This is a genomic window from Pseudomonas sp. LAP_36, assembly GCF_019456785.1.
In the GTDB taxonomy this organism is placed as follows: Bacteria; Pseudomonadota; Gammaproteobacteria; order Pseudomonadales; family Pseudomonadaceae; genus Aquipseudomonas; species Aquipseudomonas tritici.
In genome coordinates, this window is sequence record NZ_JAHZMS010000006.1 from 230686 (window position 1) to 346028 (window position 115343).

The 115343-nt window shown below is 61.2% G+C and carries 98 protein-coding genes and 4 pseudogenes (2 of these 102 only partly in view); 52 read left to right on the top strand and 50 right to left on the bottom strand.

Features of this window, described 5'->3' with window-relative positions; translation table 11 throughout:
* Nucleotides 1-936 carry the 3' portion of an acyl-CoA dehydrogenase gene (locus JBO08_RS20035; RefSeq protein WP_065889136.1) on the top strand. The gene continues 867 nt to the left of window position 1, outside the view, so the window shows 936 of its 1803 coding nt (coding positions 868-1803); its start codon lies beyond the left edge, outside the window; its stop codon occupies nucleotides 934-936.
* On the opposite strand, the gene JBO08_RS20040 is transcribed toward JBO08_RS20035, so the two are convergent.
* Together JBO08_RS20040 and JBO08_RS20045 are read right to left on the bottom strand one after the other, a co-directional pair.
* The gene (locus JBO08_RS20040) at nucleotides 933-1226 is read right to left on the bottom strand and encodes a cell division protein ZapA (RefSeq protein ID WP_065875281.1); all 294 of its coding nucleotides are present in this window, start codon (nucleotides 1224-1226) and stop codon (nucleotides 933-935) included. The genes JBO08_RS20035 and JBO08_RS20040 overlap by 4 nt on opposite strands.
* Complete coding sequence (locus tag JBO08_RS20045) at nucleotides 1223-1453, bottom strand: hypothetical protein (RefSeq protein ID WP_049710369.1); 231 nt, start codon at nucleotides 1451-1453, stop codon at nucleotides 1223-1225. The genes JBO08_RS20040 and JBO08_RS20045 overlap by 4 nt, the downstream gene beginning before the upstream one ends.
* Before the next feature lie 342 nt (nucleotides 1454-1795).
* Here JBO08_RS20045 and JBO08_RS28540 point away from each other — a divergent pair.
* The 6 genes and pseudogenes from JBO08_RS28540 to trxC form a co-directional block, all read left to right on the top strand.
* A pseudogene (locus JBO08_RS28540) lies at nucleotides 1796-2452 on the top strand (MCP four helix bundle domain-containing protein); the annotation flags it as partial.
* A gap of 303 nt (nucleotides 2453-2755) precedes the next feature.
* Nucleotides 2756-3355 (top strand): annotated as a pseudogene (locus tag JBO08_RS28545) (methyl-accepting chemotaxis protein); the annotation flags it as partial.
* Between the two features lie 243 nt (nucleotides 3356-3598).
* Nucleotides 3599-5341, top strand: a complete 1743-nt coding sequence (locus JBO08_RS20055; protein ID WP_065875283.1) for a potassium/proton antiporter — start codon at nucleotides 3599-3601, stop codon at nucleotides 5339-5341.
* 52 nt (nucleotides 5342-5393) lie between these two features.
* On the top strand, nucleotides 5394-8777 hold the full coding sequence (mscK, locus tag JBO08_RS20060; protein WP_065875284.1) for a mechanosensitive channel MscK: 3384 nt from the start codon (nucleotides 5394-5396) through the stop codon (nucleotides 8775-8777).
* Nucleotides 8778-8825: 48 nt separating this feature from the next.
* Nucleotides 8826-10289 carry a protein adenylyltransferase SelO gene (gene selO, locus JBO08_RS20065; RefSeq protein ID WP_065875285.1) on the top strand — a complete coding sequence of 488 codons (1464 nt, stop codon included), beginning with the start codon at nucleotides 8826-8828 and terminating at the stop codon, nucleotides 10287-10289.
* A gap of 212 nt (nucleotides 10290-10501) precedes the next feature.
* Entirely contained in the window at nucleotides 10502-10936 is a 435-nt protein-coding gene (gene trxC, locus JBO08_RS20070; protein WP_065909722.1) for a thioredoxin TrxC, read from the top strand.
* A gap of 130 nt (nucleotides 10937-11066) precedes the next feature.
* Here the strand turns inward: trxC and JBO08_RS20075 are convergent, their stop codons facing one another.
* Together JBO08_RS20075 and JBO08_RS20080 are read right to left on the bottom strand one after the other, a co-directional pair.
* The gene (locus tag JBO08_RS20075) at nucleotides 11067-11282 is read right to left on the bottom strand and encodes a DUF6124 family protein (protein ID WP_065879846.1); all 216 of its coding nucleotides are present in this window, start codon (nucleotides 11280-11282) and stop codon (nucleotides 11067-11069) included.
* A gap of 487 nt (nucleotides 11283-11769) precedes the next feature.
* On the bottom strand, nucleotides 11770-12540 hold the full coding sequence (locus tag JBO08_RS20080; protein ID WP_049710378.1) for a ParA family protein: 771 nt from the start codon (nucleotides 12538-12540) through the stop codon (nucleotides 11770-11772).
* Nucleotides 12541-12844: 304 nt separating this feature from the next.
* Here JBO08_RS20080 and JBO08_RS20085 point away from each other — a divergent pair, with 304 nt between their 5' ends.
* From JBO08_RS20085 to JBO08_RS20180, 20 genes are read left to right on the top strand one after another with little or no spacing between them, the layout of a single operon-like run.
* A complete protein-coding gene (locus JBO08_RS20085) occupies nucleotides 12845-13564 on the top strand; it encodes a beta-ketoacyl synthase chain length factor (RefSeq protein WP_065879844.1) in 720 nt (239 codons plus the stop codon).
* Nucleotides 13540-14352 (top strand): 1-acyl-sn-glycerol-3-phosphate acyltransferase, encoded by an 813-nt coding sequence (locus JBO08_RS20090; protein WP_065875703.1) that lies wholly within the window; start codon nucleotides 13540-13542, stop codon nucleotides 14350-14352. Before JBO08_RS20085 ends, JBO08_RS20090 begins: the two co-directional genes overlap by 25 nt.
* The gene (locus tag JBO08_RS20095; RefSeq protein ID WP_065875704.1) at nucleotides 14330-14599 is read left to right on the top strand and encodes a phosphopantetheine-binding protein; all 270 of its coding nucleotides are present in this window, start codon (nucleotides 14330-14332) and stop codon (nucleotides 14597-14599) included. The genes JBO08_RS20090 and JBO08_RS20095 overlap by 23 nt, the downstream gene beginning before the upstream one ends.
* A gap of 9 nt (nucleotides 14600-14608) precedes the next feature.
* Nucleotides 14609-14863, top strand: coding sequence for an acyl carrier protein (locus JBO08_RS20100; RefSeq protein WP_003187949.1), 255 nt, complete (start codon nucleotides 14609-14611; stop codon nucleotides 14861-14863).
* Entirely contained in the window at nucleotides 14860-15405 is a 546-nt protein-coding gene (locus JBO08_RS20105) for a hypothetical protein (RefSeq protein WP_065875705.1), read from the top strand. The genes JBO08_RS20100 and JBO08_RS20105 overlap by 4 nt, the downstream gene beginning before the upstream one ends.
* Nucleotides 15402-17072: an acyl-CoA synthetase family protein gene (locus JBO08_RS20110; RefSeq protein ID WP_065875706.1), complete on the top strand. Its 1671-nt coding sequence runs from the start codon at nucleotides 15402-15404 to the stop codon at nucleotides 17070-17072. Before JBO08_RS20105 ends, JBO08_RS20110 begins: the two co-directional genes overlap by 4 nt.
* Before the next feature lie 25 nt (nucleotides 17073-17097).
* Complete coding sequence (locus tag JBO08_RS20115; protein WP_065875707.1) at nucleotides 17098-17832, top strand: glycosyltransferase family 2 protein; 735 nt, start codon at nucleotides 17098-17100, stop codon at nucleotides 17830-17832.
* Complete coding sequence (locus JBO08_RS20120) at nucleotides 17829-18764, top strand: glycosyl transferase (RefSeq protein WP_065875708.1); 936 nt, start codon at nucleotides 17829-17831, stop codon at nucleotides 18762-18764. The genes JBO08_RS20115 and JBO08_RS20120 overlap by 4 nt, the downstream gene beginning before the upstream one ends.
* A complete protein-coding gene (gene hutH, locus JBO08_RS20125; protein WP_175402999.1) occupies nucleotides 18748-20289 on the top strand; it encodes a histidine ammonia-lyase in 1542 nt (513 codons plus the stop codon). The genes JBO08_RS20120 and hutH (JBO08_RS20125) overlap by 17 nt, the downstream gene beginning before the upstream one ends.
* A complete protein-coding gene (locus tag JBO08_RS20130) occupies nucleotides 20282-20710 on the top strand; it encodes a thioesterase family protein (RefSeq protein ID WP_065875710.1) in 429 nt (142 codons plus the stop codon). The genes hutH (JBO08_RS20125) and JBO08_RS20130 overlap by 8 nt, the downstream gene beginning before the upstream one ends.
* Complete coding sequence (locus tag JBO08_RS20135; RefSeq protein WP_065945563.1) at nucleotides 20704-21396, top strand: outer membrane lipoprotein carrier protein LolA; 693 nt, start codon at nucleotides 20704-20706, stop codon at nucleotides 21394-21396. The genes JBO08_RS20130 and JBO08_RS20135 overlap by 7 nt, the downstream gene beginning before the upstream one ends.
* A complete protein-coding gene (locus JBO08_RS20140) occupies nucleotides 21386-23698 on the top strand; it encodes an MMPL family transporter (RefSeq protein WP_065945564.1) in 2313 nt (770 codons plus the stop codon). The genes JBO08_RS20135 and JBO08_RS20140 overlap by 11 nt, the downstream gene beginning before the upstream one ends.
* Before the next feature lie 33 nt (nucleotides 23699-23731).
* Nucleotides 23732-24979 (top strand): NAD(P)/FAD-dependent oxidoreductase, encoded by a 1248-nt coding sequence (locus JBO08_RS20145; RefSeq protein ID WP_225930673.1) that lies wholly within the window; start codon nucleotides 23732-23734, stop codon nucleotides 24977-24979.
* The gene (locus JBO08_RS20150; protein ID WP_065875714.1) at nucleotides 24976-25710 is read left to right on the top strand and encodes a class I SAM-dependent methyltransferase; all 735 of its coding nucleotides are present in this window, start codon (nucleotides 24976-24978) and stop codon (nucleotides 25708-25710) included. Before JBO08_RS20145 ends, JBO08_RS20150 begins: the two co-directional genes overlap by 4 nt.
* On the top strand, nucleotides 25707-26189 hold the full coding sequence (locus tag JBO08_RS20155) for a hypothetical protein (RefSeq protein WP_065875715.1): 483 nt from the start codon (nucleotides 25707-25709) through the stop codon (nucleotides 26187-26189). Before JBO08_RS20150 ends, JBO08_RS20155 begins: the two co-directional genes overlap by 4 nt.
* Nucleotides 26186-27352, top strand: a complete 1167-nt coding sequence (locus JBO08_RS20160; protein WP_065875716.1) for a beta-ketoacyl-[acyl-carrier-protein] synthase family protein — start codon at nucleotides 26186-26188, stop codon at nucleotides 27350-27352. Before JBO08_RS20155 ends, JBO08_RS20160 begins: the two co-directional genes overlap by 4 nt.
* Nucleotides 27349-27810, top strand: a complete 462-nt coding sequence (locus tag JBO08_RS20165; RefSeq protein ID WP_065875717.1) for a hotdog family protein — start codon at nucleotides 27349-27351, stop codon at nucleotides 27808-27810. Before JBO08_RS20160 ends, JBO08_RS20165 begins: the two co-directional genes overlap by 4 nt.
* Nucleotides 27807-28535, top strand: a complete 729-nt coding sequence (gene fabG / locus JBO08_RS20170; protein ID WP_065875718.1) for a 3-oxoacyl-ACP reductase FabG — start codon at nucleotides 27807-27809, stop codon at nucleotides 28533-28535. The genes JBO08_RS20165 and fabG overlap by 4 nt, the downstream gene beginning before the upstream one ends.
* Nucleotides 28535-29761, top strand: coding sequence for a beta-ketoacyl-ACP synthase (locus JBO08_RS20175; RefSeq protein WP_065875719.1), 1227 nt, complete (start codon nucleotides 28535-28537; stop codon nucleotides 29759-29761). Before fabG ends, JBO08_RS20175 begins: the two co-directional genes overlap by 1 nt.
* Before the next feature lie 26 nt (nucleotides 29762-29787).
* The gene (locus tag JBO08_RS20180) at nucleotides 29788-30231 is read left to right on the top strand and encodes a hypothetical protein (protein ID WP_065875720.1); all 444 of its coding nucleotides are present in this window, start codon (nucleotides 29788-29790) and stop codon (nucleotides 30229-30231) included.
* Between the two features lie 210 nt (nucleotides 30232-30441).
* Here the strand turns inward: JBO08_RS20180 and JBO08_RS20185 are convergent, their stop codons facing one another.
* Both JBO08_RS20185 and JBO08_RS20190 read right to left on the bottom strand, forming a co-directional pair.
* Nucleotides 30442-30828: a type II toxin-antitoxin system PemK/MazF family toxin gene (locus JBO08_RS20185; protein ID WP_065889141.1), complete on the bottom strand. Its 387-nt coding sequence runs from the start codon at nucleotides 30826-30828 to the stop codon at nucleotides 30442-30444.
* A gap of 87 nt (nucleotides 30829-30915) precedes the next feature.
* Nucleotides 30916-31809, bottom strand: a complete 894-nt coding sequence (locus JBO08_RS20190) for a LysR family transcriptional regulator (protein ID WP_065889142.1) — start codon at nucleotides 31807-31809, stop codon at nucleotides 30916-30918.
* Nucleotides 31810-31933: 124 nt separating this feature from the next.
* Here JBO08_RS20190 and JBO08_RS20195 point away from each other — a divergent pair, with 124 nt between their 5' ends.
* Nucleotides 31934-33208: an MFS transporter gene (locus JBO08_RS20195; protein WP_065875907.1), complete on the top strand. Its 1275-nt coding sequence runs from the start codon at nucleotides 31934-31936 to the stop codon at nucleotides 33206-33208.
* A gap of 119 nt (nucleotides 33209-33327) precedes the next feature.
* Here JBO08_RS20195 and hemE read toward each other — a convergent pair whose 3' ends face one another.
* The 10 genes and pseudogenes from hemE to pilM form a co-directional block, all read right to left on the bottom strand.
* Nucleotides 33328-34395, bottom strand: a complete 1068-nt coding sequence (gene hemE / locus JBO08_RS20200) for a uroporphyrinogen decarboxylase (RefSeq protein WP_065875723.1) — start codon at nucleotides 34393-34395, stop codon at nucleotides 33328-33330.
* A 230-nt stretch (nucleotides 34396-34625) separates the two neighbouring features.
* Nucleotides 34626-36044: an FAD-dependent oxidoreductase gene (locus tag JBO08_RS20205; RefSeq protein ID WP_053140574.1), complete on the bottom strand. Its 1419-nt coding sequence runs from the start codon at nucleotides 36042-36044 to the stop codon at nucleotides 34626-34628.
* A 32-nt stretch (nucleotides 36045-36076) separates the two neighbouring features.
* Nucleotides 36077-40522: a glutamate synthase large subunit gene (gltB, locus tag JBO08_RS20210; protein WP_065910814.1), complete on the bottom strand. Its 4446-nt coding sequence runs from the start codon at nucleotides 40520-40522 to the stop codon at nucleotides 36077-36079.
* Nucleotides 40523-40871: 349 nt separating this feature from the next.
* Nucleotides 40872-42428: an SPOR domain-containing protein gene (locus tag JBO08_RS20215; RefSeq protein ID WP_065875725.1), complete on the bottom strand. Its 1557-nt coding sequence runs from the start codon at nucleotides 42426-42428 to the stop codon at nucleotides 40872-40874.
* A 10-nt stretch (nucleotides 42429-42438) separates the two neighbouring features.
* Complete coding sequence (aroB, locus tag JBO08_RS20220; protein ID WP_065875726.1) at nucleotides 42439-43539, bottom strand: 3-dehydroquinate synthase; 1101 nt, start codon at nucleotides 43537-43539, stop codon at nucleotides 42439-42441.
* Nucleotides 43540-43664: 125 nt separating this feature from the next.
* Nucleotides 43665-44183 carry a shikimate kinase AroK gene (gene aroK / locus JBO08_RS20225; protein ID WP_010213757.1) on the bottom strand — a complete coding sequence of 173 codons (519 nt, stop codon included), beginning with the start codon at nucleotides 44181-44183 and terminating at the stop codon, nucleotides 43665-43667.
* A gap of 4 nt (nucleotides 44184-44187) precedes the next feature.
* A pseudogene (locus tag JBO08_RS20230) lies at nucleotides 44188-45444 on the bottom strand (type IV pilus secretin PilQ); the annotation flags it as partial.
* 138 nt (nucleotides 45445-45582) lie between these two features.
* Entirely contained in the window at nucleotides 45583-46542 is a 960-nt protein-coding gene (locus JBO08_RS20235) for a pilus assembly protein PilP (protein WP_220074883.1), read from the bottom strand.
* A complete protein-coding gene (locus tag JBO08_RS20240) occupies nucleotides 46539-47093 on the bottom strand; it encodes a PilN domain-containing protein (RefSeq protein ID WP_065875729.1) in 555 nt (184 codons plus the stop codon). Before JBO08_RS20240 ends, JBO08_RS20235 begins: the two co-directional genes overlap by 4 nt.
* A complete protein-coding gene (gene pilM / locus JBO08_RS20245; protein WP_065875730.1) occupies nucleotides 47090-47743 on the bottom strand; it encodes a type IV pilus biogenesis protein PilM in 654 nt (217 codons plus the stop codon). Before pilM ends, JBO08_RS20240 begins: the two co-directional genes overlap by 4 nt.
* Nucleotides 47744-47964: 221 nt before the next feature.
* On the opposite strand from pilM, the gene JBO08_RS20250 reads away from it, so the two are divergent.
* Nucleotides 47965-50424: a penicillin-binding protein 1A gene (locus JBO08_RS20250; RefSeq protein WP_405045939.1), complete on the top strand. Its 2460-nt coding sequence runs from the start codon at nucleotides 47965-47967 to the stop codon at nucleotides 50422-50424.
* Nucleotides 50425-50630: 206 nt separating this feature from the next.
* Here JBO08_RS20250 and JBO08_RS20255 read toward each other — a convergent pair whose 3' ends face one another.
* The 3 genes from JBO08_RS20255 to rpmE all read right to left on the bottom strand — a co-directional run bounded on the left by JBO08_RS20255 (nucleotide 50631) and on the right by rpmE (nucleotide 53132).
* A complete protein-coding gene (locus JBO08_RS20255; protein WP_049710409.1) occupies nucleotides 50631-51899 on the bottom strand; it encodes a malic enzyme-like NAD(P)-binding protein in 1269 nt (422 codons plus the stop codon).
* A gap of 181 nt (nucleotides 51900-52080) precedes the next feature.
* Nucleotides 52081-52887 (bottom strand): thermonuclease family protein, encoded by an 807-nt coding sequence (locus JBO08_RS20260; RefSeq protein ID WP_220074885.1) that lies wholly within the window; start codon nucleotides 52885-52887, stop codon nucleotides 52081-52083.
* A gap of 14 nt (nucleotides 52888-52901) precedes the next feature.
* Nucleotides 52902-53132, bottom strand: a complete 231-nt coding sequence (gene rpmE, locus JBO08_RS20265; RefSeq protein WP_049710411.1) for a 50S ribosomal protein L31 — start codon at nucleotides 53130-53132, stop codon at nucleotides 52902-52904.
* Between the two features lie 214 nt (nucleotides 53133-53346).
* Between rpmE and JBO08_RS20270 the strand changes: the two genes are divergently transcribed.
* The 10 genes from JBO08_RS20270 to JBO08_RS20315 all read left to right on the top strand — a co-directional run bounded on the left by JBO08_RS20270 (nucleotide 53347) and on the right by JBO08_RS20315 (nucleotide 66244).
* Nucleotides 53347-55566, top strand: coding sequence for a primosomal protein N' (locus tag JBO08_RS20270; RefSeq protein WP_065875733.1), 2220 nt, complete (start codon nucleotides 53347-53349; stop codon nucleotides 55564-55566).
* A gap of 204 nt (nucleotides 55567-55770) precedes the next feature.
* Nucleotides 55771-57507 carry an arginine--tRNA ligase gene (argS, locus tag JBO08_RS20275; protein ID WP_220074886.1) on the top strand — a complete coding sequence of 579 codons (1737 nt, stop codon included), beginning with the start codon at nucleotides 55771-55773 and terminating at the stop codon, nucleotides 57505-57507.
* 1 nt (nucleotide 57508) lies between these two features.
* Nucleotides 57509-58210, top strand: coding sequence for an SPOR domain-containing protein (locus JBO08_RS20280; protein WP_049710413.1), 702 nt, complete (start codon nucleotides 57509-57511; stop codon nucleotides 58208-58210).
* A gap of 256 nt (nucleotides 58211-58466) precedes the next feature.
* A complete protein-coding gene (gene hslV / locus JBO08_RS20285) occupies nucleotides 58467-58997 on the top strand; it encodes an ATP-dependent protease subunit HslV (protein ID WP_049710414.1) in 531 nt (176 codons plus the stop codon).
* A gap of 37 nt (nucleotides 58998-59034) precedes the next feature.
* Nucleotides 59035-60372, top strand: a complete 1338-nt coding sequence (gene hslU, locus JBO08_RS20290; protein WP_065875734.1) for an ATP-dependent protease ATPase subunit HslU — start codon at nucleotides 59035-59037, stop codon at nucleotides 60370-60372.
* Nucleotides 60373-60520: 148 nt separating this feature from the next.
* Nucleotides 60521-60898: a gamma-butyrobetaine hydroxylase-like domain-containing protein gene (locus JBO08_RS20295; RefSeq protein WP_065875735.1), complete on the top strand. Its 378-nt coding sequence runs from the start codon at nucleotides 60521-60523 to the stop codon at nucleotides 60896-60898.
* Nucleotides 60899-61150: 252 nt separating this feature from the next.
* The gene (phaC, locus tag JBO08_RS20300) at nucleotides 61151-62830 is read left to right on the top strand and encodes a class II poly(R)-hydroxyalkanoic acid synthase (protein ID WP_065875736.1); all 1680 of its coding nucleotides are present in this window, start codon (nucleotides 61151-61153) and stop codon (nucleotides 62828-62830) included.
* A gap of 149 nt (nucleotides 62831-62979) precedes the next feature.
* On the top strand, nucleotides 62980-63825 hold the full coding sequence (phaZ, locus tag JBO08_RS20305) for a poly(3-hydroxyalkanoate) depolymerase (protein WP_065875737.1): 846 nt from the start codon (nucleotides 62980-62982) through the stop codon (nucleotides 63823-63825).
* A gap of 88 nt (nucleotides 63826-63913) precedes the next feature.
* A complete protein-coding gene (phaC, locus tag JBO08_RS20310; protein WP_065945571.1) occupies nucleotides 63914-65596 on the top strand; it encodes a class II poly(R)-hydroxyalkanoic acid synthase in 1683 nt (560 codons plus the stop codon).
* 27 nt (nucleotides 65597-65623) lie between these two features.
* Nucleotides 65624-66244, top strand: coding sequence for a TetR/AcrR family transcriptional regulator (locus tag JBO08_RS20315; RefSeq protein ID WP_065875739.1), 621 nt, complete (start codon nucleotides 65624-65626; stop codon nucleotides 66242-66244).
* A gap of 146 nt (nucleotides 66245-66390) precedes the next feature.
* Here JBO08_RS20315 and JBO08_RS20320 read toward each other — a convergent pair whose 3' ends face one another.
* From JBO08_RS20320 to JBO08_RS20330, 3 genes are all read right to left on the bottom strand, one after another.
* Entirely contained in the window at nucleotides 66391-67365 is a 975-nt protein-coding gene (locus JBO08_RS20320; protein WP_065945572.1) for a phasin family protein, read from the bottom strand.
* Between the two features lie 12 nt (nucleotides 67366-67377).
* Nucleotides 67378-67800: a phasin family protein gene (locus JBO08_RS20325; RefSeq protein WP_065945573.1), complete on the bottom strand. Its 423-nt coding sequence runs from the start codon at nucleotides 67798-67800 to the stop codon at nucleotides 67378-67380.
* 105 nt (nucleotides 67801-67905) lie between these two features.
* Nucleotides 67906-68181 (bottom strand): polyhydroxyalkanoic acid system family protein, encoded by a 276-nt coding sequence (locus JBO08_RS20330; protein ID WP_049710422.1) that lies wholly within the window; start codon nucleotides 68179-68181, stop codon nucleotides 67906-67908.
* A 145-nt stretch (nucleotides 68182-68326) separates the two neighbouring features.
* Here JBO08_RS20330 and ubiE point away from each other — a divergent pair, with 145 nt between their 5' ends.
* The 12 genes and pseudogenes from ubiE (at nucleotide 68327) to JBO08_RS20385 (ending at nucleotide 78486) form a co-directional block, all read left to right on the top strand.
* Nucleotides 68327-69097 (top strand): bifunctional demethylmenaquinone methyltransferase/2-methoxy-6-polyprenyl-1,4-benzoquinol methylase UbiE, encoded by a 771-nt coding sequence (ubiE, locus tag JBO08_RS20335; RefSeq protein WP_003171186.1) that lies wholly within the window; start codon nucleotides 68327-68329, stop codon nucleotides 69095-69097.
* Nucleotides 69097-69720, top strand: coding sequence for an SCP2 domain-containing protein (locus JBO08_RS20340; RefSeq protein WP_065875742.1), 624 nt, complete (start codon nucleotides 69097-69099; stop codon nucleotides 69718-69720). Before ubiE ends, JBO08_RS20340 begins: the two co-directional genes overlap by 1 nt.
* Nucleotides 69717-71321 carry a ubiquinone biosynthesis regulatory protein kinase UbiB gene (gene ubiB / locus JBO08_RS20345; protein WP_049710424.1) on the top strand — a complete coding sequence of 535 codons (1605 nt, stop codon included), beginning with the start codon at nucleotides 69717-69719 and terminating at the stop codon, nucleotides 71319-71321. The genes JBO08_RS20340 and ubiB overlap by 4 nt, the downstream gene beginning before the upstream one ends.
* A gap of 41 nt (nucleotides 71322-71362) precedes the next feature.
* Nucleotides 71363-71755, top strand: a complete 393-nt coding sequence (gene hisI, locus JBO08_RS20350) for a phosphoribosyl-AMP cyclohydrolase (RefSeq protein ID WP_032893977.1) — start codon at nucleotides 71363-71365, stop codon at nucleotides 71753-71755.
* Nucleotides 71756-71757: 2 nt separating this feature from the next.
* Nucleotides 71758-72090: a phosphoribosyl-ATP diphosphatase gene (locus tag JBO08_RS20355; protein WP_049710425.1), complete on the top strand. Its 333-nt coding sequence runs from the start codon at nucleotides 71758-71760 to the stop codon at nucleotides 72088-72090.
* A gap of 25 nt (nucleotides 72091-72115) precedes the next feature.
* Nucleotides 72116-72394 (top strand): twin-arginine translocase TatA/TatE family subunit, encoded by a 279-nt coding sequence (locus JBO08_RS20360; RefSeq protein WP_065875744.1) that lies wholly within the window; start codon nucleotides 72116-72118, stop codon nucleotides 72392-72394.
* A gap of 10 nt (nucleotides 72395-72404) precedes the next feature.
* On the top strand, nucleotides 72405-72809 hold the full coding sequence (gene tatB, locus JBO08_RS20365) for a Sec-independent protein translocase protein TatB (RefSeq protein ID WP_065875745.1): 405 nt from the start codon (nucleotides 72405-72407) through the stop codon (nucleotides 72807-72809).
* Nucleotides 72806-73597 carry a twin-arginine translocase subunit TatC gene (gene tatC, locus JBO08_RS20370; protein ID WP_049710428.1) on the top strand — a complete coding sequence of 264 codons (792 nt, stop codon included), beginning with the start codon at nucleotides 72806-72808 and terminating at the stop codon, nucleotides 73595-73597. The genes tatB and tatC overlap by 4 nt, the downstream gene beginning before the upstream one ends.
* A complete protein-coding gene (locus JBO08_RS20375; RefSeq protein ID WP_065879819.1) occupies nucleotides 73594-74301 on the top strand; it encodes a 16S rRNA (uracil(1498)-N(3))-methyltransferase in 708 nt (235 codons plus the stop codon). The genes tatC and JBO08_RS20375 overlap by 4 nt, the downstream gene beginning before the upstream one ends.
* A 322-nt stretch (nucleotides 74302-74623) precedes the next feature.
* Nucleotides 74624-75592 (top strand): annotated as a pseudogene (locus JBO08_RS28550) (methyl-accepting chemotaxis protein); the annotation flags it as partial.
* A gap of 144 nt (nucleotides 75593-75736) precedes the next feature.
* A complete protein-coding gene (locus JBO08_RS28555; RefSeq protein ID WP_371913929.1) occupies nucleotides 75737-76450 on the top strand; it encodes a methyl-accepting chemotaxis protein in 714 nt (237 codons plus the stop codon).
* A 128-nt stretch (nucleotides 76451-76578) separates the two neighbouring features.
* Nucleotides 76579-78486 (top strand): methyl-accepting chemotaxis protein, encoded by a 1908-nt coding sequence (locus tag JBO08_RS20385; protein WP_065910805.1) that lies wholly within the window; start codon nucleotides 76579-76581, stop codon nucleotides 78484-78486.
* A gap of 16 nt (nucleotides 78487-78502) precedes the next feature.
* Here the strand turns inward: JBO08_RS20385 and JBO08_RS20390 are convergent, their stop codons facing one another.
* The 22 genes from JBO08_RS20390 to hutC form a co-directional block, all read right to left on the bottom strand.
* Nucleotides 78503-79237, bottom strand: coding sequence for an amino acid ABC transporter ATP-binding protein (locus JBO08_RS20390; RefSeq protein WP_049710432.1), 735 nt, complete (start codon nucleotides 79235-79237; stop codon nucleotides 78503-78505).
* Nucleotides 79230-80189: an amino acid ABC transporter permease gene (locus JBO08_RS20395; RefSeq protein WP_065879817.1), complete on the bottom strand. Its 960-nt coding sequence runs from the start codon at nucleotides 80187-80189 to the stop codon at nucleotides 79230-79232. The genes JBO08_RS20390 and JBO08_RS20395 overlap by 8 nt, the downstream gene beginning before the upstream one ends.
* Nucleotides 80190-80322: 133 nt before the next feature.
* The gene (locus JBO08_RS20400; RefSeq protein ID WP_065945575.1) at nucleotides 80323-81120 is read right to left on the bottom strand and encodes a transporter substrate-binding domain-containing protein; all 798 of its coding nucleotides are present in this window, start codon (nucleotides 81118-81120) and stop codon (nucleotides 80323-80325) included.
* 219 nt (nucleotides 81121-81339) lie between these two features.
* Nucleotides 81340-82140 carry a transporter substrate-binding domain-containing protein gene (locus JBO08_RS20405; RefSeq protein ID WP_220074887.1) on the bottom strand — a complete coding sequence of 267 codons (801 nt, stop codon included), beginning with the start codon at nucleotides 82138-82140 and terminating at the stop codon, nucleotides 81340-81342.
* A gap of 187 nt (nucleotides 82141-82327) precedes the next feature.
* Complete coding sequence (mdoH, locus tag JBO08_RS20410; protein WP_065875753.1) at nucleotides 82328-84898, bottom strand: glucans biosynthesis glucosyltransferase MdoH; 2571 nt, start codon at nucleotides 84896-84898, stop codon at nucleotides 82328-82330.
* Nucleotides 84891-86627, bottom strand: a complete 1737-nt coding sequence (locus JBO08_RS20415; RefSeq protein WP_220074888.1) for a glucan biosynthesis protein G — start codon at nucleotides 86625-86627, stop codon at nucleotides 84891-84893. Before JBO08_RS20415 ends, mdoH begins: the two co-directional genes overlap by 8 nt.
* 266 nt (nucleotides 86628-86893) lie before the next feature.
* Nucleotides 86894-87331, bottom strand: coding sequence for a D-aminoacyl-tRNA deacylase (gene dtd, locus JBO08_RS20420; protein WP_065875754.1), 438 nt, complete (start codon nucleotides 87329-87331; stop codon nucleotides 86894-86896).
* Nucleotides 87328-88299, bottom strand: coding sequence for a prolyl aminopeptidase (pip, locus tag JBO08_RS20425; RefSeq protein ID WP_049710438.1), 972 nt, complete (start codon nucleotides 88297-88299; stop codon nucleotides 87328-87330). The genes dtd and pip overlap by 4 nt, the downstream gene beginning before the upstream one ends.
* Before the next feature lie 103 nt (nucleotides 88300-88402).
* On the bottom strand, nucleotides 88403-89332 hold the full coding sequence (locus JBO08_RS20430; RefSeq protein ID WP_220074889.1) for an alpha/beta hydrolase: 930 nt from the start codon (nucleotides 89330-89332) through the stop codon (nucleotides 88403-88405).
* 38 nt (nucleotides 89333-89370) lie between these two features.
* A complete protein-coding gene (locus JBO08_RS20435; protein ID WP_065875756.1) occupies nucleotides 89371-90306 on the bottom strand; it encodes a choline ABC transporter substrate-binding protein in 936 nt (311 codons plus the stop codon).
* Nucleotides 90307-90432: 126 nt separating this feature from the next.
* A complete protein-coding gene (gene hutG / locus JBO08_RS20440) occupies nucleotides 90433-91233 on the bottom strand; it encodes an N-formylglutamate deformylase (RefSeq protein ID WP_065875757.1) in 801 nt (266 codons plus the stop codon).
* Between the two features lie 14 nt (nucleotides 91234-91247).
* Complete coding sequence (gene hutI, locus JBO08_RS20445; RefSeq protein WP_065875758.1) at nucleotides 91248-92453, bottom strand: imidazolonepropionase; 1206 nt, start codon at nucleotides 92451-92453, stop codon at nucleotides 91248-91250.
* A gap of 15 nt (nucleotides 92454-92468) precedes the next feature.
* The gene (locus JBO08_RS20450; protein WP_065875759.1) at nucleotides 92469-93878 is read right to left on the bottom strand and encodes an amino acid permease; all 1410 of its coding nucleotides are present in this window, start codon (nucleotides 93876-93878) and stop codon (nucleotides 92469-92471) included.
* Between the two features lie 200 nt (nucleotides 93879-94078).
* The gene (hutH, locus tag JBO08_RS20455; RefSeq protein ID WP_139113254.1) at nucleotides 94079-95617 is read right to left on the bottom strand and encodes a histidine ammonia-lyase; all 1539 of its coding nucleotides are present in this window, start codon (nucleotides 95615-95617) and stop codon (nucleotides 94079-94081) included.
* Between the two features lie 33 nt (nucleotides 95618-95650).
* Entirely contained in the window at nucleotides 95651-97159 is a 1509-nt protein-coding gene (gene hutH, locus JBO08_RS20460; RefSeq protein WP_065889169.1) for a histidine ammonia-lyase, read from the bottom strand.
* Nucleotides 97160-97318: 159 nt separating this feature from the next.
* Nucleotides 97319-98143, bottom strand: a complete 825-nt coding sequence (locus tag JBO08_RS20465; protein WP_017138612.1) for a glycine betaine/L-proline ABC transporter ATP-binding protein — start codon at nucleotides 98141-98143, stop codon at nucleotides 97319-97321.
* Nucleotides 98140-98991 (bottom strand): proline/glycine betaine ABC transporter permease, encoded by an 852-nt coding sequence (locus tag JBO08_RS20470; protein ID WP_049710445.1) that lies wholly within the window; start codon nucleotides 98989-98991, stop codon nucleotides 98140-98142. Before JBO08_RS20470 ends, JBO08_RS20465 begins: the two co-directional genes overlap by 4 nt.
* A gap of 72 nt (nucleotides 98992-99063) precedes the next feature.
* A complete protein-coding gene (locus tag JBO08_RS20475; protein ID WP_065875760.1) occupies nucleotides 99064-100029 on the bottom strand; it encodes an ABC transporter substrate-binding protein in 966 nt (321 codons plus the stop codon).
* A 69-nt stretch (nucleotides 100030-100098) separates the two neighbouring features.
* Nucleotides 100099-101544: a cytosine permease gene (locus JBO08_RS20480; protein ID WP_065875761.1), complete on the bottom strand. Its 1446-nt coding sequence runs from the start codon at nucleotides 101542-101544 to the stop codon at nucleotides 100099-100101.
* Nucleotides 101545-101687: 143 nt separating this feature from the next.
* Nucleotides 101688-103358: a urocanate hydratase gene (gene hutU, locus JBO08_RS20485; RefSeq protein ID WP_065875762.1), complete on the bottom strand. Its 1671-nt coding sequence runs from the start codon at nucleotides 103356-103358 to the stop codon at nucleotides 101688-101690.
* Between the two features lie 402 nt (nucleotides 103359-103760).
* Nucleotides 103761-104321, bottom strand: a complete 561-nt coding sequence (locus JBO08_RS20490) for a HutD family protein (protein WP_065875763.1) — start codon at nucleotides 104319-104321, stop codon at nucleotides 103761-103763.
* The gene (gene hutC, locus JBO08_RS20495) at nucleotides 104318-105028 is read right to left on the bottom strand and encodes a histidine utilization repressor (protein WP_173668614.1); all 711 of its coding nucleotides are present in this window, start codon (nucleotides 105026-105028) and stop codon (nucleotides 104318-104320) included. Before hutC ends, JBO08_RS20490 begins: the two co-directional genes overlap by 4 nt.
* 147 nt (nucleotides 105029-105175) lie before the next feature.
* Between hutC and JBO08_RS20500 the strand changes: the two genes are divergently transcribed.
* Complete coding sequence (locus tag JBO08_RS20500) at nucleotides 105176-106540, top strand: formimidoylglutamate deiminase (protein WP_065875765.1); 1365 nt, start codon at nucleotides 105176-105178, stop codon at nucleotides 106538-106540.
* 125 nt (nucleotides 106541-106665) lie between these two features.
* Here JBO08_RS20500 and JBO08_RS20505 read toward each other — a convergent pair whose 3' ends face one another.
* From JBO08_RS20505 to JBO08_RS20530, 6 genes are all read right to left on the bottom strand, one after another.
* The gene (locus JBO08_RS20505) at nucleotides 106666-107235 is read right to left on the bottom strand and encodes a lipocalin family protein (protein ID WP_038841684.1); all 570 of its coding nucleotides are present in this window, start codon (nucleotides 107233-107235) and stop codon (nucleotides 106666-106668) included.
* Between the two features lie 30 nt (nucleotides 107236-107265).
* The gene (locus tag JBO08_RS20510) at nucleotides 107266-107520 is read right to left on the bottom strand and encodes a lipoprotein (protein WP_049710452.1); all 255 of its coding nucleotides are present in this window, start codon (nucleotides 107518-107520) and stop codon (nucleotides 107266-107268) included.
* Nucleotides 107521-107696: 176 nt separating this feature from the next.
* The gene (locus JBO08_RS20515) at nucleotides 107697-108707 is read right to left on the bottom strand and encodes a class 1 fructose-bisphosphatase (protein ID WP_003237460.1); all 1011 of its coding nucleotides are present in this window, start codon (nucleotides 108705-108707) and stop codon (nucleotides 107697-107699) included.
* A gap of 109 nt (nucleotides 108708-108816) precedes the next feature.
* Nucleotides 108817-110172: a DUF3999 domain-containing protein gene (locus JBO08_RS20520; RefSeq protein ID WP_220074890.1), complete on the bottom strand. Its 1356-nt coding sequence runs from the start codon at nucleotides 110170-110172 to the stop codon at nucleotides 108817-108819.
* Complete coding sequence (locus JBO08_RS20525) at nucleotides 110172-113690, bottom strand: DUF2339 domain-containing protein (RefSeq protein WP_220074891.1); 3519 nt, start codon at nucleotides 113688-113690, stop codon at nucleotides 110172-110174. Before JBO08_RS20525 ends, JBO08_RS20520 begins: the two co-directional genes overlap by 1 nt.
* 159 nt (nucleotides 113691-113849) lie before the next feature.
* Nucleotides 113850-115343, bottom strand: the 3' portion of a protein-coding gene (locus JBO08_RS20530) for a glycogen/starch/alpha-glucan phosphorylase (RefSeq protein WP_065875768.1). Its footprint extends 957 nt past the window's final position; 1494 of the gene's 2451 nt are visible here — the last part of the coding sequence; the start codon falls outside the window, past its right edge; its stop codon occupies nucleotides 113850-113852.

Below are 115343 nucleotides of genomic sequence, written 5' to 3' on the forward strand. Positions count from 1 at the left end.
ATGTTCCAGATGATGAACGAGGCACGCATCGGCGTCGGCATGGGTGCGGTGATGCTCGGTTATGCCGGCTACCTCTACTCGCTGGAATACGCCCGCGAACGCCCACAAGGTCGCCTGCCCGACAGCAAAGACCCCACAACGGCGCCGGTCTCGATCATTCAGCACGCGGATATAAAGCGCATGCTGCTGACCCAAAAATCCTACGTGGAAGGCGCCTTCGACCTTGGCCTCTACGCTGCACGACTGTTCGACGACACCACCACCCTGGAAACCGAAGCCGAGCGCAAGCACGCCCACGAACTGCTGGACCTGCTCACGCCCATCGTCAAATCCTGGCCTTCGGAGTTCTGCCTCAAGGCCAACGAACTGGCAATCCAGATTCTCGGCGGCCATGGCTACACCCGCGAGTACCCGGTGGAACAGTACTACCGCGACAACCGCCTGAACCCGATCCACGAAGGCACCCACGGCATCCAGTCCCTGGATTTGCTGGGGCGCAAGCTCGCGCAGAACGGCGGCGCGGGGTTGAAGCAACTCATACGACTGATTGCCGAAACCGGTGCACGGGCGCAGGAATACCCAAGCCTGACCGCACTAAGGGAACCGCTGGAACAGTTGGTCAACCGCCTGCAAAGCGTCACCATCGGCCTGCTGACGGATCTCGCCCAAGGCAAGGTCAACAGCAGCCTGGCAAATTCGGCGCTGTACTTGAAGGTGTTCGGGCATACGGTGATTGGCTGGCGCTGGCTGGAGCAGGCGATTCGCGCCGAAGAAGGATTGGCCAGGGGCAATGCGGCGGATGTGGCCTTTTATAAAGGCAAGCTCCAGGCCGCCCGGTACTTCCTGACCTGGGAAGTACCGAGCTGCCATCATGAACTGGCAATTCTGGAGGCACGCGATGACACGTGCCTCGGCATGCAGGATGAGTGGTTCTAAGGCGTTCCGATCGCCTTGGCAATCACATCGACCGTGGCGCTGACTTGCTCTTGGTAACGGTCGAGTTCCTGCTGGTGAGCCTGCTGCATTTCGATCTGCTCGGCGCACAGGTTCAGCGCCGCCAGCACCAGTAATTTGTCACCGATCAGGGTCGGGTACTTTTTCTTGGTGGTGGCAAGGGACGCCTTGAGCAGGGTCACGGCGTGCATCAGGGTTTTGTCTTCCCCGGCCGGTGCCTTGATCGAGTAATCCTCTCCGAGAATCGAAACGACCTTTATCCCTTCACTCATGCGCTGACAGGCCCTGCGCTCACACGCTCAACCAGCGCCTGGATACGGGCGGCGGTAGCGCCGTGCTTTTCTTCCTGCTCCATCAGGTTCAGTTGTAGGCTGTCGTTCTCATCCTTGGCGCGGGCCAATTCCGCCTTGAGGGATTCGTTGGTGCCCAGCAGATCCTGATTTTGTTGTACCAAGTCGCTGACGAGTTGTTCCAATTGGCTGAGGGATGCTTCTAACATTTTGATTTCTCTGGCTTTTCAAAGGGCGGTGACGATAAAGAAAATTCACCTCGGATGCCAGGGTTATCCCTGGCGCGCAGCCCGATTTTTAAGGGCCGGGCCGCACTTTCGAGCCTTAGTGACTGCATTTACCCGATCTGGTTCCTGAATCGACCAAGCCCCTCGTCAGGTGCGACAAAAACGCACACGCCCCTTTAGACTTTAGTCGTACGACCGATAGAGAGGGACACACCGTCTCATGGCCGCACGGATCGCGCTCTCCCCCAGGATTCCCCCATGTCGCTTCGTAATATGAATATCGCTCCGAGGGCCTTCCTCGGCTTCGCGTTTATCGGCGCGTTGATGTTGTTTCTTGGCGTGTTCGCCCTGAACCAGATGAGCAAGATACGAGCCGCTACCGAAGACATCACCCTGGCCAGCGTGCCGAGCATTCGCGCCCTCGATGAGTTCACCCAACTGACGTTGCGCCTACGGGTGCTGTCGTACCGCTTGCTGACTAACCGTGAGCCGGAGGTTCAGCAAAAGACGCTGGAAGCCTTTGAAGTGCGTAATCAGCAGATTCGCACGGCCCAGGGCATCTACGAAAAACTGATCGAGAGCAGCGAAGAGCGTACGGCCTACGACGACTACGTGCGCTTGCTTGGCCAGTACCATCAGATTGAAGAACGCATGAAGAGCCTGTCGCGGGCCAATCAGGTGGAAGAGCTGCGCAGCCTGCTCAATAACGAATTGCTGAGCAACTCCGAACAGGTCAACGCCGTGCTCACGCGCCTGCTGGACATCAATAACAAGATGGCCCTGGCGACTAACAAGGAGGCGGAAGACCAATACACAATGGCCTTCAACATGGTGGTGAGCCTCTTGGTGATCGCCACGCTGCTGACCCTCCTGTTCGCCTGGCTGCTGACCCGCAGCATCACCCTGCCCATTTCCCAGGCACTGGAAGCGGCGGAAGAAGTGGCCGAAGGCAACCTGACTCGCCCGATCAAAGTCGACGGCAACGACGAAGCCGGGCGCCTGCTGGCCGCCATGGCCAAGATGCAGGACAAGCTGCGCGACACCCTGCAACGCATCGCCGGTTCCGCTACCCAGCTCGCGTCAGCTGCCGAAGAGCTGAACGCGGTCACCGACGAAAGCGCCCGTGGCCTGACCCAGCAAAACAACGAAATCGAACAAGCCGCCACTGCGGTGAATGAGATGACCAGCGCTGTCGAAGAAGTCGCACGCAATGCGGTGAGCACCTCCGAAGCTTCGCGCAACGCCACCACCTCCGCCGGTGATGGCCGTGACTTGGTGCAGGAAACCGTCAGTGCCATCGAACGCATGAGCGGCGACGTACAGGCCACCGCCACGCTGATCGGCGACCTGGCCAATGAGTCGCGCGATATCGGCAAGGTGCTCGACGTGATTCGCGGCCTGGCCGACCAGACCAACCTGCTGGCCCTTAACGCCGCGATTGAAGCGGCGCGCGCCGGTGAAGCCGGACGAGGCTTTGCGGTGGTTGCCGACGAAGTACGCGCACTCGCCCATCGTACCCAGCAGTCGACCAGCGAAATCGAGCGGATGATCGGAAGTATCCAGGCGGGTACAGAGCATGCGGTGGATTCGATGCGCAACAGCACCGAACGCGCTGAGTCGACGCTGAACATCGCCAAAGGCGCGGGGATGTCGCTGGATACCATCAATACCGCGATCATCGAGATCAACGAACGCAACCTGGTGATCGCCAGCGCGGCGGAAGAACAGGCGCAAGTGGCGCGTGAAGTGGACCGCAACCTGGTGAACATCCGCGACCTGTCGGTGCAATCAGCGACCGGCGCCAGCCAGACCAGTGCGGCGAGCAGTGAGCTGTCACGGTTGGCGGTGGATTTGAACGGGATGGTGGGGCGGTTCCGTCTCTGAAATAAGATTCGCCTGACGACGCCTATCCCTGTGGGAGCTGGCCTGCCTGCGATAGCAATGTGTCAGCCAGCGCCTCTAGCGCCTGACACGCCGCCATCGCAGGCAAGCCAGCTCCCACATTTGGCTTTGCGCAAATCAGAAAAACCTTTTTGACAGCGCAGCAATTCAACAGGTTAGAATCGCTGGCACGCAGACTGCATGGTCAGTTTGCGCCCTGTCTTGTTTGCTCATGGAGTACTGCCTTTGAATGCGACGACCATCAACAGCCTGTTCTTGATCGGCGCGTTGCTGGTGAGTGCGAGCATTCTGGTGAGTTCTCTTTCGTCCCGCCTGGGTATTCCGATCCTGGTGATCATCCTGGCCGTGGGCATGGTCGCCGGCGTGGATGGCGGCGGCATCATCTTCGATAACTACCCGACCGCCTACCTGGTGGGCAACCTCGCCCTGGCCGTAATCCTGCTCGACGGCGGTTTGCGCACCCGGGTCGCGAGTTTCCGCGTGGCACTCTGGCCGGCCTTGTCGCTGGCCACGGTGGGGGTGTTGATTACCACCGGCCTCACCGGTATGGCTGCGGCCTGGCTGTTTGACCTCAATATCATCCAGGGCCTGTTGATTGGCGCCATCGTCGGTTCGACGGACGCCGCCGCGGTGTTTTCGCTGCTCGGCGGCAAGGGCCTGAACGAACGGGTGACCGCCAGCCTGGAAATTGAATCCGGCAGCAACGACCCGATGGCCGTGTTCCTCACGGTCACGTTGATCGACATGATTGCCAGTGGCCAGACCGGCCTGCACTGGAGCCTGCTCACTCACCTGCTCCGCGAGTTCGGCATCGGCGGTATCGTCGGCCTGGGCGGCGGCTGGCTGATGCTGCAGATGGTCAACCGGATCAACCTGGCCAACGGCCTGTACCCGATTTTGGTGATTGCCGGCGGCCTGTTCGTCTTCGCCCTGACCAACGCCCTGCATGGCAGCGGCTTCCTCGCCGTGTACCTGTGCGGCCTGGTGATCGGCAACCGCCCGGTGCGTAGCCGTCATGGCATTTTGCATATGCTCGACGGCATGGCGTGGCTGGCGCAGATCGGCATGTTCTTGGTGCTGGGCCTGTTGGTCACGCCCCATGATTTGCTGCCCATTGCCCTGCCGGCGTTGGGCCTGGCACTGTGGATGATCCTGTTTGCTCGGCCGCTGTCGGTGATGGTCGGCTTGCTGCCGTTCAAGGCGTTTCATGGCCGCGAAAAAGCCTTTATCGCCTGGGTCGGCCTGCGCGGCGCGGTCCCGATCATTCTGGCGGTGTTCCCGCTGATGGCCGGCCTGCCCCATGCACAGCTGTACTTCAACCTGGCGTTCTTTATCGTGCTGGTCTCGCTGCTGGTGCAGGGCACGAGCCTGCCGTGGGTGGCCAAGCTGCTCAAAGTCACCGTACCGCCGGACCCGGCGCCGATCTCCCGTGCGGCCCTGGAAGTGCATGTCACCAGCGAGTGGGAGCTGTTCGTCTACCGCCTGGGCGCAGAAAAATGGTGCATCGGCGCCGCCCTGCGTGAGCTGAAAATGCCCGAAGGTACGCGGATCGCGGCGTTGTTCCGTGGCCAGCAACTGCTCCATCCGTCGGGTAGTACGGTGCTGGAGGTGGATGATTTGCTCTGCGTGATCGGTCACGAACACAACCTGCCAGCCCTGGGCAAACTGTTCAGCCAGGCACCGCAACGCGGTTTGGATTTGCGCTTCTTCGGCGACTTCGTACTGGAAGGCGACGCCCAGCTGGGCGCGGTTTCCGCCCTGTACGGCTTGAAGCTGGAGGGCATTGACCCGGACATGCCGCTGAGCCGCTTCATCACCCAGAAAGTCGGCGGTGCGCCAGTCGTAGGCGACCAGGTGGAGTGGAACAACACCATCTGGACCGTCGCGGTCATGGACGGGAACAAGATTGGCAAAGTGGGCGTCAGATTCCCCGAAGGAAGTCGCCCGGGCCCCGGACTCTTCCTCTAAACTGCGGGGCGACAGTTCGCCCCCTTTTTTTCATTTTGCTCGACCGGTCTCTATGCCAACTCTGCGCACATTTCTCGCCACTGCCCTGCTGGGCTTGACCCTCTGTGTCGGCACCGTCCACGCGGCCGACCCGCCCAACGCCGACGCCATCCAGCAAACCCTGGACAAGCTGCCCGACCGTAAGCTGCCCGACGCCGACATGAAGGCGTTGCAGGCGATCCTGCAACAGACCCTGACGTACCTGGGCAACAAGCAGGACTATGAGCAGCGCCTCGTCGACCTGAAGCGCCAACTGGAAGACGCCCCGCGCCAGACCACCGAGAACCAGCGCGAGCTGACCCGGCTCAAGGCCACCAAAGTCATCCCGGTGGCCCAACGCTACGCCACCCTGCCTGTGCCGCAGCTTGAGCAACTATTAGTGCAGCGCAGCACCCAGCAGGGCGACCTGCAAAAAGAACTGGCCGACGCCAACAGCCTGTCCATCGCCGCACAGACCCGGCCCGAGCGCGCCCAGACCGAAATCAGCAGCAGCCAGACGCGCATCCTGCAGATCAATTCGATCCTCAAGGCTGGCAAAGACAACGGCAAAACCCTCAATGCCGACCAGCGCAACCAGCTCAACGCCGAACTGGCCGCCCTGAACGCCCTGATCCCCTTGCGCCGCCAGGAACTGGCGGGCAACAGCCAACTGCAAGACCTGGGCAACAGCCAGCACGACCTGATTCAGGAAAAAACCGCGCGCCTGGAGCAAGAAATCCAGGACCTGCAAACCCTGATCAACCAGAAGCGCCTGGCCCAATCCCAGCAGACCGTCACCCAGCAGTCCATCGAAGCGCAAAAAGCTGGCGGCAGCAGCCTGCTGGCCACGGAAAGCGCGGCCAACCTCAAGCTCTCCGACTACCTGCTTAAAAGCACTGACCGCCTCAACGACCTGACCCAGAAAAACCTGCAAACCAAGCAGCAGCTGGACACCGTGAGCCAGAGCGACTCGGCCCTGGACGAGCAGATCAACGTGCTCAAGGGCAGCCTGCTGCTGTCCAAGATCCTCTACAAACAGAAACAGGCGCTGCCGCGCCTGACGGTAGACCGCGACCTGGCAGACGACATCGCCAACATTCGCCTGTACCAATTTGAGGTCAACCAGCAGCGCGAGCTGATCAGTTCGCCCAGCGCCTATGTGGATAACTTGCTGGCCAACCAGGCGCCGGAGGATGTCACCCCGCAACTGCGCCGCACGTTGCTGGAACTGGCCATCACCCGCAGCGACCTGCTGGAGCGCCTGAGCCGAGAGCTGAGCTCGCTGCTGAATGAATCCATCACGTTGCAACTGAACCAGAAACAACTGCTCAGCACCGCCACCACCCTGCGGGCGACGTTGGATGAGCAGATGTTCTGGATCCCCAGCAACAAGCCGCTGGACACCGAGTGGCTGGAAACGGTCCCGGCGCACCTGAGCAAGCAAGTTGCCACACTGCCGTGGGCCTCCAGCGTCAGCGAACTTTATGACGGCCTGACCCAGCGCCCGCTGCTGTTCCTGCCGCTGCTGCTGGTGATCGGTGCCCTGCTGTGGCGACGTAAAGCCCTGTATCAGCGCCTGAGCAAGGTCCACCTGGATATCGGCCACTTCAAACGCGACAGCCAGTGGCACACGCCGCAGGCCATCCTGATCAACATCCTGCTGGCGATGCCGGTAGCACTGGGCCTGGCGCTGTGCGGCTATGCACTGCAAATCGACGCCCGTGGGCAGAACGCCAACCTCGGCGCTGCGTTGCTGCAAATCGCCCAGGCCTGGCTGGTGTTCTACACCGCTTATCGCATCCTGGCGCCGGGTGGCGTGGCGGAATTGCACTTCCGCTGGGAAAAACCCCAGGTCGAATTCCTGCAAGGCTGGATACGCAAGCTCGGGCTGGTGGTGCTGGCGCTGGTGGCCGTTGTGGCGATCGCCGAGCACCAGCCGGCGGCGCTGGCGGACGATGTGCTGGGCATTGGCGTGGTGCTCACGTGCTACGCGCTGATGGCCTGGTTGCTGGGTCGCCTGCTGCTCAACAGCCCAACCCATGAAAAAGCCTCACTGTTTCGCAAGGCGATCGGCCTGCTGTTTACCGCCCTGCCCGTCGCCCTGTTTATCGCCGTGTGCTTTGGCTATTACTACACCGCGCTCAAGCTCAGCGACCGCCTGATCAACACCCTGTACCTGCTGATGTTCTGGCTGGTGATCGAAGCCACCTTTGTACGCGGCCTGGGTGTTGCGGCACGGCGACTGGCCTATGCGCGGGCACTGGCTAAACGCCAGGCCGCCAAGGAAGCCGGTGATGGCGAAGCGGTGATCGAAGAGCCGACCCTGGACATCGAGCAGGTTAACGAGCAGTCGATGCGCCTGATCCGCCTGGCCTTGCTCGGCGGCTTCATCGCGGCGCTGTACTGGGTGTGGTCGGACCTGATCTCGGTATTTTCCTACCTGGACAACGTCACCCTGTACGAATACACCAGCGGCACCGGAGCGAATATCAGCATGGTGCCGATCAGCATCGGCGATTTCCTCGGCGCGTTGATCATCATCGGCATTACCTTCGCACTGGCGCGCAACCTGCCCGGTTTGCTCGAGGTGCTGGTGCTGTCCAAATTGGAGCTGGCCCAGGGCAGCGCCTACGCGACGACCACGCTGTTGTCGTATGTGATTGCCGGCATCGGTTTTGTCTCCACCCTCTCCACCCTCGGCGTGAGCTGGGACAAGTTGCAATGGCTGGTGGCGGCGCTGTCGGTGGGGTTGGGCTTTGGTATGCAGGAGATCTTCGCCAACTTTATCTCCGGCATCATGATCCTGTTCGAACGCCCGGTGCGCATCGGTGACACCATCACCATCGGCAACCTGTCGGGCACGGTGAGCAAGATCCGCATCCGCGCCACGACGATCACCGACTTTGACCGCAAGGACATCATTGTCCCGAACAAAACCTTCATTACCGGGCAACTGATCAACTGGTCGCTGACCGATACCATCACCCGGGTCACCCTGAAGCTGGGCGTGGACTACGGCTCCGATCTGGACCTGGTGAAGGAATTGTTGCTCAAGGCTGCCAGGGAAAACCCACGCGTGTTGAAGGAACCGGAACCGCTGGTGTACTTCCTCAACTTCGGCGAAAGCACCCTCGACCACGAGCTGCGCATGCACGTGCGCGACCTGGGCGACCGCAACCCCGTGCTGGATGAGGTCAACCGCTACATCAACCGTGAGTTCAAGAAGCAGCACATCAACATCTCGTTCCGGCAGATGGAGGTGTACCTCAAGAACATGCACGGCCAGGAGTACAAGCTGGTGCCGGTCGAAGACGAGCGCAAGACCATCGTCGGGCCGGCCCCTGAGCAGGACACCCCCGAGCCGCCAGCCGCCAAAGTCGAAGATGCGCCGGAGCCTCCGCCGAGCAAACTCGACTAACGCCGCTATCCCCAGCAGAATGCTCGGACATTCTGCTGGAGATGGCCGGTGAAAGCCCTCGACGAACTGACCTTCGACAACCGCTTCGCACGCCTGGGCGACGCGTTCTCAACCCACGTACTGCCCGAACCCCTCGACGCACCGCGCCTGGTAGTGGCGAGTAACGCTGCCATGGCGTTGCTCGACCTCGACCCGGCCGTGGCCGAAACGCCGGTGTTTGCCGAGCTGTTTGGCGGGCACAAGCTGTGGGCCGAGGCAGAGCCGAGGGCGATGGTCTATTCCGGGCATCAGTTCGGCGGCTACACCCCGCAACTGGGCGATGGCCGTGGGCTGTTGCTGGGTGAGGTGTATAACGAGGCCAGCGAGCACTGGGACCTGCACCTCAAGGGCGCCGGTATGACGCCTTACTCGCGCATGGGCGATGGGCGCGCCGTGTTGCGCTCTTCGATCCGCGAGTTTTTAGCCTCCGAAGCGCTGCACGCGCTGGGTATCCCCAGCAGCCGCGCGCTGTGCGTGATCGGTTCCGACACCCCGGTGTGGCGTGAGAAGCAGGAACGAGGCGCGATGCTGCTGCGCATGGCGCCGAGCCATATCCGCTTCGGGCATTTCGAGTATTTCTATTACACCAAAAAGCCCGAACAGCAGGCACTTTTGGCTGAACACGTATTGAACCTGCATTACCCCGAGTGCCGCGAACAACCAGAGCCTTACTTGGCCATGTTCCGCGAAATCGTCGAGCGCAACGCCGAATTGATCGCCAAGTGGCAGGCGTATGGCTTCTGCCACGGCGTGATGAACACCGACAACATGTCGATCTTGGGCATCACCTTCGACTTCGGGCCGTTTTCGTTTCTGGATGACTTTGACGCGCACTTCATCTGCAACCACTCCGACCATGAAGGACGTTACTCCTTCAGCAACCAAGTGCCGATTGGGCAGTGGAACCTCAGTGCATTGGCACAGGCGTTGACGCCGTTTATCCGCGTCGATGCGTTGAAAGAAGCGCTGGGCTTGTACCTGCCGCTGTATCAGGCGAACTACCTGGATTTGATGCGCCGCCGTCTCGGGCTGACCACCGCCGAAGATGATGACCAGAAGCTGGTGGAGCGCTTGTTGCAACTGATGCAGAACAGTGGCGTTGACTACACGCTGTTCTTCCGCCGCCTGGGAGATGAGTCGGCGGCGCTGGCCGTGGCACGACTGCGCGACGACTTTGTCGACCTGGCCGGGTTTGATGCCTGGGCTGAGTTGTACAAGGCTCGTGTTGAACGGGACGGGGATTACAGCGAGGAACAGCGCCGTGAGCGGATGCACGCGGTGAACCCGCTGTACATCCTGCGCAACTACCTCGCGCAGAACGCCATCACCGCCGCCGAGTCAGGCGATTACAGCGAAGTCCGGCGGCTGCATGAGGTGCTGTCCAAGCCGTTCGAGGAGCAAGCGGGGATGGAGCAATACGCGCAGCGGCCGCCGGATTGGGGCAAACACCTGGAAATCAGCTGTTCCTCATAAGCACTGTAGTGAGCGGGCTTGTCCCGCGCTGGGTGGCGAAGCCGCCCCAATAGAGCCGCCACGGTGTTTCATGAAGATCGCGGTGCTTGGGTTTAGGGCTGCTTCGCAGCCCAGCGCGGGGCAAGCCCGCTCACTACAGGCCTGCGCTTACCTTGATAAACGTCAGCGCCGGCTCCAGATTGAACCCATTGGCCACACCCTAGGAGCCCCTGATGTCCGAATCGCTTGTAATCCCCTGCCCACATTGCAACGGCCTCAACCGCACCCCCGGCGAACGCCTGAGTGACGCGCCCAAATGCGGGCGTTGCAAGCAGCCGGTGTTGTTGAGCAAGCCTTTCGAGCTGAAGCAGGGCGACTATGCCAGCCAGATCAAGGGCGACCTGCCGTTACTGGTGGATGTGTGGGCCGACTGGTGCGGGCCGTGCAAGTCGTTCGCGCCGGTGTTTGAGCAGGCGGCTGGGCAGTTGGAGGGCAAGTGCCGGTTGGCCAAGCTCGACAGCGAGGCCAATCAGCAGTTGTCGGCGCAGTTGGGGATTCGTTCGATTCCCAGCCTGATTCTGTTCAAGAATGGCCGCGAAGTGGCGCGTCAGAGCGGGGCGTTTCCGTTGCCGCAGTTGATGAGTTGGTTGCGTAGCCAGGGGGTATAACCAAATCGTCAAAACATCACCGGCCAATGTGGGAGCGGGCTTGCTCGCGAAGGCGGTGTGTCAGTCGCTGCATTAGCTGACTGAACCACCGCCTTCGCGAGCAAGCCCGCTCCCACATTTGGATCGCGTTTTACCTTGAGGCCACGGGTGCTTCTCGGTCGATCATCTGGCCGACGAGCATTACGCCGAGTTCGCTCAATTGGTGGATGGCCAGGGCTACGTCACGGTGTTCGCCGCTGAGGTCGTTGGACAGGTTGAGTAATAGGGTGCGGACGGAGGAGAAGGTTTCGTAGCTGTTGAGGACGAGGGTTTCGGTGGGGAGGTTGGGGGTGACGGTGAATAACATGCTTTTCGTTCTCTGATAGGGCCACCACCTATTCGCTACTAAACGAGGGCGGCAGCTGTACGCAGGTTAGTAGACCGGGAACGAAAGCAAAAACCGGCGCACCCGAAGGTGCCCTGCGCACAGCCACCATCAGATAGGCGAGAAAACGCCATGCTTTAGGAGCAGTGCACATACTTTCGTCTGTTTGGGCTACTAAACCCGGCCACTGAGAATTCAGCGGCCCGAGAACCTTAGAGACGCCCATCCAGACGCACAAGCCGGGCGATTCTGGCTTACCTGTAGGCAACGTTACAAGGCACCCCCCCCTATTGCCAGACCCTTCCTACAGCCTCTGTGGGACAAATCCAAATCCCCCTGCAGGAATGCAATGCAAATGTGGGAGCGGGCTTGCTCGCGAAAGCGGTGTGTCAGTCGCTGCATTAGCTGACTGAACCACCGCTTTCGCGAGCAAGCCCGCTCCCACAGGGGTTTTGTGTTGTCTTTCAGGTCACGCGTTTTCCAGCAGGTTATGCAATTCCACAAACTGCTGCGTCAGCTTATGCCGTGGGTCCAGATGGATCAGCGGCTTGTTCTCCTGATGCGACTCACGCATGCGCACGGAGCTGGTCAGGTACACCGGCAGCACCGGCAACCCTTCTGCAATCAACTCATCGAGCATCTGCTGCGGCAAGCTCGCTCGCGCCTGGAACTGGTTGACCACGATACCTTCCACTTCCAGGCCTTCGTTGTGGTCTTCCTTCAATTCTTCGATTTCAGCCAGCAGGCCGTACAGTGCCTGACGGGAGAAGCTGTCGCAATCAAACGGGATCAGCACGCGATCGGCAGCAATCAGCGCCGAAACCGCATAAAAATTCAGCGCCGGCGGCGTATCCAGGTAAATCCGGTCGTAGTCTTCGCTCAGTTCGTCCAACAGCTTTCGCAGCTTGTTGATCTTGTGCTTGGCTTCAAGCTTGGGCTGCAGGTCTGCCAATTCCGCAGTGGCGGTGATCACATGCAGGTTGTCGAAGGGGGTTTCGTAGATATCGACTTTGTTTTTCTTGGAAAACGGCCCGGAAGACAGGGTTTGCTTGAAAAAATCCGCGATACCCATGGGGATGTCGTCGCCGGTCAGCCCTGTGAGGTATTGGGTTGAGTTGGCTTGTGCATCGAGGTCCACCAACAGGGTTCGATAGCCTTCACTGGCGCTGACCGCCGCCAGGTTGCAGGCAATGCTGGACTTGCCAACGCCGCCTTTTTGATTGAACACCACGCGCCGCATGGAAAAACCTCCGTGTATCAATGAATGCCCGAGTGTAGAGGGCTTAAGCGAATGTTCGCTACCTCGTTCATCCATCCCCGACAAACGAACAGGACCGGTCCGACAACCCAACCCAGCGCCCGGTGAAGGACAATCTGTAAATCTTTCCCGCCCAACTGTAATCAGCCGTGAACAATTTTTTACCAATATTTGCTAGAACCCCACGGCACCCGGATAATGCGCGCCATTCGGCTATTGCTCCCTGTCCCGGTATTCGGGGCCAAAAGTCGCACATGGAAGCCCGCAGGGGCGGGATACCTTCTCAGTGATCACTTTCAACATCGCCCAATGGCGCGCTTGGGCCCCTGGCCTGGAAAGCGCGGATGAATGGCGTGCCTGGTGCCAGGCACCGGTGTCTCTGCCTGCCAGCGAAGCCTGCCCCGACGTCTCGTTCCTGCCAGCCATGCAACGTCGCCGCCTGAGCCGCCTGGCGCGCATGGCGTTCAGCGTAGGCTGGCCGCTGGCCGAGGGCCTGCAGGACTTGCCACTGGTGTTTGTTTCCCGGCATGGCGAGACGCCGCGCACCCTCGATATTCTCAGCGACCTGGCCAACGACCAGCCACTGTCGCCAACCCAGTTCAGCCTGTCGGTGCATAACGCGGTGATTGGCCTGTGGTCGATCCTGCGCAATGAAACCAGCGAAATGACCGCCCTCGCGGCCGCGGGCGATGGCCTGGAACACGGCATGCTCGAGGCCGCCGCGCTGCTCAACGAAGGCGCGCCGGCCGTTTTGCTGGTGATTACCGAAGAACAGCCGCCCGAGGCCTACGCCAGCTGGATCGTTGACGTACCCTTTCCTTACGCCCTCGGCCTGTTGCTGACACCGGGCGACGAGTGGCAGTTGGAACTCAGCACCAGCACTGTCCAACTCACTCAAACCCAGTGGCCCCACGCCCTGAACCTGCTGCGCACCCTGCTCAACGAACAGGTCGCCTGCCAACATGCCTGGAAGAACCGCGTATGGAACTGGCAACGCAAACCCTGAACGATAAACCGCGGGACGCCTACTATTGGCGCCTGTTCGCCACCGCCGCCAGCTTCGCGCTGTTTGGCTTCGGTGGGCTGTGCCTGCGGTTGCTGGTGTTTCCCCTGCTCAGTTGCCTGCCGGGCAGCGCGGCAAGCCACCGACGCCGCGCCCGCCACACCATCAGCTGGCTGTTCTGGTTCTTTATTCGCTTGATGCAACGCGCCGGCGTGCTCACCTATAGCGTCGACGGCGCGGAAAAACTTGGGCGCCCGGGCCAGATGATCATCGCCAACCACCCGTCGCTGATCGATGTGGTGTTTCTGATCGGCCTGGTGCGCCAGGCCAATTGCGTGGTCAAGCAGAGCCTGTGGCAGAACCCCTTTACCCGCGGGCCGGTGCGCGACGCGGGCTACATCAGCAACGACGGCAGCGCTGAAATGCTCGATGCCGCCGCCGATGCCCTGCGCGCAGGCCAGACCCTGATCATTTTCCCCGAGGGCACCCGCACCACACCCGGCGCGGCGCCTGCCTTTCATCGCGGCGGCGCCGCCATTGCGCTGCGGGGTGCGACAATCATCACCCCCGTGGTGATCAAGGTCAGCCCCACGACGCTGACCAAGGCCGAACCCTGGTATCGCATCCCAAAATGCCGCGTGCACTTCAGTTTGCGGGTGGGTGCCGATATAGAACCACAGGCGTTCGCATCACTGGGCCCCGCGCCCCAAGCCTCACGCAAGCTCAACGATTACCTGCACCACTATTTTTTTAAGGAGCTCGCCGAAGATGAGCGACAGACACCGCCTTGAGCACGACATAAAGATGCTGATCATCGAGGCACTGGGCCTGGAAGACATCAGCGTCGACGACATCGGTAGCGAGCAAACCCTGTTCGGCGAAGGCCTCGGCCTGGATTCGGTAGACGCCCTGGAATTGGGCCTGGCGATCCAGAAAAAGTACGGCATCAAGATCGATGCCGACGCCAAGGACACCCGTAATCACTTCACCAACGTGGCCAGCCTTGCGGCGTACGTCACGGACAGACAGGCAGCTTGAGACCGGACCATGCAGACTCGTGACGATATCTTCAACACCTTGCGCGATGCCTTGGTGGAACTGTTTGAACTGCCGCCGGAACGCGTCACCCTGGACGCCAACCTGTACCAGGACCTGGAAATCGACAGCATCGACGCCGTCGACTTGATCGACCATATCAAGCGCCAGACCGGCAAGAAGATCGCCGCCGAAGAATTCAAGGCGGTGCGGACTGTGAACGACGTGGTTGAGGCGGTGTACCGTCTGGTCCAGCCGGCCGCATGAGCCGGCTGATCGGCCTTGGCCTGTTGCTGGCGGGGCTGCTGTACCCATTTGCGGTGTATTACGGCACCGAGCACTTTGCACCGTGGCAATTCGGCCTGCTGCTCGGCAGCCTGTGGCTGTTGCGTGGGCTGACCGGTGCCCGACGCCCCGGCAGCCGCTGGATGGCGTTGGCGATCATCGTGTTTTGTTTAGCGTTGGCCTGGTTCGATAACCCGCAACTGTTGCGCTGGTACCCGAGCCTGGTCAGCGCGTTCATGTTGTCGCTGTTCGGTTTGAGCCTGAAATACGGCCCACCGATGGTCGAGCGCCTGGCGCGCATGACCGATCCGGTGTTGCCGCCCCACGCCATTGTGTATACCCGCCAGGTTACCGTGGTGTGGAGCGTGTTTTTTCTGTGTAATGGCCTGCTCGCCGCCGCCCTCACCCTGTGGGCGCCGCTGAGCTGGTGGACGTTGTACAACGGCTTGATCGCCTACGGGCTGATGGGGCTGTTGTTTGCCGTGGAATGGCTGGTACGACAAAGGGTTCGAGGCCGCGTATGAATGGGTTGAAACTTGAGCACTTGCTGCTTGAGCCGCTGCAACAGCGTTTGGTCACCACCGAACCTGAGATGAATCATGCACAGCTGTGGGAGCAGTCCCTGAGCCTGGCGGCGGGCCTGCAAGCGCGGGGTACCCAGCGCCTGGCCGTGTACCTGGAAGATGCCGGCCTGCTGGCAATTGCCCTGCTGGGCGCCTGGCGGGCCGGGGTCAGCGTGCTGCTGCCCGCCGACCTGCAACCTCAGACCCGCCAACGCTGGGACAAGGCCGTTGATGCCTGGCTGACCGACGCGGCTGACCTGGACGCGCTGTTTCAAACACCGCTGAACCCAGCCGCCCTCGATCTGGACACCTGCCAACTGAGCCTGTGCACCTCCGGCTCCAGCGGCGAACCCAAGCGCATCGACAAGACGCTGCGCCAGCTGGCTAACGAAGTTGAGGCGCTGGAAACCCTATGGGGCCCGGACCTTAAAGACGCCTGCATCATCGGCAGCGTGGCCACTCAACATATCTACGGTTTGCTGTTCCGCGTGCTCTGGCCGCTGTGCGCCGGGCGCACCTTTGTGCGCAAGCAGTTGGCTTTCCCTGAAGACATGCAGCGCGCCAGCCGCGAGCACGGACAATTTGCCTGGGTCGCCAGCCCGGCGCTGCTCAAGCGCATGGGCGATAACCTCGACTGGCCGGCACTGAGCCAGGTGTCGCGGGTGTTTTCCTCCGGCGGCGCGCTGCCCGTGGACGCTGCCGGCAGCCTTTACGACCGCTTGCAGCAGTGGCCCACGGAAATCCTCGGCAGCTCGGAAACCGGCGGCATCGCCTGGCGCCAGGGTGCGCAGCCTTGGCAGCCGTTTGCCGACGTGCAACTGAGCCAGGATGCAGACGGCGCGCTGCGCATCGCCTCGAAGTACCTGCCTGACGGGCATATCGAACAGACCGCCGACGCCGCGCGCATTCACGCCGATGGCCGTTTCGAACTGCTGGGCCGCTTGGATCGCATCGTCAAACTGGAAGAAAAACGTATTTCCCTGCCCATGCTGGAACACGCACTGATGGCCCATCCGTGGGTCGCCGAAACCCGCCTGGGCGTGGTGCAGGAAAACCGCGCCTCCCTCGGCGCCCTGGTGGTGCTGAGCGACGAGGGCCTGCATGCCCTGCGCAATCAGGGGCGGCGTACGCTCACCCAAACCCTGCGCCAACACTTGAGCCAACATTGCGAAGCGCTGGCTCTGCCGCGTCGCTGGCGTTTGCTGAGGCAGTTACCGCTGAACAGCCAAGGCAAACTGCCCCAGGCCGACGTCGAGGCGCTGCTGTTGGCGCCGCGCCCAAAGGCGCCAGAAGTACTGGAGACAGTCGAAGCCAACGGCGAATGGACCGCACAACTGAGCGTCCCGCCGGACCTGGCCTATTTCAGCGGGCACTTCCCGGTCACGCCGGTGTTGCCGGGCGTGGTGCAGGTGGAATGGGCGTTCAACCTGGGCCAGCAACTGCTCGATTTGCCGCCGACCTTTGCCGGAATGGAAGTGCTCAAGTTCCAGCAACTGGTACGCCCCGGCGACGCAATCGAGCTGCACCTGCGCTTCGACCGGGAGCGCGGCAAGTTGTACTTCGCCTACCGCAACGGCGTCGCCGCCTGCTCCAGCGGCCGAATAATGCTGGAGATGCCAAGTGAGTAGGCTTCTGTGGCGAGGGAGCAAAGTCATGCATAACCCCTGCGCCCTGATCCCGGTCTACAACCACGAAGCCGCCGTACCCGCCGTGGTCCACAGCCTGTTGAACAGCGGCCTGCCTTGCCTGCTGGTCGACGACGGCAGCAGCGCGGCCTGCGCGGCCGTGCTGGCGCAGCTTGCCACCCTGGATAACGTCACCCTGCTCACCCTGCCCCACAACCAGGGCAAAGGCGGCGCGGTGATGGCCGGCTTTCGCGAAGCCGCACGCCTGGGCTTCAGCCACGCGCTGCAAGTGGACGCCGACGGGCAGCACGACCTGCGCGAAGTCGAGACGTTTATCGACACCTCGCGCAGGCACCCCGATGCGATTATCTGCGGCTACCCCGAATACGACGACAGCGTGCCCAAGGGCCGTTTGTACGCGCGCTACCTGACCCACGTGTGGGTGTGGATCAACACCTTGTCGCTGCAGATTCGCGACTCGATGTGCGGCTTTCGCGTGTACCCACTGGCGCCGGTGCTGACGCTGATGGACTCGGCCTACATCGGCACACGCATGGACTTCGACTCCGACATCCTGGTGCGCCTGGCCTGGCGCAACCAGCCAATGCGCTGGCTGCCCACCCAGGTGCACTACCCCGCCGACGGCTTGTCGCACTTTCGTTTGTTCCGCGACAACGTCCGTATCTCGGCCATGCACACCCGGCTGTTCTTCGGCATGCTGATCCGTGCACCGATGATCCTGTGGCGACGGTGGCAGGCATGAGCGACAGCAATAAACACTGGGCTGACCGTGAGGAACGCGGCAGCTATTGGCTGATGAAGCTCACGGCCTTCGCCGCCAAAGTACTCGGCCGTCGGGTGTTGAGCCCGCTGCTGTACGGGATCGTCCTGTACTTCTTCCTGTTCGGCCGCACGGCGCGCCAGAGTGCCTGGCAATACCAGCAACGCCTGGCCGACTGGAGCGGGCGTGATGACCTGCGCCCCACCCACAGGAAAGTCTTCGGTCAGTTCATGGCGTTTGCGGACTCAATGCTCGATAAGCTCGACGTGTGGAACGGCAAATTGCGCCTGGAGCAGATCGACATCAACGACCCGGCGCAATTGCGCGGGCAACTGCGCGGTGAACGTGGGCAGATGCTGGTGGGCGCGCACCTGGGCAACCTCGAAGTGTGCCGCGCCCTCGCGGAGATCGGTGAAAAAGTCACCATGAACGTGCTGGTGCACACCAAGCACGCCGAACAATTCAACCGCCTGCTGGGCGAAGCCGGCGCGAGCCACTTGCGCCTGATCCAGGTCAGCGAGCTGGACCCGGCCACCATGCTGCTGCTCAGCCAGCGCCTGGACGACGGCGAGTGGCTGGCGATTGCCGGCGACCGCGTGCCGCTGCACGGTGGGCGCACGGTGCGCGTGGATTTCCTCGGCCATGACGCCGCCTTCCCCCAAGGCCCCTGGCTGCTGGCCGGCCTGCTCAAGTGCCCGGTGAACCTGCTGATGTGCCTCAAGCACAACAACCGCTATCGCCTGAGCATTGAACCTTTCACCGAACGGGTCGAATGGAAACGCAACACCCGCGAGCAGGTCATAGCCCTGTGGACTGCACGCTACGCTGCACGCCTGGGCCAGTTTTGCCTGGAAGCGCCCCAACAATGGTTCAACTTTTACCCTTTCTGGAAGACTGATGACGACGCATCTTGAGCCAGTAACCTTTGGCGAACGCGCTTTGCGCATCGAGGACGTGCTGGCCCTGGCCAATCGTCAGGCGCCCACCCAATTGCAAGACGATGCCGCGTATCGCCAGCGCATTGCCAAGGGCGCGCAGTTCCTCGACTCGCTGCTGGACAAGGAAGGCGTGATCTACGGCGTGACCACCGGCTACGGCGATTCCTGCGTGGTAGCGGTGCCGTTGCAGCACGTCGAGGCGCTGCCGCGTCACCTGTACACCTTTCACGGTTGTGGCCTGGGCAAGTTGCTCGACGCCCAAGCGACCCGCGCCGTGCTGGCCGCGCGTTTGCAGTCGCTGTGCCACGGCGTGTCCGGTGTGCGCGTGGAACTGCTCGAGCGCCTGCATGCCTTCCTTGAACACGACGTGCTGCCGCTGATCCCGGAAGAGGGCTCGGTGGGCGCCAGCGGTGACCTGACACCGCTGTCCTACGTGGCCGCGACCCTGTCCGGCGAGCGCGAAGTGATGTTCCGTGGCGAACGCCGCCAGGCTGCCGACGTGCACCGTGAGCTGGGCTGGGAACCGCTGGTACTGCGGCCCAAGGAAGCGCTGGCGCTGATGAACGGCACCGCTGTGATGACCGGCCTGGCTTGCCTGGCCTTCGCCCGCGCCGACTACCTGCTGCAACTGGCCACGCGCATCACGGCGCTGAACGTGGTGGCGCTGCAAGGCAACCCGGAACACTTCGACGAGCGCCTGTTCGCCGCCAAGCCGCATCCAGGCCAGATGCAAGTCGCCGCCTGGCTGCGCAAAGACCTGGCGATTGATGCGCCTACCGCCCCCCTGCATCGCCTGCAAGACCGTTATTCGCTGCGCTGCGCGCCCCACGTGCTTGGCGTGCTGGCCGACAGCCTGAACTGGCTGCGTTCGTTTATCGAGATCGAGCTGAACAGCGCCAACGACAACCCGATCATCGACGCTGAAGAAGAACGCGTGTTGCACGGCGGGCACTTCTACGGCGGACATATCGCCTTCGCCATGGACAGCCTCAAGACCCTGGTGGCCAACGTTGCCGACCTGCTCGACCGCCAACTCGCGCTGCTGGTGGACGTGCGTTACAACCACGGCCTGCCGAGCAACCTGTCAGGCGCCCCGGCTGACCGCGCGATGATCAACCATGGCTTCAAGGCCGTGCAGATCGGCACCAGCGCCTGGACCGCCGAAGCGCTGAAAAACACCATGCCGGCCAGCGTGTTCTCGCGCTCCACCGAGTGCCATAACCAAGACAAGGTGAGCATGGGCACCATCGCCGCACGCGATGCGATCCGCGTGCTGGAGCTGACCGAACAGGTCGCCGCCGCTACCTTGCTCGCCGCCAACCAAGGCGTTTGGCTGCGTGCCCAGGCTGAGGATGCGCGCGCGCTGCCACCGGCATTGGCGGCGATGCACGAAGCACTCGCCAAAGACTTCCCGCCGGTCATCGAAGACCGTGCCCTGGAAGGTGAACTGCGCCTGTGCCTGCAACGCATCGCCGAGCAACACTGGAGGCTGCATGCGTAGCCCCGGTGTGCTGCATTGCGACACTGAAATCCTCGTGCCGTTTTTTGACGTCGACACCATGAATGTCGTGTGGCACGGGCATTACGTGAAGTACCTGGAAGTGGCGCGCTGCGCGCTGCTGGACCAGATCGGCCATAACTACACGGCGATGCTCGAGTCCGGCTACGCCTGGCCGGTGATCGACATGCAACTGCGTTACGTGCGCGGTGCTGTGTTCGGCCAGACCATTAACGTGCGTGCCAGCCTGGTGGAGTGGGAGAACCGCTTGAAGGTCAATTACCTGATCACCGACCTCGCCAGCGGCGAGCGTTTGACCCGTGCCAGTACTGTGCAAGTGGCGGTGGAAGTTACCAGCCGTGAGATGCAATTGGCCTCGCCCAAAATATTCACCGACGCCGTAGAAAGGGCCCTGAAATGCTGACCCCGTTCTTTGTAGGAGCGAGCTTGCTCGCGAAGATCGTCAACGATAACGCGGGTTTCCTGATACCACGCGGCGCTCTCGGGTTTTTCGCGAGCAAGCTCGCTCCTACAGTGTTTGTGTTGTTTGGTTTTTCGGGGGCGGCACACGCCTTCGACCTGCAACAACTCAGCGACCAGCTTGCAAAACCCTCAGTGATCCACGGCAGCTTCACCCAGGAAAAACACCTGCGTGCGCTGCCCCAACCGCTGGTCAGCAAAGGCACCTTCGTCCTCGCCAAGGACCACGGCCTGCTGTGGCTGCTGAAAACCCCGCTGCAACAGGACTACCGCATCAGCGCCCAAGGCATTGACCGCCGCGACGCCAATGGCTGGCAACTGCTGCCAAACAAGAGTGCCGGCGCCGAGCAGAACCGCTTGTTCCTCGCTGTGCTCCAGGGCGACAGCAGCGGCTTGCAGCGTGACTTTGAGCTGCAACTGCAAGGTGAAGCCAAGCAATGGAAGCTCACGCTGATCCCGCGTTCACTGCTGCTCAAACAGGTATTCACCCAGATCAATATCGACGGTAGTGAGCTGGTACACACCATCGAACTGCTGGAAACCCAAGGCGACAGCACCGTGCTGCGCATGCAGGACAGCACTGCCAACCAGCCGTTGAGCGACGCGGAGCAACACGACTTTGCCCAGTGAGCGCCTGCTGCCGCGCCTTTTCCTGATCCTGCTGGTGGCGGTGCTTGCGCTGGCCGGCTGGCAGTGGCGCCACGGCGCGCCGTTGTCCGCCAACCTGATGGAGCTGGTGCCGGGCAACACGCCGGACGCCCTGGAGCAACAAGCCGAACAGCGCATGCAGGAACCGCTTAACCGCCAAATACTCGTGCTGGTGGGCCATGCCGACCGCCAACAAGCGGTCGCCGTGGCGCAACAATTGGGCGAGCGCTGGCAGGCCAGCGGGTTGTTTGAAAAGGTGCAGTGGAACCTGCAAGCCGACTTGCCGGCGCTACGCGAGCAATTGCTGCGCGGTCGCCTGGCGATGCTCTCGGCCAAGGACCGCGAGCAACTGATCAACCAGCCCGACGCGTTTATCCAGCAACGCGTGCAAGCCCTGTTCGACCCCTTTACCGGGTTCAGCCTGGTGCCGAGCCAGGATGACTGGCTGGGGCTGACCGGGCGTATCCAAAACAGCCAGCCGCAACAAGGCGCCGTGCAATTGGATATCGGCAGCGGCGCGTTGGTCGCCGACGCCGACGGCAAGCGTTGGGTGCTGCTGCGTGCGAGCACCACCGGCAACGCCTTTGACATGAACCTGCCGCTGCAAGTGGCGGACTTGCTCCAGGCCAGCCGCGAGCAGGCCAGTCAGCAAGGCGCGCAACTGCTCGCCGCCAGTGGCTTGCTGTATGCGGCCAATGGTCAGCAGCAAGCCACGCGGGAAATCACCTGGGTCGGCGGCGGCGCTACCGTCGGCATCCTTTTACTGCTGTTGCTGGCGTTCCGACGCTGGCGCGTGTTGCTAGCTTTTGTACCGGTGCTGGTGGGCATGTTGTTTGGTGCGGTGGCCTGTGTGGCGCTGTTCGGGCACATGCATGTGATGACCTTGGTGCTCGGCTCCAGCCTGATCGGCGTGGCGGTGGATTACCCGCTGCACTACCTGTCGAAAAGCTGGAGCATGCGCCCATGGCGCAGCTGGCCGGCGTTGCGCCTGACCTTGCCCGGCCTGAGCCTGAGCCTGGCGACCAGTTGCATCGGTTACCTGGCGCTGGCGTGGACGCCGTTCCCGGCGTTGACACAGATCGCGGTGTTCTCCGCCGCCGGCCTGGTGGGCGCTTATTTGTCCGCCGTATGCCTGTTGCCGGCACTGCTCAAGGGCGTCGAGCTGCGCCCGGCGCAATGGCCGCTGCGGATAGCCGAAGGCCTGTGGCGGCTGCGCGCCTCGCTGCTCAAGCGTGTGCCGAGCCCGGTCTTGCTGGCACTGCTGGTGCTGTTTTGCGCCGGTGGCTTGTGGCAGTTGAACAGCAAAAACGATATCCGCCAGTGGATCGGCGCGCCGCCGCAATTGCTGGAAGAAGCACAGGCCGTCGCGCGGATTACCGGGTTCCAACCCACCAGCCAGTTTTTCCTGGTGCGGGCGCAGGATCAGCAGCAGTTGCTGGAGCGCCAGCGCGCACTGGCGCAGCGCCTGGATCAATTGGTGAACATGGATAAGCTCAAGGGCTATCTGGCGCTCAATCAACTGGTCAGCCTGCCCGCCGAGCAGCAACAAGTGCGCGACGCATTGAATAAACTGCCGCAGCACTGGCAGCCATTGCTGGACCTTGGCGTACCGGCCAGCGCCCTGCAAGCCGAGGTGACGCAACTGCAAGCGTTGCCTACGCAGGATATCGACGCCGCACTGGCAGGCCCATTGGCCGAGCCTTGGCGCACCCTGTGGCTGGGCCCGGTGGACGGCGGCGTGGCGGCAATGGTTAGCCTGCAAGGTTTGAACAACCCGGCGCTGCTGCGGGTGCAAGCAGTGGATTTACCCGGCGTGCAACTGGTGGACCGCCTGGGCGACTTGAACCGGGTGTTCGCCGACACGCAAATCAGCGCCGCCGAATTGAAATTGATGTCCTGCGTGCTGATCGTGCTCTTGCTGATCCTGCCGTTCGGTTTTGGCGGTGCCTTGCGCATTGTCGCCCTGCCGCTGCTGGCGGCGCTGTGCAGCCTGGCCAGCCTCGGTTGGCTGGGCCAGCCGCTGACGCTGTTCAGCCTGTTCGGCTTGCTGCTGGTCACGGCGATCAGCGTCGACTACGCGATCCTGATGCGCGAGCAGATCGGCGGGCCGGCGGTCAGCCTGCTAGGCACACTGCTGGCGGCGCTGACGACCTGGTTGTCGTTTGGCCTGCTGGCCGTGTCCAGTACACCGGCAGTGAGTAATTTCGGCTTATCGGTCAGCCTGGGCCTGGCATTCAGCTTTATGCTGGCACCCTGGGCCGGGCAACAGAAGCACGCCTTATGAATGTGATTAATGCCAATGTGGCAAGGAGCCCTCGTGCCCACAGTTGAAATGGAACGTCGCCAGGTGGTGGTGATCGGTGCCGGTCCGTCCGGGGCCATCGCCGCCGCGCTGTTAAAGCGCAAAGGGCATGATGTATTGATCATCGAGCGCCAGCATTTTCCACGCTTCTCGATTGGCGAAAGCCTGCTGTCCCACTGCATCGACTTTATCGAAGAAGCCGGCATGCTCGACGCCGTACAGGCGGCGGGTTTCCAGGTGAAAACAGGTGCCGCATTCGCCTGGGGCGAGCGCTACAGCGCGTTTGATTTCAGCGATACGTTCAGCAACGGCAAGCCCACCACCTTTCAGGTGCAGCGCGGCGAGTTCGACAAGTTGCTGGCGGATCAGGCAGCCGTGCAGGGCGTAGAGATCCGCTACGGCGAAACCATCGTCGGTGTGGATTTCAGCGGCGAGTGCCGCTACCTGCACGTACGTCGCGAAAACGGCAGCGAGTACCACCTCAAGGCCAAGTTCGTGCTCGACGCCAGCGGCTATGGCCGTGTGTTGCCGCGCCTGCTGGACCTGGACGTACCGTCGACTTTTCCGGTGCGCCAGGCCGTATTCACGCATGTTGCAGACCACATCGAACACCCAGGCTTCGACCGCACCAAGATCCTCGTGACCACCCACCCGACCCAGCGCGATATCTGGTTCTGGACCATCCCGTTCAGCAACGGCCGCTGCTCGGTGGGCGTGGTTGCGGCCAAGGAGCATTTCGACGGCCGCGACGGCGACCTCGATGCCTGTCTGCGCGGCTTTATCGATGAAACCCCAAGCCTGTCCGGCGTGCTGCAAAACGCTGTGTGGGATACGCCGGCGCGCACCATCGGCGGCTATTCGGCCAACGTCAAAACCCTGCACGGCCCGGGCTTTGCGCTGCTGGGCAACGCGGCGGAGTTCCTCGACCCGGTGTTCTCCTCGGGGGTGACCATCGCCATGCGTTCGGCGAGCATGGCCGCCGGTGTGCTGCACCGTCAGCTCAAAGGCGAAACCGTCGACTGGCAAACCGAGTTCGCCGCCCCGTTGAAACGGGGTGTCGACACGTTTCGCTGCTACGTCGAAGGCTGGTACGCCGGGACCTTCCAGGATGTGATTTTCCATCCGAGCAGCTCGCCGGAGATTCGTCGGATGATCAGTGCGATCCTCGCCGGCTACGCGTGGGATGAGCGCAACCCGTTTGTGAGTGAGCCCAAACGGCGGCTGCGGATGTTGTCGGAGATTTGTGCGAGTGAACCGGTATGAGCAGCCAGTATTTAAGTAAGCACTACGTCGAAGAAACCAAATTCGGCCTCTGGTTCCTGCGCAGTCACACCTGGCAGCATCGCGTGTTACGCGTGGCGATCAACGACTTGCGCAGCCTGTTCACGGAGCCATTGCCTGAGGCGCCGGTATTGCTGGATGCCGGTTGCGGGCAGGGCAAATCCTTCACGCTGTTGCAGCAGGTATTTGCGCCTTCACGGTTGATCGGCCTGGACGCTGACCCCCACAGCCTGGAGTTGAGCCAGGTTGAGGCCACGCGCCAAGGCTTGAGCGTCGAACTGATCGGCAGCGACTGCGCCACCCTCGACGTGCCGGACGCCAGCGTCGACATCCTGTTCTGCCACCAGACCTTCCACCATCTGGTTGAACAGCACCGCGCCCTCAAAGAGTTCTACCGTGTACTCAAGCCCGGCGGCTATCTGCTGTTTGCCGAGTCCACCGAAGCCTATATCGATACCTGGGTCATCCGTTGGCTGTTTCGCCACCCCATGCACGTGCAGAAAAGCGCCGAAGCGTACCTGCAGATGCTCCGCGAGCAGGGCTTCGAGTTTGGCCCGCAGAACGTCTCGTACCCGTATTTGTGGTGGAGCCGCTCCAGCGACTTCGGCCTGCTCGAGCGCTGGGGCCTGCGCAAGGCGCCGCCAGTGGGCCAGCGCGAAGAAACCCTGGTCAACTGCGTGGCCCGCAAACCCCTGGCGAGTACTGCCCCATGATGCGCATGCTCTTGATCGGCTGTCTGTTGCTGCTGAGCGCCTGCGCCAGCCAGCCACCGCTGCCCGAGAAAACGCCGGCCCTGGCCCTGCCGCTGCAACTGCATGTGCAGCGCCTGGCCGACGGCCAGAGCCAGGACTGGCTGCTGGTGATCCAGCACGAAGGCGCGGCGATTCGGTGGTCGATGATGGACCCGCTGGGCATCCCACAGGCCCGCCAAAAGCTGATCAATGGCGAGTGGCAGGCCGATGGTTTGCTGCCGCCAAATCCGCAGGCCAGGGAGCTGTTTGCCGCATTGCTGTTTGCGCTGACATCGGCAAATGACGTGCGCGCACTCTACCCCAGCGCGCAGGCGATGGACCTGACGCGCACCCTGCCGGGGCATTGGCAGATCGTGTATCAATCGTCCGAGGTCTTCAGCGTGAACATGACCGGGCAGCCCTTGAGCTACCGCATTACGCCGCTCGGGGCTGCCCGATGACCGCCTACCTCAACGCCCTGGGCATCATCTGCGCCCTCGGCCGTGGCCAGGCCGAAGTCAGCCGCAGCCTGTTTGCCGGTGACTGCTCGGGCATGCGCGCCGAAAGCGGCTGGGTGCCGGAGCGCGTGCTGCCGGTGGCCGGTGTGCGCGGCGAACTCGCAACCATCCCGGTAGAACTGGGCCAGCAGAGCAGCCGCAATAACCAGTTGCTGCTGGAAGCAGCGTTGCAGATCGAAGACGAGCTCCGCCAGGCGATCAATACCCACGGCGCATCACGGGTTGGTATTGTGCTCGGCACCAGCACCTCGGGCATCGACGAAGCCAGTCGCGGGATTGCCCTTTACCTTCGGGAAAACCAGTTCCCCGGCGACTACGACTACCAGCAACAGGAACTCAGTGCCCCGGCAAACTTCCTCGCCGACTGGCTGCAACTGAGTGGCCCGGCCTACGTGATCTCCACCGCCTGCACCTCCAGCGCCCGCGCGCTGATGAGTGCCCAGCGCCTGCTGGACCTGGGCGTGTGCGATGCGGTGATCTGCGGCGGCGTCGACAGTTTGTGCAAGTTGACCCTCAATGGCTTTACCGCGCTGGATGCCGTGTCGAACCAGCGCTGCAACCCGTTTTCGGCGAACCGCAACGGCATCAATATCGGCGAAGCAGCGGTGTTGTTCCTGATGAGCAAGAAACCGGCGCCGATCGCCCTGTTAGGCAGCGGCGCGAGTTGCGATGCGCACCATATTTCCGCGCCCGAGCCCTCCGGCAAAGGTGCGTTGCAGTCGATGCGCAAGGCGCTCGCCAGCGCAAAGTTGCAGCCCGAACAGATCGGTTATCTGAACCTGCACGGCACCGCCACCCAGCATAACGACGCCATGGAAAGCCTGGCAGTCGCCGGCCTGTTCCCGGAAGGCGTGGCCTGCTCGTCGACCAAACCCATGAGCGGGCATACCCTGGGCGCAGCCGGCGCCCTGGAAGCGGCATTCTGCTGGTTGAGCCTGGTCCATAAACGGGTGCCACCGCATGTATGGGACGGCCAGGCCGACCCGGCACTGCCCGCCCTGCAGTGGGCGCAGGCCGCGCAAGCCCTGGAAAAACGCTGCCTGATGAGCAATTCATTTGCCTTCGGCGGCAACAATGTCAGCCTGATTATCGGAGAGGCCCCATGATTGATTGGCCACTCGCCGAACTGCTGCCTCATGCCGGCGACATGATCCTGATCGACCAGGTGCTGTCGTTCGATGAAGAGCAGATTCGTACCCGTGCCACTATCAAGCCCGGCGGCCTGTTCAACCGCCCGGACGGCAGCCTCCCGGCCTGGGTCGGCATCGAGTTGATGGCACAAAGCGTCGCCGCCTATGCCGGTTGCCGCGCCCGCCAGAAAGGCGAAGCGGTGGAACTGGGCTTCCTGCTCGGCACACGTAAGTTCGAGTGTAACGTGGAGCACTTCCCGGCAGACGCCGAGCTGACGATCCACGGCCTGCGCTCCCTGGAAGACGACAACGGCATGGGTGTGTTCGAATGCCACCTTACCGGCAGCGGTATCCAGGCCAGCGCCCGCTTGAATGTATTTCGACCGCCCCAGGCGGCCACCTATTTAGATGAATCGAAGGACGTATCGCCATGACTGAATCCGTACTGGTCACCGGCTCCAGCCGTGGCATCGGCCGCGCCATCGCGCTGCGCCTGGCACAGGCCGGGCATGACATCGTGCTGCATTGCCGCAGTGGCCGTAGCGACGCCGAGGCGGTACAGGCCGAGGTTGAAGCCCTGGGCCGCCAGGCGCGGGTGCTGCAATTCGATGTGGCGGATCGCGCGACGTGCAAGGAAATCCTTGAAGCCGACGTAGAGCAACACGGCGCCTATTACGGCGTGGTGCTCAACGCAGGTCTGACCCGTGACGGTGCGTTTCCGGCGCTGTCGGAAGACGATTGGGACGTGGTGATGCGCACCAACCTCGACGGTTTCTACAACGTCCTGCACCCGGTGATGATGCCGATGATTCGTCGTCGCGCCGCCGGGCGCATTGTGTGCATCACCTCGGTTTCCGGATTGATCGGCAACCGTGGCCAGGTTAATTACAGTGCCTCCAAAGCCGGGTTGATCGGCGCGGCAAAGGCCCTGGCCATCGAGCTGGGCAAGCGCAAGATCACCGTCAACTGCGTCGCACCCGGCTTGATCGACACCGCGATGCTGGATGAAAACGTACCGGTGGAAGAGCTGATGAAGATGATCCCGGCGCAGCGCATGGGCACGCCTGAAGAGGTGGCCGGCGCAGTGAACTTCCTGATGTCGGCCGAAGCCGGCTATATCACGCGCCAGGTCCTGGCGGTGAATGGAGGCCTGTGCTGATGAAACGCGTCGTCGTCACCGGCATGGCCGGCATGACCTCCCTGGGCGGGGATTGGGCGACCATTTCCGCCAACTTCCGCGCCAACCGCAGCGGCATCCGGCGCATGGACGAGTGGGACCGCTTTACTGAATTGAACACGCGCCTGGCCGGACCGATCGACGATTTTGTCGTGCCCGCGCACTGGACGCGCAAGCAACTGCGCAGCATGGGCCGGGTGTCGCGCCTGGCGGTGTGGGCGGCGGAACAGGCGTTGCAAGACGCCGGTTTACTCGGCGACGAGTCGATCAAGGACGGGCGCATGGGTGTGGCGTGTGGCTCGTCCACCGGCAGCACCGACGAGATCAAGGCGTTCGGCAATATGCTGTTGAACTCGGTCGCCGAGGGGCTGAATGCCAACTCCTACGTGCGCATGATGCCGCACACCACGGCGGCGAATATCAGCATCTTCTTTGGCCTCACCGGGCGGCTGATCCCTACGTCGAGCGCCTGCACCAGCGGCAGCCAGGGCATCGGCTATGCCTATGAAGCGATCAAGTTCGGCCGCCTGCCATTGATGCTCGCCGGCGGCGCCGAGGAACTGTGCCCCACCGAAGCCATGGTGTTCGACGCGCTCTACGCCACCAGCCTGAAAAACGACGCGCCGCAAACCAGCCCACGCCCCTATGACAGCGGCCGCGATGGCCTGGTGATCGGCGAAGGTGGCGGCATGCTGGTGCTCGAAGAACTGGAACACGCCTTGGCGCGGGGTGCGCATATCCACGCCGAGATTGTCGGCTTTGGCAGTAACGCCGACGGCCAGCACACCACCCGTCCGGAGCAGAAAACCATGCGCCGCGCGATGGAACTGGCTCTTGAAGATGCCGGGCTTGAGCCTTCCGCTATCGGCTACGTGAACGGCCATGGTACTGCCACCGACCAGGGCGACATTGCCGAGACGCAGGCCACCAGCAGCCTGTTCGGCGCCCGCATGCCCATCAGTTCGCAGAAGAGCTTTCTCGGTCACACCTTGGGTGCGTGCGGCGCACTGGAGTCGTGGTTTAGCATCGAGATGATGAACCGCAACCAATACGTGCACACCTTCAACCTGGATTCAGTCGACCCGCAATGCGGCGAGCTGGATTACCTGCAAGGTGAATTCCGCGAGATGCACAACGATTACGTGATGAACAACAACTTTGCCTTTGGCGGCGTCAACACCTCGCTGATCTTCCGCCGCTGGTCCTGACTTTTTAATCGATTGGAGAATACGGAATGTCTTCCTTGCTACGCGCGACCCTGATCACCCTGGCCTTGCTGACCACCGCTGGCTGCACCAGCAAACCGGTGCTCAACACCCAGCACGACCTGCCGGCCACTGCCCAGGTCAGCGAAGAGAAAATGAAAACGGTGATCGTCAACGCCCTGCAAAAGCGCGAATGGACGGTACAACGCCTGAGCCCACAACTGGTGCAGGCCGAGATCACCGTGCGCAACCAGTACTACGCCGCCATCGACATCCGCTACACCCGCAACAGCTACGCCATCACCTACCGCGACAGCCGCGAACTGGGCTACAAGGATGGCAAGATCCATCGCAACTACAACCGCTGGGTGAGCATGCTGGACCGCGACATCATGGCGGCGTTGCGCAACACTGGCGTGAATGAGTCTGGGACTGCGGCGCAGTTGTTTGAGCAGACGGGCACTTCGAAATAAAACTGGAGCTCGCTGCGCTCCAGAAACGACAAAGGGCGCCTTTCGGCGCCCTCTTCACAAACAGGTTGGCTTGTCATCGCCGCTTCCTGCCCGGCTCTGCGATGGCTGGTTGCCCAGGATCCTCAGAGTCTCACAAGCCCCTTTCGGGAACTTGTGCAGTATGCCTGAAAACAGTTTCCCAGCAACCCGTGGCAGAGTGCCGCTCATCCCTCAGCGCAACCCCAGCGCACTGCGCACCGCCGCTTTTATCGCTAGAAACTGATCAGAGGTGAGTTCAGCGATTTTGTAAGTTCGTTTGCCATGACGGTCTTTGCTTTTGATTCGGTCGAGCCTGCCCAGGCTGACGGTCGCCACAATGTCACATTTTGCCCAGCAGATAGGGCTCGCTCCTTGAAGATGACTATCGAGTTGCAAATGGTGATCCAGAATCGTCTGCGGGGCAGTGGTACTCAAGGGTACAACCGTCACCAGCAACTTATTGGTTCGGTGCTTGCGTATCACAATGACCGGGCGGATCTTGATGATTTCCGGTACTTCGTAACCTCGGAAATCACAGATCAACACGCTGCCCTCCTTGGGCTGATAGAGAAGTGCCATCCATATCACTCGCTTGAGAAAAAGCGATTCTGCGTAACTTTCCGGCGAATAACTAAGCCGGTTGCGTTACCTGATATGTGACGGTGCCTACACTACCGCCTTGCGCGTCAACAACTCCACAAACGCCGCAGCCATCGGCGTCTGCGCGCCTTTTCGCTGCACCAGCCACACCGCCGTCACCGCCTCCTGATCCAGCAGCGTGCGATACACCACCCCGTCTATCCGTATGCGCTGATAAGAGGCCGGCAACACCGACACGCCCAGCCCCGCCGCAACCAGGCCAATGATGGTCATCGCCTCCCCCGCTTCCTGGGCAAAGTGCGGGCTAAACCCGGCGTCACGGCACAGGCTGAGCAACTGCGCGTAGAGCCCACTGCCGTAGCTGCGCGGGAAAAACACGAATGGCTCTTCCGCCAGCTGCGCCAGGTGCAGGCCACGCTCACTGCCTGCTACCAACGGGTGGCCAGCGTTCATTACGGCCACCAATGGCTCGCGCATCAGCTCGACCACACTCAGTGAATCCGGCAACGGTAATGGCCGCATCAGTCCGACCTGAATCGACTCATCCACCAGCGAGTCAGCCACTTCGGTGCTGCTCATCTCCTGCAGACTCAGGTGCACCGCCGGGAATGCCTGGCGAAACGCAAAGATCGCTTGGGGAATGCTGGAGTTAAACGGTGCCGATGACGTGAAGCCGATCTTCAATTCGCCCAGCTCACCCAACTGCGCCCGGCGCGCCACGTCCGCCGCTTTGTCGACCTGAGCCAGCACCAATCGCGCCTCATTCAGGAACAACCGCCCCGCCTCGCTCAGCTCGACCCGACGATTGGTACGCTCAAACAAGCGTGCCCCTACTTCCTGTTCCAGCGCCTGTATCTGCTGGCTCAGCGGCGGCTGCGAGATGCCCAGCACCTGCGCAGCCCGGCCAAAGTGCAGTTCTTCGGCCACGGCAATGAAGTACCGCAAGTGACGCAATTCCATACAAGCCTCATTAGGTCGCAAAAGCTATCAAACAGGTCGAACAATATATTGGAAAGAATCATTAGCCAGCTATATTCTTTTTTGCATGGCCGGTCCTGGCACGTTCTTCCTCCACGAGGTCCCCGTGAATTCTGCTGTCGCTCCACTCGCTCAAGAGGTCCCGCCCACTGCCCTGGATGAGGTGGTGGCCCAGCTCAATGACGCGTACATCGAAAAGGGCACGCCGATGTTCATGCGCACGGTACTGGCGCTGTTCTCCGGTGGTTTCGCCACCTTTGCCCTGCTGTATTGCGTGCAACCGATGATGCCGGCGCTGTCCCACGAGTTTTCCATCAATGCAGCGCAAAGCAGCCTGATCCTGTCCGTGTCCACCGCGATGCTCGCGCTGGGCCTGCTGATTACCGGGCCGATTTCCGACACCCTGGGACGTAAACCGGTGATGGTCGCCGCGTTGTTCTGCGCAGCGCTCGCGACGATTGCCAGTGGTTTGATGCCGTCCTGGGAAGGGATTTTATTCATGCGTGCACTGGTGGGCCTGTCGCTGAGCGGCCTGGCCGCCGTGGCCATGACCTACCTGAGCGAAGAGATCCACCCGCAGCACATCGGCCTGGCCATGGGCCTGTACATTGGTGGCAACGCGATTGGCGGCATGAGCGGGCGCCTGATCATCGGCGTGTTGATCGACTTCGTCAGTTGGCACACCGCAATGCTGATCATTGGCGCCCTGGCGCTGATCGCCGCCACGGTGTTCTGGAAAATCCTCCCCGAATCGCGCAACTTCCGCGCCAGCAGCCTCAAGCCGCGCAGCCTGGTGGACGGTTTTGTCATGCACTTCAAGGACGCGGGCCTGCCGTGGCTGTTCCTTGAAGCGTTCCTGCTGATGGGTGCGTTCGTGACGATGTTCAACTACATCGGCTACCGCCTGCTGGCCGATCCCTACGACCTCAGCCAAGCCGTGGTCGGCCTGCTGTCGCTGGTATACCTCTCGGGGATCTACAGCTCGGCGAAGATCGGTTCCCTGGCCGACCGCCTCGGGCGCCGTCGCGTGCTCTGGGCGACTATCGTGCTGATGCTCGCGGGCATGACGCTGACCTTGCTCACACCGCTATGGCTGATCGTGCCGGGCATGCTGATCTTCACCTTCGGCTTCTTCGGCGCCCACTCAGTGGCCAGCAGCTGGATCGGCCGACGCGCGGTGAAGGCCAAGGGGCAGGCGTCGTCGCTGTACCTGTTCTGCTACTACGTGGGGTCGAGTATTGCCGGGACGGCAGGCGGGTTCTTCTGGCATTTTGCCGGGTGGAATGGGATTGGAGCGTTCATCATCGCGCTGCTGATCGGCGCGTTGCTGGTGGCGTTGAAGTTGGCGAAGTTGCCGCCGTTGGGGAATGTGCGGGCCTGACGCGATCTTGCTTTTAATGTGGGAGGGGGCTTGCCCCCGATTGCAGTGTGTCAGCCAATGAATCTGGTGACTGAAACACCGCTATCGGGAGCAAGCCCCCTCCCACATTGGTTTTGCGTTTATTCGTGATACTGCGCCGACAGCTCGTGCACCGCACGCAGGAACGCACCGGCATGTTCCGGGTTCACTTCCGGGGTGATGCCATGGCCCAGGTTGAACACGTGCCCGGTGCCCTTGCCGTAGCTGGCCAGGATTCGGCCGACTTCGGTGCGGATCGCTTCCGGCTTGGCGTACAGCACGGTCGGGTCCATGTTGCCTTGCAGCGCGACTTGGTTGCCGACACGACGGCGTGCTTCGCCAATGTCGCAGGTCCAGTCCAGGCCCAGGGCATCGGCACCTGCGTCGGCGATGCTTTCCAGCCACAGGCCGCCGCCCTTGGTGAACAGAATGACCGGAACCTTGCGGCCTTCGTGTTCGCGGATCAGGCCGCTGACGATTTTGCGCATGTAGGCTAGGGAGAACTCCTGGTAGGCCGCCGCCGACAGGTTGCCGCCCCAGGTGTCGAAGATCTGCACCGCTTGCGCGCCGGCCATGATCTGGCCGTTAAGGTAGGAAGTGACCGACTGAGCGAGCTTGTCCAGCAGCAGGTGCATGGCGTGCGGGTTGTCGTAGAGCATGGCCTTGGTCTTGCGGAAGTCTTTCGACGAACCGCCTTCGACCATGTAGGTGGCCAGGGTCCATGGGCTGCCGGAGAAGCCGATCAGCGGCACGCGGCCGTTGAGTTCACGGCGGATGGTGCTGACGGCGTCCATCACGTAGCCCAGGTCCTTGTGCGGGTCCGGGATCGGCAGGGCTTCGATGTCGGCCAACGTGCTGACGACTTTCTTGAAACGCGGGCCTTCGCCGGTTTCGAAGTACAGGCCTTGCCCCATGGCGTCAGGGATGGTGAGGATGTCGGAGAAAAGGATGGCCGCATCCAGTTGCGGATAGCGGTCCAGCGGCTGCATCGTGACTTCGCAGGCGAACTCCGGGTTCATGCACAGGCTCATGAAGTCGCCGGCGTGGGCGCGACTGGCGCGGTATTCCGGCAGGTAGCGACCGGCCTGGCGCATCATCCACACGGGGGTGACGTCCACGGGTTGCTTGAGCAGGGCACGAAGGAAACGGTCGTTCTTGAGGGCAGTCATGTCGGCATCCGCAAAAAAAGTGCGGGCATTTTCTCAGAGCCGGACGCAAAAGGCACGGAGTGAGCCGTGCCTTTTGTCTATCGGGTCAATTTGTCGCAATCTCTTGAACACGCTGGAAACCAATGTGGGAGCTGGCTTGCCTGCGATTGCGGTGGATCAGTCGATACATCCTGTGACTGTTACACCGCTATCGCAGGCAAGCCAGCTCCCACATTTGAGCGTATTTCAGATCAGACCTGCAGGTAATCCAGGATCCCTTCGGCGGCGTTGCGGCCTTCGAAGATCGCGGTCACCACCAAGTCAGAACCGCGCACCATATCGCCACCGGCAAAAATCTTCGGGTTGCTGGTCTGGTGCTTGTACTGGCCTTGTTCCGGGGCTACAACGCGGCCCTGGCTGTCGGTCTGAATCTCGAACTGCTCGAACCACGGCGCCGGGCTTGGGCGGAAGCCGAAGGCGATGACCACGGCGTCAGCCGGGATGATCTCTTCGGAGCCCGGGATCGGCTCAGGGCTGCGACGGCCACGGGCGTCCGGTTCGCCGAGACGGGTCTCGACCACCTTCACGCCTTCAACGCGGTCTTCACCGACGATGGCAATCGGCTGGCGGTTATAGAGGAATTTCACGCCTTCTTCCTTGGCGTTCTTCACCTCTTTGCGCGAGCCGGGCATGTTGGCTTCGTCACGACGGTACGCACAGGTCACCGACTTGGCGCCCTGGCGGATCGACGTGCGGTTGCAGTCCATCGCGGTGTCACCACCGCCGAGTACCACGACCTTCTTGCCTTTCATGTCGACGAAATCTTCCGGCGACTTTTCAAAGCCCAGGTTGCGGTTGACGTTGGCGATCAGGAAGTCCAACGCGTCATACACGCCTGGCAGGTCCTCACCGGCGAAGCCGCCCTTCATGTAGGTGTAGGTGCCCATGCCCATGAATACGGCATCGTATTCTTCGAGCAGTTGCTCCATGGTCACGTCTTTGCCGATCTCGGTGTTCAGGCGGAACTCGATGCCCATGCCGGTGAACACTTCGCGACGGTTGCTCAGTACGGTTTTTTCCAGCTTGAACTCGGGGATGCCGAAGGTCAGCAGGCCGCCGATTTCCGGGTTCTTGTCGAACACCACCGGGGTCACGCCACCCCGTACCAGCACGTCGGCGCAGCCCAGGCCAGCAGGCCCGGCACCGATGATCGCGACGCGCTTGCCGGTCGGCTTGACCTTGGACATGTCCGGGCGCCAGCCCATGGCGAACGCGGTGTCGGTGATGTACTTCTCCACCGAACCGATAGTCACCGCGCCGAAGCCGTCGTTGAGGGTGCAGGCACCCTCGCACAGACGGTCTTGCGGGCACACCCGGCCGCACACTTCCGGCAGGGTGTTGGTCTGGTGCGACAGCTCGGCGGCGGCGAGGATGTTGCCCTCGGCCACCAATTTCAGCCAGTTGGGAATGAAGTTGTGCACCGGGCACTTCCATTCGCAATACGGGTTACCGCAACCCAGGCAGCGGTGGGCCTGGTCGGCCGAGTGCTGGGGTTTGAAGGGTTCGTAGATTTCCACGAACTCTTTCTTGCGTTGACGCAACAGTTTCTTCTTCGGATCTTTGCGCCCGACATCGATGAACTGGAAGTCGTTATTCAGACGTTCAGCCATGTTAAAACCTCATCAAACTCTTCAGGCGCATATCACTGCGGGTTGGCACGGATGCTGGAAAGCAACGATTTCAGGTTGGCAGCCTTGGGCTTGACCAGCCAGAAACGACGCAGGTAATCATCGAGGTTTTCGGCGAGGTTACGACCCCATTCGCTGCCGGTCTCCTCAACGTACTCGTCCAGCACGTGCTGCAAGTGGTTCCGATAGGATTCCATGGCTTCGCCGCTGATCCGCTGGATCTCGACCAATTCGTGGTTGACCTTGTCGACGAAGGTGTTGTCCTGGTCGAGCACGTAGGCAAAACCGCCGGTCATGCCTGAACCGAAGTTGTAACCGGTCTTGCCCAATACCGCGACAAAGCCCCCGGTCATGTACTCGCAGCAGTGATCGCCAGTGCCTTCCACCACGGTGTGAGCACCGGAGTTACGCACGGCGAAACGCTCACCGGCGGTACCGGCGGCGAACAGCTTGCCACCGGTGGCGCCGTACAAGCAGGTGTTGCCGATGATGGCACTGTCCTGGGTCTTGTAAACGCTACCTTTAGGCGGAACGATCACCAGCTTACCGCCGGTCATGCCCTTGCCCACGTAGTCGTTGGCGTCGCCTTCCAGGTACATGTGCAAGCCGCCGGCGTTCCACACGCCAAAGCTCTGGCCCGCAGTGCCCTTGAAGCGGAAGGTGATTGGCGACTTCGCCATGCCTTGGTTGCCGTGCTTGCGCGCGATTTCGCCGGAGACGCGTGCGCCGATGGAGCGGTCGCAGTTGCAGATATCCAGGGCAAATTCGCCACCGCTGGCGTCGTTGATCGAGCCGCCGGCCATTTCGACCATCTTTTCAGCCAGCAGGCCTTTGTCGAACGGCGGGTTGCGGTCCACTTGGCAGAACTGTGGCTTGTCTGCCGGGATGTGGTCGCTGCCCAACAACGGCGTCAGGTCCAGGTGGTTTTGCTTGGCGGTCTGGCCTTCGAGAATGTCCAGCAGATCGGTGCGGCCGATCAGCTCTTCGAGGGAGCGCACGCCCAGCTTGGCCAGCCACTCACGGGTTTCTTCGGCGACGTAGGTGAAGAAATTCACCACCATGTCGACGGTGCCGATGTAGTGATCCTTGCGCAGCTTCTCGTTCTGCGTCGCCACACCGGTGGCGCAGTTGTTCAGGTGGCAGATGCGCAGGTATTTGCAGCCCAGCGCGATCATTGGCGCGGTGCCGAAGCCGAAGCTTTCAGCACCGAGGATTGCAGCCTTGATCACGTCGAGGCCGGTTTTCAGGCCGCCGTCAGTCTGCACACGGACTTTACCGCGCAGGTCGTTGCCGCGCAGGGTCTGGTGGGTTTCAGCCAGGCCGAGTTCCCACGGTGCGCCGGCGTACTTGATCGAGGTCAGCGGCGATGCGCCGGTGCCGCCGTCGTAGCCGGAGATGGTGATCAGGTCGGCATAGGCCTTCGCCACACCAGCGGCGATGGTGCCCACGCCTGCTTCCGCGACCAGTTTCACCGAGACCAGGGCCTGCGGGTTGACTTGTTTCAGGTCGAAAATCAGCTGCGACAAATCTTCAATCGAATAGATGTCGTGGTGCGGCGGAGGCGAAATCAATGTGACGCCCGGCACTGCGTAACGCAGCTTGGCGATCAAACCGTTGACCTTGCCACCGGGCAGCTGGCCGCCCTCACCGGGCTTGGCGCCCTGGGCAACCTTGATCTGCAGCACTTCGGCGTTGACCAGGTATTCCGGGGTTACACCGAAACGGCCGGTCGCCACCTGTTTGATTTTCGAGCTCTTGAGGGTGCCGTAGCGCGCCGGGTCTTCGCCGCCTTCGCCGGAGTTGGAACGCGCGCCCAGGCGGTTCATGGCTTCGGCCAGGGCTTCGTGAGCCTCAGGCGACAAGGCGCCCAGGGAAATACCAGCAGAGTCGAAGCGTTTGAGGATCGACTCCAGCGGCTCGACTTCACTGATGGCCAGCGGCGTGTCCAGGGTTTTCACCTTGAACAGGTCGCGGATCATCGACACCGGGCGGTTATCCACCAACGCGGTGTATTCCTTGAACTTGGCGTAGTCGCCCTGCTGCACGGCGGCTTGCAGGGTGCTGACCACGTCCGGGTTGTAGGCGTGGTATTCGCCACCGTGTACGAATTTGAGCAGGCCGCCTTGCTGGATCGGCTTGCGCGCGCTCCAGGCTTCGGCTGCCAAGGCTTTTTGCTCGGCTTCGATGTCGACGAAACGCGCGCCCTTGATGCGGCTTGGCACGCCACGGAAGCTCAAATCGCACACTTCTTCGGACAGGCCGATGGCTTCGAACAATTGAGCGCCACGGTACGAGGTGACGGTGGAAATGCCCATCTTCGACAGGATCTTCAACAGGCCCTTGGTGATGCCCTTACGGTAGTTCTTGAACACCTCATAGAGGTCGCCCAGCACTTCACCGGTGCGGATCAGGTCACCCAGCACTTCGTACGCGAGGAACGGGTACACCGCCGAGGCGCCGAAACCGATCAGCACCGCGAAGTGGTGCGGGTCGCGGGCGGTGGCAGTTTCCACGAGAATATTGGAGTCGCAACGCAGGCCTTTTTCGGTCAGGCGGTGGTGTACCGCACCGGTCGCCAGGGAGGCGTGGATCGGCAGCTTGCCCGGCGCGATGTGACGGTCGGTCAGCACGATTTGGGTACGACCGGCGCGCACGGCTTCTTCGGCCTGGTCGGCGACGTTGCGCACAGCAGCTTCAAGGCCGAGGCTTTCGTCGTAGTTCAGGTCGATGATCTGGCGGTCGAAGCCTGGGCGATCCAGGGTCATCAACGAGCGCCACTTGGCCGGGGAAATCACAGGCGAGCTGAGGATGACGCGGGAGGCGTGCTCAGGCGATTCCTGGAAGATATTGCGCTCGGCACCGAGGCACACTTCCAGGGACATCACGATGGCTTCGCGCAGCGGGTCGATCGGTGGGTTGGTCACCTGGGCGAACTGCTGGCGGAAATAGTCGTACGGCGTACGCACGCGCTGGGACAGCACGGCCATTGGCGTGTCATCGCCCATGGAGCCGACCGCCTCGTAGCCTTGTTCACCGAGCGGACGCAGCACCTGGTCGCGCTCTTCAAACGTGACCTGGTACATCTTCATGTACTGCTTGAGCTGGTCGACGTCGTAGAAAGCCGAACCGTGGTCGTTGTCTTCCATGGTCGCCTGGATGCGCAGGGCGTTCTTGCGCAGCCATTGCTTGTAGGGGTGACGGGACTTCAAACGGTTGTCGATGGCGTCGGTGTCGAGGATCTGCCCGGTTTCGGTGTCCACGGCGAGTATCTGGCCAGGGCCTACGCGGCCTTTAGCAATGACGTCTTCCGGTTTGTAGTTCCACACGCCGATTTCCGACGCCAGGGTAATGAAACCGTTGGTGGTGGTGACCCAACGCGCCGGGCGCAGACCGTTACGGTCGAGCAGGCACACCGCATAGCGGCCGTCGGTCATTACCACACCAGCCGGGCCGTCCCACGGTTCCATGTGCATCGAGTTGTACTCATAGAATGCCCGCAGATCGGGGTCCATGGTCTCGACGTTCTGCCACGCTGGCGGAATGATCATGCGCACGCCACGGAACAGGTCGATGCCGCCGGTGACCATCAGCTCGAGCATGTTGTCCATGCTGGAAGAGTCGGAACCTACGCGGTTGACCAGCGGGCCGAGCTCTTCCAAATCCATCAAATCGTTGGCGAACTTGGTGCGACGGGCCACGGCCCAGTTGCGGTTGCCGGTGATGGTGTTGATCTCGCCGTTGTGGGCGAGGAAGCGGAATGGCTGGGCCAGCGGCCATTTCGGCAGAGTGTTGGTGGAGAAACGCTGGTGAAACACGCAGATTGCGGTTTGCAGGCGTTCATCGCTCAGGTCTGGATAAAAGGCGGTGAGGTCCGCCGGCATCATCAGGCCTTTATAAATGATGGTTTTGTGCGAAAAGCTGCAGATGTAGTGCTCAGTATCAGCGGCGTTGGACACGGACGAACGACGACGCGAGGTGAACAGTTTGATCGCCATGTCCTGGTCGCTCAGGCCGTCGCCGGCGATGAACACTTGTTCGATCTGCGGTAGGCGCTCAAGGGCCAGGCGGCCGAGCACGCTGGTGTCGATCGGCACTTTGCGCCAGCCAACGAGTTGCAGGCCGGCAGCGAGGATCTCGCGGTTCATGTTCTCGCGAGCGGCCTCGGCTTTGACCGGGTCCTGGTTGAAAAACACCATGCCCACGGCGTACTGCTTGGGCAGGTCGACCGCGAAATGCTGTTGGGCGATGGCGCGCAGGAACTGGTCGGGCTTTTGAATGAGCAAGCCACAACCGTCACCGGTCTTGCCGTCGGCGTTGATCCCACCGCGGTGGGTCATGCAGGTCAGGGCCTCGATGGCCGTTTGCAGAAGGGTATGACTGGGCTCGCCCTGCATATGGGCTATCAGGCCGAAACCACAGTTATCCTTGAATTCATCGGGTTGATACAGACCTGCTTTCATAGACACTTTCTCACCAGGCTGCCTCTTATACCGAGGCAAATTTCTTTTCAATTCAACCAGTTACCTTCCACGCCGAACGTACGCCGGCTTAGCGGGGGCAAAAGGGAGGTCATTGTACACACCGACACAGACGCTCACAAATTTAGCGACGAAATGTCGCAAATCTATGTCGCATTTATGAAAGGTTTAAAGCGATATGCTGTGCTAGTCAAAACTTTTTTAATTCTGACCGCTACGACTCAAAAGCTACGTGACGCAGACACCACAAAGCGCGCGGCCTTCAGGGCTGCACGCTGTTGTCGTTTTTTTGAGGTGCCGGGAGGGCGGCCTGGGTAAGGCCGCCGGACCTTCAGCGAGTTGTTGCGAGTTCTTGTTGAACGCTGGCAACAGTGCGAGGCCAAGGTTTACCAGCCTGAACCTTCGCTGGCAAGGATTTGATCGCGGAATCTGCGGCTGCACGGCTGGAGAAGTTGCCGTAGGTGATCACGTAGAGAGGCTTGCCGTTGAGCACTTTCTTGAAGTAACGGTACTCGCCGCCCTGCTCTTTCACGAACGCCTGGGCATTGGCTTCGGAGCTGGTGCCAAGGATCTGCACCACGAAATTGCCGGTAGGCTGGCTGGCGTACCAGCTGCTGCCAGCGGCGCCGGCTTTGGCGACGGTGGCGGCTGGTTTTTCAGCAGGCTTGGCAGCCGGAGCTGGCTTGGCGGCAGGTGCTGGCGTGACCGGCTTGGTCACTGGCGCAGGCTTGGCAGTGGCGACCGCCGTAGGCGCAGGTGTTGGCTTGGCAGCCGGCTGGCCCGCTGGCACGCCCGCAGGTGGTGCGGTGGTGGTCACGGTCGGCGGCGTAGCGCTGGAACCTTCCACCGGTACACCGTCGTCACCTTCGGAAATGCCACCCGCTTCTTCAGCGAGCGGGCCACGCATTACCGGTTGGCCGACCATCGGCAGGTTGGTCGGTTGGCCGGAGTTGGCAAATTCAACGTTTGGCGTGGGCTTGCCCAGTGGCAACTGCGCCTGTTCGGTTGGCGCGCCGGCAGTGGTCGGTGCTTTGCTGCGGCCCGGGATCAACCAGGCAGCCGCTACAGCGACCACGACAACGGCGGAAATCGCCAATACGTGCTTCTTAGGCATAGTGAACCCCATCTTTGGACGCTTGACCGCGGTGCGGCTGGCAATCATGGCTTCGATCATGGCATCGCGGGCAACCTGATTGATGTTGCCAGGCCAGCCGTCGGAGCTTTCGTGAATATCAGAGATCTGCGCAGCGGAGAAAAGTTCGATACCCGCCCCGGCGCCTTCCAGGCGTTGAGCCAGGTATTCGCGGGTTTCTTCCTCTTCGTACGGCTGCAGCTCGATGACGTGGAACAGCTCCTGATCACCGCTGATCTGCTCGAGGTCGGCGATCAACGACGATTCACCAAACAGGAACACGTGCGGGCGACCTTCCGGCGTGCCCGCCGCCAGCGCCAACAGCGCTTCCAGCGCCGATTCGTCAAGCTGCTCGGCGTCATCCACCAGCAGGTAGACTTCCTGGCCGGTCAGACCGAGTTGCACAACCTGCTTGAGGATCGCGTTCGGCTCGGCTGTGGCCACGTCCAGCGCCTGGGCAACCTGGCGCAACACGCCCGCCGCATCACCGGCACCACGGGCTGACACCACCACGCTCTGTACCGATTGCTTGTTGGTGCTGGCCACCAGGGCCTGGCGCAGCAGCGTCTTGCCGCTGCCCAACGGGCCGGTCACGACCAGCAGCAGTTGGCTGTAGCGCGCGAGGTGATGCAACTGACCAAGCACCGGCTTGCGCTGGGCCGGGAAAAATTTGAAACCAGGCACCCGTGGAGCAAAGGGGTCGTGGCTTAACTGGTAGTGGCCGAGGAACGCCTCGTCGGCATGCAAACTAGTCATCGGGATCTGATTAACCTTTCAGCTGAGCCAGGGCACGGTAATCCGCTCCCAGCGTGGCTTGTAAAATCTCTTTTGGATAATCGTCGGTCACTACCGCTTCGCCCATGTGGCGCAGCAGCACCAGTCGCAGTCGACCGTCGATCACTTTCTTGTCTATCGCCATATGTTCGAGGAAGTCCGCCTCAGTCATCTCCTCAGGCGGAATGACCGGCAAACCGGCGCGCTGGAACAGGTGGATACCGCGATCACGCTCCTGGGCGCTGATCCAGCCCAAGCGTTGCGACATCTCCAACGCCATCACCGTGCCAGCAGCCACGGCCTCGCCATGTAGCCACACACCATAGCCCATGTGCGTTTCGATCGCATGGCCGAAGGTGTGGCCCAGATTTAACGTGGCCCGCACACCGGACTCCCGTTCGTCGGCATTCACCACCAGCGCCTTGGCGGCGCAGGAACGGGAAATCGCTTCGGTCAGTGCCACCTGGTCGAGGTTGCGCAATGCGTCTACATGTTCTTCCAGCCAGGTCAGGAACGGCTCGTCGCAGATCAACCCATACTTGATGACTTCCGCCAGGCCCGCCGACAACTCGCGCGGCGGCAGGGTGTTGAGGGTCGCGGTGTCGATCAGCACGGCTTGAGGCTGATAGAACGCGCCCACCATGTTCTTGCCCAGCGGGTGGTTGATCCCGGTCTTGCCGCCCACCGACGAATCGACTTGGGACAACAGAGTGGTCGGCACCTGGATAAAGTCCACGCCACGCTGGTAACAGGCGGCTGCGAAGCCGGCCATATCACCGATCACGCCGCCGCCCAAAGCAATCACAGTGGTGCGGCGGTCATGGCGTGCGGTCAGCAAGCCATCAAAGATCAGTTGCAGGGTTTCCCAGTTCTTGTGGGCTTCGCCGTCGGGCAAGATCACAGAGATAACCGAGTACGCCGACAGGCTTCGGCTCAAACGCTCAAGATACAGCGGCGCGACCGTTTCGTTGGAGATGATCGCCACTTGCCGCCCGGCAATGTGCGGTGCGAGCAACTCGGGCTGGTCCAGCAGACCTTCGCCAATATGGATCGGGTAGCTGCGCTCGCCTAGATCGACCTTAAGTGTCTGCATGTGTCCCCGCGTTAGAGATGTATTGACGACCGGCAACGCCAAGATCTGACATCACCTGATGGCTCTACGCCACACCCCGCAGGGTGATAGCGCGCCGCCGAGAATAGCGCATTTCGGGCCCGGCTTTAACGGGGTGGCAGCCGTTGCAGACGCTCGAGAATGTCGAGGACCACCATCCGTGGGGGCCGCTCATCGGTTTCCACCACCAGATCGGCGATCTCCCGGTACAGCGGATCGCGTAGCGTGAGCAGGTCCCGCAGGGTTTTCTCCGGGTTGGCCGTACGCAGCAATGGGCGATTGCGATCGCGGGCGGTGCGGCCCACCTGCTGCTCGACTGACGCATGCAGATAGACCACCCGACCACCGGCATGCAGCGCGCGGCGGTTTTCGTCGCGCATCACCGCGCCACCGCCAGTCGCCAATACCACGCCATCGCAGCCACACAGCTCGGCGATCATCGCCTGCTCGCGGTCACGAAAGCCCAGCTCGCCTTCCTTATCGAAGATCCATGGGATATTGGCACCCGTGCGCAATTCAATTTCCTTGTCGGAATCTTTGAATGGCAGGCGCAGCTCTTTGGCCAGCAAACGGCCGATGGTGCTTTTTCCAGCCCCCATCGGTCCTACAAGAATCAAATTTCGCACAGAATCAACGACTCACAGCAATCGCCTGGTTATTCATAATACGCGGAGTCAGGAATACCAGCAGCTCGGATTTTTTCTCCGCCAGCACATCGCGCCGGAAAAGGCGGCCAAGATACGGCACATCGCCCAAAAATGGCACTTTATCTACCACTTTGCTTTGGGTATTGGAGAAAACCCCGCCGATAACAATGGTCTCGCCATCCTTCACCAACACCTTGGCATTGACCTCGTTTTTCTTGATCGGCGGCACGTCGTTGAGTTTGTTCAGGTAATCGGGCTCATCCTTGGTGACCTTGACCTCCATGATCACGCGGTCGTCGGGGGTGATTTGCGGGGTGACCTCCAGCGACAGCGACGCTTCCTTGAACGACACCGAAGTGGCGCCACTGGAACTGGATTCCTGATAAGGAATCTCGGTGCCCTTGAGGATGCGCGCGGTTTCCTTGTCGGAGGTGACCACTTTGGGTTGCGAGACGATTTCGCCGTTGCCGGTTTTCTCCATGGCGGTGAGTTCCAGGTCCAGCAGCAAGTTATCGGTGATAAAGGCGATGCCCAGGCCCGAGGTGCCGGTCAGCGAACCCAAATCCACAAAGGGTGAGCTGGGTGGGTTCTCTGGTGGTTCCGCGCCCTCAGACTGAGGCTTGGGGATACCCCCCGCGCCCCAGTTTCCGCGATTCAGCCGGCCACCCCAGCGCGCGCCCAGGCTTTTGTCGTAATCGACATTGGCCTCGACAATCCGCGCCTCGATCATGACCTGGCGCACCGGAATATCCAGCTGAGCCACGATCCGCCGCAGCTCCTCGAGCCGCTCCCCGGTCTGGTAGGCAATGATGTTGTTGGTGCGATCATCGACCGCCACCGAGCCTCGCTCATCGGTGACGCCCTCGAGGCCCGTGACCGATTGGAACAGCTTGGCCAGGTCCGCCGCCTTGGCGTAATTGACTTGCAACAGCTCACGGCGCAACGGCGCCAGTTCGGCCATTTGCTTGCGCGACTCAAGGGTCAGCAGCTCACGCGCGGCCAACTCCTCGGCAGGCGCCACCAGCAATACGCCGGCCTTTACCCGCTTATCCAATCCCTTGGCTTGCAATACCAGGTCCAGCGCCTGGTCCCAGGGCACATCCTTGAGGCGCAGCGTGATCGAGCCCTGCACGTCGTCGCTCGCTACCAGGTTGAGGCCTGCCACATCGGCAATTTGCTGCAACGCGGTACGCAACTCGATGCTCTGGAAGTTAAGGTTCAGCTTGTCGCCTGTGTAGGCGCTTGACGTGGCGCTGCCGGGAGGCGGCAACTGGATCAGATCCACACGATTGGGCACAGCAGTAGCCATCGGTGCCGTGAACGCTATCCATAGCGCCACACCGACGGACGAAAAAGTCCTTTTCATTGCTTGATTCCATTATGAATTGAGGTTTAACACCAGCGTTCGTGGGCGCTCGAGCCAGGCGCCCTGACCATCAGGAAACAGCTCGACCAGTTCTATGTAACGTTCATGGATGGCAGTGATCCGCCCATGGTCCGGCCCCAGGTAGTCACCGACCGCCAGGCGGTGCACCTTGGATGCCGCACGCAGCAGGGCGAAAGCTCGCACCCCACGGGACAGCGTGCCGACCATTTCAAACTGCTCCATCGGGAGGCTTTCCAGTACACCACGTGGCCGGCCGAGGTCTGGCGCGCGGGCTGGCCGACCAGACACGTGGTCAACCTGAACGGCAAGCAATTGAAAAGGATCGCGCAGCCCCAATGAGTCGTAGACAAACCGCAGCCCTTGCCCGCCTCGCCCACCGCCCTGGGCATGCCAGTAAGTCTTGGCCAGCAGGTCAAGGCGTAAAAGCTTGCCATCACGCCTAAAGGCCACATCGTGCACCGTGGCGATGCGCGACAGGTTACCCAGGCCACTCAGGAACATCGCCAGGTCGTGATAAGCGCCCGCGACGCCGATCTGCACAGGTTGTTCGTGATAGAACGGCCGAGACAACGCATCCAACGGGGTGACGCTCTCAACCAACAAACCATTGGCCAGTGCCAGACGCGCAACGTCTTCCAGCAAGCCGGGCATTTCTGACTCGCTCGGCAACGCCTGCAAAAGCTCATCGACCTTCGCCTGCATCAACTGAAGCTGTTGCGTGCGCGCCTCAAGGCTGGCAGCCAGGACAGTTTTTTGTGCGACTTGCTGCTGCAGGGCCACTTCCCGCGCCTCGACCTGATGTAACCGCGCCCGCGAAGGACTCAGGTACGCAAGGTCGCCCACCACAAACACCAGACCCGCCAGCGCACAGCCCAACAGGGCCTTGCCGGGTAAGGGCCATTTTGCAGCGTTGTGAGTGAGTGCAGAAAGATTGAGCCTCAGCAGGCTCAAGGTTGAGCCTCGGTGGACTCTCCCTGACGGACCATCAGCTGGAACTCATTGTTGCCGCGCGCGCCATCCGTCCGCACATGTTGCAGCCGCGTCGAATGGGCGCCTTCCGCGGCCTCCAGGCGGCGCATCAACTGGGCGATGTCCTGGCTGGATTCAGCGCTGCCGCTGATACTCACCGTATCGCCCTTCGCCACCACTTCATGCAGGTGCACACCGTCAGGGACCGCACGCGCCAACTGATCCAACAGCTGAGCACCATTCGAGCGGGCATCGTGCAGGTCTTGCACGACTTTCATGCGCTGCGCCAGTTGCTGGCTTTGCTCCTGCAGGTCATCGATGGTCTTGATGCGTGAATCCAGGCCGGTGATTTCCTTGCCCAGGTGGTCATTGCGAGTCACCTGACGATCAATGGCTTGGTCGATCACCTGATCCGCCAGCCACACCGTCGCCAGCGCCGCACAAGCGAACACCAGCAAACACGCCAGCAAATTCTTGCGACGCCGCTCTGCCAGCGCCTGGCGCCAAGGCAGTAGGTTGATTCGTGTCTTCAAGCGAAACTCCTCAGGGCCAACCCGCAAGCAATTCCCATCCCTTGGGCATCCACGGCCCATTGTGCACTATCCACTCGATGGCTCGGCGTGAAGCTGGCGAAATCGTGACTGCAAGCGCGCGCCAATGCAAACGCTTCGACATCGACCACCTTCGGCACCAGCCCCGCCAGGGCCAAAACTGCCTCGCGGGCTTCCACCTGATCCTTGAGGCATGCAGCGAGCAGTACCTCGACACGGCCTGGGTCAAGTGCCGTCGGCCCGCGCACCTGAAAGTCGATGGCCACGTCATCCAATGGATAAGGAATGTACTGGTCTGCCTCCATCTGGATCATCCAGGTCATCTCATCGTCTGTGAGCCCCGCTTCCATTTCGATCATCCGCGTGATCACCGAAGGCCCGGCCACAGAGGCGGCGGCACCACGGGCCGACGTCGATAACCGCGACAACGCACTGCGCAAGGTGCGCCCTACACCCTCGAGATCGAGGAATGTGCCGTCGACCACCGTGTGCGCAGGCAACGCCTGTGTAACATAGCCTTGAACGTTGAACCCCGAAACTGAGCGACCCAGCTCGATCAGCCGGATGGTCGTGTCATTGATGTCGACACCTAGCAAGGTGTCGGCTTTTCGCGTGAAAAATCCCTTTCTCATAAAACTCCCTAAAACTTTGTCTGTCATACCGCCTGATTGCCGTTGTGCACCATGCATTCGGTCGACTTGTTGAACCGGCGCGAATGACGCCCCAAGTCGAAAAATGCTTTAATGCCCAGCGTTTTTTTCCGCTTTTTATCTGCAGCTCGGGTCGATCCATCGTTTGCCATGCATGCCCCGACGCCTAACTCATTCTTTTCTCTGGAAATCCAAAAGCCTTGATTCGTCTGCTGAAGTTTTTCGGGTACTCCATTGTCGCCATCGTTTGCGGGCTGCTGCTCGTGCTCAGCGGGGCCTACCTCTACCTTAGTCCGGGTTTACCCTCCGTAGAGGCTCTTAGAAGTATCCAGTTGCAGATTCCTTTGCGGGTCTACAGCAGCGATGAAAAATTAATCGCGGAGTTCGGCGAAATGCGCCGCACACCGATTCGTTTTGCCGATATTCCACCCAATTTCATCAGCGCCTTGCTGTCGGCCGAAGATGATAATTTTGCCAACCACTATGGCGTCGACCCCAGCAGCTTGGTGCGTGCGGCGACACAATTGGTAAAAAGCGGACACATTCAATCCGGCGGCAGCACCATCACCATGCAGGTGGCGAAGAACTTCTTCCTCACCAGCGAGCGCAGCTTTTCGCGCAAGGCCACGGAGATCCTCTTGGCACTGCAGATTGAGCGCCAGTTGACCAAGGACGAGATCCTCGAGCTGTACGTGAACAAGATTTACCTGGGCAACCGCGCCTACGGAATCGAGGCGGCTTCGCAGGTCTACTACGGCAAGTCAATTCGTGATGCCAGCCTGGCGCAGATGGCCATGATTGCCGGCCTGCCAAAGGCCCCATCACGCTTCAACCCCCTGGCCAACCCGGCGCGCAGCAAAGAACGCCGCGACTGGATCCTGGGGCGCATGTACAAGCTGGGCAAGATCGACCAGGCCGCTTACGAAAGCGCCATCGCCGAACCACTGAACGCCAGCTACCACGTGCCGACGCCGGAAGTGAACGCACCCTATATCGCCGAAATGGCGCGCGCCGAGATGGTCGGCCGTTACGGCAGCGAGGCCTACACCGAAGGTTTCCGCGTGACCACCACCGTGCCGAGCAACCTGCAGGACATCGCCAATGAGGCGGTGCATTCCGGCCTGATCACCTACGACCAGCGCCATGGCTACCGCGGCCCTGAATCGCGCCTGCCGGGCAAAACGCTGAGCGCCTGGACCACAGAGCTTGGCAAACAACGCCCGATCAGCGGCCTGGAGCCGGCCATCGTCACCCAGGTGAAGAAAGATGGCGTGCAGGTGCTGACCCGTACCGGCGAAGCCCATGTGGCGTGGGACAGCATGAAATGGGCGCGCCCTTTCCTGAATACCAACAGCATGGGCGCGATGCCTAAGCAGCCTTCGGACGTGGCGCAAGTGGGCGATCTGATCCGCGTGCAACGCCAGAAGGACGACAGCCTCAAATTCAGCCAGGTGCCACTGGCCCAAGGCGCGCTGGTTTCGCTGGACCCACAGAACGGTGCAATCCGCGCCCTGGTCGGCGGCTTCGCGTTCGAGCAGAGCAACTACAACCGTGCGACCCAGGCTAAGCGCCAGCCCGGTTCGAGCTTCAAGCCGTTCATCTACAGCGCCGCACTGGACAACGGCTACACCGCCGCCAGCCTGGTCAACGATGCGCCTATCGTGTTTGTCGACGAGTACCTGGACAAGGTCTGGCGCCCGAAGAACGACACCAACACGTTCCTCGGTCCGATCCGCATCCGCGAGGCGCTGTACAAGTCGCGTAACCTGGTGTCGATCCGCCTGCTGCAGGCGATGGGCGTGGGCAAGACCATCGATTACATGACGCGCTTTGGCTTTGCCAAGTCGGACCTGCCGCCGAACCTGTCCCTGGCCTTGGGTACGGCGACCCTTACACCGATGGAAATCGCCACCGGCTGGAGCACGTTTGCCAACGGCGGCTACAAGATCGCGCCGTACCTGATCGACAAGATCGAAAGCCGCAATGGCGACACCCTGTTCACGGCCAACCCACCGCGCGTGCCGGGGGATGTGGTCAACGGCGTGGCGGCGACTGATGGCCTGGCAGCCCCGAGCAACGGAGGCATCACCATCGAGCCGACCCCAGGCACAACGCCTGCGGCCAACGACACGCCGGCTGAGCCCCAGACGCCTGCAGTCGCCGAGCGCATCGTCGACGGCCGTACCACTTATATCCTCAACAGCATCTTGGAAGACGTCATCAAGAAAGGTACCGGCCGCCGCGCACTGGCGCTGAACCGTCCGGACATCGCCGGCAAGACCGGTACCACCAACGAGTCCAAGGACGCCTGGTTCTCCGGCTACAACGCCGACTACGTGACCACCGTATGGACCGGTTATGACCAGCCGGAAAGCCTGGGCCGCCGCGAGTTCGGGGGCACCGTCGCACTGCCGATCTGGATGAGCTACATGGGCGCGGCCTTGAAGGACAAGCCGCCGCACACGCAGCCTGAGCCGGAAGGCATCCTCAGCCTGCGCATCGATCCGGTCAGCGGCCGCGCGGCCTCGCCAAGCACACCGAATGCGTACTTCGAACTGTTCAAGAGCGAAGACACGCCGCCGTCGGTCAATGAGCTGGGCAATGGCGTTGCACCGGGCAGCCCGCTGCCGGCGGATGAGGCAGCGCCGATCGACCTGTTCTAGTGAGATTTATGGCCTGAAACAGATCCAATGTGGGAGCGGGCTTGCCCGCGATTGCAGTGTGGCAGGCGCCACATGAGCTGATTGACCCATCGCTATCGCGGGCAAGCCCGCTCCCACACTTGGATCTCCACAGGGCTCAAGTGAATCGCCACAAAAAAGCCCCGACTCGCGAGAGCCGGGGCTTTTTGTTGGTGCGCTACAACGGCTTAGCCGTTGAACACATCATCCACGCTTTGCAGCGGGTAGTTCTTCGGATACGGCAGGGTAGCCACACCGGTCTCGATGGCGGCTTTGGCCACGGCATCGGAGATCAGGGTGATCAGGCGCTTATCCATTGGTTTCGGGATGATGTACTCGCGACCGAATTCCAGCTTGGCGCCACCGTAGGCATCGCACACGTCCTGAGGCACCGGCAGTTTGGCCAGTTCACGCAGGGCGTTGGCAGCAGCCACTTTCATCTCTTCGTTGATGCGCTTGGCGCGAACGTCGAGGGCGCCACGGAAGATGAACGGGAAGCCCAGAACGTTGTTGACCTGGTTCGGGTAGTCCGAACGGCCAGTGGCCATGATCACGTCGTTGCGAGTGGCATGCGCCAGTTCCGGCGAGATCTCCGGGTCCGGGTTGGAGCAGGCGAACACGATCGGGTTGGCCGCCATGGACTTCAAGCCTTCGGCGCTCAGCAGGTTCGGGCCGGACAGGCCGACGAACACGTCTGCACCGTCGAGCGCGTCAGCCAGGGTGCGCTTGGACGAAGGATGGGCAAACATCGCCTTGTACTGGTTCAGGTCGGTACGCTCGGACTGGATCACGCCCTTGCTGTCGACCATGTAGATGTTTTCCAGCTTGGCACCCATGCTCACGATCAACTTCATGCACGAGATGGCCGCAGCGCCGGCACCCAGGCAGACGATCTTGGCATCAGCCAGGGTTTTGCCAGCGATTTCCAGGGCGTTGATCATGCCGGCTGCGGTAACGATCGCGGTGCCGTGCTGGTCATCGTGGAATACCGGAATGTCGCACTGTTCGATCAGGGCCTTTTCAATCTCGAAGCACTCAGGTGCCTTGATGTCTTCCAGGTTGATGCCACCAAAGGTGATGGAAATGCGCTTGACCGTGTCGATGAACGCCTGCGGGCTTTCGGAGTCGACTTCGATGTCGAAAACGTCGATGCCGGCGAAGCGCTTGAACAGCACGCCCTTACCTTCCATGACTGGCTTGGACGCCAATGGGCCAAGGTTGCCCAGGCCGAGAATCGCGGTGCCATCGGAAATCACTGCAACCAGGTTGCCTTTGCCGGTGTACTTGTACGCCAGTTCAGGGTCGCGGGCGATTTCACGTACGGGCTCGGCAACACCAGGGCTGTAGGCCAACGACAGGTCGCGGGCGGTGGCAGTGGCTTTGGTGAGCTCTACACTCAGCTTTCCTGGACGAGGATGGGCATGGTATTCGAGAGCGGCAGTTTTCAAATCAGACATATCGGCATTCCGCTTTTACTGTTGGTCGACGGACCGCCGAGGATACGCGTGTCGCAAAGTCCCTACAAGACTGGGCAGTCACAGGTGTCAAGGCCCCAAAGTGCCGTACTTTGGTCTAAGGCCACGGGATACAAGGGCTCAAGTGTTCACAATCGCTTAAAAAAATGTCTACAATTTTTTATTAATAAATCGATTTGAGCATACCGGGATCGGTCACTGGCAGCAGCCAACGTGCCTGGCCGTTTTTCAGGGCGCCCCGCTTGGCGCGATCCTGCACCCAGCCGCGCGCCTCGATTGTCTTGCCTTGCAGACCACTTAGCCATGCGGCGTCGAATTGTCGGATGAGGTCGGGTGCAATGCGTAATACCAGTGAACCCTGCAATTCGATCCAGATTCCACCACGATTGCGTTCGATCTTGCGCACGTTACCGCTGACAAGCACGAAGCCGGATTGCTTGAGCTGCGCCACCTGTTGCACTGGCGACTGGCGCCAAAGACCCAGTCGCGCCTTGCGGGCAGTGTTTTCGGCCGCCTGCTGGCAAGTGACAAGATCGACATTGGGCGCGACACCCACTTGAAACGCCAGGCCCTCGGCCAGCAACTGCGCTTCCAGATTCTCGCCATCGGCACCGTAGAAATGAGCCAGCGTACGGCCGTAGTGGTCTTTGCCCTCGCGCCCAGGCACCAGGCCGAGGCGACTGTCGCTGGCGTCAACCAACGCCTGCAAGCGCTGACGGGCAGCGACGGCGAAGGGCTCGTCGGAACGGCCTCGCTTGCCGGTCTCCGGCGCATTGAGGCCAATCATCCGTACGCTGCGACCATCCTTGAGGCGCACCGTGTCGCCATCCACCACGCGCTGCACCTCCACCTGGGCAAGGCCTGGCGGCGCGGGGCAGAACACGTTCGCCTGGGCGGCTGATTGCCAAAACCCAGGCACAAAAAAGGCGCCCACAAGGGACGCCTTTTTCAACAGCTGGCAAAAGCCCATAAGGCCTTTGAGCCTTACTCTGCTGGAGTAGCAGGCTTCTTGCCGAAAGCACCAAAGCGATCAGCGAAGCGCTGTACACGGCCGCCGGTGTCCAGAGTTTTCTGCTTACCGGTGTAGAACGGGTGGCACTCGTTGCATACGTCAGTACCCAGTGGCTTGCACAGGTTCGAACGCGTTTCGAACTTGTTGCCGCAGCTGCAGGTTACTTCGATGGTTTCGTACGCTGGATGGATATCGGCTTTCATGGCACTTCCTCGGGCTAGCGTGCCGCCACTCGACACTATTGTCGAATACCGCACGTAATTAGGCCGCGGATTCTACCAGACCTTTTTAATCGCGCAAGCGGCGCATCTGGCTGAATCCCCGCCTTTCATCAGAAAGTGCGGCATACCCAAGCCTGCGCCTGTCTGCTAGGCTCCCGCCCCTGCGCCACCGCCTGCCTTTATATGAGACCCCCGCGTGCCCGACGCCATTTTGCGCCTAGCCCTGCCCTCGCCCCTGCGCCGCCTGTTCGATTACCGGGCTCCGTCTGGCGTGCTGCGAGCGCAGTTGCAGCCGGGCATGCGCGTACGTGTACCCTTTGGCCGGCGGGAAATGATCGGCATCCTGGTGGAAGTCGCCGACCATAGCGAAGTGCCTGCGGAAAAGCTCAAGCCCGCGCTGGCTATGCTGGACGCCACCCCACCGCTGCCACCTGCGTTGTTCAAGCTGTGCCTGTGGACGGCCCAGTATTACCAGCACAGCCTGGGCGACACTTTAAGCTGGGCATTGCCGGTACTGTTGCGCCAAGGCGAACTGGCCGAAGCACGCCAGGAACGCTTCTGGTCGACGGTGCCCGGCGCGCGCCTCGACGACCCGCGTATCGCCCGCGCCCCGCGCCAGCGTGAAGCCTTGGCGACACTGGCACAGCATCCCCACGGCGTGGCTCATCAACTGTTAAGCAAGCTGATGCTGAGCAAGGACAGCCTCGACCTGCTGCTGGCTAAAGGCTTGGTGCAGGTGGAGATCCGCAAGCACACCCCCAACGCCCGCCACGAACACTGGCTGGCCCAGCCGGAATTGCCGCTGAACCCAGAGCAACGCGCTGCGTATGAAGCCATTCGTGCAGGCTTCGACAGTTTCCACGCCTTCCTGTTGGCCGGGGTCACCGGCAGCGGCAAGACCGAAGTCTATTTGCAGTTGATCCGCGAAACCCTGCAAGCCGGTAAACAGGCACTGGTGTTGATTCCCGAGATCAACCTGGGCCCGCAAACCCTGGCGCGCTTCGAACAGCGTTTCAACGCACGTATCGCCCTGGTGCACTCGGCGGTTAACGACCGTGAGCGACTGGAGTCGTGGCTGGCCGCGCGAGATGGCGAAGCCGACATTATTATCGGTACCCGTTCGGCGCTGTTCACCCCGATGAAAAACCCCGGGCTGATCATCATCGACGAGGAGCACGACGGCTCTTACAAACAGCAGGAAGGCCTGCGCTACCATGCCCGCGACCTGGCGCTGGTGCGCGCACGCCAGGAAGACATCCCGATTGTGCTGGGCTCGGCCACGCCGTCCCTGGAAAGCCTGCACAACGCCTACACCGGCCGTTACGGCCTGCTACGCCTGAACGAGCGTGCGGGCGGCGCCAAGCAGCCACGTTTCCTGCGCCTCGACGTTAAAAGTCGCCCATTGGACAGCGGTATTTCCGGGCCCATGCAACAAGCCATCGGCCAGACCCTCGCCGCCGGCCAGCAGGTATTGGTGTTTCTCAATCGCCGGGGCTTTGCGCCGACGCTGCTGTGCCACGACTGCGGCTGGATGTCCGAGTGCGAGCGCTGCGATGCGCGCATGACCGTGCACCAGCGCCACGGCGAATTACGCTGCCATCACTGCGGCCATGTGGAGCGGGTGCCACGCCACTGCCCGCAATGCGGCAAAGTCGACCTGCGACCGGTAGGCGCGGGCACCGAACGTGCGGAAGAGCGCCTGGGCATTCTGTTCCCCGATTACCCGGTGCTGCGCGTCGACCGTGACAGCACCTCGCGCAAAGACGCAATGAGCCAACTGTTCGCGACCATCCAGAAGGGCCAACCGTGCATCTTGATCGGCACGCAGATGCTTGCCAAAGGGCACCATTTTCCACGGGTGACCCTAGTGTCGATCTTGGACGCCGACGGCGGGCTGTTCTCCGGGGATTTCCGCGCCAGCGAACGCATGGCGCAGTTGATCGTGCAGGTCGCTGGCCGCGCGGGTCGCGCCGAAGAGCCAGGCCGAGTGATTATCCAGACGCACCTGGCCGAACATCCGCTGCTGATCCAACTGACTGAACAAGGTTACTTTGCATTCGCCGAACAGGCGCTGAGCGAACGCCGCGCCGCCGGCCTGCCGCCTTTTTCCCATTTAGCGTTGTTACGCGCCGAAGCCCACAAACCAGGGCAGGCCGAGAGCTTTCTGGATGAAGCGTGCAGCGCCGCCGAACGTTTGCTCGGCGAGCTGGGTCTGAGCGGCATCGAACTGCTCGGCCCAGTGCCTGCGCCCATGGAACGCCGCGCCGGGCGTTATCGTGCTCAGCTACTCTTGCAAGCAACCTCCCGTGCGCCCCTGCATCGGCTATTAAGTAGCTGGTTGCTTGCCTTGGAGCAAATGCCCAGCGGCCGACAAGTGCGATGGTCGTTGGATGTGGACCCGGTGGATTTGTACTGACCGTTAAATTGCCATCGCAGGCAAGCCAGCTCCCATAATTTGAAATGTGAATAGCCTTAAATATGGGAGCGGGCTTGCCCGCGATGAGGCCCGCAGGTCCGCCACCCCGTCTGAATGGTTGGCAAGCCCGCCCTCGCCACGGATAATGCCCAGTTTTTCCACCTGCGCATCGCGCGCCGCCGCTTGCGGTCGAAAGAGAACACCATGAAAGACACCATTCGCCAGCTGATCCAACAAGCCCTCACCCAACTCGTCAACGAAGGTGTGTTGCCTGAAGGCCTGACGCCGGCGATCCAGGTGGAAAACACCCGCGACAAGACCCACGGCGACTTCGCCAGCAACATTGCGATGATGCTGTCCAAGCCTGCCGGCATGAAACCACGCGACCTGGCTGAAAAAATCATTGCCGCGCTGCCTGCCGATGAAAGCGTCACCAAGGCCGAAATCGCCGGCCCTGGCTTCATCAACTTCTTCCAGAACACCCAGGCCTTGGCCAATCGCCTCGACGCGGCCTTGGTCGATGCCCATGTGGGCGCGCGCAAAGCCGGCCCGGCCCAGCGCACCGTGGTCGACCTGTCGGCCCCCAACCTGGCCAAAGAGATGCACGTCGGCCACTTGCGCTCGACCATCATCGGCGACGGCGTAGCACGGGTCCTGGAGTTCCTCGGTGACGAAGTCATCCGTCAGAACCACGTCGGCGACTGGGGCACCCAGTTCGGCATGCTGATGGCCTACCTGCAGGAAAACCCGATCACCAGCGACGAATTGTCAGACCTGGAAAATTTCTATCGCGCGGCCAAGAAGCGCTTTGATGAATCAGAAGAGTTCGCCGACCGCGCCCGGGGCTTGGTAGTGAAGCTGCAGGCCGGCGATGCCGAATGCCTGGCGTTGTGGACCAAGTTCAAGGACATCTCACTGTCCCACTGCCAGAAGATCTACGAACTGCTCAACGTCAAGTTGACCATGGCCGATGTGATGGGCGAAAGCGCCTACAATGACGACTTGATCAATGTGGTCAACGACTTGAAGGCTGCTGGCATGCTGGTCGAGAGCAGCGGCGCCCAGTGCGTGTTCCTCGACGAATTCAAGAACGCCGACGGCGAGCCGCTGCCGGTGATCATCGTCAAGGCCGATGGCGGCTACCTCTACGCCACTACTGACCTGGCGGCTGTACGCTACCGCAGCGGCACGCTCAAAGCTGACCGCGCGCTGTACTTCGTCGACCAGCGCCAGGCCCTGCACTTCCAGCAAGTGTTCGCCGTAGCGCGCAAAGCCGGTTTCGTCACCCACCCGATGCACATGGAACACATGGGCTTTGGCACCATGAACGGCGCCGATGGCCGCCCGTTCAAGACCCGCGATGGCGGCACGGTAAAGCTGATCGACCTGCTGACCGAAGCCCAGGAGCGCGCCTACACCCTGGTGAAGGAAAAGAACCCGGAGCTCGCCGAAGCCGACCTGCGCAACATCGCCCGCGTGGTGGGCATTGGCGCGGTCAAATACGCCGACCTGTCCAAGCACCGTACCAGCGACTACAGCTTCAACTTCGACCTGATGCTCAATTTCGAAGGCAACACCGCGCCTTACCTGCTGTACGCCTACACCCGTGTGGCCGGTGTGTTCCGCAAGTTGGGCAAGGACTTCAGCGAAGTTGACGGCCAGATCGTGCTGGACGCTCCGCACGAGCAAGAACTGGCCGCCAAGCTCGCGCAATTCGGCGAAGTGCTGAACAGCGTCGGCGAGAAAGGCACCCCGCACATTCTGTGCACCTACCTGTACGAAGTCGCGGGCCTGTTCTCCAGCTTCTACGAGAACTGCCCGATCCTGACCGCCGACGACGAAGCCCAGAAGCAAAGCCGCCTGCGCCTCGCCGCACTGGCTGGACGGACCCTCAAGCAAGGCCTGGAACTGTTAGGCCTGGAAACTCTGGAGCGTATGTAAGTTGGCTGCCAAGAAAAAACCTGCACCCAAGCGCGGCGCCAGCCGTTACCAGGCCCCGGCAAAGAAGCCTATTCCAGGCTGGCTGTGGATGGCCATCGGCCTCACCGTTGGCGCGTTTATCGTGTTCCTGATGAAACTGGACCCAGGCCAGGGCGACGACGTCAAACGGGTCAAACAGGAGCAGCAGAAAGCCACCAAAATGGCCGAAGCCAATAAGACCGCACCAAGCCCGACAGCACCGGTGAAGCCAAAGTACGACTTCTACACACTGCTGCCGGAATCGGAAGTGATCGTGCCGCCTGACGCCGTACCGGAGAAAACCCTGCCGACGCCGCAAGTGCCGACCACGCCGGTCACCCCGGCAGAAGCGGCGAAAATCGACACCGCGCGCGCCCAGGCCGCATTGGCCGGGATCACCCCGCCGCCAGCACCACCGGTCGCCGAGACCAAGGCAGCGCCGGTGACCAAGTTCTTCCTGCAAGCGGGCTCGTTCCCGAAACAGGCGGATGCGGATCGCGTGCGTGCGCAGATCATTCTGCTGGGCCAGGCGGTGACGGTAGAGTCGGGTACGGTGAAGGATGCGACCTGGTACCGCGTGCTGGTGGGGCCATTCAGCAACCGTGAACAGCTGACCGTCGCGCAGAAACAATTGGCCGGCGCGGGCTTTAGCAACCTGTTGTTACAACAACGCCAAAGCCGCTAGCTCGCAGCCAACACAGTAAAAATGTGGGAGCTGGCTTGCCTGCGATGGCGGTGTAACAGTCAATATTTTCAGTGACTGACACACCGCCATCGCAGGCAAGCCAGCTCCCACATTTGATTTTCAGCGGTCGCAGGACCGAGTCCGACACATAAACACCACTCGTCCGCCCTCCCGTCCTACAGTTGAAATCCCCCTCGCCACCCCCATATCAGTTTCCATCAGGGCATTTTCGCCCCGCTGCGTGGAGACTCTCCCCTTGACCACCATCGTTTCAGTACGTCGCCACGGCAAAGTCGTCATGGGCGGCGACGGCCAGGTTTCCCTTGGCAATACCGTGATGAAAGGCAACGCCAAGAAAGTGCGTCGCCTGTACCACGGCCAGGTTCTCGCGGGCTTTGCCGGCGCTACCGCCGACGCCTTCACCCTCTTCGAGCGCTTCGAAGGCCAGCTGGAAAAACACCAGGGCCACCTCGTACGCGCCGCCGTCGAGCTCGCCAAAGAATGGCGCACCGACCGCACGCTCAGCCGCCTGGAAGCCATGTTGGCCGTCGCCAACAAAGATGCCTCCCTGATCATCACCGGTAACGGCGATGTGGTTGAGCCTGAACATGGCCTGATCGCCATGGGTTCCGGCGGTGGCTACGCCCAAGCGGCAGCCAGCGCACTGTTGAAGAAAACCGACCTGTCGGCCCGCGAAATCGTCGAGACGGCCTTGGGCATTGCCGGCGATATCTGCGTGTTCACCAACCACAATCAGACCATTGAGGAGCAGGACCTCGCCGAATAAGCCTTAGGCTTATTCTCGCTTGAGGCCGCCAAACACTATGTCCATGACTCCCCGCGAAATCGTCCATGAACTCAACCGCCATATCATCGGCCAGGACGATGCCAAGCGCGCCGTTGCCATCGCGCTGCGTAACCGCTGGCGCCGTATGCAACTGCCCGAAGAGCTGCGTGTTGAAGTAACGCCGAAAAACATCCTGATGATCGGCCCTACCGGCGTCGGTAAAACCGAAATCGCCCGTCGCTTGGCCAAACTGGCCAATGCACCGTTCATCAAGGTCGAAGCCACCAAGTTCACCGAAGTGGGCTACGTGGGCCGCGACGTCGAGTCGATCATTCGTGACTTGGCCGATGCCGCGCTGAAGCTGCTGCGCGAACAGGAAATGACCAAGGTCAGCCACCGCGCCGAAGACGCCGCAGAAGAACGCATCCTTGATGCCCTGCTGCCACCGGCACGCATGGGTTTCAACGAAGACGCCGCACCGGCCTCGGATTCCAACACCCGCCAGCTGTTCCGCAAGCGCCTGCGTGAAGGCCAGTTGGACGACAAGGAAATCGAGATCGAAGTCGCCGAAGTCTCCGGTGTCGACATCTCCGCCCCGCCTGGCATGGAAGAAATGACCAGCCAGTTGCAGAACCTGTTCGCCAACATGGGCAAGGGCAAGAAGAAAAGCCGCAAGCTCAAGGTGAAGGAAGCGCTGAAACTGGTGCGCGACGAAGAAGCCGGGCGCCTGGTGAATGAGGAAGAACTCAAGGCCAAGGCCCTGGAGGCAGTCGAGCAGCACGGCATCGTGTTTATCGACGAGATCGACAAGGTCGCCAAGCGCGGTAACTCGGGCGGCGTGGATGTGTCCCGTGAAGGCGTGCAGCGCGACCTGTTGCCGCTGATCGAAGGCTGCACCGTGAACACCAAGCTGGGCATGGTCAAGACCGACCATATCCTGTTTATCGCCTCCGGCGCCTTCCACCTGAGCAAACCAAGCGATCTGGTGCCGGAGCTGCAAGGCCGCCTGCCGATTCGCGTCGAGCTCAAGGCACTGACCCCGGGCGACTTCGAGCGCATCCTCAGCGAACCGCATGCTTCTCTCACCGAGCAATACCGTGAGCTGCTGAAAACCGAAGGCTTGGGCATCGAGTTCCAAACCGATGGCATCAAGCGCCTGGCGGAGATCGCCTGGCAGGTCAACGAGAAGACCGAGAACATCGGTGCGCGTCGCCTGCATACCCTGCTTGAGCGTTTGCTGGAGGAAGTGTCCTTCAGCGCAGGCGACTTGGCCGGTGCGCAAAATGGCGAAGTGATCAAGATTGATGCGGATTACGTCAACAGCCATCTGGGCGAATTGGCGCAGAACGAAGATCTGTCTCGTTATATCCTGTAAGCCTCACGCAGAACCGCTTTGCTTTAATGTGGGAGCGGGCTTGCTCGCGAATGCGGTGAATCAGTCACATATGTACTGACTGACACTGCGCATTCGCGAGCAAGCCCGCTCCCACATTTTTGAGCCGGTTCCTTCAGGATCATCTCCAATGTCTAAATTTCCTACAGCTGTAAACCTGCACAAAACCTCCAATACCCTCGGCCTCACCTACGGCCCCGACGAGGTTTACCAACTCCCCGCCGAACTGCTGCGCACCCACTCGCCTTCCGCCGAGGTCCAGGGCCACGGCAAACCGATCCTGCAATTCGGCAAGCTCAACGTTCGGTTAGTCAAAATAGAACCCGCCGGTCAGTACGCACTGAAATTGACCTTTGACGACGGGCATGACAGCGGACTGTTCACCTGGGACTACCTCTACCAGCTGGCCGTGCGTCAGGATGCGCTGTGGGCCGACTACCTTGCCGAACTTAAAGCGGCCGGCAAAACCCGCGATCCGAATCAGTCGGTCGTGCGGCTGATGCTCTAGCCCAGGCGTCTTGCTCTTTAGAGGGCATTTTCTAATTTCATCTGCTTGAATGCCCTGTCGCGTGACCAACGATTGGTCCGCTTGCGAAAAAAATTAAACTCGGGTAACCAATGGAGCTGGCAAGTTCCCTGCATTTGACGATGCGGTATCAACGGTCACCCGAGTCGCAGTACCTGGCTTGTGTTGTGTATCGAAACTGGGTGCACAGCGGCAGTAACGGGTACTCGTCTTTCGGACAATGGAGCGTCGTAGATGAGTAACAAGAATAACGATGACTTGAAACGCCAGGCCTCGGAAAACACCCTGGGGCTGAACCCGATCATCGCGTTACGTAAAAAGGATTTACTCGCCTCGGCGAAGATGGTGCTGACCCAAGCCATCAAGCAACCGTTGCACAGCGTCAAACACGTCGCGCATTTTGGCGTGGAATTGAAGAATGTGATGTTCGGCAAATCGCAGCTGGTACCCGAAAGCGACGACCGTCGTTTCCATGACCCTGCCTGGAGCCAGAACCCGCTCTACAAACGTTATTTGCAGACCTACCTGGCGTGGCGCAAGGAGCTGCACGACTGGATCGGCGACAGCAACCTGTCGGAACAGGACATCAGTCGCGGCCACTTCGTGATCAACCTGATGACCGAAGCCATGGCCCCGACTAACAGCGCGGCCAACCCGGCGGCGGTCAAACGCTTTTTTGAAACCGGCGGCAAAAGCCTGCTCGACGGCCTGTCACACTTGGCCAAGGACATGGTGCACAACGGCGGCATGCCGAGCCAGGTCAACATGGGCGCCTTTGAAGTGGGCAAGAGCCTGGGCACCACCGAAGGTGCCGTAGTGTTTCGCAACGACGTGCTGGAGTTGATCCAGTACAAGCCGATCACCGAACAGGTGCACGAGCGCCCGCTGTTGGTGGTGCCGCCGCAGATCAACAAATTCTATGTGTTCGACTTGAGCCCGGATAAGAGCCTGGCGCGCTTTTGCCTGCGCAATGGCCAGCAGACGTTTATCGTCAGCTGGCGCAACCCGACCAAGGCCCAGCGTGAATGGGGCCTGTCGACCTATATCGAAGCGCTCAAGGAAGCGGTCGATGTGGTCACCGCGATCACCGGCAGCAAAGACATCAACATGCTCGGCGCCTGCTCCGGTGGCATTACCTGCACCGCGCTGCTGGGCCACTACGCGGCGCTGGGCGAGAAGAAGGTCAACGCCCTGACCCTGCTGGTGAGCGTGCTGGACACCACGTTGGACACCCAGGTGGCGCTGTTTGTCGACGAACAGACCCTGGAAGCGGCCAAGCGCCATTCCTATCAGGCCGGCGTGCTGGAAGGCCGCGACATGGCCAAGGTGTTCGCCTGGATGCGCCCCAACGACCTGATCTGGAACTACTGGGTCAACAATTACCTGCTCGGCAACGAGCCGCCGGTGTTCGACATCTTGTTCTGGAACAACGACACCACGCGCTTGCCTGCCGCCTTCCACGGCGACCTGATCGAACTGTTCAAAAATAATCCACTGGTCCGCGCCAACGCCCTGGAAGTGTGCGGTACGCCGATTGACCTCAAGCAGGTCACCGCCGATATCTATTCACTGGCCGGCACCAACGACCACATCACGCCGTGGCAGTCTTGCTACAAGTCGGCGCAGCTGTTTGGTGGAAAGGTTGAATTCGTGTTGTCCAGCAGCGGTCACATCCAGAGCATTCTTAATCCACCGGGTAATCCCAAGGCGCGTTACCAGACCAGTGACAGCCTCACGGCGAAACCGCTGGAATGGCAGGAGAATGCAACCAAGCACACCGATTCCTGGTGGCTGCATTGGCAGGTATGGCAGGCGGAGCGGGCGGGGAAGTTGAAGAAAGCACCGACGGCATTAGGTAATAAAACGTACGCCGCAGCCGAAGCGGCGCCCGGAACATACGTGCATGAACGCTAACCCAACCTTGTGGTTGAAATGAGATCGATGTGGGAGCTGGCTTGCCTGCGAAAGCGGTATGGGATTCACCACCGCCATCGCAGGCAAGCCAGCTCCCACAAGGTCCGCATCACCCATTAGAACTATGCACCACCTCACAGGGCTTGAGCATGCCGCAACCGTTCATCTTCCGTACCATCGACTTGGATGGCCAGGCCATCCGCACGGCGGTGCGTCCGGGCAAGCCTCACTTGACGCCTTTGCTGATCTTCAATGGCATCGGCGCCAACCTCGAGCTGGTGTTTCCGTTCGTCCAGGCGCTGGACCCGGACCTGGAAGTGATCGCCTTCGATGTGCCCGGCGTGGGCGGTTCGTCGACGCCCAACCGGCCCTACCGTTTTCCCGGCCTGGCCAAACTTACCGCGCGCATGCTCGATTACCTGGACTACGGCCAGGTCAGCGCAGTGGGTGTGTCGTGGGGTGGCGCGCTAGCGCAGCAATTCGCCTACGACTACCCGGAGCGTTGTAAAAAGCTGATCCTCGCGGCCACGGCAGCGGGTGCGGTGATGGTGCCGGGCAAGCCCAAAGTGCTGTGGCTGATGGCCAGCCCACGCCGTTACATCCAACCGTCCCACGTGGTGCGCATTGCGCCGATGATTTACGGCGGCTCGTTCCGCCGCGATTCGAAACTGGCCGCCGAACACGCGAGCAAAGTGCGCTCGGCCGGCAAGCTGGGTTACTACTGGCAGTTGTTTGCCGGGCTGGGTTGGACCAGCATCCATTGGCTGCACAAAATCCGCCAGCCCACCCTGGTGCTGGCCGGGGACGACGACCCGCTGATCCCGCTGATCAACATGCGCATGCTCGCCTGGCGCATTCCCAATGCGCAGTTGCACATCATTGATGATGGCCACCTATTCCTGATCACCCGGGCCGAAGCCGTGGCACCGATCATCATGAAGTTTCTCGAAGAGGAGCGCATGCGCGCGGTGATTCATCCGCGACCGGCGGTGTAAGGACCTCATCGCCGCGCAACTTGCCAGGAACCAACTATGGTTCTGAATTGGCGTGCCTGTTGATGGCTTGACGAAGGAGTGTTGGCTCATGCGAGAAAGACCCGTGACGAACCCGGCGCCCACCCCTGCCGCGTTCATCAATGCGCAAACTGCGATCACCGGCCTGCGTGGCCGGGATTTACTGTCAACCCTGCGCAGCGTCGCCGCCCACGGCTTGCGCAACCCGGTGCATACCGCGCGCCACGCCGTGGCGCTGGGCGGGCAATTGGGCCGTGTATTGCTGGGCGAAACCGTGCATGCGCCCAATCCCAATGACAGCCGCTTCACCGACCCCACCTGGAAACTCAACCCCCTGTACCGGCGCAGCCTGCAAGCCTATTTGAGCTGGCAGAAGCAATCCCGCCAGTGGATTGACGACAGCACCCTGAGCGCCGATGACCGGGCACGGGCGCATTTTGCGTTCGCCCTGTTCAACGATGCCGTCTCGCCTTCCAACACCCTGCTCAACCCGCTGGCCATCAAGGAGCTGCTCAACTCCGGTGGCAACAGTGTGGTGCGCGGCGTGAGCAACCTGTTCGAGGACCTGCTGCACAACAATGGCCTGCCACGCCAGGTGAGCAAGCACGCGTTCGAGGTCGGCAAGACAGTGGCGACCACACCCGGCTCAGTGGTGTTTCGCAATGAGCTACTGGAGCTGATCCAGTACAAGCCCATGAGCGAAAAACAATATGCCAAGCCCCTGCTGGTGGTGCCGCCGCAAATCAATAAGTACTACATTTTCGACCTGAGCCCGGCCAACAGCTTTGTGCAATACGCCCTGAAAAACGGCCTGCAGACCTTCATGATCAGTTGGCGAAACCCCGACGTGCGGCACCGCGAATGGGGCCTTTCGACCTACGTCGCCGCTGCGGAAGAAGCGCTCAACGTGTGCCGGGCGATCACCGGCGCGCGCGAGGTCAACCTGATGGGCGCCTGCGCCGGCGGCCTGACCATCGCCGCGCTGCAAGGCCACCTGCAGGCCAAGCGCCAGCTGCGGCGCATCTCCAGCGCCAGCTACCTGGTCAGCCTGCTGGACAGCCAGATCGAAAGCCCCGCCACGCTGTTCGCCGACGAACAAACCCTGGAAGCCGCCAAGCGCCGCTCTTACCAGCAAGGCGTGCTGGATGGCCGCGACATGGCCAAGGTCTTTGCCTGGATGCGCCCCAATGATCTGATCTGGAACTATTGGATCAATAACTACCTGCTGGGCAAGGAACCGCCCGCCTTCGACATCCTGTACTGGAACAACGACAACACGCGCCTGCCCGCCGCGCTGCACGGCGACCTGCTGGACTTCTTCAAGCACAACCCACTCAGCCACCCCGGCGGCCTGGAGGTATGCGGCACGCCTATCGATCTGCAAAAGGTCACGGTGGACAGTTTCAGTGTGGCCGGGATCAACGACCACATCACGCCGTGGGACGCGGTGTACCGCTCGACCCAACTGCTGGGCGGCGACCGGCGCTTCGTGCTGTCCAACAGCGGGCACATCCAGAGCATCCTCAACCCGCCGGGCAACCCAAAGGCCAATTACGTCGAAAACCCTAAGATGAGCAGCGACCCGCGCGCCTGGTACTACGACGCCAACCACGTCGAGGGTAGCTGGTGGCCGCAATGGCTGGAGTGGGTCCAGCAACGCTCAGGCGTGCAACGCGAAACCCTCACCGCCCTGGGCAACCAGAATTACCCACCGATGGAAGCAGCGCCTGGCACCTATGTTCGGGTGCGTTGAGCTCAACAATCACATTAAGAAGACTGGATGAAGACGCGCGACCGTATCCTTGAATGTGCCCTGCAGTTGTTCAACCAGAAGGGCGAACCGAACGTGTCGACCATGGAGGTGGCCAATGAAATGGGGATCAGCCCCGGCAACCTTTACTACCACTTCCATGGCAAGGAGCCGCTGGTCCTCGGGCTGTTCGAGCGCTTTCAGAATGAGCTGGCGCCGCTGCTCGACCCACCCGCCGACGCACAGCTGGAAGCCGAGGATTACTGGCTGTTCCTGCACCTGATCGTCGAGCGCATGGCCCATTACCGGTTCCTGTTCCAGGACCTGTCGAACCTGGCCGGGCGCCTGCCGAAGCTGGCCAAAGGTATTCGCAACCTGCTCACGGCGCTCAAGCGCACCCTGGCTTCGTTGCTGGCGCGGCTGAAGGCGGCGGGGCAGTTGGTGAGTGGCACTCAAGCCTTGGGGCAACTGGTGGAGCAGATCACCATGACCTTGTTGTTTTCCCTGGATTACCAACGGATTCTCGACCGTGAAGGCGAGGTGCAGGTGGTGGTGTACCAGATCATGATGTTGGTGGCGCCGCATCTGTTGCTGCCGGCGCGGCTGGCAACCGAGAAATTCGCGCTGAAATACCTGGATGACCCCGTCTGAAAATGTAGGAGCTGGCTTGCCTGCGGTAGCGCTGGATCAGTCAGCTCATGTGGGGCCTGACACCCCTCAATTGCAGGCAAGCCAGCTACCACCCATAAAAAATGCCCGACCTTTGCAGGCCGGGCATTTTTGTGTCCTGGGGAAAATCAGGACTGACTGGATGGCGTCGGGGTTGCCGGCGTTGCAGTCGGGGTCACAGCAGCAGGGGTCGGTGCGGACACTGAGTTGGCTGTGGAAGCGGTGGGTGCCGTAGCAGCAGGCTTGGCCGCAACAGCAGGCTTGGATGCTGCTGGTTTTTTCGCTACTGCTGGTTTCTTCGCGGCGGCTGGTTTGGCCGCAGGCTTGGCTGCAGCAGGTTTCGCGGCCGGCTTCGCGGCGGCGGACTTGGTTGCTGGTTTCGCTGCGGCTGGTTTGGCAGCAGGCTTTGCCGCCGCGGTTTTAGCCGCAGGTTTGGCGGCTGGTTTTGCTGCTGCCTTGGCGGCGGGCTTAGCAGCAGCTTTAGCGGCTACCGGTTTAGCGGCAGGCTTGGCAGCTGCCGTTTTTGCCGCAGGCTTGGCGGCTGGTTTAGCAACAGCTTTGGCTGGCGCCTTGGCCGCAGCTTTGGCAGCCGGTTTGGCGGCAGCTTTTACCAGGGGCTTGGCGGCCGCTTTCACGGCAGGTTTGGCCGCAGCAGTTTTAGCAGCCGGCTTGGCAGCGGGTTTAGCGGCGGCAGTTTTCGCCGGAGCTACTTTGGCACCCGTGAGCTTTTCAATTTGCTTGGTCAGGGTATCGACCTTGCTGTGCAGCGTCTTCAGTTCTGCTTTGCTAGGCACGCCCAGTCGCGAAATGGCACTGTTAAGGCGCTTGTCGAAAGTTTCTTCCAACTTGCCCCACGTGTCAGAAATGCTCGACTTGGCGGAACCGGCAGTTGCCTTGGCCGCTTCAACTTTTTTACCAACCGTGGTTTTGGTCAACTTCTCGGCCTTCTCGCCGTCCTTGACCAAAGTCTCGAAGTACTTGCCACCGTCACTGCTAACCTTCGAGTACACGCCTAAACCAGCAAGCCAGATCTTACGGGAATATTTTTCAACTTCCCCGACCCACGAGCTGCCTTCTTTCTGAGTAGTCTTTTTAACAGCCATCCCGATGTCTCCTTAGTGTTTACGCGCGATACGTTCTAGCAATGTCGTCAGCTCTTCGAGCTTAGCAGAGAGTGTCTCAACGTCATGTTTAGACGCAATGCCGATTCGATTCAAGGCACTTGCAACACGAGTATCAAAAGCTTTTTCAACTTTATCCAGCTGAACTTCTACCAGGCCTTTGACGGAGGAGACGTTACTCTTTACTTGATCAATCTGACTGTTGGCGGCCTCAAGTTGTTCAACTGCAACTTTTTTGCCTTTACTTTCAACATGTTGACCAGTTTTAACCAGCTCTTTGAAATACTCGCCGCCCTCACTTCCAACCTTGGCATAGGCACCAAGTCCTGCCAGCCAGATCTTGCGGGCGTAGGATTTAACGTCGCTCAGCGTAGTGGTCTCGACGTCGATTTTTTTCTTCAGGATAACTTTGGCCATGGTGCACCTCACGCAGAATAGGGTGGAGGAACGGCCCACAGGAGTTGAGGGCTTGGGCACAAAGTAGGGTGAAAAATTAGAATCGGCACCCTAAGAACGAGCGGATCACGCCAGCGCCTTATCCAGCGCCTTTTCAATTTCAGACTTGATGGTGCCGCTCATGGCCGACATCAACAGGCCCAGCTCCACATCAATGCGTAAAGAATCATCGGCCACTACTACCGTGCCTTTCACCCCAGAACGCTTGAGGTTCAAGGTGTCCCCGGACCATGACGGCTCGAGGCCATATTGCTCCTTGAGTTTTTGCGCCAACTTGTCGGCCTTTGCCCGTGCGCCTTCTTTACCCAGGGAATGTGCACGCTCAACGGTTATACGGGCCATTGCAATGACTCCTCTTTATAGCGACGTTGTAAACCTTCCATGCGGCAAAAGGTCTCTGTGATGACCTATCTTACCTGCAGCCTTGCCAAGACAAAGCAGGCCTTGGGGATTATCATGTCCCGCATTCTCTTTTGGTGACAGCGATATGACTGATCAGCGCAAAGGCAGCGATGCCGAACCCACCACTCACTTCGGCTTCAAGAACGTCCCGGAAAGCCAAAAAGCGGAAAAAGTCGCTGAGGTGTTCCACTCTGTAGCCGCCAAGTACGACCTGATGAACGACGTGCTGTCGGGCGGTATGCACCGCCTGTGGAAGCGCTTCACCATCGAGTTGTCGGGTGTACGCACCGGCAATCGCGTGTTGGATATCGCCGGCGGCACGGGCGACCTGGCAGCGAAGTTCTCCAAGCTCGTTGGCCCGACCGGCCAGGTGGTGTTGGCGGACATCAACGGTTCGATGCTCAAGGTCGGTCGCGACCGCCTGCTCGACAAAGGCGTGGCCGGCAATATCGAGTTCGTCCAGGCCGACGCTGAAAAGCTGCCGTTCCCCGACAACCATTTCGACTGCGTGACCATCGCTTTCGGCCTGCGCAACGTGACCCACAAGGAAGACGCAATCCGCTCGATGCTGCGCGTGCTCAAGCCGGGCGGCCGCCTGTTGGTACTGGAGTTCTCCAAGCCGACCAACGCGCTGATGTCCAAGGTCTACGACACCTACTCGTTCGCCTTCATGCCGTTGATGGGCAAGCTGATCACCAATGACGCCGAGAGCTACCGCTACCTGGCTGAATCGATCCGCATGCACCCTGACCAGGAAACCCTCAAGTCGATGATGGTAGAGGCCGGCTTCGACCGCGTGACTTACCACAACATGACCTCGGGTATCGTCGCGCTGCACCGTGGCATCAAGCCCTGATGTTGTTCGCCGGTCTTCTCGCCAGCGTCGAACACGGCCTCAACCGTGTACTGCGCCTGGACAGCACCGCGCTGGCGCGGCTTGCGCACCTCAACGGCAAAGTCATTGCCGTCGATTGCCGCAGCCCCGCCCTGCAGCTATTTATCCTGCCCAGCGATGAAGGCCTGATGCTTGCGAGCCAATGGGCCGCCGAGGCCGATTGCACCTTGCGTGCGCCGGCATCGAGCCTGTTGCACCTGGCCCTGAGTCGCAACAAGACCGCCATCCTGCACAGTGCCGAAGTGGAGCTGGAAGGCGACAGCGCGGCGCTGATGGACCTGGCCGCCGTGTTGCAAGACCTGGAACTGGACTGGGAATACGAGCTCTCCCGCTGGATCGGCCCCGTGGCCACCCAGTTGATCAGCGGACACCTGCGCAGCAGGTCGCGTTGGTACCAGCAAGGGTTCGCCAGCCTGAACCAGAACCTCGCCGAATACCTGAGCGAAGAATCGCGCACCCTGGTCGGAGAACGGGAAGCGCAAGCGCGCTTTCGTGAACTCGACAAGGCCAAAATCGACCTGGAACGCCTTGAGGCACGCTTCGAGCGCCTGAGCCGTTCCCTTGATCCAAGCGATAACGCATGAAGCTGCTTGCCGTCCGCCGTTTGTTTCGTATCCAGCGCGTTGTAATCCGCTACCGCCTTGATGACCTGCTGTTCGCCCTGCCCCTGCCGTGGTTCCTGCTTGCCGTGCGCTATGTGCTGCCATGGCGTTGGTTCCCGCGTAAACAGCTGGAGCTCAGCCGGGGCGCACGCCTGCGCCTGGCCTTGCAGGACCTGGGGCCGATCTTTATCAAGTTCGGGCAGATCCTCTCGACCCGTCGCGACTTGTTGCCGGAAGACATCGCCGACGAGCTGATGCTGCTGCAGGACCGCGTGCCACCCTTCGATTCCCAGCAATCAATGAAGCTGATCGAAGAGCAGCTTGGCAAGAAGATCAGCGAAGTCTTCAGCCGCTTCGACGTCGAGCCACTGGCCTCGGCCTCGGTCGCGCAAGTGCACGCAGCGCAGCTCAAAACCGGCGAGGAAGTGGTGGTGAAGGTGATCCGCCCAGGCCTCAAGCCGATCATCGGGCAAGACTTGGCGTGGTTGTTCATCCTCGCCCGCGCCGCCGAGCGTTTCAGCGCCGATGCGCGACTGCTGCACCCGGTGGACGTGGTCGCCGACTACGAAAAAACCATCTACGACGAACTCGACCTGCTGCGCGAAGCGGCCAACGCCAGCCAGCTCAAGCGCAACTTCGAAGGCTCGCCGTTGCTGTACGTGCCGCAAGTGTATTGGGACTGGTGCCGGCCCAAAGTCCTGGTGATGGAGCGCATCTATGGTGTACAGGTCACCGACCTTGCGACCCTGGCCGACCAGCGCACCGATATGAAGATGCTCGCCGAGCGCGGCGTGGAAATTTTCTTCACCCAGGTGTTCCGTGACAGTTTCTTCCACGCCGACATGCACCCGGGCAACATCTTCGTCAGCACCGTCAACCCGTGGAGCCCGCAGTACATTGCGATCGACTGCGGTATCGTCGGCAGCCTGACCCCGGAGGACCAGGACTACTTGGCGCGTAACCTGTTTGCCTTCTTCAAGCGTGACTATCGCCGCGTGGCGCAGTTGCACATCGACTCGGGCTGGGTACCGGCAGAAACCAAACTCAACGAATTCGAGGCGGCGATCCGCACCGTGTGCGAGCCGATCTTTGAAAAACCGTTAAAAGATATTTCATTCGGCCAGGTGCTGATGCGCCTGTTCCAGACCGCGCGGCGCTTCAATATGGAAGTGCAGCCGCAGCTGGTGCTGTTGCAAAAAACCCTGCTGAACATCGAAGGCCTGGGCCGCCAGCTGTACCCGGACCTCGACCTATGGAACACCGCCCAACCGTTCCTGGAGCGCTGGATGCGCGAGCGGATGAGCCCGAAAACCGTGCTGGGCAACCTGCACAGCCAGATGGAACAACTGCCGCACCTGGCCAACATGACCCGCGACTTGTTGGAGCGCATGTCCCAGCCCCACGCCAAGGACCCGGCGCCGCCATGGCAGAAACGCAAGGACGACTGGTTCCTGCGCCTGCTGGGTGCAGCCCATCTGGTCGGCGGCGTAATGCTGGCGATTGGGGGGCCACTGAACCAACTGGGGCACTGGCCGGCTGGCATCATGGTCGCCGTGGGTGTTTATCTGATCGTGCGTCGATAGCCAATCCGGTTATACACTGTCGCAAATTGCCGGAGCCGAACATGAAAGACTGGCTGGACGAGATCAAGTGGGACAGTGACGGCCTGGTGCCGGCCATTGCCCAGGACTACAAGACCGGGCGCGTGCTGATGATGGCCTGGATGAACCGCGAGGCCCTGAGCCTCACTGCCGCTGAGCAGCGCGCCATCTACTGGTCACGCTCGCGTGGCAAACTGTGGCGCAAGGGCGAAGAGTCCGGGCACGTGCAAACCTTGCACGAGCTACGCCTGGACTGCGACGCCGACGTGGTGATCCTCAAGGTCGAGCAGATCGGCGGCATCGCTTGCCATACCGGCCGTCACAGCTGCTTCTATCGCGTGTTCGAGAATGGCGAATGGAAGATCGTCGAGCCGGTACTCAAAGACCCGCACGCCATCTACCCGGCAGGACACTAGACATGAGCGATACCCTGAACCGTGTGGCCCAGGTGCTGGAGGACCGCAAAGGTGCGGACGCCGACAGCTCCTACGTCGCCAGCCTGTATCACAAGGGCCTGAACAAGATTCTGGAAAAACTCGGCGAAGAATCCGTCGAGACCATCATCGCGGCCAAAGACGCGCAAATCAGCGGCGACTGCAGCGATGTGATCTACGAAACCGCCGACCTTTGGTTCCACAGCCTGGTCATGCTCGCCCAACTGGGCCAGCATCCGCAGGCTGTACTGGATGAACTGGACCGTCGCTTTGGCTTGTCCGGGCATGCCGAAAAGGCTTCGCGTCCGTCCACTTGAATAACGTTGACTGAGGATTTGCAGCATGGGCATTTTTGACTGGAAACACTGGATCGTCATTCTGGTGGTCGTGGTACTGGTGTTCGGCACCAAGAAACTCAAAAACCTCGGCACCGACGTGGGCGAGTCGATCAAGGGCTTTCGCAAAGCCATGAACGACGATGAAAAACCGGCAGACCCGGTCGCCAACCCGGTACCACCGGCCCAGCCTGTGCACCCGCAGGCCACCCAGCCGATCACCGAGCGTCGTACCTTCGACGTGCAGGCTGAGAAAGTCGAAGAGCCGACCCGCAAAGACTCGTGAGCACTGACTAATGTTTGGTATCAGCTTCTCTGAACTGCTGCTTGTCGGCCTCGTGGCCTTGCTGGTATTGGGGCCGGAACGCCTGCCCGGAGCAGCGCGCACGGCCGGCCTGTGGATCGGGCGCCTGAAACGCAGTTTCAACGCCATCAAACAGGAAGTTGAACGGGAAATCGGCGCGGACGAGATTCGTCGGCAACTGCACAACGAGCACATTCTGTCGTTGGAACAGGAGGCGCGGAAGATTCTGTCGCCCGTGCAGGAGCCCGCCAAACCGGCGCAGCCTGTGGCCGAACACAGCATCGCGCCCGCCGCTGAAACCGCCCCCGTGGCAACGACCGCGCCAACCGAGCCTGCGCCGACGCCCGTTGCGTCGCCCGCGCCCCATGACCCTACATTGCCGCCGCGAGCCCCATGAGCGCTGATAAACCGGAAAACGACCAGCATATGCCGCTGGTCTCGCACCTCACTGAGCTGCGTACCCGCCTGCTGCGTTGCGTAGCGGCCATCTTCATCATATTTGCCGGGTTGTTCGCCTTTACCCAGCAGATCTACACCTTTGTCTCGACGCCACTGCGCCAGTACCTGCCGGCCGGCGCGACGATGATCGCCACCGATGTGTCGTCGCCATTCCTCACACCGTTGAAGCTGACCATGATGGTGTCGCTGTTCCTGGCGATCCCGGTGATCCTGCACCAGATCTGGGGCTTTATAGCGCCGGGCCTTTACAAGCATGAGAAGCGCATCGCGGTGCCGTTGCTGGTGTCGAGCATCCTGCTGTTCTACACCGGCATGGCGTTCGCGTACTTCCTGGTGTTCCCGCTGATCTTCAAGTTCTTCGCCGCTGCCACCCCGGCCGGCGTGGAGATGATGACCGACATCACCAGCTACCTCGACTTCGTGATGACGTTGTTCTTCGCCTTTGGCGTGGCCTTCGAAATCCCGGTGGCCGTGGTGCTGCTGGTGTGGATCGGCGTGGTCAACGTGGCGTACCTGAAGAAGATCCGCCCCTACGTGATCATCGGCTGCTTCGTGGTCGGCATGATCCTCACGCCGCCGGATATCTTCTCCCAGACCCTGCTGGCCGTGCCGATGTGGATGCTGTTCGAAATTGGCATCCTGTTCAGCGGCTTGATCAGCAAGCGCGGCGAACACCCGGATGATCAACCCGCCGACGACGACCAGCCGCCAGCGACCCAGCCGTGAACCTGCTGCTGCTGGAAGAGGCCGATTTTATTACGGCTGACCGCGTGGTGCTGCGCGATCGACGCCTGGTGCATATGCAGGAAGTCCACCGCGCCGCCGTCGGCGACAGCCTGCGCGTCGGCCGTATCGGCGGACTGATGGGCAATGCGCAGTTGCTGCGCCTGGACGCCGGTGAAGCCGAGCTGCAAGTGAGCGTCGACCAGCCGCCACCGGCCAAACTGCCGCTGACCCTGTTGCTGGCCCTGCCGCGCCCGAAAATGCTGCGCCGGGTGCTGCAGACCGTGGCCGCCATGGGCGTGCCCAAGGTGGTGTTGGTCAACAGCTACCGGGTCGAAAAGAGCTTCTGGCAAACCCCATTCCTGGAGCCCGAGGCGATTCGCGAGCAACTGATCCTGGGCCTGGAACAGGCGCGGGACACGGTGCTGCCCGAGATCGTGATCGAAAAGCGCTTCAAACCGTTCGTCGAAGACCGCCTGCCGGCCATGACCGAAGGCACCCTGGGCCTGATCGGCCACCCCGGCGATTACCCGGCCTGCCCGCGTGGGCTGGCTGAGCCGGTGACCCTGGCGATTGGCCCGGAAGGCGGTTGGATCCCCTACGAAGTGGACTTGCTGGCCAAGGCCGGCATGCAGCCCGTGCAACTCGGCGCGCGCATCCTGCGCGTCGAAACCGCCGTCACAGCCTTGCTCGCTCGCCTCTTCTAACACCAGCCGATTCTTCGTAGTGAGCGGGCTTGCCCCGCGCTGGGCGGCGCAGCCGCCCCAATAAAGACGCCACCGAGTCCCAGATAAGACCAAGTCGCCTGGTTCGGGGCAGCTTCGCCGCCCAGCGCGGGGCAAGCCCGCTCACTACAAAATCCTCATTTCCTACAGATATCTCCCCGACAGCCGATAGCCTTCGAATAAGTCCAAGCCTTGTTCCAGGGGAGTTTGCAGCATGTATCGATGGTTAGCCGAAAAGCTGGGGAATGTCAGTGTCAAAACCAAGCTGGGCGTGGGCTTCGGGCTGGTATTGCTGCTGACGCTGATGATCACGCTCACCGGCTGGACCGGGCTCTCCGGCGTGATCAGTCGCGGTGACAAACTGGGGTACATCGCCAGCCTCAACGACCTGAGCAAGGACTTGCGCATAGCCCGCCTGGATTTTGAAATGCGCCGTGGCGAGCAGGGTCCGACGGCGGTCAATGGTTTTCTCGGCCAACTGGAAAGCGGTCTGAAAACCGCACGGGCACTCATTGAGCAGCCCGCTGACATTGCCTTGATCGATGATCAACTCGCGGCGGTCGACCAGTACAAGCGCGCATTCGACGCCATGGTGCAGGCCGGTGCCAACCGGGAAAACGCCCGTAGCAAATTGGGCGATACGGCCGACAACGCAGTGGCCAAGGTGGGTGAGGTTGAAAAAGCCCTGCTGCAAGGTGACAGCGTCAGCCTGTTCAACAGCCTTGTCGATTTGAGCAAGTTGATCCAGCAAGCCCGCTTCCAGGTGCGTGGCTACACCTACAGCGGCAAGGTCGAGGCCGAGCAGCCAGCGCTGGACGCCATCGACAACGCCTTGAAGAAAATCACCACCCTCAATGGCCAGCTACCCGAGCAATATACAAACAACCTGCAACAGGCCAGCGTATCGCTGCAAGCCTACCGCGCCGCGGTGAGCCAATACCGTGACTCTCAGGTCGCCAGCGCCGGCGCCTTGAAAATCATGGCCAGCCAAGGCGATATACTGCTGGACCGCAGTAACAAACTGACTGCCTCGCAAACGGTCGTGCGCGATACCGATGCCGCACACGCCAAACAACTGTTGCTATTGGCCACCACACTCGCGCTGATCTTCGGCCTGGTCGCCGCGTGGGCCATCACCCGCCAGATCATCATCCCGCTGAACCAGACTCTCCAGGTGGCCGAGCGCGTGGCCTCGGGCGACCTGAGCCACAACCTGATCTCCCTGCGCCAGGACGAACTGGGCCAACTGCAACGGGCCATGCAAAGCATGACGGTCGGCCTGCGTGAACTGATTGGTGGTATCAGCGACGGCGTCACCCAAATTGCCAGCGCCGCCGAACAGCTGTCCGCCGTGACTGAGCAAACCAGCGCCGGGGTCAACAGCCAGAAGGTCGAGACCGACCAGGTCGCCACTGCCATGAACGAAATGGCCGCCACCGTGCAGGAAGTGGCGCGCAACGCCGAGGAAGCCTCCGAAGCCGCCGTGGCCGCAGACCAGCAAGCCCGTGAAGGCGACAAAGTGGTCGGCGAAGCCATCGCTCAGATCGAACGCCTGGCCACGGAAGTCGGCAACTCCACCGTCGCCATGGGCGACCTGAAGCGCGAAAGCGACAAGATCGGCAGCGTGCTCGACGTGATCAAGTCGGTGGCCCAGCAAACCAACCTGCTGGCCCTCAACGCCGCGATTGAAGCCGCGCGCGCCGGTGAAGCCGGGCGTGGCTTTGCGGTGGTGGCCGATGAAGTGCGCAGCCTGGCCCAACGTACGCAGAAGTCCACCGAAGAGATCGAAGAGCTGATTGTCGGCCTGCAAAACGGTACCCAACAGGTGGCGACCATCATGGATAACAGCCGTGGCCTGACCGACAGCAGCGTTGAACTGACCCGCCGTGCCGGCAGCGCCTTGGCGAACATCACCCGCACGGTCTCGACCATCCAGGCAATGAACTCGCAGATCGCCACCGCCGCCGAGCAACAAAGCGCCGTGGCTGAAGAGATCAATCGCAGCGTACTGAACGTGCGCGATGTGTCGGAACAAACCTCTTCGGCCAGTGAAGAAACCGCCGCGTCCAGTGCTGAACTGGCACGCCTGGGCATCTACTTGCAGACGCTGGTCGGACGTTTCCGTATCTGATCGGTCCTACGCGGCGGCCAGTCGAGGCCGCCGCAACTTGTGAAACTTCCTACGCAGTTATCAGCCCGCCATCACCCCGAATCGATTTAGCGTTGGTCTACGCGCTTTTTCAGATTTGGAGGTTCACCATGTTTCCTCGGCTGACTCGCTTGCTGGTCAACGCCAGCGTCCGTCTCAAACTCGCCCTGGGCTTTGGCCAGGTGCTGGTCCTCAGCCTCGTCATCGCCATGACCGGCTGGCAGGCCCTGAATGACGTACTTCTGCGCTCAAGCAACTTGTCGACACTGGGCCAACTGGCGGCTGTCGCGGAGGCCATGCGCGCCGACCGTATCGTGTACCGCACCCTCACGGACACCGCCAGCCTGAGCAAGATGGCGCAACAGATTGAAACCATCGACCAGCATCTGCGCGATCTGGCAAACCACCTGGAGGACCCGGCCGAACTGCGGCGCGTCCAGGAAGCGGAACGCCTGGTGGCCAGTTTCAAAGCCGCGCTCGTCGAACTGCCGCCCTTGATCGAACGGCGCAACAACACCCGCCCCCCGCTCCACGCGATCGCGCTGCAGGCCAGCGACACCCTTGCGCAGCTGGCCAGCGAACTGCCTGACCAGCAAGACCAGCAAGCGCTGGATGCGATTGAAAACCTGCGCCAAGTCATGGAGCAGGCCGAGGATCGCGCCCAGAGCCCCGCCTGGGCGGCCGAAACGTTGCAAGCCTACGCCGACGCCGTCAACAACACCCTCGACGCCCTGGACGTTGCTCAGGCCGCCGTGACCCGCCTGCCCGTGGATTCGGCCCTGCTCAAAACCGACCTGGCGAACTATCGCACGCGCCTCCTCACACTCAAGGAAGCCCAGCTCACCACGGAGACCGTACAGAACCGATTTGAACAACAACTCAACCAGTTGCTGGAACACAATGAGTGGCTGAGCCAAAGCCAAACCGCCAAGCGCGACAGTGAGGCTGGGCAAACCCGCAGATTGCTCGCGGGGGTCACGGCGGCCGCGTTGTTACTGGGTGCCTTCGCCGCTTGGTGGATCGCCCGGCAGATCGCTGTTCCGCTGCGAGAAATCCTCACCGCCGCCCACCGTGTCGCCGACGGCGACTTGAGCCACAACATCCCGGTGGAACGGCGCGACGAACTGGGCCAGTTGCAGCAAAGCATCGGGCAAATGACCCGCAACCTGCGCAGCCTGATCAGCAGTATTAGCGACAGCGCCCGGCAGATCGCCAGCGCCGCCACGCAGCTCTCAGCCGTCACCGAGCAGACCCGCGCCGGGATCAATGATCAGAAAGACGAAACAGACCAGATGGCCACAGCGATGAATGAAATGCTCGCCACCGCCCAAGAAGTCGCACGACATGCCGAATACGCGTCGGCGGCGGCCAATGAGGCCGATCAACAAGCCACCGCCGGGGACAAGGTGGTCGGGCAGGCGGTGGAGCAGATAGGCCATCTGGCCCATGAAATGGCGCGCTCCAGCCAGGCGATGATTGCATTGCAACGCGAGAGCCAAAAAATCGGAGGTGTGCTGGACGTCATCAAGTCGGTGTCTCAGCAGACCAATCTGCTGGCCCTGAACGCGGCCATTGAAGCAGCACGTGCGGGTACGGCTGGCGAAGGGTTTGCCGTAGTCGCCGATGAAGTCCGCAGCCTCGCCTTGCGCACGCAGGCGTCCGCTGAAGAAATCGAGGGCCTGATCTGCGGCCTGCACACCGGCACCCAACAGGTGGCAGACATTATGGACGGCAGCCGCGCGTTGACCGACAACAGTGTCGACCTGAGCCGCGATGCAGGCGGTGCATTGGCAGCCATTATCCGTACGGTCTCGATCATCCAGGAAATGAACCCGCAGATTGCCGCTGCCGCCGAGCAACAAAGTGCCGTCGCCGAGGAAATAAATCGCAGCGTGATGAAAGTGCGGGACGTGTCGGAGCAAACCGCGGCCGCCAGCGAGGAAACGGCGGTGGCCAGTGTTCAGTTGAAGCGGTTGAGCCTGGACCTGCAGACACTGGTCGACAGGTTCCGGCTCTGACCTGTGGCGTGCGACATCAGAGGACTTGGCGCAGGAACGCCTGGGCCCTTGGGTCTTTGGGCGCAGCGAAGAACTCGGCCGGGGCCGCGTCTTCCAACAACTTGCCATGGTCGAAAAACAGCACGCGGTCGGCCACTTCACGGGCAAAGCCCATTTCGTGGGTGACGCAGACCATGGTCATGCCTTCCAGGGCCAGGGTCTTCATCACGTCCAGCACCTCGCCGACCATTTCCGGGTCGAGCGCGGAAGTGGGCTCATCAAAGAGCATCACCTTGGGCTCCATCGCCAGGGCTCGGGCAATCGCGACCCGCTGTTGCTGGCCCCCGGACAAGCGGGATGGAAATTCATTGGCCTTTTGCGCGATACCGACCTTCTCCAGCAGCGCCAGGGCCTTGGCCTCACGCTCCTGCTTGCCGCGCTTGCGCACGACTTTCTGCGCCAGGCACAGGTTTTCCAGCACAGTCATGTGAGGGAACAGGTTGAAGTGCTGGAACACCATGCCAACTTCACGGCGGTAGGCGTTGACGTCGGTTTTCGGATCAGCCAGTTGCAGGCCGTCGATGCTGACCGAGCCGGAGTCGAACTCCTCAAGGCCATTAAGGCAACGCAGGAAGGTCGACTTGCCGGAGCCCGACGGGCCGATCACCACCAGCACTTCGCCCTTGGCCACCTGGGTGGTGACGTGGTCCACCGCGCGCACCACTTGGCCGCGGGTGTCGAAGACTTTTACCAGATCGCGGACTTCAATCACTTTGCGCGAGCCTCCGCTCAAGCCGACTGGCGATTTTCGACAGCGGCAGGTTGATCAGCAGGTACAGGCCTGCGACGCAGAACAGGATTTCAAACGGCGAGAACGAAGTGGTGATCACCTCGCGGCCGCTCTTGAGCAGTTCGGTAATCGCGATCACCGACACCAGGGAAGTGTCCTTTACCAGGCTGATAAATTGCCCGGCCAACGGCGGCAGCACGCGCTTGAACGCCTGCGGCAATACCACATGGCGCATCGACTGGCTGGCGCTCAGGCCCAGGGAGCGAGCGGCTTCGTTCTGGCCACGGGTGATGGACTGCACGCCAGCGCGCACGATTTCCGCCACATACGCGCCAGTGAACAGCGACAGCGCGGCGATCCCGGCGAATTCCCGGGACAGGTTGAGTACCGTGCCGATAAAGAAATAGAAAATGAAGATTTGCACCAACAGCGGCGTGCCGCGCACCAGTTCGACGTAGATCGTCGACAGATCGCGCAGGGTCGGGTTATTGGAGAGCCGGCACAAGCCGGTCGCCAGCCCGATCGCCAGCCCGAGGATGCCGGATACCACCGACAGCCACAGCGTGGTCCACAACCCCCACATCAACGGGCCCAACGCCCAATGCCGAGTCACGCCCACCACGTCGCCTTCGGCCACATCGTCGCCACGCGCCACTTGCAGGCTGTTGTCGGCAACGGTCAGCTTTTGCTCGGCACCCGCGTCGCTGCGCAGGGTCACTTCAGCCACATCGCCTTTGCGCACCAACTCGACAACCGTGGAGATGTCGGCGGCACGCTGGGACGTCTCAGCCTGGTAGACGAAGTATTGCGGCACGCGGTTCCAACGCCACTCGTAGGACATCAGCGAGGTGGCGTAGTACAAGGCGCCAGCCAGGCCGACCAGCACGACCACGGTCAGCAGGTGCCAGGGCCATTGGGCTTTTTTCTGTTTCATTTCACTTTCCGGGGGTGTGTATCGCCTGGCAGGCCGTCATCGCGGGCAAGCCCGCTCCCACATTTTGATTTGTGAACACCGTTAAATGTGGGAGCTGGCTTGCCTGCGATGCAGGCAACTCGGTCTTGAGACCTTATTCCATATCCTTGAGCCAGTCGGAGCTCTTGAACCACTTGTCATGGATACGATCGTAGGTGCCGTCGTTGCGGATCTGGTGCAGGAAGTTGTTGATGAAGTTGATGCTGTCGTAGTCGCCTTTTTTCAGGCCAAACGCCAGGGGTTCGAAGGTGAACGGGTCTTCGAGGAACACCAGCTTGCCGTTACCGACTTTCTTCTCGGCAACCACGTTGTACGGTGCGTCATACACAAAGGCATCGGCCTTGCCGTTGACCACGTCCAGCACGCCTTCCTGCTCGTTGTCGTAGCCGTGGTACTTGGCCTTGGAGATCAGCTTCTTGGCGACCATCTCGCCCGTGGTACCCAGCTTGGAGGTCAGGCGGTATTTCTCGTCGTTCAGGTCTTTGTAGGACTTGATGGTGCCTTCCAGCTCCTTGCGAATCAGCAGGGTCTGGCCGACCACGATGAAGGGGTCGCTGAAGTTCAGGCGCAGGTTGCGTTCCTGGGTCAGGGTCATGCCGCTGCCGATCATGTCGAACTTGCCGGTCAGGAAGGCCGGGATGATGCCGTCATAGCCAGTGGATACCAGCTCCAGCTTGACGCCCATGGACTTGGCCATGGCCTTGAGGATGTCGACTTCGAAGCCGATGATTTCACCGCGCTTGTCGGTCATTTCGAACGGCATGTAGGTCGGGTCCATGCCGACTTTCAGCGTACCGCGCTTGACCGCATCATCGATTGCGCCGGCCTGGGCCGCGTTGGCCGCGACCAGCGCGGTGACGCCAAGCAGCAGCATCGAAAGATACTTCTTCATCATCAAGTCCCCTGAACGAATCTTGTAAGGTCGGCGCGCAAAAGGGCTGCACCATTTCGGGGTGCGATCCTAACCCACTCGCCTCCCGCCACAAAGGTTTCACGGCTATTTGTTATCGGCGTATGTCGGAAAAACCCCGCAACGCTACGGCAAAGTGCACGCATAGACACTTGGGCAGAGCGCAGCAGTAACGGATTGATGTGTAAAGAGTTATGACTTTCAGTCGATTTCCGCCATCCAGGCCGTTTCCTTAAACCACTTGTCGTGCAAGCGATCGTAGGTCCCATCCTGGGCAACCTGGTTGAGGAAGTGGTTGATCCAGTTGAGGCTATCGAAATCGCCTTTCTTCAAGCCGAATGCCAGGGGCTCAAAGGTGAAGGGTTGCTCAAGCGCCAGCAGCGCGCTGTTTTCCGGGCGACTCAAGGCGAGGAGGTTGTAGGGTGCGTCATAAATAAAGGCATCGGCCTTGCCTTGCACCACTTGGCGCACGCCCTCTTCCGGCGTTACAAAACTGCTGAGCCGGGCCGCCCCCAGAAACCGTCGCGCCGCTGACTCGCCGGTGGTGCCTTCGGCGGTAGCGATTCGGTAGCTGGCGTCGTCCAGGTCTTCGACACTGGCGACCTTGCCCATGAGACGTGGATGCAACAACACTGACTGCCCGACCACGATGAACGAATCGCTGAAGTTCAGCTTAATGTTGCGTTCCTGGGTGACGGTCATACCGCTGCCGATCAGGTCGAATTTTTTCGCCTGCAACCCCTCCACCAACTCGTTGTAAGGCACTGCAACCAATTCAAGATCAACCCCCAAGGCTTGGCTCATGACCTTGAGCAGGTCGATTTCAAAACCGACGATGCGCCCTTGTTTGTCGGTCATTTCAAAGGGCATGTAAGTGGGCGTGGTGCCGACTTTCAGCACACCGCGTCGAACCGCGTCGTCAATCGCGCCTGCCTGTGCCAGCCCCATGTGAATCAATGCGACAGCGCCTATCAGCAGCGCCGAACAATAGCCTTTGCTCATGAATACCCCAGTGGCCGAGTCAAATCCGGGGGGCGATGCTAACTCAGCCACGGGCACGGCAATACGCCTCGGACGAGGGTCTTTTGTTTCGAAATAACAGGAGGTTGACGAGAGAGGGAAAAGCTTGGAAACGCTGTAGGACCAGCGCTTCGAACGCCCCCGAGGTGAGACCTCGGGGGCGTCTGAATCAGGCTGGTTGGGCCTGGGACGACAGCGGCTGCAGGGGTAGCAACGGCGCGTGCGGATCGGCCTTGATCGAGTCCCGCCAGGCGGCGAGCCACTCGGCATGGCCTTCGCTCCACACCTGCTCGTGCAGGCGAGCCAGGGCTACCGGGTCGCTGAGCAATGCCACGCGTTCGCCGTTGTTAAGGCCGGCTGGGCCGACTTTCAACGCATGACGCACACGCTCGATACGCAGGTACTCAATCGGCTCGGCCTCACGGTGACGCGAGGTCGCCAGGGCACACGCCAGGGCGTTTTGCTGTGGATCAACCACCGAGCGCACAAAGCCGTCGTTCAGCGCGTGCCAACGGTTTTCGTGGGTGTACTGCTCGGTCGACAGCAACGCCTGCGGCGGATTGTATTCCTCAGGGATCAGGAACAGGCTCTCGTCGCGGGACTTGAGGCCCAGGTTGACCCGACTGGAAATCACCGACACCGGAATCGACAGCATCAACGAGCCGACGATCGGCACCAGCCACCACAGGAAGCTTGGATTCAACCACACCACCAGCAGGGCCCAGAGGAAGCCGAGCAAGGTCTGCGTACCGTGGCGTTTGAATGCTTCACCCCAGGTGGTCGAGTCGTCATCACGCTTGGGCGAGTTCCATGTCGCGGCCCAGCCGAGGAACGCGGCAAGCACGAAACGGGTGTGAAAAATCATCCGCACCGGCGCCAGCAGCATGGAGAACAGCATCTCCAGCAGCATCGACATCGTCACCTTGAACTTGCCACCGAACTCTTTCGCGCCCTTGGCCCAGATCAAAATGATGCTCAGCAGCTTGGGCAGGAACAGCAGCACGATGGTGGTGGAGAACAACGCCACCGCCTTGTCCGGATGCCATTGCGGCCACAGCGGGTACAACTGGCGTGGCGCCATGAAGTACTGCGGCTCCATCAGCGTGTTCACCGCCAGCAGCGCCGTGGACAACACCAGGAACAGGAACCACAACGGCGCCGACAGGTAGGACATCACGCCGGTCAGGAACACCGCGCGGTGCACCGGGTGCATGCCTTTAACCAGGAACAGGCGGAAGTTCATCAGGTTACCGTGGCACCAGCGACGGTCACGTTTGAGTTCGTCCAGCAGGTTCGGCGGCAGTTCTTCGTAGCTGCCCGGCAGGTCGTAGGCAATCCACACGCCCCAGCCGGCACGGCGCATCAGCGCTGCTTCAACGAAGTCATGGGACAGAATCGAACCGGCGAACGCGCCCTTACCTGGCAATGGCGCCAAGGCGCAGTGCTCGATAAACGGCTTCATGCGGATGATCGCGTTGTGACCCCAGTAGTGGGATTCACCCAGCTGCCAGAAGTGCAGGCCGGCGGTGAACAGCGGGCCATAAACACGGGTAGCGAACTGCTGCATGCGCGCATACAGGGTGTCCATGCCCGACGCACGTGGCGCGGTCTGGATAATCCCGGCATCCGGCGTGGCTTCCATCAAGCGCACCAGGCTGGTCAGGCATTCGCCGCTCATCACGCTATCAGCGTCAAGCACGACCATGTATTTGTAGTCACCGCCCCAACGACGGCAGAAGTCGTCGAGGTTGCCGCTCTTGCGCTTTACGCGACGGCGGCGACGGCGATAGAAGATCTTGCCGAAACCACCGGCTTCGCGGCACACGTCGAGCCAGGCTTGCTGTTCGGCGATGCAGATGTCGGCGTCATTACTGTCGCTGAGCACGAAGAAGTCGAAGCGATCCAGGTCACCGGTGGCGGCGACCGACTCGAACGTAGCGCGCAGACCGGCAAATACCCGGGGCACGTCTTCGTTGCAGATCGGCATCACCAGCGCGGTGCGGGCGTCTTTCGGAATCGGCTCATCACCGGCACTTTTACCGGAGATGCGGTATTTATCGTGGCCAGTGAGCAGTTCCAGGAAGCCCATCAACGCGGTCCAGAAACCGGCCGACACCCAGCAGAACAAGATCCCGAACATGATCAGGATGCTGGTTTGCAGGGCGTAAGGCAGCACCTGGGTAGCGGTTTGCAGCAGGGTCTGGTTGCGGATCTCGTCGAAGTCAACGAGCGACCAGCCCTGGTAAGGCATGATGCCTTTCATGTACCAGCCGGCCACGATGGTTTGGCCGAGCATCAGCACCAGCAGGATGTAACGGCGGATCGAACCGACGGTACGCCAGCGGGCGGCCGGCAGTACGCGTTCATCCTTCGGCGGTGTCGGCGGATTGCTGCGGCCGGTGATACGGCGCCAGCCGCGCACCAGGATATTGGTGCGCCACGGCTCCGGAACCACACGGGTACGACGGATCGGCGGCGTGGCCTTGAGGCACACGCGACCGCTGGCGTCGAGCGCCAGCATTTCGGCGTCTTGCAGCTCTTCGGCAGTGTTGAGGGTCAACCGGCGGCCAACCGACGCCTGGGCGGCGTCGATGGGCGCGTCGAACGTCGACGATGACAAGCGCTCGTGCAACTCGGTGAAGGATGTGCAGCCCGCCAGTTCGGCGCGCTGCTCAGCGGTCATCGGTAGATGCGCCAGGTACTCGGACAGAGTCTCGGGCGTGGCTTGAGAATTACTCATCGGCAGGCAACTGATAGCTCCAGGTTTCGGTCAGGACTTGTTCTGTCTTGATCGGCTCCGGTGTGGCTGGGGCAGCTTCTGGCTGCTTGGCTTCCTTGTCTTTCGCGTCTTTCTTGGCCTGTTTCTCGTGTTGCTTGGCCAGGACCTTGTCGGCCTTGAGCACGTGGCTCGAGTCCTGCTCAGGGGCAGGCGGGGCAACATCCTGCACCAGCGCTGCACGCATTTCGGTCGGCTTGCCTGCGTCCTTGATCTTCATGCGCAGGGTCAGACGCCAGCCTTTGGTGTGCTCGTTGTAGCGCACGCTGTTTTCAACCAGTTCGGCGTTGTCGCTGACACTGACTTGGCTGCGAACCGCGGCATCCGACGGCAAACCCTTGAGGGACGGGCCCTCGAAGTCCACCAGGTACGCCACGCTGCCATCCGGCTGGCGGATCAGGTTGGATTGCTTCACGTCACCGGTGGAACGCAGGGTCTGCTTGACCCAGGCGCTGTCGGCCGGGTGCAAGGCTTTTTCGTCCATGGTCCAGTGCAGGCGGTAGGAAACGTCCAGCGGCTTGCCGACTTCCGGCAGTTCCGCAGGGCTCCAGAACGCAACGATGTTGTCGTTGGTTTCATCGGCAGTCGGAATCTCTACCAGGTTGACGGTGCCTTTGCCCCAGTCGCCCTCAGGCTCGATCCAGGCGCTAGGGCGCTTGTCGTAGTTATCGTCAAGGTCTTCGTAGTGGCTGAAGTCGCGACCACGTTGCAGCAGGCCGAAACCTTTCGGGTTCTCGACGGTGAAGTTGCTGACCGACAGGTGTTTAGGGTTGTTCAGTGGGCGCCAGATCCACTCGCCGTTACCGGCATGGATCGACAGGCCGCTGGAATCGTGGAGCTCACGACGGTAGTTGAGCACTTTGGACGGCTGGTTCGCGCCGAACAGGTACATGCTGGTCAACGGGGCAACGCCCAGCTTGCTGACCTTGTCGCGCAGGAACATCTGGGATTTCACATCGACAATGGTGTCGGTGCCCGGACGCAGGATCAGGCGATAAGCGCCGGTTGCCCGTGGCGAGTCCAGCAGGGCAAAGATCACCAGCTGTTTTTCACCCGGCTTTGGACGCTCGATCCAGAACTCGGTGAAACGCGGGAATTCTTCGCCGGAAGGCAATGCAGTGTCGATCGCCATGCCGCGGGCAGACAGGCCATAGGCCTGACCTTTGCCGACCACGCGGAAGTAGCTGGCGCCCAGCATGGTCATGATTTCGTCTTGCTTGTCGCCCTTGTTGATCGGGTACAGCACACGGAAGCCGGCATAACCCAGCTGTTCAGTGGCTTTAGGATCAAACTTCACGTCGCCGAAATCGAAACGCGTCGGGTCGTATTTGATTTCCTGGACGCTGTCGGCGGTGACTTCATTGATTTTCACCGGTGTATCGAAGTGCATACCCTGGTGATAGAAGGACAGCTTGAACGGGGTGTTCTGATCGGCCCACTCGGCTTTTTCGTTGCGGAAACGAATTTTCTGGTAGTCCGCGAATTTCATTTCGCGGAATTCGTTCGGCAGATTGCTGCGCGGAGCTTCGTATTTCTGCCCGGCCAGCTCTTTCGCCTTGGCCGACACATCATCCAGACTGAATGCCCACAGTTGACCCGCGCCGAACAGGCAAAACAGGGCAGAGCCCGTTACCAGTGCGTTTCGTAACCGTTTGGCAGACAATTTTGGTGCATTACAGGGACTAACAATCACGAGCAACCCTCGCCGAAAACAGATCAAAAAACCAACGGCCAGCTATCTATATGCCAGGTTGGCGAGCATTGTTCCGACTCCCTCAGGGCAAAATGATTCCCCATGGGTTGTCGGACAAGTCTCTACCTAAGTCAAAATGGACCAAACAACGCTGATCCCCGTAGCGCGCGATTATCTAGTAGGCCGCGAAACAACGCATCAGGGATAACGAAGTATTTGTAGCGAAACACTGCGTTTTTAGGCATTAAAAGTCGTTTTTAATACATTCACGTCTGCAAGAGGAAGGTGACAGGCCCGTCATTGACCAAATGCACCTGCATATCGGCGCCAAAACGCCCCGACGCCACCTTGCCATGCAATTGTTGCGCTTGTAACAGCAAGTGATCAAAAAGCGCCGCTCCCAGGGCCGGCGGGGCCGCTGTGGAGAAGCTCGGCCGCAGCCCGCTCTTGGTATCCGCCGCCAGGGTGAACTGCGACACCAGCAGCAACCCACCGCCGATGTCCTTCAATGACAGGTTCATCTTGCCTTCATGGTCGCTGAACACCCGGTAGTTCAGCAGCTTATGCAGCAATTTATCGGCGCTCTCGGGGGTATCTGAAGGTTCGACGGCCACCAGCACCAGCAAACCCTGATCGATTGCGCCGACGACTTCGCCCGCCACCTCTACGCGGGCGCTACGCACCCGTTGCAACAGGCCCTTCATGCTTCTTCTGGCGGCAGGTCGAGCAAGCGCCGTGCCATTTCGCTGGTCGCACGCACCAACGCATCGGTGATCCCGGGTTCGGACGCCGCATGACCTGCCTCGCGAATCACCTGCAGTTCACTGTTGGGCCAGGCCTGGTGCAGCTCCCAGGCATTATCCAATGGGCAAATCATATCGTAGCGCCCATGAATGATGACGCCAGGCAGATGAGCGATCTTGTGCATATCACGGATCAGCTGATTAGGCTCCAGGAAGGAGTTGTTGGTGAAGTAGTGGCACTCGATCCGCGCAATGGACAGGGCGCGCTGCGGCTCGGAAAACCGCTCGACGTGCTGCGGGCTCGGGCACAGGCCGAGCATGCGCCCTTCCCAGCCGGACCAGGCTTTGGCCGCGTGCATCTGGGCGATCTGGTCGTTGCCGGTGAGGCGCTTATGGTAGGCCGCGATCATGTCGTGGCGCTCTTCCGGTGGGATCGGCGCGATGTAATCCTGCCAGTAATCCGGGAACAGCCGGCTCGCACCGGCCTGGTAGAACCATTCGATATCCTGCGGGCGGGCCAGGAATATGCCACGCACGATCAGGCCAAGCACGCGCTCCGGGTGGGTTTGCGCGTAGGCCAGGGCCAGGGTCGAGCCCCAGGAACCACCGAACAGCACCCATTTGTCGATGCCCAAATGCTCACGGATGCGCTCTAGGTCGGCGACCAGGTCCCAGGTCGTGTTGTTTTCCAGGCTGGCGCGCGGGGTGGAGCGCCCGCAGCCACGCTGGTCGAACGTGACAATGCGGTACAGGTTCGGGTCGAAATAGCAGCGGCTCTGGGCATCACAGCCGGCACCTGGGCCACCATGGATGAAGACGACGGGCAAGCCTTCGGGGGAGCCACTTTCATCGACGTACAGCGTGTGGGTGTCATCGACTGCCAGATCGTGCCGGGCGTAGGGTTTGATCTGCGGGTACCAAGTCTGCATTGCGCGCTCCGTAAGGGGTCGGGTTCATCCCTGGGGGGACGTCTTTTATTCTGCCGTCTGGCACTATAAACCCGAATTGTGCAATGAGCATGTCCTTGCGCGCTTAGACCTGTGTCAGCCCTTCTCTCTCCAGGTACTGCAACAGACAATCGTAGAGCTGATCCACCTCCGGCGCCTGCCGCCGCGCCCGCAGGCAGCCGTGGACCAGGCCTTTTCCTGGATAAAGTACGCTGGCCACGCCCGCCGCTTGCAGGCGTTCGGCGTAGAGCAGGCCGTCGTCACGCAGTGGGTCGAACTGGGCCACGGCAATGAATGCCTTGGGCAAACCGCTGAGATCTTCGGCCAACAGCGGCATGGCGTAGGCCGACGGCTTGCCACTGCCCCGCAGGTACAGCGCCAGATAGCCCTCGGCGTCGGCGCTGCTGAGCAGCGGGGCGTCCATGCAGTCGCGGCGCGACGGCAGGTCGGATGGGCCACCCAGGCCCGGATAGATCAACACTTGGGCGCGGGGCAGCGGTTGCCGATCATCACGCAGCCCCAGGCATAACGCCGCTGCCAGATTGCCGCCTGCGCTGTCACCGATCACCACCATTTGTTGCAGATTGATAACGTGCGGCCCGTGCCCCGCCTGGATCGCCCGCCACACCGCACGACAATCTTCGTACGCGGCCGGGAACGGATGCTCAGGCGCCAGCCGGTAATCGATGGCGACCACCAGCACCTGCAGAGCGCTGGCGAGTTCGAAGCAGATGAAGTCGTGGGAATCCAGCCCACCCACCACCCACCCACCACCGTGCATATAAAGGAGACACGGCCAGCCCTCAGCCGGTGCAGGTGACGCAGGGAGATAACTGCGAACGCCTACGCCGGCCAATGCATAGGTCGAAACTTGCAACCCTTCAGGCTTTGGCGGGGTGAAGGCTTGGCACATGCGATGGTAACTCTGGCGCAAGCCCGCCAGCGATGAGTCGTTGCTGGTGAAGGACTCGGTCTTGGCGACGAACGCAGCAAGCGGTGGAGAAATCGGATACATGCGCAAATATCCCTAAACGGTGGGAGCGGTGCAGGTTCTCAAAGCTCCAGGCTGGCTTGTACAGCTGCCACTGCGTCCGAACCATCAAACGCCGTGACCCCGACCAGCCAGCGCTGCAGGTCCTCGGGATGATCGCGCAACCATTGCCGGGCCACGTCCTGGGGCGATTCGCGCTCCATGATCGGCACCATCAACTGGCTTTCCTGGGCGGCCGTGAAGGTGAGGTTTGCCAACAAACGGTTGGCGTTGGGGCAACGTTCGGCAAAGTCTGGCGCAGTGACGGTAGAGACGGTGGCGCGGCCTTCGTCGGGGCCGAACACATCTTCACTGCCAGTGAGGTAAGCCATTTTCATGTTGATGTTCATCGGGTGCGGCGTCCAACCGACAAAGACCACGAACTCCTTGCGATTCACCGCGCGCTGCACCGCCGCCAGCATCCCCGCTTCGCCAGAGGCAATCAGCTTGAAGCCGCCCAGGCCGAAGCGGTTGGTGTCGATCATTTTCTGGATATCGGTATTCGCACCACTGCCGGGCTCGATGCCATAGAGCTTGCCGCCCAGTTTGTCCTTGAAGCGAGCAATGTCGGCAAAGGTCTTCAGGCCGGCATCCGCTACGTATTGCGGCACGGCCAGGGTGGCCTGGGCGTCGGTGAGGCTGGGTTTGTCGAAGACTTTGACCTGCTTGGCCGCCAGGAACGGCGCGATGTTGTTGTCCATCGCCGGCTTCCAGTAGCCGAGGAAGATATCCAGGCGCTTGTCGCGGATGCCGGCAAAGATGATCTGCTGCACGGCGCTGGTTTGTTTGCTGTCGTAGCCCAGGCCGCTGAGCAGCACGTCCGCCATGCCGGAAGTGGCGACCACGTCAGTCCAACTGACCACGCCCATGCGGATGTTTTTGCAGGACGCCGGTTCGGCGGCCATGGCGTTGGCACTGATCAATAGGGCGCTGGTGACGGTCAACAACAGTCTTTTCATGGATAAGGGCTCACTCGGCTGTTTTTGATGCACAACCCTACCCAGTGAAGCCTTGGTTGACGCGACCTGTGGCGACCGGCAATTGCACTGCGGCGACTGTAAGGCTATTGCTGCAACACCGAAAATTTACCGGTAATGCGCTTGCCCCCAAGCCAGGAGCCCTTCCAGCAGTTGCTTCAACACCACCCGCGTCGGCTCGGCCAAATCCGGGCGATAGCGGAACGGTTCGAACTCCTCCATATAGGTGCTTTGGCACAACTCCAACTGCACGGCGTGAATATCCTGCGCCGGATCACCGTAATGCCGAGTGATATGCCCGCCCTTGAAACGGCCATTGAGTACATGGGTGTATTGCGGATGTTGGGCGCAGATGGCTTCCAACTGGCTGGCCAGATCGGGATCACAGGCCGCACCGTTGAACGTGCCGAGGTTGAAGTCCGGCAGCTTGCCTTCGAACAGGTGCGGGATGACCGAGCGAATCGAGTGCGCATCAAACAGCAAGGCGTAGCCGAACTCGGCCTTGAGTCGCGCCAGCTCCTCTTGCAGCGTGCGGTGATACGGGCCCCAGACCTTTTGCAGGTAACTGGCGCGCTCCGCCTCGCTCGGTTCCAATCCTTCGCGGAACAATGGCACGCCATCAAACAACGTCGCCGGGTACAGGCCGGTGGTGGCGCCTGCGTACAACGGTTTGTCGTCGGACGGCCGGTTCAAATCGATGACAAACCGCGAGTACTCCGCCGCCAGGGTGCTGGCGCCCAGCTCTTCGGCAAAGTCATAAAGCGTGGGGATGTGCCAATCGGTATCCGGCAGGCTTTGCGCCTCGGGGATCAACCCGGCCTCGACGGCGGGCGTCAGGCGCAGGCCGGCGTGGGGCATGCTGATCAGCAGCGGCACGCGGCCTTGTTTGAAGTTCAGAACCTTATCCACAGTAGCAGTACTCCTTATACGGTGACATCGACGCCGTGGCGCACGACGCGTTTATCCAGCTCGCCGCCCAGCCAGTAAGCCAGGTCGGCGGGACGATCAATCTGCCAGGCAACAAAATCCGCGACCTTGCCCGCTTCCAGGGAACCATGGGTGTCGCCCATGCCCAATGCGGTGGCCGCGTGTTGCGTGGCGCCGGCCAATGCTTCTTCAGGAGTCATGCGAAACAGCGTGCAGGCCATATTCAGCATCAAGCGCACCGACAGCGCCGGCGAAGTGCCGGGGTTGAGGTCGCTGGCGATGGCAATTTTCACGCCGTGCTTGCGCAGGGCCTCCATGGGCGGCAATTGGGTTTCACGCAGGAAGTAGAACGCGCCTGGCAGCAATACCGCGACGGTGCCGGAGGCGGCCATGGCGATGGCGTCGTCTTCGGTCATGAACTCCAGGTGGTCCGCCGACAACGCGTGGTAACGCGCAGCCAGGCTGGAGCCGTGCAGCGACGAGAGTTGCTCGGCGTGCAGCTTCACCGGCAGGCCAAGTTGCTGGGCGACTTTGAACACGCGCTCCACCTGCTCGGTGGAAAACGCCAGGTATTCGCAGAACGCATCCACCGCATCTACCAGCCCTTCTGCCGCCAAGGCCGGCAGCATCTCGGCGCAGATGTGGTCGATGTAGTCGTCGGCGCGGTCCTTGTACTCCGGCGGCAACGCATGAGCCGCCAGGCACGTGGCACGCACGCTGACCGGCAGCGCTTCGCCCAGGCGACGGGCGACCCGCAGCATTTTGCGTTCGTTGACCAAGTCCAGGCCATAGCCGGACTTGATCTCTACCGTAGTGACGCCGTCGCGCAGCAAACTGCGCAAGCGCTTGTGGGCGCTGGCGAACAGTTCATCCTCGGTCGCGGCACGGGTAGCGCGCACGGTGCTGGCAATGCCACCGCCCTTGGCCGCGATTTCCGCGTAGCTCACGCCTTCGAGGCGCTGCTCGAATTCGCCGCTGCGGTTACCGCCAAACACCGTGTGGGTATGGCAGTCGATCAGGCCGGGGGTGACCCACGCGCCTTGCAGGTCATGCACCTGGGCGTAATCCGCCGTGGGTACTTGGCTGCGGGGGCCGATCCACTGGATGAGCGAACCGGCAGTCACCATGGCGGCATCCTCGATGATCGAGTACTTGCCCTGGGCCATGGTTGCGACGTGGCAGTGTTGCCAAAGCGTTTTCATCAACGCCTCCCTAAGTTATCGATGAGACAAAGCCGCGTCGTAATGGACCTTGGCCGCTTGCCCTGCCGAAGGTTTGACCCACAGCAGGTACGCGACGACCAGCAACACGATCCACACGGCACCGACCAGCAAGGCGGCCTGGGTGTCCGGGAAGTAACCCAGCACGCCAAACACGAACAGCATGAAGACGATGGCGGCCGCTGGCGCGTAGGGCCAGAACGGCACCGGGAATTTCAGCTCGGCGACCTGTTCTTTCGTCATCGAGCGGCGCATGGCGACTTGGGTGAGCAGGATCATCAGCCACACCCAAACAGTGGCGAAGGTAGCAATCGAGGCAATCACCAGAAACACGTTTTCCGGGATCAGGTAGTTGAGTACCACGCCGCCCAGCAGTGCCGCGCCCATCACCAGCACGGTCATCCACGGCACGCCGTGCTTGGACAATTGTGCAAAACCCTTGGGCGCCTGCCCTTGCTGGGCCAGGCCGTACATCATGCGGCCGGCGCCAAAAATGTCACTGTTGATGGCCGAGACTGCCGCCGAAATCACCACAATATTGAGGATGGTCGCCGCCGAGCCGATCCCCAGGTTGCTGAAGATCTGCACGAACGGGCTGCCCTGACTGCCAATCTGCGGCCATGGGTAGATGGCCATCAGCACAAACAGGGTGAGCACGTAGAACAACAGGATGCGCAGCGGTACCGCGTTGATCGCCTTGGGGATCACACGTTGCGGATCCTTGGCTTCACCGGCGGTGATGCCGATGATTTCGATGCCGCCAAAGGCGAACATCACCACTGCGAACGAGGCGATCAGACCGCCGATGCCATTAGGCATGAAGCCGCCGTGGGCCCACAGGTTGCTGAGGCCGCTGGCCTGGGTTTCACCGGAAGAATGGATGCCGAACAGCATGATGCCGAAGCCGCCGAGGATCATCGCGACAATCGCGCCGACCTTGAGCAGCGACAGCCAGAACTCCATTTCGCCAAACACTTTGACGTTGCACAGGTTCAGGCCGCCGATCAGAAACACGATGCCGAGCACCCAGACCCAGCGCGCAACCTCGGGAAACCAGAAGCCCATGTAGATGCCGAACGCGGTCACATCGGCCAGGCACACGATGATCATTTCAAAGGCATAGGTCCAGCCCAGGATAAACCCGGCCATGGGGCCCAGGTAGGTGCTGGCGTACTGGCCGAAGGAGCCAGACACTGGGTTGTGCACGGCCATCTCGCCGAGGGCGCGCATCACCATGAACACGGCGGCGCCGCCGATCAAGTAGGCCAGCAGCACGGCGGGGCCCGCCATCTGGATCGCAGAGGCAGAGCCATAGAACAGCCCGGTACCAATCGCGGAACCGAGTGCCATGAAGCGAATATGTCGGGCGCTGAGCCCGCGTTTCAAACCCTTTTCTTGCTGGTGCATTTCTCGTCCTTAATTATTTTTATCCTGAGAAAAATCCGAACCTGGCGCCTGACAACTGTAGTGAGCGGGCTTGCCCCGCGCTGGGCTGCGAAGCAGCCCCAAAACCTGCCTCGCGTTCTGTCTGAAGACATGCGGTGGCCACTTCAGGGCTGCTGCGCAGCCCAGCGCGGGGCAAGCCCGCTCACTACAAGGTGTTGCGGTTACAGGCTCGGCAGGAGATTGGCCGGCACCAGCTCATTCAGGCAGCGAGTGGCGAGCAATTCGCTGGCGGCGTTGATGTCCGGGGCGAAGAATCGGTCCTTGTCATAGAACGCCACTTTGTCGCGCAGAATGCCGCGCGCCTTTTCCAACTTCGGCGAGGTTTTCAGGCCTTCGCGCAGGTCCAGGCCCTGGCAGGCTGCCAGCCATTCCACGGCGAGAACGCCACGCGTATTCTCAGCCATCTCCCACAGACGCTTGCCGGCAGCCGGTGCCATGGACACATGGTCTTCCTGGTTGGCAGAAGTCGGCAGGCTGTCGACACTGTGCGGGTGAGCCAGCGCCTTGTTCTCGCTGGCGAGTGCGGCGGCAGTCACCTGGGCGATCATGAAGCCGGAGTTGACCCCACCATTGCCCACCAGGAACGGCGGCAATTGCGACATGTGCTTGTCCATCATCAACGAGATACGGCGCTCGCTCAGCGAACCGATTTCAGCGATGGCCAGCGCCATATTATCGGCAGCCATAGCAACAGGTTCGGCGTGGAAGTTGCCGCCCGAGATCACGTCGCCTTCGGCTGCAAACACCAGCGGGTTATCCGACACGGCGTTGGCTTCCACCACCAGCACTTCAGCTGCCTGGCGGAACTGGGTCAGGCAAGCGCCCATGACTTGGGGCTGGCAGCGCAGGGAGTACGGGTCCTGCACCTTGTCGCAGTTCTGGTGCGACTGCGAAACCTGGCTGCTTTCGCCCAGCAGGTCACGGTAGGCCGCTGCTGAATCGATCTGCCCACGCTGGCCACGTGCGGCATGAATACGTGCGTCGAACGGCGAGCGCGAACCGAGTACCGCTTCCACGGTGAGGGCGCCGCACGCCAGGGCGCCGGCGAACAGGTCTTCGCCTTCAAACAACCCACGCAAGGCATAGGCGGTGGACACCTGAGTGCCGTTGAGCAAAGCCAGGCCTTCCTTGGCGGCGAGGGTCAACGGCGTGAGGCCGGCGACTTTCAGCGCGTCGGTGGCTTCCAGCCATTCGCCCTTGTAGCGCGCCTTGCCTTCGCCCAGTAGCACCAGGGACATGTGCGCCAACGGCGCCAGGTCGCCGGACGCACCGACCGAACCTTTCAACGGAATATGCGGGTACACCTCGGCGTTGATCAGCGCGATCAGCGCGTCGATCACTTGGCGGCGGATCCCGGAGAACCCACGGCTCAGGCTGTTGACCTTGAGCACCATGACCAGCCGCACCAGTGCATCGCTGATCGGCTCACCCACACCGGCGGCGTGGGACAGCACCAGGGAGCGCTGGAGGTTTTCCAAGTCTTCGCTGGCGATGCGGGTCGAGGCGAGCAGGCCAAAGCCGGTGTTGATGCCATAGGCGGTGCGGTTCTCGGCAAGAATCTGCTCCACGCAGGCAACGCTGGCTTCGATCTGCGCCGTGGCGCTTTCATCCAGGCTGAGGGTTACCGGCTGCTGGTAGATGGCCCGCAGTTGGGCAAGGCTCAGTTGGCCTGGAATCAGGTTTAGCGCAGTCACATTCATACTCCTTGTGAATTGTTCTTTTGAATAAAGTGTTCAGTGCAAATTAGGGAAAGCGGTGTCGTTGATCAGTTGGGCAGCGCTCGCAATGTCCGGCGCCAGCCAACGGTCCTGCTCATAAGCAGGTACAACTTCACGCAGCAGGCGCCAGGCGCGGTCAGTGCCTGCACCGAAACGCTGGTCTTTGAGGAACTCATACGCCTGGGCCGCCAGCAAGTACTCGATGGCAAGGATCTGCGTCACGTTGGCCAACACTTGGTGCAGCTTGAGCGCGGCGTTGGTGCCCATGCTCAGGTGGTCTTCCTGCAGGCCCGAGGTGACGAAGTTGTCGAGCACCGCCGGTTGCGCCAGTTGGCGGTTTTGCCCGCACAGCGAGGCGGCGACGTACTGCACGATCATCATCCCGGAGTTGACCCCGGGGTTGCTGACCAGGAACGCCGGCAAGCCACTGACATGCGGGTTGATCAGGCGGTCCAGGCGGCGTTCGGCCACCGAGCCGATTTCGGCCATGGCAATGGCGAGCATGTCTGCCGCCAATGCGACGGATTGGCCGTGGGGATTGGCCTGGGACACCACGCGGTAGTGGTCCGGCGTGCCGAGCAGCAGTGGGTTGTCGGTGGCGCTGTTGAGTTCAGTCTCAATCTGCCGCGTGGCGTGCTCCACCTGGTCACGCGCCGCGCCGTGGATTTGCGGGATTGAGCGGATGCTCAGTGCGTCCTGGGTGCGAATACCACGGCTGCTGGCGATCACTTCGCTGCCATCAAGCAAGGCGCGCAGGTTGCTGCCCACGTGTTGCATGCCGGGGTGCGGCTTGAGCGCGATGATTTCTTCATCAAACGCATCGATCTGACCACGTTGGGCCTCAAAACTCATGGCGCCAATCACGTCGGCCCATTGCAGCAAGTGATGCGCGTCGGCCAGGGCCAGGCAGCTCAGCCCGGTCATGCATGGCGTGCCGTTGACCAGGCACAGGCCGTCTTTGGCGCCAAGCACCACCGACTGCAAACCTTCAGCAGCCAGGGCTTCTTGCGCCGACACTATCTGGCCGCAATAGCTCACCGTGCCAACACCCAGCAAGGCCACGCCGACGTGGGCCATATGGGTCAGGTAACCCACCGAACCCTGGGACGGCACTTGCGGTGTGATGCCGTGGTTGAGCAACGCCAGCAGCGAATGCACCACCTGCGGATGCAGGCCGGACTTGCCGTGGCTGTAGTTGATGACGGCGGCGCAGATGATCGCGCGCGTTTGTTCATCGCTGAGCACCGGGCCGACGCCACAGGCATGGCTGAGCAGGGTATTGCGCGACAGCTGGCTGAGTTGCTCGCCTTTGAGCGACACATTGCACAGCGCGCCCAGGCCGGTGTTCACCCCATAGGCGCGCTCGCCGCTGGTAACGATGCGCTGCACGATGGCCTGGGCATTGTCGATGCGCGCCCAGGCTTGGCCCGAGAGTTCGAGCACGGCGCCGTGGCGGGCCACGGCGACCACGTCCTGCCAGCGCAGGGGGGCGTCGGCGATGATGATTTTTGCTGCCTGGGACATCTTCATACCTTCTTTAATTCTTGTGCAGCTTTGCCGGCCTCTTCGCGAGCAAGCCCGCTCCCACATTTGAACTGCGTGAACCCAGTCAAATGTGGGAGCTGGCTTGTCGAATCGTCGCACCGCTGCGATAGCGCCAGCCGGTTCACCACAAAACCTGGCTCACACCACCGCCGCCCGCCGCTGGACAAACCGATCCACATACTCATCCGCCGGCGAATGCAAAATCTCGCGCGGGGTGCCGACCTGGATCAGCTTGCCGTCCTTGAGGATCGCAATGCGGTTGCCTATGCGTACGGCTTCGTCGAGGTCGTGGGTGATGAACACGATGGTCTTGTGCAAGGTCTTTTGCAGCTCCAGCAACTGGTCTTGCATCTCGGCGCGGATAAGCGGGTCGAGGGCGCTGAAGGCTTCATCCATCAAGATGATGTCGGTGTCAGCCGCCAATGCACGGGCCAGGCCGACACGCTGGCGCATGCCGCCGGAAAGCTGGTGCGGGTATTTATTTTCGTAGCCTTTGAGGCCCACGGTTTCGATCCAGTGCAAGGCGCGCTCGGCGCACACCTGCTTGGTTTCGCCACGCACTTTCAGGCCGTAGGCGACGTTGTCGAGCACGCTCTTGTGCGGCAGCAGGCCGAAGCTCTGGAACACCATGCTGATCTTGTGCCGACGGAATTGGCGCAGGGCTTCCATGTCCAGTTGCAGAATGTCTTCGCCGTCCACCAGGATCGCGCCGCTGGTAGGGTCGATCAGGCGGTTGAAGTGGCGCACCAACGTGGATTTTCCGGAACCCGACAGGCCCATGATCACGAAGATCTCGCCGGTGCCGATGCTCAGCGACAGGTCATTCACGCCGACCACGCAGCCGGTCTCAGCCAGGACCTGATCCTTGGTCTTGCCCTGGCCAACCATCGCCAAGGCCTCCTTGGATCGGTTGCCGAAGATCTTGAAGACGTTTTTAACTTCGATTTTGCTGACAGTAGTCATTTGCTCGCCTCATGCCGTGGACGACCATAGGCCTGGGTAATGCGGTCAATGACCACTGCGAGAATCACGATCGCCAGCCCGGCCTCAAGGCCACGGCCAACGTTGAGGGTCTGGATGCCGACGAGCACGTCCTCACCCAAGCCACGGGCGCCGATCATCGAGGCGATGACCACCATCGACAACGCCATCATCGTGGTCTGGTTGATCCCGGCCATGATGCTGGGCAATGCCAGCGGCAGTTGCACGCCGAACAGTTGCTGCCAGCGGTTGGCACCAAAGGCGTTGATGGCTTCCATGACTTCGCCGTCGACCTGGCGAATGCCTAAGTCGGTCAGGCGAATCAACGGCGGCGCGGCGTAGATCACCGTGGCGAAAATCGCCGGGACCTTGCCCAGGCCGAACAGCATCAGCACCGGGATCAAGTACACAAAGCTCGGCATGGTTTGCATGATGTCGAGGAGCGGCATCAGCACCGAACGCAGGCGATTGCTGCGTGCCGACAGAATGCCCAGCGGAATGCCGATCAACACCGAGATCACGGTGGCGACCATCATCAACGCGAGGGTTTGCATCAGCTTGTCCCACAGGCCAACTGCGCCCACCAGGAACAGCAACCCGACGATCACCGCCGTGGTTACGACCTTGCGCGTGGCGTGCCAGGCCACCGCACCGACGATCGCCAGCATCAACCACCAGGGCGCCGCACGCAGCATCCCTTCCAGGTTGACGATGGCCCACAGCAGGGTGTCGGAAATGTGCCGGAACACATCACCGTAGTTGGTGACCAGTGAATCCACCCAACCGTTGACCCAGTCGGCGATGGAAAACGTAAAACTCTCAGGAAACATAACGTGCTCTCGATCCAATGGGTTGTGGCCGGCTGTCCGACCAGCCCCTAAGGGTAGCCGGACAGGCTTGACCTACAAGGCCGCGTCGATTTTCTTGGCTGCGTCTTCGCTCACCCAGGCGTGCCAGACTTCAGGATGTTCCTTGAGGAATATTTTCGCCAGTTTCGGCGACTCAATTCGCTCCTTGGCCATACGACCCAGGTTCTGGTTCAGCAGGTCGATCGGCAGGTTGACCTTTTCCAGCACAGCCACCAGTTCCGGGGCCTGCTCGTGGAAGGTCTTGGACAGGCCGACCTTGATGCTCACGCTCTTATCCACGCCGGGTTTTTCTTCCAGCTTGACCAGGTCGACCTGGCCCATCAGCGGGGTCGGCGACCAGTAGTAAAACAGGATCGGTTCGCCACGCTTGTAGCTCGACAGCACCGCCGCATCCAGCGCCGGGCCGGTGCCTGGGCGGAAGTTGGTGTAGGTGCTTTCCAGGCCATAGCTCTTGAGCATTTCGCTGTTGTCCAGCTCGCAGGTCCAGCCGGCCGGGCAGTTGTAGAAGCGGCCCTTGGACGGCTCTTCCTGGTCCTTGAACACCGAGGCGTACTTGGCCAGGTCGGCGATGTTTTTCAGGTCCGGGGCCTTGGCTTCCAGCTTGCGCTTGGCGTCGCCTTCGATCACGTAGCGCGGCACGTACCAGCCTTCAATCGCGCCGACGATCGGAGCGCCGACACCGACGACTTTGCCGGCCTTCTCGGCCTTGTTCCAGACCTCGCTGCGGCCGACCCATTCTTCGGCAAACACTTGGATATCGTTGCTGCTCAGGGCGTTTTCCATGGTGATGGAGTTACCTGGCAGGCTGTCGGTTTTGCAGTCGTAGCCTTTTTCCAACACGGTTTGCAGAATGTCGGTAAGCAACATGCCGCTTTCCCAGTTCAGGCCGGCGAACTTCACCGGTTTGCCGGATTCGCACCAGCCCGCCGCCTGGGCGCCAACGCTCGCCAGCACGCCCGCAGAGAACAGTGTGGCCAACAGGGTCTTATGCATTTTCATTGTTGTGACGCTCCCAATCTTGAAATGGATTACGGCAGTCAGTAGGCGTCCTGCCCTGTCCACGTCCCATCAGGCTTGTGCAGCCAGCCCGTTTGTTGTTGGTGTAGCGCCCTGCTCTACTGGCAGGATCAATTGATCGGGCACTGTGCCGTGCCATTTTTTCGCACACACGTAGTACAAGGCTGCGGGAAGCACCAGCCCGATGATCCAGGAGATATCCACATCACCCAGCGCAGCCACCAAGGGACCGGTGTAGAACTTGGTGGAGATAAATGGCAACTGCACCAGCACGCCGAAGACATACACGCTGATACCGAGCAGGTTCCAACGGCCGTAGCGACCGTTCGGGTCGGCCAGCGCTGGCACGTCATAGCGTTCGCGGGTGATGCAGTAGTAGTCGACCAGGTTGATCGCGCTCCATGGCGTAAAGAACGCCAGCAGGAACAGGATGAAAGACTTGAACGCCCCGAGGAATGAGTGCTGACCGAGCAACGCAATCAGGGTCGCAGTGCCGACAATCACCAGCACAAACACCAGACGCTGCAGGCGCGTAACCTCCAGGCGACCACGAAAGCCGCTGATGATGGTCGCGATGCACATGAAGCTGCCGTAGGAGTTCAGCGTGGAAATGGTGACCTTGCCGAACGCGATGCTGAAGTACAGCAGCGCAGCGGTGGCACCGGTACCGCTCAACCCCACAATGTAGGCCACTTCGTGACCGGCAAATTGCCCGTTGGACATGGCCGCGGCAAACACGCCAAGGGTCATCGCCACCTGCGCCCCAATCACCGAACCCGCGCCAGCCGCGAAAAAGGTCTTCACCGAAGACGTCTTGCTCGGCAGATAACGTGAATAGTCAGCCACATAAGGGCCGAAGGCTATCTGCCAGGAGGCCGCGAGCGACACCGCCAGCAGGAAGCTGCTCCAGCTGAAGTGGCGGATTTGCAGGAGCGCGCCAACGTCGGTCTGGCCGATCAGACGGCTGAACAGGTAGACAAAGGCAATCACCCCAATGACGCTGGCGACACGCCCAATGAAATGGATCACCCGGTAACCCAGCACCGTGACCAGCACAATGACACTGGCAAAGATCAGGATCCCGACGCTGTCGCTGACACCGAACAACTGGCCCAGCGCCTGACCGGACAGCACGGTGCCGGTGGCGGTAAAACCGAGGTACATCAAACAGACCAGCACGATCGGAATAGCCGCGCCATACACACCGAACTGCACCCGGCTGGAGATCATCTGCGGCAGGCCCAGCTTGGGCCCTTGCGCCGCATGCAGCGCCATCACGCCGCCGCCAATCAGTTGGCCAATCAGCAAACCGATCAACGACCAGAACACATCACCGCCCAGCACCACGGCCAAAGCCCCGGTGACAATTGCGGTGATTTGCAGATTGGCGCCCATCCACAGGGTGAACTGGCTCAATAGACGACCGTGTCTTTCCGCTTCCGGGATGTAGTCGATCGAACGCCTTTCGATCAACGGGGTGGTGTCATTTGCAGCCATGTGTGTTCAACCTCTGATGGATTGTTTTCTGGTTCACTGCAGATCAAATGTGGGAGCGGGCTTGCTCGCGAAAGCGGTGGGTCAGCTAACGATTCCGGTGACTGATACACCGCATTCGCGAGCAAGCCCGCTCCCACATTTAGTTATTTGATCATCGGGAGATTGAGGCCCTGCTCCTTGGCGCAGTCGATCGCGATCTGGTAACCCGCATCCGCATGACGCATCACCCCGGTAGCCGGGTCGTTGTGCAGCACGCGGGCGATCCGCTCAGCCGCTTCGTCGGTACCGTCGCAGACGATGACCATGCCGGAGTGCTGGGAGAAGCCCATGCCCACGCCGCCGCCGTGGTGCAGCGAGACCCAGGTCGCGCCGCTGGCGGTGTTGAGCAAGGCGTTGAGCAGCGGCCAGTCGGACACGGCGTCGGAACCGTCCTGCATGGCTTCGGTTTCGCGGTTCGGGCTGGCGACCGAGCCGGAATCGAGGTGGTCGCGACCGATCACCACCGGAGCCGACAGCTCGCCGCTGCGTACCATTTCGTTGAACGCCAGGCCGAGCTTGGCGCGCTGGCCCAGGCCAACCCAGCAGATACGCGCCGGCAGGCCCTGGAAGCTGATGCGCTCGCGGGCCATGTCCAGCCAGTTGTGCAGGTGCGCGTCGTCGGGGATCAGCTCTTTGACTTTAGCGTCGGTCTTGTAGATGTCTTGCGGGTCGCCGGACAGTGCAGCCCAACGGAACGGGCCGATGCCACGGCAGAACAGTGGGCGGATGTACGCCGGTACAAAGCCTGGGAAATCGAAGGCATTTTCCACGCCTTCTTCCTGGGCCATCTGGCGGATGTTGTTGCCGTAGTCGAAGGTCGGGATGCCTTGTTTCTGGAATTCCAGCATGGCTTTGACGTGCACGGCCATCGACTGCTTGGCGGCCTTGATTACGGCAGCCGGTTCGGTCTTGGCGCGGGCGCGGTATTCGTCCCAGGTCCAGCCGGCCGGCAGGTAGCCGTTGAGTGGGTCGTGGGCGCTGGTCTGGTCGGTGACCATGTCCGGGCGCACGCCGCGCTTGACCAGTTCCGGCAGGATTTCCGCCGCGTTACCCAACAGGGCGATGGAGATGGCCTTGCCTTCCTGGGTGTATTTGGCGATGCGCGCCAGGGCGTCGTCGAGGTCCGTGGCTTGCTCGTCGACATAGCGGCTGCTGAGGCGGAAATCGATGCTGACCTGCTGGCACTCGATGTTCAGCGAGCACGCGCCGGCCAGGGTTGCAGCCAGTGGTTGGGCGCCGCCCATGCCGCCGAGGCCGGCGGTGAGGACCCAACGGCCGGTCAGGTCGCTGTTGTAATGCTGGCGACCGGCTTCGACGAAGGTTTCGTAGGTGCCTTGGACGATGCCCTGGCTGCCGATGTAGATCCAGCTGCCGGCGGTCATCTGGCCGTACATGGCCAGGCCCTTGGCATCCAGCTCGTTGAAGTGTTCCCAACTGGCCCAGTGCGGCACCAGGTTGGAGTTGGCGATCAGTACGCGCGGAGCGTTGCTGTGGGTCTTGAACACGCCAACCGGCTTGCCGGATTGCACCAGCAGGGTTTCGTCATCATTGAGGTGGGTGAGGCTCTCGACGATCTGGTCGTAGCACTCCCAGTTACGCGCCGCACGGCCGATACCGCCGTATACCACCAGTTCTTTCGGGTTCTCGGCCACTTGTGGGTCGAGGTTGTTCATCAGCATGCGCAGCGGCGCTTCAGTCAGCCAGCTTTTGGCGGTGAGCTTGTTACCGTGGGCGGCGCGGATTTCTACGTCACGGTACTTGGTTGGCTTAGTCACAAAAAACTCCTCGGCGATTGATGCGCATACTGTGTTGGTGCGAAGTGGACTCTTACGCACACATCTTTACTTGTACATACAAGCATATGCAATCAAGCGGCCAACTTTCTAAAAGAGCTGCCGAGAATTTTTGGGGATGCCTGCGCGAGCCTTGGAAATTAAGGCTTCGAGGCTTGATGAAATTTCTTACGGGAGGCTTTTGCTGCGAGGGAGGTTTGTCACGACAACATCGTTTTGCGCCACGCTGGGGCATTCGGTAACAAACTGGTGCAGAGACTGGAAACAGATTTAATGTTCCCCACAAAACAATTGTGGGAACTGGTTTGCCTGCGATGGCGGCGTGTCAGTCAGCACATTTAGCACTGAAACGCCGTTGTCGCAGGCAAGCCAGCTCCCACATTTTTAACCGCGTGCGGTCAGTTCGATGATGCAGCTACGGCCGGCGACGGAAATGTCCAACAGGCCAGTGTTACCGTCGATTTGCAGGCAATCGTGATGCCCCAATTTCTCGTCCAGCACCTTCACCTCATCGACAACGCTGAACACCAACACCGTCTGCGCCGTACTGAAGAAACGCTGCACACCGTCGACCCATTGCAGCCGCGCGTGGTAACGCTGCGGCGAATAGATCAGGTTGAAATCGCGGATGGGCCCAGTGATCAATCGGCACTCCACCTGGCTGTCCCCCTTGAACGCAAAAGGTTGCAGCGGTAACAACCCACGCTGTTCTTCGCCATCCACGGTCAGCACCATGCCGGCGCCTTTGATCACGGTGATCACCCGTTGGTAGCCGGCGAAGATGGAAAAACCGCCCGATTCCGCAATATCCGCAATCGACAGGCGCCAGCCAAAGCCATCCAGGCCTGCGCCGGCATCACGGGTGATTTCTTCGGTACTGCCGCCGCCGTTTTTCCAGGGCATGCGCACGTAATCGGCAGCGCGCCAGACTTTTACGGAACTCATTTACTGAAACGTCCTTCCAGGCTGTGACGGGAACCGGGGTGAATCAAACGCGCGGCCGTCACCGGCTGGCGGCCCGACCAGGTGCGTCGACGGATCAACAGGCACGGTTCGCTGGGCTCGATCTGCAGCAGCTTGCACTCGGCGGCGTCAGCGAGGATGGCTTCGACCACGTGCTCGCCTTCGGTCAACGGTGCAACCTGGTTCAAGTAGGCGTAGGGCGTTTGTTGGGTGAAATCCTGTTGCAGGTATTCCGGGGCGACCAGTGCATTGACGAAACGGTCTTCGATTTGCACGGGAATATCGTTTTCGAAGTGCACGATCAACGAGTGGAAGACCCGCCCGCCTTCGCGCATTTCCAGGGCGACGGCGCGCTCGGAACCGGCAGCTTCTTCGCCCAAGGTGATGACTTGGCAGGTGTGTCGATGACCGCGAGAAGCGATCTCATCGGCAATGTTGTGCACTTCAAACAGCGCGGACTGGCTCTTGGGCTCAGCGACGAAGGTGCCGACGCCCTGCATGCGCACCAACAAGCCTTCGGCGGTGAGCTCGCGCAGGGCGCGGTTGATGGTCATGCGGCTGAAACCCAACTGGCTGACCAGTTCGCTCTCCGACGGCACACGGTAATGAGGCGGCCAGTTGCCGTTGAGGATCTGCTGGCTGATCATTTGTTTGACGCGGGCATACAAGGGCGCCGGACTTTCGTCCATGTGGGCAGCCAGCGAAGACTTGGCAGGCGGAGTCGGCACAGGGAATCCTTGCAGGGGAAAAAGATGCATAGATTGCCGGAGTTTACCGAGCAGGCAAACGTCTGTATATGTATATACAAATAAACACACGACCGGGGTGCCTTGATCATGTCCGCTTTCTTTGCCGAACGCGCGCTGCTGCCTAATGGATGGGCCAACGATGTACGTCTTGAAGTCAGCGCAGATGGGGTGCTGACAAAGGTTGAGGCCAATGCCAGCGCAGACGCTGCCGAACGGCTGAGAGGCCCGGTGTTGGCGGGTATGCCGAACCTGCACTCCCACGCTTTCCAGCGTGCAATGGCAGGTTTGGCAGAAGTGGCCGGCAACCCGAATGACAGTTTCTGGACCTGGCGCGACCTGATGTACCGCATGGTCGGCAAGATCAGTCCGGAGCAATTGCACGTCATCGCGCGTCAGCTGTATATCGAGATGCTCAAGGCCGGTTATACCTCGGTGGCCGAATTTCACTATGTGCACCACGATGTCAGCGGCCAGCCGTATGCCGACCGCACGGAGTTGTCGCGGCAGATCAGCCAGGCAGCGACCAGCAGTGGCATTGGCCTGACGTTGGTGCCTGTGCTTTACACCCACTCCGGGTTTGGCGGCCAGGCACCGAATGAAGGCCAGCGGCGGTTTATCAACAGCACTGAACACTATCTGGACCTGCAGGCGCGGCTGAAACCGATCCTGGCAGCACAGCCGGCGCAGCAGTTGGGGTTGTGTTTCCACTCGCTGCGCGCCGTCACGCCCGAGCAAATCCATGCAGTGCTGGCCGCCAGCGACAAGGCGTGCCCGGTGCATATCCACATTGCCGAACAGCAGAAAGAAGTCGACGACTGCCTGGCCTGGAGCGGAAAGCGCCCGCTGCAATGGCTGTATGACAATGTCGAGGTGGATGAACGCTGGTGCCTGGTGCATGCCACGCATGCAGATCCTGAAGAGGTCACGCGCATGGCCAAGAGCCGCGCAATTGCCGGTTTGTGCCTGACTACCGAGGCTAACCTGGGTGACGGGATTTTCCCGGCCGTGGATTTTCTCGCCCAAGGCGGACGCATGGGCATCGGTTCCGACAGCCATGTGTCACTGAGCGTGGTGGAGGAATTGCGCTGGCTCGAATACGGCCAGCGCCTGCGCGATCAACGGCGTAACCGCTTGTATCGCGATGATCAGCCGATGGTGGGGCGCACGCTGTTTGACGCGGCGCTGGACGGCGGCGCCCAGGCATTGGGGCAGCCGATTGGCCGGTTGGAAGTGGGTAAACGTGCGGATTGGCTGGTACTGGATGGCAATGATCCGTACCTGGCGACGGCAAGCGAAGACGGGATTTTGAATCGCTGGTTGTTTGCCGGTGGGGATCGGCAGGTGCGTGATGTGCTGGTGAACGGGAAGTGGGTGGTGCGGGATGGGCGGCATGCCGGCGAAGAGGAAAGCAGCCGGGCGTTCACACAAGTCTTGAGAGATTTGCTGAGTTAATAACACCCTAAAACACATGTGGGAGGTGGCTTGCCTGCGATGCAAGCACCTCGGTATGTCAGGCATATCGAGGTGATGCTATCGCAGGCAAGCCAGCTCCCACATTTGATCGGCAGTGTTTCCGTTTACTGCGAAGTCTTCGCCATCTGCTTGTCCGACGTGCGCCAGATCAACCGCGTGGTGTCATAACCCTGCTGCCGCGCCCTGCTCAGCAGGTCTTCGCGAGTGTCGGCGCTCACCGTAGGCGTGCGCGACAAAATCCACATGTACCGCCGGCTCGGGCTGCCAACAATCGCGGTCTTGTAGTCATCGCTGACATACAACACCCAGTAATCGCCCTTGGCAACGCCCGGCAACAGTGCGGTAAACCAGTTATTGAATTCCACCCAAAGCTTGTCAGTCTTGCCCGGCACTTGCGGCGTAGCCGTGCCCTTGGCTTCTTCCCACTTCCACTCGGTCGTCAGGCAGCGGTTGAACACCGACATGTCGCCATCAGGCAGCAATGTGTAGCGGGCTTCGGACTGCGCGCAGTTGCGCTGGAAGTACATCGGCAATCGGGCCAACTCATACCAAGTGCCCTGGTAACGCTTGAGGTTGACGTTGCTCGCAGTCTTGGGTTGCAGATCATCGCCAGAATGGCTGGCGCAGCCCGCCAAAAACAGGCTGGCACAAAGAAACAAAACAAAACGGATCATTCTTCTTCTCCCGCAGGCTTTCGCCCCGGTTTACTTCAGGCCTTGCCCGGAAAACATCAGAACCTTGTCACCGGCATATTGCACGCTGATAAAGCTGTTTTTATCGCCCCAGGTGCAGCTGGACATGCCCAGTGCGCCGGAACAGTCAGTCGGCTGACCCAGCAGTGATTCCACTTCAGCCTTAGGCATGCCAGCGGAAAGCTTCGCGTAATTTTCTTGGTTGACCTTGCTGCAAGCGGCCAACAGCACGCAAAAGGTCAGCAAGGCGAGACGACGTAACGACATGGAAAAACTCCTGGAGGGACTAAGCAGCATGGGGGTCTGCCAGAAGCTTAGAAGGGAAAAGAGGTTTCTGGTTCCCGACGAACGAAAACAAAAAAGCCCCGAAAACGCTGAAACGTTTCGGGGCTTCTTTAAGGGTGAACCGGCTCCCAATAACGCCGATCACTTATCGCCGCAACTTACTTCTTGTGATAGGCCGTCACACGCTCAACTTCTTCTTTCGAACCCAGGAATACCGCCACACGCTGGTGCAGGCCTTCAGGCTGGATGTCGAGGATACGCTGGTGACCGTCGGTGGACGCGCCGCCTGCCTGCTCAACCAGGAACGACATCGGATTGGCTTCATACATCAGGCGCAATTTGCCCGGCTTGGACGGCTCGCGGCTGTCGCGAGGGTACATGAACAAGCCACCACGGGTCAGGATGCGGTGCACGTCGGCCACCATGGCGGCGACCCAGCGCATGTTGAAGTTTTTCTTCAACGGGCCTTCTTCGCCAGCCATCAACTCGCCTACGTAGCGGGTCACAGGTTCTTCCCAGTGGCGCTGGTTGGACATGTTGATCGCGAATTCCTGGGTAGACGCAGGAATGGTGATGTCTTCGTGGGTCAGTACGAAACTGCCCATTTCGCGGTCCAGGGTGAAGCCTTTGACGCCGTCGCCCAGGGTCAGTACCAGCATGGTCTGCGGGCCGTAGATCGCGTAACCAGCCGCGACCTGTTCGGTGCCTGGCTGCAGGAAGGCCTTTTCGTTCAGGGCTTCGTTCTGGCTCAAGTACTCGTTAGGGCAACGCAGTACCGAGAAGATGGTGCCGACGGGAGCGTTGATGTCGATGTTGGACGAGCCGTCCAGTGGGTCGAACACCAGCAGGTACGCGCCTTTCGGGTACTTGCCCGGGATCTGGTAGGCATTGTCCATTTCTTCGGACGCCATGCCGGCCAGGTGACCACCCCATTCGTTGGCTTCGAGCAGGATCTCGTTGGAGATGACGTCGAGCTTCTTCTGCACTTCGCCCTGCACGTTTTCAGTGCCCATGCTGCCCAGGACACCACCCAGTGCGCCTTTGGACACGGCGTGGCTGATTTCCTTGCAAGCACGCGCCACCACTTCGATAAGGAAGCGCAGATCGGCAGGCGTGTTGTTGCTGCGGGTCTGCTCGATCAAATAGCGACTCAAGGTAACGCGGGACATGTATGGCTCCGGAGAATGGGGGGCTTGAAAACCCGCGCAGTTTAGCGCGAGTCGGGGCGTATTTCCTCCTATCAGAGGATTTAAACCCAATAGAGTTCATGGACTTTATTTAACGTGCCACCGGCGGCTTGCGCAGCAAACTGTAGGCCATGGCGCCCAGTGCCGCCACGCCGAGCAGTAACACGGCCCAGAGCCCGAGTTTTTTCCAGTTCGTGCCGGCATCGGCAGCCGCTACGATCGGCGGCGACGTCACCGCGACTTCCCCGGCGACTTTCGCTTGTCCCAATGCCTTGAGACGCTCGGCGCTGTAGTCAGGGATCAAGGTCGAAAGCGGAAGGTTCGCCGCCTTGACCGATGCATTCCCCAGCGCCAGTGTAAATGGCGGCTCGCCCCGGGCCAGGAACACCAACTGCGTGGCGCGCACCGCAAAACGCAGCGCTGGCGCCTCAATGCCCAGGCCGCCGCCGCGTTCATCCACTGCCAACTTGAGTTCGGCGACCGTTTGGCCCGGCAGCTGCAATTCATCCTGCACCACGTCCTGGCCATTCTGGGTGAGGCGATACAGCACGCCATTGCTCAGTGGCTGCCACGCCTGTTTGCTGTCCCTGCGCCCCGCCAGCGTAACGGGCGCCAGCGTGTTGGGTTGCTTCAATTCGATGCGCAGTCGCTCGATGCTCAGCCCCGTGGGCAGCTGCCAACTGTACTCCCCGGCGTTGAGCCGCTTGCCCGCCAAGGGTTGCGACCACACCAACGGCATCGGCAGGCTACTGCTCGTCGCGCTCACCAGCCTTGCCGAGGTCAGCAGCGGCGCCGCCTGGCCTTGCCAGACAAGGCGCAGGTAACGTGCCGATTGCCCAGGCAAGTTCACGTCATGCTGCTCGACCCGCTCGTCGGCGAATGACAAGCGCGCCACCTGCCCATCGCCCCAGGCTTGCCAGTGCTGCAAGTCATCACTGGCCTCAATGCTGAAACGCTGGAAGCCCTCTTGCTCGCGGCTCCAATCCAGGCTCAATTGCTGCAACGGCGCCTTGATCGCACTGGCGTCCAATACCCAGCCGCGCAGCACTTGCTTGCCGGGCTTTGGCGCGGTAGACGGTTTTATTTCCACCAGGGTGCCTGTGCTGGTGGCTTTCATCACCACGTCGGGCAGGGCTTGCTGGGTGTCGGCGGCGTACAGCGGGAACCACTTCACGTCGGTGACGTTGCGGCTTTCGGTGCGTTGCGAAGATTGACGCGACAACGCATAAGCCTGCGGCTCGCCGGCGGCGTTGAACACACGCACATCGCTGAGATCAGCCTGGCGCGCGCTCAATTGCACCGCCAGTGGCAGTTCCAGGCGATACCAGGGCCCGCTACCGCTCACGGCCAGCGGTACCTGGGTGGTGAAGTCGGACGGACCTTCCTGTGCAAAGGCTGCCGAACACGCCAGCCATACCGCCAAACCACTCAGTTTCAGCTTGCCCATCAAGAAGACGCCCCCTCGGTTTCAGTCACAGGTTCAACGCGTTTTGGCGGCAGCGGCGCAAAGTAGCCCACCACCAGCAACAACCCGCCTACACCGATAAACGACACAATCCGCGCCAGGCCGCCACGGTTGCTCAGTTCGACAAAGAACAGTTTGGCCACCACCACCGCAATCAGCGCCGCGCCGATCAGCCACACTTCGCGACGATGGCGCAGGTGACCGCCGATCATCAGGCCAAGGGCAATCAAGGTCCAGACGATCGATAGGCCGGCCTGCACCAGCATCGACTCCAGCAACGCATCCAATTGAAACGGCACGCCGCCCCAATGATGAGCGGTACGCATCACCAACGCCGTAAAGAAGGCGAACAGCGAGACACCCGCCACGCCCTGGACGATCAATTCAATACGCGGCCCACGCTCAGGCGCCGCACTGCGCGACCACAGGTAAATGCCCAGCAGCGCGAACAACAAGCCCAGATCCAATGGGTTGAGCAGCGGAACATAAGGCAACGGCTCGGCCGTGCCGTCGCTGAAGCTGTTCGCCAGCCAGAACCACCCCAACATCAGCACCGCCAGCGGTAGCGCGGCCAGCACGCGGTATTCCCTTGGGTACGCCGATACCGGCCATGGCCAACGGCGCGGCGCGGCGGCCAGCACCAGATACAGGCTTGGCAGAATCGCCCAGCCCAGCCAGCGCCAGGCGTTGTACTCGCTCGACAGCACCAGCAGGCCGTAACGCACCTCCAGCGCCAGCACGCCGATCAGCATCCAGCAGCCCACTACGTGCGCCGCGCTCAGCACCTTGGCCGGAACCACCGCCGCCAAACGCCGCAGCGAGATGAAATGCACCACAAACACCGCCAACCAAGCCAGCCAACCGTACTGCGCCGCCGGGTGGTAATAGTTATGCGCAGACACCAGCAACACCACACCGGCCGCCGGCATCAACAGGGTGCAGAGCATGCCCAGCGACGCCCAGCGCAGCCGCTCGGACAGAAACGCCCAGATCGCCACGCTGACTGCTGCGGTGCCGAGCAGGAACGGGCCCTGCAGCTCTTGCGGGATAAACCGCAACACTTCGCCGACCAATGCCAGCGTCCACCAAGCCGTGCCCCACACCAGCAGCAAGTCGGACAGGCGTTGCAATTTCAACACGGCAAACACCGGCGCGTGGGGTTCGCGCTGCAAGCGCCAGGCGCCGACCAGTGCCGCCAGGCCCAGCACCATCGGCGTCCAGAAACCGCTATGGGCCAACGGACGCAGCCCCTCACGGGTCAACGGGCCAAGCAACTCCGGCACCGCCAGCAGGAACGAGCCGCCACCGATCAGTTGCAGCAACAAGCCGAACACAAAGCTGACGCGCTGTTGCAGGTACAGGCTCAGCCAGATGATCAACAAACCGCTGGCCGCCCACACGCCGCTCGCGCTTTCCCAAGGCAAGACGAACAGCACCGCCAGATTAATCAGGATAAGACCCGCCAGCAGAACCACCGACAAGCCACGTAACAACCGTACATCGCCGCGCACCATCTCATCGCGCGCCGCCAGAAGCATGCCACCAATCAACGCTAGGCCTATCAGCGAAGCCGTGAGCAAGCCACTCCAGCCCGCATTGAATACCGCCGCCCCGTCACCGCCCTGCAAGCGCAGCAGGAACAACGCGCCGCCCAGCAACTGCACGGCGAATGCAGTGAACAGGAAGGTCCGCGAACCAATGCGCAGGCCGACAAACAGCGTCGCCAGACCGGCGATTGCCCAACTGACAGCCGTGCCTTGAGTATTCAGCAGCAAGGGTGCGAGCAGGTACAAAAAGCTCAAGCCAAGGCTCGCCAGCACGGGCAGGCCTTTGCGCTCCCAATCCGTCGCTTGTTCGGTAGAGGCCTTGCGCAACTGATCAAAGCTGAACAGCAACGCCGCGCCCAGCAGCAGCGCACCCAATGGCGCTCCGTCCAGCAAGGTGTGCTCGCCAACGCTCAACTCACTGATGAATGCCACCGCTGAGCCCAGTTGCAGCAGCAAGCCGAACGCTCGCGCCAGTGGTCGCTGTTGACGCAAGCCCAGCCAGAAGATTCCGGCGCCTTCCACCGCCCAGGCCGCAGCCGTCCAGCGTGCATCCAGCCCGAGGGGAATCGCCAGGCTGGCGAAAATCACACCCAGGGCCAGGCAGGTCTCCGCCAACAGCAAGGCGCGCCCGCCGCTCAGCAGCCGGGCCAACCCCATGTAGATGACGCCCAAGCCCAACGCGCTGAACGCGGCGGCGAATTCCACGTGCTGCACCAGCGCGAACTGCAAGCCAAAACCTACCAGCGGCGGACCGAACAACATGCTGCCGTCGACATAATCACCCTTGGCCGCCGACCAGCGCAGCAGCGCGCCACGGCTATCATCCTCGGGCGCGTCGCTCATCTCCAGCAGTTTGCGCCGGGCGAACAATAGGCCGATGGTCAGGTACATCAGGAAAAACAGAATCAGGAACGGCTCGGTGCTCCACAGCAATTCCGGCGTGTAGGAGCGCAGACCCCAGGCGAAGCCGATACCAAAGGTGCCGACAAAGCCGATCAGGTTGAGCAAACGCCAGGCCTTGAACCAGGCGATGGCGAGGATGCCTGCATTCAGCAGGGCAAAATAGCTGAACAGCGCCACATGGTTGCCGGCACCGGTAGACGTGAGGATAGGCGCCGCAAAGCCGCCGAGCGCCGCCGCACAGGCCAGCCCCAAGGCATCCTGGGTGATTGCCAGGATCGCCGAAAACACCGTGACGGCCACCAGCAAGCCCAGCGCCGCACTCGGGTCTATCAACGGATGCAAACGCATCGCAGCAAACACCGTCAGGTACAACACCGCGATCCCAGTGCCTTGCAACATCAAGCCGTAGTTGCTGTTACGCAGCCGCAGCCACCAGCCCAGGCCCAGTAAGCCTAACGCCGCAGCGGCAACCCCGGCGTAACGCACCTCGATCGGCACCACCATGCCTTCGGTGGCGTAACGCAGCAGGAAGGCCAGGCCGAGAAACAGCAACACCACACCAACCCGCAGCACGGTATTGCCGCCAAACAGCCAATTGCGTGCGCCGCTGATGGCGCGCTCGATCAAGTTGGGGCCACGAGGAATCGCAGGTGCTTGAGGGCGCGGAGTTGGGGCAGGCGTCCAAACGTCGGCCGGCAGCGGCTGGCTCGGTTTGGTGACCATGGCAACAGGTGCGATGTCGGCAGGCAGCTCCCAAACAAGCTCGGGCGCTTTAGTGACAGTTATCGGCTCAGGGACGGGTGTTTCGACGATGACACTGCTCGTCGGCGCGGGCACTTCCAACTGCCGCAGGCGCTCACCCAGCGCTATCAGCGACTTTTGCGTGGTTTCCAACTGACGCGCCTGCTGGTCCGCTTGGGCCGACAGCTTCGCCAGGCGAATCGCCTGGCCAATGCCGAGCCCCAACAGCGCACCGATGCCCGCGTCACTGAACGACTCGTCGAGCGTCCAGCCGAGCGCAAGGCCAATCAGCATGAAAATCCATTGCATGGTCGATATTCCCTAGGCAAACCGGCGCTCAGTATATCGACGCGGGCCCAATGTGGGAGGGGGCTTGCCCCCGATAGCGGTGCACCAGTCGACATATCTGCAAACTGACACTCTACTATCGGGGGCAAGCCCCCTCCCACACCTTGGGATCAGCCGTGTTTAGTCGAGCGCTTTCCAGATCTCAGTGGCGTATTCGCGGATCGTCCGGTCCGAAGAGAACCACCCCATCCGCGCGGTATTGAGCACCGCCGAACGCCACCACGCCTTGGAATCATGCCAATGCGCCTCGACCCGCGCCTGGGCCTCCCAGTACGAATCGAAGTCGGCGCACACCAGGAAGCGGTCGTAGTCGATCAGCCCGTCGATCAACCCCACATACCGGCCCGGATCATCCGGCGAGAACACCCCGCCGCGAATCGCTTGCAGCACATCGCTGAGGCGATGGGACGCTGCAATGTCCTGCCCGGCGTTGAATTCACCGGCGTGTTTTCGCGCTTCCACCTGCTGCGCGCTGAGGCCGAAGATAAACATGTGATCGGCGCCGACGCGCTCGTGCATCTCCACGTTCGCGCCGTCCATGGTGCCGATGGTCAACGCACCGTTGAGACCGAACTTCATGTTGCTGGTGCCCGAGGCTTCAAAGCCGGCCGTGGAGATCTGCTCCGACAAGTCCGCCGCCGGGATGATGCTTTCCGCCAGGCTGACGTTGTAGTTGGGCAGGAACACCACCTTGAGCAGACCGCGCACGGTCGGGTCGTTGTTAACGGTGCGCGCGATGTCGTTGGTCAACTTGATGATCAACTTGGCCTGGTGATAACTCGCCGCCGCTTTACCCGCGAAGATCTTCACACGCGGCACCCAGTCGGTGCCCGGTTCGGCACGGATGGCCTGGTACAACGCCACCGTGTGCAGCAGGTTCAGCAATTGGCGCTTGTATTCGTGAATTCGCTTGACCTGCACATCGAACATCGCCGCCGGGTTGATCGCGATCCCCAGCCGTTCGTGAATGATGTCCGCCAATGCGCGCTTACTGTGCAGGCGCTGATCGGCGAAGGCTTTGCGGAAGGTCTGCTTCTCGGCGAAGGTTTCCAGCTCGCCCAGGCGCGTTTCCATGTTGTCGAGAATGTCCGGGCCCAGTGCGTCCACGAGCATCGACGTGAGTTTCGGGTTGGCCTGATACAGCCAGCGGCGGAAGGTGATGCCGTTGGTTTTGTTGTTGATGCGCTCCGGGTACAGCTTGTGCAGCTCAGAGAACACCGTGTTGCGCATCAACTGGGTGTGCAAACCCGACACACCGTTGACGCTGTGGGAGCCGAGGAATGCCAGGTTGCCCATGCGCACACGGCGGCCGTTGTCTTCTTCAATCAGCGATACGGCGCGCAATACGTCGAAATCGTGGACGCCCTTGGCGCGCAGCGAGTCGATGTGCTGGGCGTTGATCAGGTAGATGATCTGCATGTGCCGCGGCAGCATGCGCTCCATCAAGCCAACCGGCCAGGTTTCCAGCGCTTCGGGCAACAGGGTGTGGTTGGTGTAGGAAAGGGTTTCGACGGTGACGTCCCACGCCGCTTCCCACGGAATGTCGTGCAAGTCGACCAATTGGCGCATCAACTCGGCCACGGCGATGGACGGGTGAGTGTCGTTGAGCTGGAT

Coding starts and splice junctions, on each gene's coding strand:
- JBO08_RS20040 (WP_065875281.1), bottom strand. CDS start 1,226: ATGAGTGAAGGGATAAAGGTCGTTTCGATTCTCGGAGAGGATTACTCG.
- JBO08_RS20045 (WP_049710369.1), bottom strand. CDS start 1,453: ATGTTAGAAGCATCCCTCAGCCAATTGGAACAACTCGTCAGCGACTTG.
- mscK (WP_065875284.1), top strand. CDS start 5,394: ATGCCAACTCTGCGCACATTTCTCGCCACTGCCCTGCTGGGCTTGACC.
- trxC (WP_065909722.1), top strand. CDS start 10,502: ATGTCCGAATCGCTTGTAATCCCCTGCCCACATTGCAACGGCCTCAAC.
- JBO08_RS20075 (WP_065879846.1), bottom strand. CDS start 11,282: ATGTTATTCACCGTCACCCCCAACCTCCCCACCGAAACCCTCGTCCTC.
- JBO08_RS20080 (WP_049710378.1), bottom strand. CDS start 12,540: ATGCGGCGCGTGGTGTTCAATCAAAAAGGCGGCGTTGGCAAGTCCAGC.
- JBO08_RS20090 (WP_065875703.1), top strand. CDS start 13,540: ATGGAACTGGCAACGCAAACCCTGAACGATAAACCGCGGGACGCCTAC.
- JBO08_RS20095 (WP_065875704.1), top strand. CDS start 14,330: ATGAGCGACAGACACCGCCTTGAGCACGACATAAAGATGCTGATCATC.
- JBO08_RS20100 (WP_003187949.1), top strand. CDS start 14,609: ATGCAGACTCGTGACGATATCTTCAACACCTTGCGCGATGCCTTGGTG.
- JBO08_RS20105 (WP_065875705.1), top strand. CDS start 14,860: ATGAGCCGGCTGATCGGCCTTGGCCTGTTGCTGGCGGGGCTGCTGTAC.
- JBO08_RS20110 (WP_065875706.1), top strand. CDS start 15,402: ATGAATGGGTTGAAACTTGAGCACTTGCTGCTTGAGCCGCTGCAACAG.
- JBO08_RS20115 (WP_065875707.1), top strand. CDS start 17,098: ATGCATAACCCCTGCGCCCTGATCCCGGTCTACAACCACGAAGCCGCC.
- JBO08_RS20120 (WP_065875708.1), top strand. CDS start 17,829: ATGAGCGACAGCAATAAACACTGGGCTGACCGTGAGGAACGCGGCAGC.
- hutH (WP_175402999.1), top strand. CDS start 18,748: ATGACGACGCATCTTGAGCCAGTAACCTTTGGCGAACGCGCTTTGCGC.
- JBO08_RS20130 (WP_065875710.1), top strand. CDS start 20,282: ATGCGTAGCCCCGGTGTGCTGCATTGCGACACTGAAATCCTCGTGCCG.
- JBO08_RS20135 (WP_065945563.1), top strand. CDS start 20,704: ATGCTGACCCCGTTCTTTGTAGGAGCGAGCTTGCTCGCGAAGATCGTC.
- JBO08_RS20150 (WP_065875714.1), top strand. CDS start 24,976: ATGAGCAGCCAGTATTTAAGTAAGCACTACGTCGAAGAAACCAAATTC.
- JBO08_RS20155 (WP_065875715.1), top strand. CDS start 25,707: ATGATGCGCATGCTCTTGATCGGCTGTCTGTTGCTGCTGAGCGCCTGC.
- JBO08_RS20160 (WP_065875716.1), top strand. CDS start 26,186: ATGACCGCCTACCTCAACGCCCTGGGCATCATCTGCGCCCTCGGCCGT.
- JBO08_RS20165 (WP_065875717.1), top strand. CDS start 27,349: ATGATTGATTGGCCACTCGCCGAACTGCTGCCTCATGCCGGCGACATG.
- fabG (WP_065875718.1), top strand. CDS start 27,807: ATGACTGAATCCGTACTGGTCACCGGCTCCAGCCGTGGCATCGGCCGC.
- JBO08_RS20175 (WP_065875719.1), top strand. CDS start 28,535: ATGAAACGCGTCGTCGTCACCGGCATGGCCGGCATGACCTCCCTGGGC.
- JBO08_RS20180 (WP_065875720.1), top strand. CDS start 29,788: ATGTCTTCCTTGCTACGCGCGACCCTGATCACCCTGGCCTTGCTGACC.
- JBO08_RS20185 (WP_065889141.1), bottom strand. CDS start 30,828: ATGGCACTTCTCTATCAGCCCAAGGAGGGCAGCGTGTTGATCTGTGAT.
- JBO08_RS20190 (WP_065889142.1), bottom strand. CDS start 31,809: ATGGAATTGCGTCACTTGCGGTACTTCATTGCCGTGGCCGAAGAACTG.
- hemE (WP_065875723.1), bottom strand. CDS start 34,395: ATGACTGCCCTCAAGAACGACCGTTTCCTTCGTGCCCTGCTCAAGCAA.
- JBO08_RS20205 (WP_053140574.1), bottom strand. CDS start 36,044: ATGGCTGAACGTCTGAATAACGACTTCCAGTTCATCGATGTCGGGCGC.
- gltB (WP_065910814.1), bottom strand. CDS start 40,522: ATGAAAGCAGGTCTGTATCAACCCGATGAATTCAAGGATAACTGTGGT.
- JBO08_RS20215 (WP_065875725.1), bottom strand. CDS start 42,428: ATGACTAGTTTGCATGCCGACGAGGCGTTCCTCGGCCACTACCAGTTA.
- aroB (WP_065875726.1), bottom strand. CDS start 43,539: ATGCAGACACTTAAGGTCGATCTAGGCGAGCGCAGCTACCCGATCCAT.
- pilM (WP_065875730.1), bottom strand. CDS start 47,743: ATGAGAAAGGGATTTTTCACGCGAAAAGCCGACACCTTGCTAGGTGTC.
- JBO08_RS20255 (WP_049710409.1), bottom strand. CDS start 51,899: ATGTCTGATTTGAAAACTGCCGCTCTCGAATACCATGCCCATCCTCGT.
- JBO08_RS20260 (WP_220074885.1), bottom strand. CDS start 52,887: ATGGGCTTTTGCCAGCTGTTGAAAAAGGCGTCCCTTGTGGGCGCCTTT.
- rpmE (WP_049710411.1), bottom strand. CDS start 53,132: ATGAAAGCCGATATCCATCCAGCGTACGAAACCATCGAAGTAACCTGC.
- argS (WP_220074886.1), top strand. CDS start 55,771: ATGAAAGACACCATTCGCCAGCTGATCCAACAAGCCCTCACCCAACTC.
- hslU (WP_065875734.1), top strand. CDS start 59,035: ATGTCCATGACTCCCCGCGAAATCGTCCATGAACTCAACCGCCATATC.
- JBO08_RS20295 (WP_065875735.1), top strand. CDS start 60,521: ATGTCTAAATTTCCTACAGCTGTAAACCTGCACAAAACCTCCAATACC.
- phaC (WP_065875736.1), top strand. CDS start 61,151: ATGAGTAACAAGAATAACGATGACTTGAAACGCCAGGCCTCGGAAAAC.
- phaZ (WP_065875737.1), top strand. CDS start 62,980: ATGCCGCAACCGTTCATCTTCCGTACCATCGACTTGGATGGCCAGGCC.
- phaC (WP_065945571.1), top strand. CDS start 63,914: ATGCGAGAAAGACCCGTGACGAACCCGGCGCCCACCCCTGCCGCGTTC.
- JBO08_RS20315 (WP_065875739.1), top strand. CDS start 65,624: ATGAAGACGCGCGACCGTATCCTTGAATGTGCCCTGCAGTTGTTCAAC.
- JBO08_RS20320 (WP_065945572.1), bottom strand. CDS start 67,365: ATGGCTGTTAAAAAGACTACTCAGAAAGAAGGCAGCTCGTGGGTCGGG.
- JBO08_RS20325 (WP_065945573.1), bottom strand. CDS start 67,800: ATGGCCAAAGTTATCCTGAAGAAAAAAATCGACGTCGAGACCACTACG.
- JBO08_RS20330 (WP_049710422.1), bottom strand. CDS start 68,181: ATGGCCCGTATAACCGTTGAGCGTGCACATTCCCTGGGTAAAGAAGGC.
- ubiE (WP_003171186.1), top strand. CDS start 68,327: ATGACTGATCAGCGCAAAGGCAGCGATGCCGAACCCACCACTCACTTC.
- JBO08_RS20340 (WP_065875742.1), top strand. CDS start 69,097: ATGTTGTTCGCCGGTCTTCTCGCCAGCGTCGAACACGGCCTCAACCGT.
- ubiB (WP_049710424.1), top strand. CDS start 69,717: ATGAAGCTGCTTGCCGTCCGCCGTTTGTTTCGTATCCAGCGCGTTGTA.
- hisI (WP_032893977.1), top strand. CDS start 71,363: ATGAAAGACTGGCTGGACGAGATCAAGTGGGACAGTGACGGCCTGGTG.
- JBO08_RS20355 (WP_049710425.1), top strand. CDS start 71,758: ATGAGCGATACCCTGAACCGTGTGGCCCAGGTGCTGGAGGACCGCAAA.
- JBO08_RS20360 (WP_065875744.1), top strand. CDS start 72,116: ATGGGCATTTTTGACTGGAAACACTGGATCGTCATTCTGGTGGTCGTG.
- tatB (WP_065875745.1), top strand. CDS start 72,405: ATGTTTGGTATCAGCTTCTCTGAACTGCTGCTTGTCGGCCTCGTGGCC.
- tatC (WP_049710428.1), top strand. CDS start 72,806: ATGAGCGCTGATAAACCGGAAAACGACCAGCATATGCCGCTGGTCTCG.
- JBO08_RS28555 (WP_371913929.1), top strand. CDS start 75,737: ATGAACGAAATGGCCGCCACCGTGCAGGAAGTGGCGCGCAACGCCGAG.
- JBO08_RS20385 (WP_065910805.1), top strand. CDS start 76,579: ATGTTTCCTCGGCTGACTCGCTTGCTGGTCAACGCCAGCGTCCGTCTC.
- JBO08_RS20395 (WP_065879817.1), bottom strand. CDS start 80,189: ATGAAACAGAAAAAAGCCCAATGGCCCTGGCACCTGCTGACCGTGGTC.
- JBO08_RS20400 (WP_065945575.1), bottom strand. CDS start 81,120: ATGAAGAAGTATCTTTCGATGCTGCTGCTTGGCGTCACCGCGCTGGTC.
- JBO08_RS20405 (WP_220074887.1), bottom strand. CDS start 82,140: ATGAGCAAAGGCTATTGTTCGGCGCTGCTGATAGGCGCTGTCGCATTG.
- mdoH (WP_065875753.1), bottom strand. CDS start 84,898: ATGAGTAATTCTCAAGCCACGCCCGAGACTCTGTCCGAGTACCTGGCG.
- dtd (WP_065875754.1), bottom strand. CDS start 87,331: ATGAAGGGCCTGTTGCAACGGGTGCGTAGCGCCCGCGTAGAGGTGGCG.
- pip (WP_049710438.1), bottom strand. CDS start 88,299: ATGCAGACTTGGTACCCGCAGATCAAACCCTACGCCCGGCACGATCTG.
- JBO08_RS20430 (WP_220074889.1), bottom strand. CDS start 89,332: ATGTATCCGATTTCTCCACCGCTTGCTGCGTTCGTCGCCAAGACCGAG.
- JBO08_RS20435 (WP_065875756.1), bottom strand. CDS start 90,306: ATGAAAAGACTGTTGTTGACCGTCACCAGCGCCCTATTGATCAGTGCC.
- hutI (WP_065875758.1), bottom strand. CDS start 92,453: ATGAAAACGCTTTGGCAACACTGCCACGTCGCAACCATGGCCCAGGGC.
- JBO08_RS20450 (WP_065875759.1), bottom strand. CDS start 93,878: ATGCACCAGCAAGAAAAGGGTTTGAAACGCGGGCTCAGCGCCCGACAT.
- hutH (WP_139113254.1), bottom strand. CDS start 95,617: ATGAATGTGACTGCGCTAAACCTGATTCCAGGCCAACTGAGCCTTGCC.
- hutH (WP_065889169.1), bottom strand. CDS start 97,159: ATGTCCCAGGCAGCAAAAATCATCATCGCCGACGCCCCCCTGCGCTGG.
- JBO08_RS20465 (WP_017138612.1), bottom strand. CDS start 98,143: ATGACTACTGTCAGCAAAATCGAAGTTAAAAACGTCTTCAAGATCTTC.
- JBO08_RS20470 (WP_049710445.1), bottom strand. CDS start 98,991: ATGTTTCCTGAGAGTTTTACGTTTTCCATCGCCGACTGGGTCAACGGT.
- JBO08_RS20475 (WP_065875760.1), bottom strand. CDS start 100,029: ATGAAAATGCATAAGACCCTGTTGGCCACACTGTTCTCTGCGGGCGTG.
- JBO08_RS20480 (WP_065875761.1), bottom strand. CDS start 101,544: ATGGCTGCAAATGACACCACCCCGTTGATCGAAAGGCGTTCGATCGAC.
- JBO08_RS20490 (WP_065875763.1), bottom strand. CDS start 104,321: ATGAGTTCCGTAAAAGTCTGGCGCGCTGCCGATTACGTGCGCATGCCC.
- hutC (WP_173668614.1), bottom strand. CDS start 105,028: ATGGACGAAAGTCCGGCGCCCTTGTATGCCCGCGTCAAACAAATGATC.
- JBO08_RS20500 (WP_065875765.1), top strand. CDS start 105,176: ATGTCCGCTTTCTTTGCCGAACGCGCGCTGCTGCCTAATGGATGGGCC.
- JBO08_RS20505 (WP_038841684.1), bottom strand. CDS start 107,235: ATGATCCGTTTTGTTTTGTTTCTTTGTGCCAGCCTGTTTTTGGCGGGC.
- JBO08_RS20510 (WP_049710452.1), bottom strand. CDS start 107,520: ATGTCGTTACGTCGTCTCGCCTTGCTGACCTTTTGCGTGCTGTTGGCC.
- JBO08_RS20515 (WP_003237460.1), bottom strand. CDS start 108,707: ATGTCCCGCGTTACCTTGAGTCGCTATTTGATCGAGCAGACCCGCAGC.
- JBO08_RS20520 (WP_220074890.1), bottom strand. CDS start 110,172: ATGGGCAAGCTGAAACTGAGTGGTTTGGCGGTATGGCTGGCGTGTTCG.
- JBO08_RS20525 (WP_220074891.1), bottom strand. CDS start 113,690: ATGCAATGGATTTTCATGCTGATTGGCCTTGCGCTCGGCTGGACGCTC.